The sequence below is a fragment of the Pseudomonas sp. GW821-FHT03C07 genome, from assembly GCF_059420925.1.
Genome location: NZ_JBWKUQ010000001.1, coordinates 417,974 through 533,316, shown reverse-complemented (window position 1 = coordinate 533,316; position 115,343 = coordinate 417,974). Strand labels below are relative to the sequence as shown.

The following is a 115,343-nucleotide window of genomic DNA, read 5'->3' as shown; positions in this document are numbered from 1 at the left end:
AGATCGCCTCAAACACCTGGCTGTGGCGATCAACCACCCCCAGGTCGCTATAGCCCTGGCGCACCACCATGACCCCCGGGCCGTCGCGAAACAGCCGGTGCAACTCGTTCAGCAGCGCGTGGCGGTCAGCGTCGCGCAAGGCCTGCGCTTGATAGATCGGCACATTGCCCTGCACCTCGCTGCAGTGGGGGTAGTCCTCGGGGCGGGCCTGTTGTTCGCACAGCCGGGCGAAGTCGTGCAGTTGCACGGAGTCGGCCCGGACAAAGGCTGACAGGGGCTGATTCATCGGGCGTTCTCCGGCAAGCTCAAGGGCTGCCCCGGGCGCGGCGCGCTGTCGTCGCCGCAGCCGATCACGCCTTGCTCCAGATCGATCACCGTGCCGGTCATCATCCCCGACTCGCGGGACAGCAGGAACGCGACGCTTTGGGCGACCTCCTCGGGCTTGAGCAGGCGGCCGAAGGGCTGGGCGTGCTCGGCCTTCGCCAACCAGCCGTCTTGGGCACCATGGTAGCGGCGCTGGATCTCATCCTCGTGGGGGGTGTCCATCCAGCCGATATTCAGGCCATTGACCCGGATGCGGTTGCGCAGGGCGCTGAAGGCGACGTTTTTGGTCAGGATCGCCAGCGCGCCCTTGGAGGCCGAGTAGGCTGTCAGGTAGGACTGGCCGCCGTGGCCGACGATGCTCTGGATATTGACGATGGCGCCTTCCACGCCCTGGCTGATCATCAGCTTCAGCGCTTCCTGCATGAGGAAGAACGGCGCTCGTACGTTGACCGCGAAGAGGCGATCGAACAGTTCCGGAGCCGTGTCCAGGATGCTCCCGCGATCCGACATGCCTGCGCAGTTGACCAGCCCGTGCAGGGTACCGAAGTGGGTGCGGGCGGCATCGATGACCGCGCGGCAGTCGTCGATCTGCTCCAGGTCGGCCTGGACAAAGAACGCCTGGCAATCCAGTTCCGCCAATTGGCGCACCTGTGCCTGACCCTGTTCGGGGCGTCGACCGCAAATGATCAGGCCGGCCGCACCGCGGCGGGCCAGGGTGTGGGCCACCGCGGCACCGAGGCCCTGGGTGCTGCCGGTGACGACAAAGTACTGGCCATTGAACGAGGTGGCGAGGTTGCTTTCAGACATGCGCTTCTCCTGGTTTTTGTTGTTATCAAGGTACCGGCTCGACGCTCGGCGAAATTGAGACTAGCATCGTGCTGACCTCGATAACGCCCAAAAAGACCTCAAAAAAACCTCAGGCCGAAACCATGATCGAACGCGCCAAACACTTCTCCATCAAGCAACTGGCCACCCAGGCGGGGGTCAGCAAGGCTACGGTCGATCGCGTACTGCACCAGCGTGGCAGCGTGCATTACCAGACCCAGCGCCGTATCGAGCAGGCCTTGAGTGAGCTCGAAGCCCAGGAAAAGAACGGCCTGGCGGTGGGGCGCACCTTTCATATCGATGTGATCATGCACACGCCGCGCCGCTTCAGTGCGGCGGTGCGGGCGGCGATCATCACCCAACTGGCGAGCCTGGCGCCGTTTCGCATTGCCCCACGTTTTCACCTGTTCGAAGAAATCGAACCCCAGGCGATGCACGACCAGTTGTTGCGCTGCCTCGATATGGGCAGTCAGGGCGTGGTGCTCAAGGCCGCCGACGAGCCGGCGGTGAACCTGGCGGTCAAGCAGTTGGCCGCGGCCGGGATTCCGGTGGTGACCCTGGTGACCGACCTGCCCCACAGCGAGCGCATCGGCTATGTCGGCATGGACAACCGCACCGCCGGACAGACCGCCGCGTACCTGTTGTCACGCTGGCTGGGGCCGCAGTCGCAGGAGGTGGCGGTGGTGATCGGCAGCGAGCTGTTTCGCGGGGAGGAAGAGCGCGAAATGGGCTTTCGCATGTGGCTGCGTGGCCGCGCCGCGCATTTGCGCGTGCTGGACATCAGCGGTGGCTACGGGGTGTACGAACGCACCCTTGAACGAGTGACCGAGGCGCTGAAGCAGCATCCCGACCTCAAGGCGGTCTACAGCGTGGGGGGCGGTAACCGGGCGATCGTCGATGCGTTCGCGGCATTGGCGCGGCCGCTGGAGGTGTTTATCGGCCACGACCTGGATGAGGAAAATCGCCAGTTGCTGGCCGAGGAAAAAATCGCCGCGATCATCGACCACAATCTGCAGATCGATGCTCGCCATGTGTTCCTGCACATCCTGCAATTTCATCGGCTGTGGAAGGACGGGCCGATCGCACCCTCCCAGGTGCAGATCGTCACGCCGTTCAACCTGCCTTACTGAGCGGCATCCGTGCAGTCCATGTTGTCTTACTGTGGACGAACGCCATCGAACGCATCCTGCAGCAGTTGGCGAATCGCTGCGGCCTCGATGGGCCGTGGGTTCCAGTAAGGATTGGCGAGGGCAATGTCCGTGGCGCGATCCAGGTCGGCCTCGGTCAGGCCCAGATCCTTGAGGCGTGTCGGCGCCCCCAGGGAGCTGGAGAGGTCGAACAGGGCGGCCGCGGGGCTGCAATCGTCGACGTTCAGCGCCCGGCAGATACGCGACAAGCCTGGCGCCGCGGACTGGTTGTAGGCGATGGCGTGGGGAAGCACGATCGTATGGGTCTGCGCATGCGGCAGGTTGAAGCTGCCGCCCAGGGTGTGACAAAGCTTGTGATGCAGGGCCATGCCGACGTTGCCGAGCACGGTGCCGCATAGCCACGCGCCATAGAGGCAATCGCCGCGGGCATCGAGGTCGGTCGGGTTGCGATGGATGCGTTTCATGCCTTCGGCCAGGGCCCTGATGCCTTCTTCGGCCATCAACGACATGACCGGATTGCCATCCTGGGCGTACAAGCCTTCGGCCGCGTGGGCGATAGCGTTCATGCCGCTGGTGATCGACATCTCGAGGGGCAGGCTGACGCTGAGCTCCGGGTCGTAGATCACCGTCTTGGGCAGCACCCGCGGATCCTTGCCGGTACGCTTGAGGCCGTTCTCGGTCAGGCCGAAGACCGGGGTCATCTCGGAGCCGGCGTAAGTGGTCGGGATGGCCAGGATCGGCAGCCCGGAGTCCATGGCGATGGCTTTGCCCAGCCCGGTGGTTGAACCGCCACCGATGGCCACGGCGCAGTCGGCTCCCAGTTTGCGTGCGACTTCACGGGCTTCCCGTGCCGTCTCGATAGGAACGTGCATGACCGCCTTGTCGAAAATATCGGCGGCCCGGCTGCCGAGCAATCGAACGATGTTTTCCGCCTGGGCGCGTTGTTCCGGCGTGCAGAGGACCAGCGCCCGCTTGGCGCCTAATCGATCGATTTCCGCCTCCAGTTGCTGCAGCGAGCCTTTGCCAAAAATGACGCGCGACGGCTGACCGTTATAGATGAAGGGGGGCGTTGACATTGGGCAGGTCTCCTGGGGTGGATGCAGGTGCTGGACGCTGGACGATAGGCGTGGGTTGATAGGCAAGTAGCTGCCAATGCGCTGCCGTCTTGAGCCAGACGCTGAGGGTTCGGTTATTGAGGGTTTTGGCCACGCCGTGGGAAACGATATCGGCGGACATTTCGCCAAAGACCAGGGCGGTATCGCCGACAGTGCGCACTTCCTGCACGACATGTTCTATTCGGTGATAGAGATAAAGACCGTTGCGACATTTATTCAAGTAACTGGCCAGCGTGTCCCGGACACCATTGGAGTGCACATAAACCAACTCGTTATGGGCCAAACGCTGGAAAGCTTCGAGGTCGCCTTGTTGCATCGCCTGGTAGCGTTGTTGTTCTAATGAGCTGATTAAAGCGATAAGGGACACGTTGTCGTTCATGCTGACCTCGAAACGGGAAATAACCATGCGCTTAGCTGACCGCATCCTTCGCCAGGACGAAATCGAAGGCCAAGCTATAAAACGGATCGCGACTCAGTGTGCCGGCCGGGGTCATGCCGGCGTCCTGTCGTTGCCATTCGGTAATGAGTGAAGAGCGCACACCAAACACCGCATCTGAATCCAGATAGGGGTCACCCTCGCGAAATACCTGGGTGGTCAAGCGTTGATAGCCGGCGGCGCTGACGGTGAATTCCAGGTGGGCCGGCCGCCAGGCATGGCGGTTGAGAGCGCTGAGCAGCTGGCCGACAGGGCCGTCATGGGGGATACGTTGGCTGTTCGGTATCGCCGTGCAGAAGTGGTATTGGCCACGTTCATCGGCCTGTAGCAGGGCGCGTTCGGCCAGGCTGGCGCCAGCGGCCAGACTGATTTCCAGGGCCGCGTAGGGGATGGGGTTGCCCTTGGCATCACGGATGGCACCCTGCACGTAGCCTTTCGGGCCATCCAGTTCCCCGCTGAGGTCGGCGCCCAGGTCGTGGACGCTGGGCTCGTGCTCGGGCAACACGTGGAACGCCGCGGCCTCGGTGCAGCCGGCGGGTTTCTTGTCGTTCTGTGCGAGCACCAGGGTCGACAGCCCGAGGACGTGGGATAACAGCACAAACTCCTGGTGGTCGGCCGAGCGGGCTTTGCCGACCTGGCTGAGAAAGTCGATGCCGCTCTGCCACTCTTTTTCCGTCAGTTTGATATCCCGGGCAAAGGCGTGCAGGTGTTGCACCAGGCTGGTCATGACGGCGCACAGGCGCGCATCGGCCGTACCACTGTTATTGGCCAACACCGCCTGGGTGATGGTCATTTCGTCCAAATTGCGCATCTCGACTCCCTGAACTTTTCCGGCCCATCGGTACCGCGGCATTTTTTGCGATGTCGGTAACTTCACTTCTCAGGCCACTGCGCCGCACGTTATAGTTCCGCTGGATGTAAGAAAAGTCCGTTTCTGGAATTCTTTATTTCATATGTGAAAAAATAAGAAGGGAGCACACCTTGGATCGACTGACCGAACTGGAGCTTTTTGTCTTGACCGCGGAAGTCGGCACCTTGAGCAAAGCCGCGGAAATACTGGGCTTGTCCAATGCCGCCGCGAGCCGGCACCTGGTGGCGCTGGAGCAGCGTCTCAATGTCCGTCTGATCGACCGCAATACCCGGCGCCTGGCCTTGACCCACTCGGGCCATCAGTTCTACACCAGCTGCAAAAGCCTGCTGGGGGAATTGAAGGAGGCCGAAGCGTCACTCAGCGAGTCGTTGGTCCAGCCGGTCGGCACGCTGACCATTACCGGTTCGATCTCGTTCTGCATGTTGCACATTGCCCCGCTGATCCCGGCCTTTCGGAAAATGTACCCACACATCACCGTGAAGGTGCTGGGTGAGAACCGCTATTTCGACATCATCGACAGCGAAATCGACCTGGCGATCAGAACCCGCGAGTACGAGCCCGACTCCAATATCACCATTCGCCGCCTGGCCGAAACGCGCCGGGTGTTGGCGGCGTCGCCCGGTTATCTGCAACGCAAGGGCACGCCGAAAACCATCGCGGATCTTTCTCAGCATGACCTGTTGATCTACAGCCATGCCAACCAGCCACGGGTGATGCGTTTTACCAAAGGTGCGGAGGAGGTGGCCCTGAAGGTCGAGCCGATACTGGAAACCAACGATGGGCAGATTGTCCGCGCCGCCGCCCTGGCTGGCGGCGGTATCCTGGTGCAGCCCAAATACATCATCAACGCCGATCTGGTGGCCGGGCGCTTGATTCCAGTGTTGGATGATTGGGATCTACCGAGGTTGACCATCAATATGGCCTTTCAAAGCCGTCGCTATATGCCCGCCAAGTTGCGCGTCTTCATCGACTTTCTACTGGCCGACTTTAACCAACATGAGTACGAACGCTACTGGACACGCTAAGGCGGTTTTCCGCTGGGCGGAATTCACATTTATAGTTTTGCTGGGTATTCACTGCAACTTTCAGGTCCTATGATCCGTGGCGCTGGTGCTGGAGGACTTTTATGTTCGACACGGCCCCGGCTTCCTTTGAACGATTATTAAGTTGGCATTATTGAGCCCGGCTTCAATTCGCCTGCGCGTTAACAACAAGACTAACAATAAGGAAACGTCACGCCATGAAAAACTTTGCCAAGTGCACGGTTGCGGTCAGCTTTTGCCTGCTGATTCCCGGTTTTGCCTGTGCCGCCGATGAAGCCTTTGCCCAGGACTCCCGCTGGATGACCGGTGACTGGGGTGGGCAGCGCAGCAAGTGGCTGGACCAGGGTGTCGATATCGAGTTGGGCTACACCGGAGAAATGGCCGCCAATGTTCACGGTGGCTATGACAAAAACGTCACCGCCCGCTGGACCGAGCAATACGCCGTCGGCTTCAAGGCCGACCTGCAAAAAATCCTCGATTGGGAAAACACTCAGTTTCAATTCACGGTCACAGAGCGCGATGGGCGCAACCTGACCAACGATCGGGTGGCCGATCCGCGAGTCGGCGGTTATTCGTCGTCGCAGGAAGTGTATGGCCGGGGGCAGACCTGGCGGTTGACCCAGATGTGGATGAGCAAGGCCTGGCTTGATGGCGCCCTGGACATCAAGGCCGGTCGCTTCGACGAAGGCTCGGATTTCAACAGCTTCCCCTGCGACTTTCAGAGCACGCCATTTTGCGGTGCTCAGGCGGCCAACTGGATCGGCGACATCTGGTACAACTGGCCCGTCAGCCAATGGGCCCTGCGCACCCGGTATCAGTTCACCCCTGAGGTGTACGCACAGATCGGCGTCTTTGAGCAAAACCCTTCCTATCTGGAGAGTGATAACGGCTTCAAGCTCAGCGGCAGCGGCACCAAGGGCGCGGTGATCCCCATCGAGGTGGTCTGGAGTCCGAAGGTCAACGGGCTGGCGGGTGAATATCGGCTCGGCTATTACAAGAGCACGGCGAAGGCCGACGATGTACTGGATGACGTCAACGGTAACCCGCAGCCCCTCAGTGGCGATGCCTTCCAGCAGCATTCCAGCCGGCATGGCTACTGGCTGGTCGCCCAGCAACAACTGACCGCCCGGGATGGCGACAGCCGCCGCGGCCTGTCGGTATTTGCCAACCTCACCGCCCACGACAAGGCCACCAGTCGCGTCGACCATTTCATCCAGGCGGGGATCGTCTACAAGGGCGTTTTCGACAGTCGTCCCCTGGACGACCTGGGTGTCGGAATCGCCGAGGTCCATACCAACCCCGCCTATCGTGAGCGAGCCCAGTTGCAGAACCAGCAAAACGGTATCAGCGACTACGACAATCCGGGCTATCTGCCGGTGCAGTACAACGAAATCAGCAGCGAGATTTACTACGGCGTGCATGTCAGCAATTGGCTGACCGTACGCCCGAACCTGCAATACGTGAAAAACCCTGGCGGCGTACGTGAGATCGATGCGGCGCTGATTGCCGGCCTGAAGGTGCAGGCCAAGTTCTAGAGCCTCGGACGGCTATCACCGCGGACAAAGCGAGCGCCGCCAGCCGGTGGCGCAGTTTTCCACCTAGCGGAAAACACATTTGCCATCCAGGCATTTGTTTTCCGATTCAATCGCAGTAGTCTCACTTCCACTGAGCGTACACATAATTTCAATAAAGGTTGACCTCATGTCGAATCACCACACTGCCGGTAGTGCATCGTCGAAAATTCTCTGGCGTATCGCTGCCATCACCACCATGGGCTCGCTGGGGTTCGGTTACGACACCGGGGTCATCTCTGGCGCGCTGCCGTTCATGGCGCTCGATGCCGGTCACGGTGGCCTGGGCTTGAGCCCGGTTTCCGAGGGCCTGGTGGCCTCGGCGCTGATTTTCGGCGGTGCCTTTGGCGCGCTGTTCGCCGGGCAACTGTCCGACCGCTATGGTCGCCTGGTGGTGCTCAAGGCCCTGGCCATGCTCTTTGCCGTGGGCGCCTTGGGCACCGCGGTCGCGCCGACGCTGTGGGCCATGGTTGCCACCCGCTTCGTGTTGGGCATTGCGGTTGGCGGCGCATCCTCTACCGTGCCGGTACTGATCGCCGAGCTGGCGGCACCACGGCACCGTGGACGGTTGGTCTGCCAGAGCGAATTGATGATCGTCTCCGGGCAGTGCCTGGCCTATATCGCCAGCGCCGGCCTGGCGCATCTGTTCGACAGCCCGTCGATCTGGCGCTACATGCTGGCGATCGCGCTGATACCCGCCGTGCTGCTGTATATCGGCATGCACTTCGTGCCCACCTCGCCACGCTGGCTGGTCAGCAAAGGGCGCATCGCCGAGGCGAAAACCACGCTGACCGGCATTCGCGATACCTCCCTGGAAGTGGACCGTGAGTTGCAGGCCATCATCGCCCAATGTGCGGTGGAGCAGCGCCACGCCAGTGTCCTCAGCACACTCAAGGAGCCTTGGTTGCTGAAGTTGCTGGCCATTGGCATCGGCCTGGGCTTTGTCATCCAGTTCACCGGCGTCAATGCCTTCATGTATTACACGCCGATGATTCTCAAGGAAACCGGCATGGGCACCAACGCGGCCCTGATCGCGACCATTGGCAATGGCCTGGTGTCGGTCATCGCCACGTTGATCGGGATGTGGCTGATCAATCGCATGGGCCGCCGTTCCATGCTGCTGATGGGGCTGACCGTGGTGGTCATGGCGCAGATCTTCCTTGGCCTGGTGATCAACTTCATGCCGCACTCGCTGCTGCAAAGCTACCTGGCCTTGTCCGGTGTCCTGGCGTTCCTGTTCTTCATGCAAATGTGCATCGGCCCGGTGTACTGGCTATTGATGTCGGAGCTGTTTCCGACCCATGTCCGGGGTTTGATGAATGGTATTTCCGTCAGTGTGTTCTGGGTGTTCAACGCCATTGTCGCCTTCCTTTTCCCGGTCCTGCTGAGCACGTTGGGGGGCATGACCTTCTTCCTCTTCGCGGTGATCAATATCGGTTCGATCATCTTCTGCACCCTCTGGCTGCCAGAGACCAAGGGACTGACCCTGGAAGAGATCGAACAGCACATGAAACAGCGTTTGAGCGGCCGCCCATGGCGGGCCGGCGAAGCCACCGCGTACTGACCGCCGACCCGGCGTTCGGCTTTGAAACCTGCACGCCGGCTTTCAAGAATAACGATCAAGGACATCAGCTCATGACTGCGCACCTGGATACCGCCACGCCTATTGGTGGACTCTTCGAGGAACAACGCTCCGCCGAAATCGTCAACGCCCGGATCAGCGCCGATGCCGATCCGCGCCTGCACGAGGTCATGGCGGTGCTGACCCGGCATCTGCATGCGGCGATCAAGGAAATCGAGCCGACCCACGACGAATGGTTCAAGGCCATCGAATTTCTCACCCGGACCGGGCAGATGTGCACCGACTGGCGCCAGGAATACATCCTGCTGTCGGACGTGCTCGGGGCCACCATGTTGGTGGATGCGATCAACCACCGTCGGCCCCAGGGCGCCACGCCCAATACCATCCTTGGCCCGTTCTATGTCGCCGATGCGCCTCGTTACGCGAACGGCGCCAACATCTGCCTGGACGGCAAAGGCCAGCCGACCCTGGTCAGCGGTCGGGTGCTGGACACCGCCGGAAAGCCGATTGCCGGGGCGACGCTGGACATCTGGCAGACCAACGACGATGGCTTCTACGACGTGCAGCAAAAAGGCCTGCAACCGGACTACAACCTGCGCGGGTTGTTCACCACGGATGCCGACGGCTGCTATGCCTTTCGCACGGTCAAGCCGCGGCATTACCCGATTCCCGCCGACGGTCCGGTGGGCAAGTTGCTGGGGCAGCTGGGGCGGCATCCGAACCGCGCCGCGCACCTGCACTTTATCGTCACGGCCCGCGGTTATGACCAGGTCATCACGCACATCTTCACCCCCGACTGCCCGTACCTGCACGAGGACACGGTGTTCGGCGTGAAGAAAGAACTGATTGCCGAGTTCACCACGCAAACCGATGCGGCCACGGCCGAACGCTACGACTTGCCGGTACCGTTTTTGGCCGTCAATTGGGACTTTGTCCTGGCCCCGGCCTGATTGATCGACCCTTCGTTCCCTTATTGGATGAGTGACTGTCATGCCCGATAAATCTATTGAACTGCTTGCCGCTTACTGGACCCTCGCGGGTGACACTTACCCTGGTGCGCCCAGCGAGATCAGCCCGTTCTCGCTGCAGGCCCGGGCCGAAGCGGCGGCCAAGGCCGGCTGGCGCGGTATGGGCTTCGTGCATGCCGACCTTGTGCACAATGTCGCCAAGCTGGGTATTGCCACGGTCCGCAATATTCTCCAGGACAACGGCATCAAGCATGTGGAAGTCGAATTTCTCGTCGACTGGCACCTGGACGGTGCCCCGCGTGCGGCCTCCGACAAGATCCGCGATGAATTGCTGGAAATTGGTGGGGAACTGGGCGCCCGCAGCCTGAAGGTGGCCGGCGGTTTGTTCGAGGAAGGGCCGCCGGATGTGCCGCGCATGCGCGAAACCTTTGCCATCCTCTGCGATCGTGCCCAACCCTTTGGCGTCAATGTGGTCATCGAATTCCTGCCATTTTCCAGCGTGAACACCATCGACCGGGCGATTGCCGTGGCCCAGGACGTACGCCCCAACGGTGGCTTGCTGGTGGACACCTGGCACGTGGCGCGCGGCGGCATGAGCTTCGATGAAATCGCCAAGCTGCCGCTGGAGCTGATCAAGTCCATCGAGCTGGATGATGCCAACCACGCCATCGTCGAGTCGCTGTTCAACGACTCGACCCACCACCGCAAGTGCTGCGGCGAGGGTGAACTGGATGTTCCGGCGTTTATCCAACAGGTGGTCAATGTCGGTTACCGGGGACCGTGGGGTGTCGAGCTGATCAGCGCCGAGTTGCGCAAGCTGCCCCTTGAGGTGGCCGCCAAGAAAGCCTTTGACACAACGATTGCACAGTTCGAGCACATCAGGTTCCAGGCTTGATAGCTGGCTGCACAGTGACGTTTTTTACCGCTAAAACAACGAATAATTGAGTTCAGGAGATATGAATATGGTGGGTATCGCAGTGCTGGGCGCAGGTCGTATCGGCAAGATCCACGCCGCCAACGTGGCGGCCAGCAAGTTCGCCAAACTGGTCGTCGTCGCCGACCCGTTCGCCGACGCCGCGGGCAAATTGGCCGATGAACTCGGTGCCGAGGCCATGACCGACTGTGAGGCGGCGATTGATCGGGCCGATGTTCACGCGATCGTGATTGGCACCCCGACGCACACCCATATCAACCTGATGCTGCGCGCGGTGCGCCAGGGCAAGGCGGTGCTGTGCGAGAAGCCCATCGACCTGGACATGGCCAAGAGCCTGGCGGCCGTGGAGGAGGTCGAGCGGCTGAACGGACGGGTGATGCTGGCCTTCAATCGCCGCTTCGAAACCACCTTTGCCGAAATGCGTGCGGCCATCGACGCCGGCGATATCGGTGAGGTTCGCCAGGTGATCATCACCAGCCGCGACCCGGGCCTGGCGCCGGAGGATTACATCCAGCATTCCGGCGGTATTTTCCGCGACATGACCATCCACGACCTGGACATCGGCCGCTGGCTGCTGGGTGAGGAACCGGTCGAACTGAGCGCCATCGGCAGCCGCCTGATCGACCCGGCCATGATGGAAAAGTACGACGACTACGACACCGCGATGGTGCAAATGCAAACTGCCTCCGGCAAACAGTGCCACATCAACAACTGCCGTAACGCGGTCTACGGTTACGACCAGCGCATCGAAGTATTTGGCTCCAAGGGCATGCTGCAGATGGACAACCTGCGTCCGACCACCATTCGCCGCTGGAGCCAGGACGTCACCGACGCCCGCGAACCGCTGCTGAACTTCTTCCTCGAGCGCTATCAGCAAGCCTACAAGTCCGAACTGGATGCCTATATCGACGCACTGGCGCATAACAAACCTATGCCGACCACCGTGCAGGACGGGCTCAAGGCGCTGCAGCTGGCCGATGCCGCCGTGGAGTCGGTCAAGACCGGACGCGCCGTCAGACTCTGACGCAGGCTGAGTGGTTTGGATTTTTGGACAAGTACACCAGGAGAATCGTTATGTCCTACAAGCTTGAGCAGGGTATCCGCATCGGCGTGGCCTGCCTGGGGATTACTCACCCGCACACCTCGGGCCGGGTCAAGGCCTTCCAGCGCATGGCCGACGTGGAGTTTCTCGGCGCCTATGACGACAGCCCGTTGCTCGATCCGTTCTGTGATGCACTGGGCCTGCAGGCCCGCAGCAAGGCAGAGATTCTGGCCGACCCGAATGTGCACGTGGTACTGGTGCATCCCAAGAGCTACCTGATGGCCGACTGGGCGATCGAAGCGCTGCAGGCCGGCAAGGCCGTGCTCTGCGAGAAGCCGGCGGGCCGTGGCACCCAGGACACCCGGCGCATCGTCGAGGCCGTCGAACGCACCGGCGGCTTGTTCCAGGTCGGCTACTGCTGGCGTTACGCGCCGTCGGTGGAAAAGATGCAGCAGGTGCTCAAGAGCGGCGAAATCGGCAAGGTCTTGCAGGTTCGCGCGCACGCCGGTTGCTCCCACGATGAGGCCGATACCAACCATATGAAGCAGCCCGGTGACCGTGGCGGGGCGTTTTATGTGATCGGTTGCCATACCATCGACCGGATCCTGCTGCACTTCGGCAAACCCAAATCGGTCAACGCACGGATCACCAAATTTGCCGGGCAGATGAGTGACTCGGCCCGCGAGGACGCGGTGGGCGCGGTGCTCAACTACGACGACAAGCTGGTCACCATCGACTTCATGTCCTGGGACCCGATGCCCTGGACCGAGAGCTGGGACATCACCGCCTATGGCACCCATGGGGTGATGCATTCCACGCCGATGCCAGCTTCGTACAAGCTCTACCACGACGGCAAGAACGGCCACCAGCAAGGTTGGACGCACTGGAACGAGAACAGCTTCCCGGAGATCTGGGCGGTGCGCAAGACCGTCTACTCCCCGGAAATCGCCGAGATCGGCAACCCGGTGTATTTCGATCGCGAGGCCGCCGCGTTCGTCACCTCGTTGCGCACCGGTAGCGCCTCGACGGTGCCGGCCACCCAGGCCCATGACATCAACGTCATCCTCGAAGCGCTGTTCGAGTCCGCCGATGCGAACGGCCAGGAAGTCCAGCTGGCGTTGTAGATAACCCGCAGTCCCGATAGGCGAGGAGACCCGTTCGGCTCAGTCGTTTTGAGCCGAAAGGGACTCTGCGTCCCTGAGAAATGACAACAACAATAAAGAAGAGGGCGTTATGCACACGATTATCAAGGTTGCCGCAGCGGTATTGTTGGGGTTGGCGATCAGCGCCTGCTCCAAGCAGGAGACCAGCAGCAAAGGCACTATCGGCATTGCCATGCCGTCGAAAACCGAAGCCCGCTGGGTGTCCGATGGCAGCAATATCGTCGACTCGTTGAAGAAGCTTGGCTACGACACCGACCTGCAATACGCCCAGTACGAGGCGCCGACCCAGCTGTCGCAGATCGAGAACATGATGGTCAAGGGCATCAAGGGCCTGATCGTCGCGCCCATCGACGGGACGACCATGACCGCCGTGCTCAAGCAGGCCAAGGAAAAAGGCATCAAGGTCATCTCCTATGACCGGCTGATCCGCAACTCCAAGGACTTCGATTACTACGTCACCTTCGACAACTACCGCACCGGCGTGCTGCAGGGCCAGTCGATTGTCGACTCGCTGGCGCTCAAGCAGGGCAAGGGCCCGTTCAACCTGGAGATCTTCGCCGGCTCCACCGATGACAACAACGCCCATGTGGTCTATGCCGGCGTGATGTCCCAGCTCAAGCCCTACATCGACAGCGGCAAGCTGGTGATCCGCAGTGGCCAGCAAGCCATCGACAAGGTCGCCACCCCGAACTGGGACGGTGCCCAGGCCCAGGCGCGCATGGATAACCTGCTCAGCGCCTTCTATGGTACGGCCCACCTCGACGCGGTACTGGCGATGAACGATCAGATCGCCACCGGTGTCGTGTCATCCCTGCGCGGTGTGGGTTATGGCAGTGGCAAGCTGGCCATGCCGATCGTCACCGGCCAGGATGCGGAAATCTCCAGCATCAAGTCGATCATTCGCGGCGACCAGTCCTCGACCATCTTCAAGGACACCCGGGCTCTGGCCGGCGCGGCGGCACAGATGATGGACGCGACGTTGAGCGGCAAGGCGGTGAGCGTCAATGACACCACGTCCTACGACAACGGCTCGATGATCGTGCCCACTCAGTTGCTGACCCCACAACTGGTCGATGGCAAGAACTGGCAGAAAGTCCTGGTCGACGACACCAAGTTCTACACCCCTGAGCAGTTGCGCTAGTCGCTTGTGATTGTGCCGGCGGCTGCGCGGTTCGGCAGCCCGCCTGGCAGGAGAGAGAAAATGAGCAAAACGATTCTCGACATGCGTGACATCCGCAAGTGCTTTGGCCCGGTCAAGGCGCTCAGCGGGGTCAACCTCCAGGTTGGCGATGGGGAAATCCATGCGATTTGCGGTGAAAACGGTGCCGGCAAATCGACCTTGATGAAAATCCTCAGTGGCGTGTATCCCCACGGCAGCTACGACGGCGACATCGTCTTCGACGGCGTGCCGCGGACCTTCCACGGCCTGCGCGACAGCGAGGCGTTGGGGATCTGCATCATTCACCAGGAACTGGCGCTGGTGCCGATGTTGTCGATTACCGAAAACCTGTTTCTGGGCAACGAGATCTCCCGGCACGGGGTGATCGACTGGGACGAGGCGCACCTGCGGGCCCGCGAGCTGCTGGCTCGGGTTGGCCTCGACGCCCGGCCGCAGACGCTGGTGGGCAACCTCGGCATCGGCCAGCAACAGATGGTGGAAATCGCCAAGGCGCTGGCCAAGGATGTGCGCTTGCTGATCCTCGACGAGCCGACCGCGAGTCTCAACGAAAGGGACAGCGACACCTTGCTCAATCTGATGCTCGAACTCAAGGGCCGTGGCATCACCTCGATCATCATTTCCCACAAACTCAACGAGATCGGCCGGGTCGCCGATGAGATCACCGTGATCCGTGACGGCAGCACCGTCGACGTCATCGATTGCCGTGTCGAGAAGATCGACGAGGGTCGCGTGGTTCGTTCCATGGTCGGCCGCGAGTTGTCGGACCGCTACCCGTCGCGGGTGGCCGAGATCGGTGAGACCTTGTTCGAGGTCGAGGACTGGTCGGTCGGCGACCCGGAGCGTCCAGGCCGCGATCGTATCCGCAATATCAATTTTCATGTACGCCGGGGCGAAGTGGTGGGGATCGCCGGGTTGATGGGCGCTGGCCGCACCGAGTTTGCCATGAGTGTATTCGGGCGTTCCTATGGCGTGAACATCCGCGGCAAGGCGCGTATCGAAGGGCGCGAAGTCGACCTTGGTACGGTGCGCAAGGCCATCGATCAAGGCCTGGCCTACGCTACCGAAGACCGCAAGGGCGCCGGCCTGGTGCTGGGGGAGAGCATCACCCGCAATACCTCCATGGCCAACCTGGCCGCCGTTTCCAAGCGCTGGATCATGAACGAACTGGGCGAGACGGCGGTGGCCGTCGATTACCGCGCGCGCCTGCGGATTCGCTGCCCGGACGTGAGCCAATCGGTGGAGAAACTTTCCGGTGGCAACCAGCAGAAAGTCGTGTTGGGCAAGTGGCTGTTCTCCGATCCCAAGGTACTGATCCTCGACGAGCCCACCCGCGGTATCGATGTGGGGGCCAAGTACGAGATCTATGGGGTGGTCAATCAAGTGGTCAGCGAAGGTCGTGGCGTGGTCATGATTTCCTCGGAAATGCCGGAGTTGCTCGGCACCTGTGACCGTATCTATGTGATGAACGAAGGACGCTTTGTCGGCGAGTTTCCGATCGCCGAGGCATCGCAGGAAAAAATCATGCACGCAATCATGAAAAACGAGGTGATCCAGTGAGCGAAGTCAGCATGCCTCTCGCATCCAACAAACCCAATGCCCTGACATCCTTCAAGCGTGGCGCCCGTGAATACGGTCTGTTGGCCTCGCTGATCGTCATCATGGTGTTCTTCCAGATGGCCACCGGCGGGGCATTGATGCAGCCGCTGAACCTGACCAACCTGCTGCTGCAGAACAGCTACATCGTGGTGATGGCGCTGGGTATGTTGATGGTGATCGTCTGCGGGCATATCGACCTGTCGGTCGGTTCGGTGGTCGGCGTGATCGGTTCGATCGCGGCGGTGTTGATGGTCCAATATCGCCTGGATTTCTTCAGTGTGACCCTGATCTGCCTGCTCTGTGGTGGGCTGATCGGCGCGGCGCAAGGCTACTGGGTCGCTGTCTGGGGCATGCCCTCGTTCATCGTCACCCTGGCCGGTATGTTGATCTTTCGCGGCGCTACTATTGCCATCTCTCAAGGGCAGTCGATAGGGCCGTTTCCGCCGGCGTTCTCGGCGATCAGTTCGGGCTTCATCCCCGACGTCTTCGCCAATGAAAACCTGCGCATTACCTCCTTGCTGCTGGGTATCGCGGTGGCCGTGGCCTTCTGGGTGGTTGAATATCGCAGTCGCGCGCGCACCCTGAAAAGCGGCGGCAGCGCTGCGCCCCTGGCCCTGTTTGCATTGAAGAACGGCGTGGTGGCGGCCCTTATTGTGTACTTCTGCTACCTGCTCTCGACCTACCGCGGCATCCCCACAGTGCTGGTGATCATGAGCGTGCTGATCGGGGTGTACACCTTCGTCATGAACCGCACCGTGATCGGTCGCTGGATCTACGCGGTAGGCGGCAATCTCAAGGCGGCCAGGCTGTCGGGTATCAATACGGCGCGGGTGACCTTCTTCGCCTTCGTCAACATGGGCGTACTGGCCGCCGTGGCCGGACTGATCTTCGTCGCCCGCCTCAACAGCGCGACACCGCGTGGCGGCACCGGCTTTGAACTGGACGTCATTGCGGCCGTGTTCATCGGCGGCGCGTCGGCCTCCGGCGGCGTCGGCAAGGTGGTCGGCGTGGTCATTGGCGCGTTCATCATGGGTGTATTGAACAACGGCATGTCGATCATGGGCATCGGCATTGACTACCAACAAATGATCAAGGGCGCTGTGCTGCTCGCAGCGGTATTCGTAGATGTCTATCAGAAAAGCAAGGGTTGATATGTCAGGCCGGGATGACACCGCACGGAGACCGCGATGATCAAACATATTGTGATGTGGAACCTTGCGGGGGAGACGCCGGAGAGCAACCGCCAGGCGTGCCAGTTTCTCAAGGAACGCTTCGAAGGGTTGGCCGGATTGATTCCGGGGCTGCTGAAGATCGAGGTCGGCGTCGATATCAGCCGGATCGATTATGCCTGCGACGTCGTGCTCTATACCGAGTTCGCGTCCGCTGAAGCGCTGGCGGCCTATGCCACGCACCCTGAGCACTTGAGGGTGCGCAATGAGCTGGGCAACTCACGGATCGCCAGACATCAGGTGGATTACCTCGTCCAATAGCGGCAAGCGTCCGATTCAGTTGATTCGGACGCGTTCCCCGCAGATCAGCGGCGTCCGGTCCGGGTGCTCACATCCACCCACACGGCCAGTACCAGGATGCTGCCTTTGACAATCATCTGCCAGTAGCTGTCGACGTCGAGCATGGACATGCCGTTGTCCAGGCTGGTGATGACCAGCGCGCCGAGGAGGGCACCGTAAACGGTGCCAGAACCACCGCGCATGGAGGTGCCGCCAATGAAACAGGCAGCGATAGCGTCGAGTTCGCCCATGTTTCCGGCCGAGGGTGAGCCCGCGGCCAGGCGCGCGGTGTTGACCACGCCGGCGAGGGCGCACATCACGCCCATGACGCCGAAGATCCACAGTTTCACAGCCTGTACGTTGATACCAGAGAGGCGCGTGGCTTCCATGTTGCTGCCCACCGAATAGATGCGTCGTCCGAACACGGTCTGACTGGTCACGTAGCTGAACACGCCAAGCAGAATCAGCAGAAGCAGCACCGGAACCGGAATGCCGTCGTAGCTGTTCAGGGTCTGGACGAAGCCGGCCAGCACCGCGCCGATCAACACCACGCGCAACACGTCACGCACCCGTGAGTGGGCAGCCAGGCCATGGAGGGCACGATTGCGGCGCTGTTTCCAGGTCAGGAAAAGTGTCAAGGCGAACAGCAGTACGCCGAGCCCTGCTCCTATCGTGTGCGGCAAATAGCCCTGGCCGATGTAGACCAGTGGCGGAGACACAGGGGCAATGGTGGTGCCGCCGGTAATCCCCAGCAGAATGCCGCGGAACGCCAACATCCCGCCCAGGCCGACAATGAAAGACGGGATGCGCAGGTAGGCGGTCATAAAACCGTTTGCCAAGCCAATCAGTAATCCGCACAGGGCCACCATGCCCAGATTTGCCAACAGCGGTAGGTGATAGATCACATCGAGAATCGCCGCCAGGCCACCCAGCAGGCCAAGCAATGAACCTACTGACAAATCGATCTCGCCGCTGATGATCACCAGTACCATGCCGCAGGCGAGAATCCCGGTGATGGACATCTGCCGCAGCAGGTTGGAGAGGTTGCGCGGGGTCAGAAACCCGCCATCGGTTTGCCAACTGAAGAACAGCCAGATAATCGCCACCGCGATCACCAGGGCGAGCATTTTGTAGCGGGTGAAGAATGCTTTGAGCTGAATCATCTACGCGGTCTTCCGAGCATTATTGTGATGGTCGTCGGGATGCCTGAGCGCGGCGGTGAGCACCTGTTCCTGGGTGAGTTCGTGGTTGATGAAGTCGCCGCGCAGCTGGCCTTCGCCTATCACCAATACGCGGTTGGAAACGCCCAGCACTTCGGCCAGCTCCGAGGACACCATGATGATCGACACGCCTTCAGCCGCCAGCGCGCCCATCAGCTTGTAGATCTCATATTTGGCGCCTACATCGACCCCGCGGGTGGGCTCATCGAGAATCAGCACGCGGGGTTTGGTCAGGAGCATCTTCGCCAGCACGGCTTTTTGCTGATTGCCGCCGGAGAGACTGGTGATCGGCAGGAACGGGCTCGCGGTCTTGAGGTGCATGCGCGAGATTTCCTTGCCGATGCTGGCCAATTCGGCTTCGGCGTCGATGCGGGTCATTTTTGAATAGTTGTCCAGGACGGCCAGGGTGATGTTGTGGCCGACTCCCAGATCCGGAATGATGCCTTGGCGCTTGCGGTCTTCAGGGACCATGCACAGACCGGCGCGGATCGACTTGAGGGGCGTGCGTGTATCGATCGGTCGACCGTCCAGCCATACTTCCCCCTCATGGCGGCCGGGATAGGCGCCAAACAGCGCCGACACCAGCTCCGTGCGCCCGGCGCCGACCAACCCGGCGATACCGAGGATTTCCCCGCGTTTGAGGACGAACGAAATATCGTCGACCCGTTTGCGCTTGGGGTTGTCGACGTCGTAGCAGGTGATATGGCGCGCCTCGAAAATCACCTCGCCGATGTCATGGGGTTCGGTGGGGTAGAGGTTGCTCATTTCCCGTCCGACCATCTGGGTGATGATTTTCGGGATGTCCATGTCCGCCATGGCGGAAGTGGCGATGTGTTTGCCATCGCGGATCACCGAAATGGTGTCGCACACGGCGGCCACTTCATCCAGCTTGTGAGAGATATAGACGCACGCAACGCCCTTGGCCTTGAGGTCGCGAATGATGTCCAGCAGCACCTCGATTTCCGAACGGGTCAGCGCCGATGAGGGCTCATCGAGGATCAGCAGGCGCGCTTGCTTGTTCAGCGCCTTGGCGATCTCCACCAGTTGCTGGTAGCCACCGCCGTACTGTGAAACCGCTAGCGATACGTTCATGTCCGGGACTTTGAGCTCACGCATCAGGCCTTCGGCACGACGGATCATCGCCGGGTAGTTCATGCGCCCGCCGGGCAGCGTCAGTTCGTGCCCCATGAAGATGTTTTCAGCCACTGACAGATCGGGGACCAGGGTCAGTTCCTGGTGAATGATGACGATCCCGGCGGCTTCGGTTTCGCGGATGGATTGCGCCTTGAGCGGCTGACCGTCCCAGAGAATCTCCCCGTCCCAGGTGCCATGGGGGTAGACCGCCGACAGGACTTTCATCAGCGTCGACTTGCCGGCACCGTTCTCGCCGCACAGGCCGACGCATTCACCAGGCTTGACCTTGAGGTCGATGCCATTGAGTGCTTTGACACCGCCAAAGGTTTTGACGATGCCGTTCATTTGCAGCAGATAGTCGGACATGGCGCGGTACTCACTGTACAGCTCGATGGGTCACTGTCCGGCAATCTGCGCCTTGGTATAAAACCCGTCCTTTTCCAGCAGGTCGATGTTGTCCTTGGTCAACGGGGTCGGGGTGAGGAGGATGGTGTCGACTTTTTTGCTGCCGTTGTCGTATTGCGAGCTGTAGGTGGGTTTCTCGTTACGCGCCAGTTGCACCGAGAGCTTGGCGGCTTGCGAAGCGATCAGTTTCAGCGGCTTGTAGACGGTCATGGTCTGGGTGCCCTCGATCACCCGCTTGACCGCTGCCAGGTCTGCGTCCTGACCCGAGATCGGTACCTTTCCGGCCATTTGCTGCGCGGCCAGTGCCTGGATCGCGCCCCCGGCGGTGGCGTCGTTGGAGGCGACGATGCCATCGATTTTGTTGTTGTTCCGGGTCAGGGCATTTTCAACAATGCTCAGGGCTTCGGTGGCGTTCCATTCCTTCACCCACTGCTGGCCGACAATCTTGACGTCACCCTTGTCGATGGCCGGTTGCAGCACTTTCATTTGACCTTCGCGCAGGACCTTGGCGTTGTTGTCCGTGGGGGCGCCACCGAGCAGGAAATAGTTGCCCTTGGGGGCCGCTTTCAACACGCCGCTGGCCTGCATCTCGCCGACCTTTTCGTTATCGAAGGAAATGTAGGCGTCTATATCGGCGTTGAGGATCAGTCGGTCATAGGACACCACCTTGATCCCGGCCTTCTTGGCTTCGGCGACGGCGTTGGTCAGCACGGTGGCGTTGAATGGCACGATGACGATCACATCGACGCCACGGGAAATGAGGTTTTCAATCTGCGAAATCTGCTTCTGCTCGTTGGCATCGGCCGATTGTACGAAGACTTTGGCGTCCATTTTTTCCGCCGCCGCGACGAAGTAATCACGGTCTCGTGACCAGCGTTCCAGACGCAGATCATCGATGGAGAAGCCGATCTTCGGGTGGGCGGCATCGGCCATGACCGGTAGCGAGAGCAGGGCAAGAGCGCTGGCGAGCAGCGTGCGTTTTAGTGTGTTCATGATGGTGCGTCCTTTTATTGTTGTTTGAAAGACACTGCCTGACGATGAATAAGCTGCCGGTGGAACTGTAGAGCGTCGCCGGACGCCGCGAGCATGGATTTGTCGCGAGAATGTCACAACGCCGCCAAGGTTTACCTGCTGTCAGGGGTAGATAAACCGATTCACCAGGCCTTCGAGCATCTCCTGCCGACCGCTGACCGCCCGCGGATTCAGTTCGTTGGCGAAGGCATGTTCGGCCAGCGATCCGAGGCTGAAGTCACCCGCCAGCAGCGCCTGCCCGAACGGCTGCCGCCAGCCGGCGTAGCGTTGATCCTTGAATGGCTGGAGTGGGTCGTTCTGCAGCATGGCCGCCGCGCGCTCCAGAGCCAGGGCGAGAACATCCATGGCGGCGACATGGCCGTGGAACAGATCAACCTCGTCCAGACTCTGGCGACGGACTTTGGAGTCGAAGTTGAACCCGCCATGGGTGAACCCACCGGCCTTGAGGATTTCGTAGGTGGCCAGGGTCATCTCCTCGACGCTGTTGGGGAACTGGTCGGTGTCCCAGCCGTTCTGCGGATCGCCGCGATTGGCGTCGATGCTGCCGAAGATCCCCAACGAGACCGCCGTGGCGATCTCGTGATGGAAGCTGTGCCCGGCCAGGGTCGCGTGGTTGGCCTCGATATTGACCTTGATCTCGTTTTCCAGGCCGAACTGATGCAGGAAACCGAAGACCGTGGCGCTGTCGTAATCATATTGGTGCTTGGTCGGTTCCTGGGGCTTGGGTTCGATCAGCAGGTCACCTTTGAAACCGATCTTGTGCTTGTGCTCGACCACCATGCGCATGAAGCGGCCCAATTGTTCGCGCTCGCGTTTCAGATCGGTATTGAGCAGAGTTTCGTAACCTTCACGGCCGCCCCAGAGGACGTAGTTGGCCCCTTTGAGGCGTTGGGTCGCGTTCATGGCGCTGAAGACCTGGGCGGCGGCGCAGGCGAACACTTCCGGGTCCGGGTTGCTGGCGGCGCCCGCGGCAAAGCGTGGGTGGCTGAAACAGTTGGCGGTCCCCCACAGCAGCTTGATCCCGGTTTGCTCCTGATGGCGCTCCAGGTGGTCGATCATCTGCGCGAAGTGGTTGCGGTACTCTTTCAACGAGTTGCCTTCCGGGGCGACATCCGTGTCGTGGAAGCTGTAGTAGTCGATGCCCAGTTTGGAGAAGAACTCGAAGGCCGCTTCGGCCTTGCCGATGGCCAGCTCCATCGGATCCCCGGCGTGCTGCCAGGGGCGCTTGAAGGTGCCGACACCGAACATATCGGCCCCCGGCCAGACAAAGGTGTGCCAGTAGCAGGCCGCCATGCGCAGGTGCTCACGCATGGGTTTGCCGAGGATGAGCTTGTTGGCGTCGTAATGTCGGAAAGCAAGGGGCGAGTCGCTGGTGGGACCTTCGTAGCGAATCTTGTCGACAGCGGGGAAGAAAGGCATGGGCAATTTCCTTGTTGTTCTTGGCTGTGTCCCGATACTAGCAACGGCCTTGTGGCTGCTGATTATGAAAATGACCAACACGCAGTTCGATTTTGCGTATTGAGATTCGTCGTTCCGGCGCCTAGTCTGTGTTGATCGCCTCTGTGTTTACCGGCTCAGTGTAAAAATAATGAAGAGCGTCCCGCCCGTTCACCGCATTGCGCTGTTGTTCAACGGCGGCAAGATCTACGATCGCGGCATCATCAGTGGCATCGGTAACTACCTGAGCAGCACGCGCGCGTCCTGGGACTTGTTTCTTGAAGAGGATTTTCTCTGTCGGTTGAAGGGGATCGAGCGCTGGCAGGGTGATGGGATCATTGCCGACTTCGACGACCCGCTGATCGGCGAGGCGCTGGCCGCGATCAAGTTGCCGGTAGTGGCGGTGGGCGGGTCCTATCAGGACGAGCGCGCCTATCCGAAAGGCATTCCCTATGTTGCTACTGACAATCATGCGTTGATGAAGTTGGCGTACGAGCACCTGATCGAGGCCGGGTTGACGCGGTTTGCCTGCTTCAGCCTGCCTGAAGCTCAGGCCAATCGCTGGGCGCAGGAGCGGGAAAAAGCCTTTCGCCGGCTGCTGCGGCGCGATGGCTTGCACGCCGAGGTCTATCGCGGCATGGGCACCAGCGCGCCGCTCTGGGACAGCGCCGTCGAACAGCAGATTGCCTGGTTGCAAAGCCTGCCCAAACCCATCGGCATCATCGCTGTCAGTGACGCCCGCGCCCGGCAGTTGCTGCAAGCCTGCCTGACCGCCGGGATCGCCGTGCCGGAGCAGGTGGCGTTGATCGGCATCGACAACGACCCGCTGACTCGCAGCCTGACCAGGGTGCCGCTGAGTTCAGTGGTTCAAGGCACTGAAACCATGGGCTGGACCGCCGCGCGCCTGCTCCACCAGATGCTCCACGGTATGCCGTCCACGGGCACGCAGATACTGATAGCCCCTGATGCGATCAATGTGCAGGCCTCGAGTCTGCATCAACCGTTGGGCGATCCCTACGTCATGCAAGCATTGCTGTTCATCCGCCAATACGCCTGCCAGGGCATCAAGACCGCGCAGGTGGCGGGGTATGTGGGGGTGTCGCGCTCATCGCTGGAATCACACTTTCGCAAGGTGCGCGGCTGCAGCGTGCACGACGAGATCCTGCGCTTCAAACTGGCAGCGGCGGCCAACGGACTGGAAAACACCGATTCGGCGATTGCCGACATCGCCCAGAATTGCGGTTTCAAATCGGCTCAATACCTGCACACCGTGTTTCGTCGTGAGTTCGGTTGTACGCCTCGCGAGTATCAGCAGGGCGCCAACGCCGCAATTTATTGAGCGAATACTCAAGACAGGCAGGACCCCGTATTCGGCATGGGCACCCTTGCTCAAACATGATCTAATCAGCTGACACATTTGAGGGCGCGGAAACTTTTTCGTACGGCACCTGCTGGCCATCCCTCGCAATCCTCAGGTTCTAAATAGGGCTGTCATGGATACGGGTTCACGACTCAAGCTTGTGCGAGAAAGTTACAAAATATCCCAGCGGGAGCTGGCCAGGCGCAGCGGTCTGGCCAATGGAACGATTTCGTTGATCGAATTGAACCGCGTCAGCCCCTCTGTCAGTTCGTTGAAAAAACTCCTCGAAGGGTTTCCCATGACCCTGGCGGACTTCTTCTCTTTCGATCAGCCGGTGAAGGAGCAACGCTATATCTTTCGCGCCAATGAACAACCTGATTTGGGCCGTGATGGACTGAGGCTGCTGCTGGTCGGCGCCCCGGTATCTGGCCGGCAAATGCGAATGTTGCGCGAGCAGTACGCTCCCGGGGCTGGTTCAGGTGCAGAACCGATCGTGCATGCCGAAGGCGAGGAGTGCGGGTTGGTCACCCGCGGCACTATCGAGTTGACTGTGGACGGCCAGATCAGCGTGCTGACGGCGGGGGACGGGTATTACTTCCCGACGACGCTGCCCCATAGCTTTCGCAACATCGGCCAGGATGAAGCCGAGATCGTCAGCGCGAACACGCCGGCGAACTTTTGATCGCCTCGATGGCTTCATACGGCAGCCCGACATAGTTTTCCGCAATCGTCTTGCGTCCGGCGGCCGAGCCTGTGAAGTAATCGAGTTCGCTCTTCTGGAGACGCTGGCTGAAAGTGTCGGTCCCGGGAAAACGGTGGAGGATCGAGGTCATCCACCAGGAGAAACGCTCGGCTTTCCAGACCCGGCGCAGGCAGATTGACGAGTACCGTTCCAGCAGGTCGGTACGCCCTTCGCGATAAACCTTGAGCAGGATGCGGTACAGCGTGCTGACATCGCTCGCCGCCAGGTTCAGGCCTTTGGCGCCGGTGGGTGGCACGATATGGGCCGCATCGCCGAGCAGGAACAGGCGACCATATTGCATGGGCTCGACGACAAAACTGCGCAAGGGGGCGATGCTCTTTTCAATCGAGGGCCCGGTGACCAGTTGCGCGGCGATAGTGGCCGGCAAGCGGCACTTGAGCTCTTCCCAGAAACGTTCGTCCGACCAGTCCTCGACCTTTTCCTCTGCACCCACTTGCAGGTAATAACGGGTCCGTGTCGGCGAGCGCATGCTGCACAGGGCGAAGCCACGCTCATGGTTGGAGTAGATCAGCTCATGGTTGACCGGCGGGGTGTCGGCCAGAATCCCCAACCAGCCAAAGGGATAAACCCGTTCAAAAGTCTTCAGCGTCTCTGGCGGTATCGATTGTCGGGAGACACCGTGAAAGCCGTCACAGCCGGCAATGTAGTCGCAGTCCAGGCGGACGGTCTCGCCGTGATGCTCGAAGGTCACGTAAGGACTGTCGCTTTGCATGCCGTGGGGCTGCACATTTTCGGCGTCATAAAAGGTCATGGCACCCACGGTGGCGCGGGCCTCCATCAAGTCACGGGTGACTTCGGTCTGGCCGTAGACCATGACCGTTCTACCGTCGGTCAGTGCCTTGAGGTCGATGCGTTCACAGCGTCCGTCGAAGGCCAGTTCGAAGCCTTCGTGCACCAGGCCTTCGGCGTCCATGCGCTCGCTGACACCGGCTTCGCGCAACAACTCGACCAGGCCTTGTTCCAGTACACCGGCGCGAATGCGCGAGAGGATGTATTCGGGGTTCTTGCGTTCGACGATGATGTTGTCGATGCCCGCGCGATGCAGCAGTTGACCGAGCAAAAGGCCGGACGGGCCGCAGCCGATGATAGCGACTTGGGTTTTCATGGGGAGTGTCCTGTTGGGTGCCGTTGAAGCCGTGAGGCCTTACCGGGCACTGTTGTTTTTGTCTCCTGTATTTTTAGTGGCTAAAGCGTGGATATGAAGGCAATATCCGACGCATTCCATGGACTTTCCGTGGATCGTCGCAAGGGGCGGGAGATGTCGAAATCATTGGCTATGCCTGTTCCGGTGTTCAAACTCTATGGCGAGACCCGCGCCTGGCCGACGCCCGACCTGATTCATTGCGAGTCGATCCCCGAGCGTAGCCAACTGCACGGCTGGGAAATAAAACCCCATCGACACAGCGACCTGGTGCAGCTTCTGTATGTGCAGGCGGGACGGGCGACGCTGCAAGTCGAAGACGAGATCCAGCACATTGATTCGCCCTCGTTGCAAGTCGTGCCGGCGTTGAGCGTGCACACCTTCAAGTTCTCCCTGGATATTCAAGGCCACGTGCTCAGTCTGGCGCAGCCCTTGGCCGAACAGCTCGGCGCTTCGCTCAACAGTCCGGTGTTGACCACGGCGGCCTGTTACCTGATCGGCTCCGCGCATCCGTATCTGGACACGCTGTTTTCAGCCATCACTCGGGAATACAGCCAACATCAGCCCGGCCGTGATCCGATGCTGCAATCGTTGATCACGGTGCTGTCCATCTGGCTCAGTCGCCGTAGTCTGGAACGCTCGCCGCCGGACGCGCTGCCGCTTGAGCGTGGTCGCGAGCATTTACAGCTGTTCACCCGGACATTGGAACTGCGCTTTCGCGAGCATCTGCCCATCGAGCACTATGCGGCGACGCTGGGGATCAGCACGGCGCACCTCAATGCCCTGTGCCGACGCCTCTGTGGGCAATCGGCCTTGCAGATGATCAACCAGCGACTGCTGCTGGAAGCCAAGCGCGATCTGGTCTACACCGCCATGACCATCAACCAGGTGTCGGACCGCCTGGGTTTTTCCGAACCGGCCTACTTCTCGCGCTTTTTCAAGCGCGGCACGGGGCAGTCACCGAAACAATTCCGGATCCAGCGTTAGCGGATGCCAGACTAGACCCCGAAGGCAGCGAACTGCGGTGAATATCGATACCCGAATCAAATTTCGTCATCTGGTGTGCTTTCTCGAGGTGGCGCGTCAGGGCAGCCTGGCGCGTGCCGCAGACAAACTGGCGATCAGCCAGCCGGCACTCTCCAAGACCCTCAAGGAGCTGGAAACCTTGCTGGCCGCCAGCTTGTTCGTGCGCAGCAAAAGCGGCGCGGCGCTGACCGAGGCCGGGGTAGCCTTTCTGCGTTACGCCGGCCCCAGCGTCCAGGCGCTGCGTGAAGGGGTCAATAGCCTGCGTTCCGGCGAGCACGAGCCGATCAGCGCGAGACTCGGTGTGCTGTCGACCGTGGAAAGCGTACTGGTGCCCGAGGTTGTCTGCCGTTTGCACGCCCGGCATCCCGCATTGGTGGTCAGTGTGGTCACCGGGCCGAGTGCGTACCTGTTGTCGCAACTGCGGGTGGGAGAGCTGGATCTGGTGGTCGGACGCATGACGGACAGCCCGCAGATCCTCGGGCTGGCGTTCGAGCATCTGTATAGCGAATCCATGACCCTGGTGGTGCGCAGCGGCCATCCGCTGTTGGCCGATCCACTGGCGCATAAAAACCTCGAAGACTATCCGTTGGTATTGCCGCTGGCAGGGACGACGATTCGCCAGTTCGCCGACAGCCTGTTTGTGCAGCACGGCATCAGTCCCCCGCGCCAGCGCCTGGAAACTCTGTCATTGACCCTGAGCCGGCGTTACGTGCAATGCAGCCAGGCAATCTGGGTCGCGCCTTTCGATGCGGTCAGGCAGGACCTGGGGCGAGGGGAGTTGGTGGAGCTGGAGTTGGGCATTCGCGAACCGGGTGGCTCGGTGGGACTGTGCAGCAATCCGGCGCTGCCGATGCCGCTGGCGGCGCAATGGTGTGTGGAGGTGCTGCGCGAGGTGGGACAGGCATACCGCGAGGGTCGTTATCCATAACCATTTGGATATGGATAGGGTCGGTTTTTTCAGTTTTGCAGGGCGCTCTATCCGGGGAGACTGAGGTACAGACTGCTAGCCATGCAGCTTTACCTCTAACAATAAGGAGACCGGTATGTCTGATGCGGACAACAGCCGCTTCGTCATTCGTGACCGCAATTGGCACCCCAAAGCCCTGACGCCTGACTACAAGACCTCGATCCTGCGCTCCCCGCGCCAGGCCCTGGTGAGCATTCCCCAATCTCTGTCTGAAACCAGCGGCCCGGATTTTTCCCACCTGAAGAGGGGGCGGCACGATAACGATCTGCTGCTGAACTTCAACCAGGGCGGCCTGCCCATCGGCGAGCGCATCATCGTTGCCGGGCGGGTCTGTGACCAGTACGGCAAGCCGATCCCGCATACCCTGGTGGAAATGTGGCAAGCCAATGCCGGTGGTCGCTACCGGCACAAGAAAGACAGCTATCTGGCACCCATCGACCCGAATTTCGGCGGCGTCGGCCGGGCCTTGACCGACCGTGACGGCAACTACAGTTTCCGCACGGTCAAACCCGGCCCGTACCCGTGGCGCAATGGTCCCAACGACTGGCGTCCGGCGCATATCCACTTCTCCATCAGTGGCCCGTCGATTGCCACGCGCTTGATCACCCAGCTGTATTTCGAAGGCGACCCGCTTATCCCGATGTGCCCGATCGTCAAGTCGATCGCCAATCCGGACGCGGTGCAGAGCCTGATTGCCCGGCTCGATATGAGCCTGGCCAATCCCATGGATTGCCTGGCTTATCGCTTTGACATCGTTCTGCGCGGCCAGCGCAAGACCCACTTCGAAAACTGCTGAGGAGGCACGCCCATGCCCGTTCAACTTTTGCCTGAAACCCCTTCGCAAACCGCCGGTCCTTACGTGCATATCGGCCTGGCGCTGGAGGCGGCGGGCAATCCGCCCCGCGAGCAGGAAATCTGGAACGAAATGGCCAAACCCGGGGCGCCGGGCGAGCATATCGTGCTGATGGGGCACGTCTACGACGGCAATGGCCATTTGATTCGCGACTCGTTCCTGGAGTTCTGGCAGGCCAACCACGAAGGCGTCTACGACAGCGACTACGATCTGGAAAAGCCCTTCAACAGCTTTGGCCGGACCGCGACCACGGATGTCGGCGAGTGGACGCTGAAAACCATCAAGCCCGGCACGCTGAACAACGCCGCGGGTGTGCCCATGGCGGCCCATATCAATGTTTCGCTGTTTGCCCGGGGCATCAATATCCACTTGCAGACCCGCCTGTACTTCGACGACGAGGCCCAGGCCAATGCACTCGATCCGGTATTGAATCTGATCGAACAGCCGCAACGCCGTGAAACCCTGATTGCCCGGCGCTGCACGGTCGACGGCAAGCTGGCCTATCGTTTTGACATTCATGTCCAGGGTGATGCGGAAACGGTGTTCTTCGACTTCTGAGGTCGCGGTGTGCGTGCTGTGGTATGGCGTTTGCCGAGGCAAGCGACCCGATAATAATAAGAAGGAAATGTCTGTATGTCGTTATTAGCCCCTGTGCCTGTGATGGGCACGCTTGATGTTCAGGTGTTGATCAATACCAAGCCACTGTCCCGCTATCAATGGCGGGTGGTGCTGCTGTGTTTTCTGATCGTATTTCTCGACGGCCTGGACACGGCGGCGATGGGTTTTATCGCTCCTGCCTTGAGCCAGGACTGGGGCATCGATCGCGCCAGTCTGGGCCCGGTCATGAGCGCGGCACTGATCGGCATGGTCTTCGGCGCCCTGGGTTCCGGCCCCTTGGCCGACCGTTTCGGGCGCAAGGTGGTGCTGGTGGTGGCGGTGTTTCTGTTTGGCGTGTTCAGTCTGCTCTCAGCCTACAGCAGCAATATCGATCAATTGCTGGCCTTGCGCTTGCTGACCGGCCTGGGCCTTGGGGCAGCGATGCCCAATGCCACCACGCTGCTGTCCGAATACACCCCGGAACGCCTGAAGTCGTTGCTGGTAACCAGCATGTTCTGCGGCTTCAATCTGGGCATGGCCTGCGGCGGGTTCGTGTCGGCGAAGTTGATCCCGCTACTGGGTTGGCACAGCCTGCTGATGCTCGGCGGGATTTTGCCCCTGGTACTGGCCGTGGTGCTGTTGTTCCGGTTGCCGGAGTCGGCTCGCTTTCTGGTGGTGCGCAATCGCGGCGTGGAGCGGATTCGCCAGGTGCTGGCACCGATCGCGCCGCTGGACGTCGCGGCGGCCACCGGCTTCAGCGTGCCGGAACAGGCGGTGGTGCGGAGCCGCAACGTGTTGAAGGTGATTTTCTCCGCTAGCTATAGCGCTGGGACCTTGTTGCTGTGGCTGACCTATTTCATGGGTCTGGTAATCGTCTACCTGCTGACCAGCTGGTTGCCGACCCTGATGCGTGACAGCGGCGCAAGCATGGAGCAATCGGCCTTTATCGGTGCGCTGTTTCAGTTTGGCGGTGTGCTCAGCGCGGTGGGCGTGGGTTGGGCGATGGACAAATTCAATCCGCACAAGGTCATCGGCATTGCCTACCTGTTGGCTGGCGTATTCGCCTGGCTGGTGGGACAGAGCCTGGGCCATGTCGGTGTATTGGCCGCCTTGGTGCTGTTGGCCGGCATGTGCATCAACGGCGCGCAATCGGCGATGCCCTCGCTGGCCGCGCGCTTCTACCCCACCCAGGGCCGTGCCACTGGCGTGTCGTGGATGCTCGGCATTGGTCGTTTCGGCGCGATTCTTGGGGCCTGGGCCGGGGCGACATTATTGGGCCTGGGCTGGAACTTCGAGCAGGTGTTGACCGCCCTGGTGGTACCGGCGGCGTTGGCGACCCTCGCGGTGCTGATCAAAGGACTGGTCAGCCATGCGGATGCTACCTGAAAGCCCCTCACTGATTTTCATGAATCCTGGAGCTGTGGTTTGAACAGACCGACGAATCAACTTTTCGATGCCTATTTCACCCAGCCGGCGATGCGGGCCATTTTTTCCGATCAAGGCCGGCTGCAAGGCATGCTCGATTTCGAAGCCGCCCTGGCGCGCGCCGAAGCCAGTGTAGGGCTGATTCCCCAGGAGGTGGTTGGCGATATCGAAGCCGCCTGTCGCGCGCCATTGTTCGACGTTGATGAGTTGGCCGTCGCCGTCGGCAATGCCGGTAATTCGGCAATTCCGTTGGTCAAGGCGCTGGGTAAAAAGCTTGCCGTGGCTAACCCAACCGCTGAACGCTACGTGCATATGGGCGCCACCAGTCAGGACGTGATGGACAGTGGCCTGATACTGCAACTGCGTTCAGCCATCGAGCTGTTGGAGCGCGATCTGGCGCGTTTGGCCGATGCGCTCGCCGAGCAGGCCACGCGCTACGCGAACACGCCGCTGGCCGGGCGCACCTGGCTGCAACAAGCGACTCCCGTGACCTTGGGCATGAAAGTCGCCAGTTGGCTGGGCGCTGTCACGCGTCATCGCCAGCGCCTCGTTGAAATCAAACCACGTTTGCTGTGCCTGCAATTCGGTGGCGCCTCCGGCAGCCTGGCTGCCCTGGGCGAGCAGGCTTTCGCGGTGGCCGAAGCCCTGGCGGGTGAATTGAATCTGCACTTACCCGAGCAGCCTTGGCACACCCAGCGTGATCGGCTGGTGGAGTTCGCCAGCCTGCTGGGCATGATCGCTGGCAGCTTGGGTAAAGTCGGGCGCGATCTCAGTTTGCTGATGCAGACGGAAGCGGGCGAGGTCTTCGAGCCGGCCGCGCCCGGCAAGGGCGGTTCCTCGACCATGCCGCACAAGCGCAACCCGGTCGGCGCGGCGGTCATGATCGGCGCGGCAACCCGGGCGCCCGGCCTGGTGGCGACGATGTTCAGCGCAATGCCGCAAGAACATGAGCGCAGCCTCGGCCTCTGGCATGCCGAATGGGAAACCTTGCCGGAGCTCTGTTGCCTGGTGTCCGGCGCGCTGCAGCAGGCCTTGCAGGTGGTACCCGGGTTGGAAGTCGACGCCGGACGCATGTTGCAAAACCTGGAGCTGAGCAAGGGGCTGGTGCTGGCGGAGGCCGTTAGCATCGCCTTGTCCCAGCGTATCGGCCGTGATGCGGCGCACCATCTGATTGAACAATGCTGCCGCCGTGCGGTAGAGCAGGGCGAACACCTGCGACAGGTGCTCGGTGCCGAACCGCACGTGACCGCGCAACTGTCCGCCGAGACGCTGGATCGTCTGCTGGATCCGGCCCATTACCTGGGGCAGTCACAGCGCTGGGTCCAGCGTGCGGTGGCCGAACATCATGCCTTCAAACCTTAGACAAGGACCCTGCAATGGACGAACAACAACGTTATGACGCCGGCATGAAAGTACGCCGCGAAGTGCTCGGCGATGCCCATGTGGATCGCAGTCTTGAAAAACTGACCCCGTTCAATGGCGAGTTCCAGGAGATGATTACCCGGCATGCCTGGGGCGATATCTGGACCCGTCCCGGGCTGCCACGGCACACCCGCAGCCTGATCACCATCGCCATGCTGATCGGCATGAACCGCGAGGGGGAATTGCGCCTGCACTTGCGCGCCGCGAAAAACAATGGTGTGAGCCGCGACGAGATCAAGGAAGTGTTGATGCAGAGCGCGATCTATTGCGGCATTCCCGCGGCCAATGCCACCTTCCATCTGGCTGAGGCGGTTTGGGAGGAGATGGATGCGCAGTCATAAACCGGGTTTGCACCTTGAGTCAGTAAACTCGGCCTGACCTTCAGTGGACCGCTGCTGGAAGCCCCGCGCGGGTGCGGCGGCGTCCGCGGCTACTGCTGATAGACCTTCTTCAGCAGCCTGAGCAGTTCTTCGCGTTCCTGACTGTCGAGGGCGGAGGTGGAATCCAGATCGCTCTCGGCGGCGATCTGTTTCAGCTCCTTGAGCAGGGTCTCGCCGGTCTTGCTGAGAAAAATCCCATAGGAACGCTTGTCCGGCTTGCAGCGCACCCGCACCGCCAGCGCTCGGCTTTCCAGTTTGTTCAGCAGTGGTACCACCTGGGGCGGCTCGATGGCCAATGCCTTGGCCAGGTCGGCCTGCATCAGCCCGGGACTCTGGTCGATGATCGCCAGGGCCGAGAACTGCGCCGGCCGTAAGTCGTGGGTCGAGAGCCGTTCAATCAGATTCTGGAACAACTTCAACTGCGCCCGGCGCATGGCGTAACCGATCAGGTCGTCCAGGGCGGCATCCAGTGGCGCCTGGGTTTCGGCGTTGTCGGCAGGGGGCTCGGGGGCGACGGCAATCTTGGAAGACTTGGCCATTGCAGGATGGATCCTCAGGCTGGCGGTTAAGAAGACTATCTAGTTTGCCGTGATTGATCGGGGATAGCCATGTTCTCTTGCGAAATCCCATACGTAACAAGGAATCCAGGGGCTACTTGAGCTAAGTTAATTTTGTTAATGGTTAATTGACATAACTAATTTTCGGGTTTAGTTTCTACTCATCTTCAGGCCCAGAACAAGAGAGCCCCGCCATGAGCAATTACGAAGGTCGCTGGACAACCGTCAAGGTCGAAATCGAGGAAGGCATTGCCTGGGTGATTCTCAATCGCCCTGAAAAACGCAATGCCATGAGTCCGACCCTGAACCGGGAAATGATCGATGTGCTGGAAACCCTGGAGCAGGATCCTGCCGCCGGCGTGCTGGTGCTGACCGGTGCCGGTGAGGCCTGGACCGCCGGCATGGATCTCAAGGAGTACTTTCGCGAAGTGGACGCCGGCCCGGAGATCCTTCAGGAAAAAATCCGCCGCGAAGCCTCGCAATGGCAATGGAAGCTGCTGCGCATGTACACCAAACCGACCATTGCGATGGTCAATGGCTGGTGCTTCGGTGGTGGCTTCAGCCCGTTGGTGGCTTGCGACCTGGCGATCTGCGCCGACGAAGCGACCTTCGGTCTTTCGGAAATCAACTGGGGTATCCCACCGGGCAACCTGGTGAGCAAAGCCATGGCCGATACGGTGGGGCATCGCCAGTCGCTGTACTACATCATGACCGGCAAGACCTTTGGCGGACAGAAAGCCGCCGAGATGGGGCTGGTCAACGAAAGTGTACCGCTGGCGCAACTGCGTGAAGTCACCGTGGCGCTGGCGCGCAACCTGCTGGAGAAAAACCCGGTGGTCCTGCGCGCCGCCAAGCATGGCTTTAAACGCTGCCGCGAACTGACCTGGGAGCAGAACGAGGATTACCTGTACGCCAAGCTCGATCAGTCGCGCTTGCTGGACACCGAAGGCGGTCGCGAGCAGGGCATGAAGCAGTTTCTCGACGACAAGAGCATCAAGCCCGGCCTGCAGGCGTATAAACGCTGAAACACGTGACGTACAGCCGGCGCATCCGGCTGTACACCGTGCTCATACCGCTTGAACGTATTCCCGATAAAGACAATAAAGAGGAATCACCATGCTGGACGTGCCCCTGCTGATCGGCGGCCAGTCGTGCCCCGCTCGAGACGGACGAACCTTTGAACGACGTCATCCGGTGACCGGCGCAGTCGTGTCGCGAGTTGCCGCCGCCACCCTGGAAGATGCCGATGCCGCCGTGGCCGTGACACCCGCCGTGCCCTGGCCTTGGCCCAGCGGGTCGAATCGGGCATCTGTCATATCAACGGCCCGACCGTTCACGACGAGGCGCAGATGCCCTTCGGCGGGGTCAAGTCCAGCGGCTATGGCAGTTTTGGCGGCAAGGCGGCCATCGAGCAGTTCACCCAATTGCGCTGGGTGACCTTGCAGAGTGGGCCGCGGTACTACCCGATCTGAGCACCTGTCGCCGCCTGCGTGCAGGGCGGACATAACAATAACAAGACTGCAGTCACCGGCTGCCATACCACGGTGGAGTGCTTCCCCGAGCACCGCTGGCATGCCTTGATGGAGGACAAGCACGTGAGTTCCGAATTCAGATCACCACCCCAGGCCGAGGCCAATGCGCCGCTGTATCGCCAAGTGTCCATCGGTCATCCCGCGGTCGAGGTCCGCGAAGAGCAGGGCATCCTGTCCATGCGCTCCCTCGAACCCCTGGCCGAGTTGCCTGCTCGCTTGCTCGATCGCCTGGTGCATTGGGCCGAGGTTCGCCCGCAACAGACCTTTGTCGCGGCGCGCCAGGACGGCGGTGACTGGCGGCGGGTGAGTTACGCCGAGATGCTGGCCAGTGTCCGTGCCATTGCCCAGGGCTTGTTGCCTTATGGTCTTTCGGCCGAGCGCCCGCTGGCGATCCTCTCGGGCAACGATATCGAACATTTGCAGATTGCCCTGGGCGCCATGTACGCCGGCATTCCCTACTGCCCGATCTCTGCGGCCTATTCGTTGTTGTCCCAGGATTTCGCCAAGCTGCGGCATGTCTGCCATCTGTTGCAGCCGGGGCTTGTGTTCGTCAGTGACGTCACGGCTTTCCAGCGGGCGATCGAGGCGGTGTTGCCGCTCGATACGCCGTTGATCAGCGTGCGAGGCGATATCAAGGGACGTCCGCAGACACGCTTTGCCAGCCTGTTGCAACAATCTGGCGCGGCCGAAGCCGACGCCGCGTTTGCCGCCACCGGGCCCGACAGCATCGCCAAGTTTCTGTTTACCTCAGGGTCCACCAAGCTGCCCAAGGCGGTGGTGACCACCCAGCGCATGCTCTGCGCCAATCAGCAGATGCTGTTGCAGACCTTCCCGGTGTTCGGCGAAGAACCGCCGGTGCTGGTGGACTGGCTGCCGTGGAATCACACCTTCGGCGGTAGCCACAACGTAGGCATCGTGTTGTACAACGGCGGGACCTTTTACCTGGACGACGGCAAGCCCACCGTCCAGGGGTTTGCCGAAACATTGCGCAACCTCAAGGACGTGTCGCCCACCGCCTACCTGACCGTGCCCAAGGGCTGGGAGGAACTGGTCAGCGCCCTGGAGCAGGACGCTGAGTTGCGTGAACGTTTCTTCTCCCGCATGAAGCTGTTCTTTTTCGCCGCCGCCGGATTGTCCCAGCGGGTCTGGGACCGTCTGGACCGGGTTGCCGAAGCGCACTGTGGCGAACGTATTCGCATGATGGCCGGGCTCGGCATGACCGAGGCGGCGCCGTCCTGCACCTTCACCACCGGGCCGTTGTCCATGGCCGGTTACATCGGTTTGCCGGCCCCGGGTTGTGAAGTGCGTTTGGTGCCGGTGGATGGCAAGCTGGAGGGGCGTTTTCGCGGGCCGCACATCATGCCGGGTTACTGGCGCGCGCCGCAGCAGACCGCCGAAGTCTTCGACGCGCAGGGTTTCTACTGTTCCGGCGATGCCCTCAAGCTCGCGGATCCGCGGAACCCACAACTGGGGCTGATGTTCGACGGGCGGATTGCCGAGGACTTCAAGTTGTCCTCTGGGGTCTTTGTCAGCGTCGGCCCCTTGCGCAATCGCGCGGTGCTCGAAGGTTCGCCCTATGTCCAGGACCTGGTGGTGGCCGCGCCGGATCGCGAGTGCCTGGGGGCGCTGGTCTTTCCCCGCTTGTATGAATGTCGACGTCTGGCCGGTTTGAGTCCGGACGCCAGCGACATCGAGGTCCTGGCCAGCGTGCCTGTGCGCCTGTGGTTCAACGACTGGTTGCAACGGCTCAACCGCGACGCCAGCGGTAATGCCAGCCGCCTGGAGTGGATCGCGCTGCTCGATCAGCCTGCCTCCATAGACCGTGGTGAAATCACCGACAAGGGCTCGATCAATCAGCGTGCGGTGTTGCAGTGGCGCGCCGACAAGGTCGAAGCGCTGTATCGCGGCGAAGAGCCTTCCATCCTGCGTGCCGGGCCTCAACCGTGAACAGCGTGGGACAGTATTCGAGCTTTCGCGATGTGGCGGTTTTCGACGCTCTGCGCACGCCTTGGGTCGATCTCGGCGGGGCATTGGCCGAGGTCTCGCCGATCGACCTGGGGATCAAGGTCGGGCGCGAGGTGCTGGCTCGCGCCGCCATCGATCCGGCAGCAGTCGACAGCGTGCTCGCCGGCTCCATGGCCCAGGCCAGTTTCGATGCCTATCTGCTGCCCCGCCATATCGGCCTTTACAGTGGCGTGCCGCAAGGGATCCCGGCGCTGGCGATCCAGTTGCTGCTGCAGCGCAGCGGGCTGGCCCTGGCCGACATCGGCTTGCTGGAAATCAACGAAGCGCAGGCGGCCCAGGTGCTGGGACTGGACGGCGACCGGCTCAATCGGCGCGGTGGTTCGATTGCCTTGGGTCATCCCTTGGCTGCCAGTGGTTTGCGCCTGGTGCTGAGCCTGGCCAGGCAGTTGCGTGAGGGCAATCTGCGTTATGGCATCGCGGCTGCGTGTGTCGGCGGCGGGCAGGGCATGGCCTTGTTGATCGAAAATCCCGTGTATCCAGGCTGAAGCAGGGCGTCGTTGGCCGATCGGCAAAGAGCGCCCTGCAGTCAGCGCAAACCTTGCGTTACTATGGCGACCCACCTTTCTGGAAGTCGCCTGGATGAGTAAGCCCGGTCAAACGGTGCTGGTCGCGCTGCGCAAGATGATCGCCTCTGGCGAATTGGCGGCTGGCGAACGGCTGATGGAGAACCCCACGGCGGAGCTTTTCGGCGTCTCGCGGATGCCGGTGCGCATGGCGTTCCGTACGCTGGAGCAGGAAGGCTTGCTGGTGCGTTTTGGCGGGCGCGGGTTTCAGGTGCGTTGCGTCAACCCCGATGATATTGCCGGTGCGGTCGAAGTGCGCGGTGTCCTCGAAGGCCTGGCGGCGCGCCAGACCGCCGAGCGCGGACTGTCGGACGAAGCCCGGACGACCCTTGAGCAGTGCCTGGCGCAAGGTGATCAGTTGTTCGACAAGGGCTATGTGACCATTGAGGACCTTGAGCTCTATCACGACCTCAATATGCGTTTTCACCAGGTGATCGTCGAAGGCAGCCACAACCCGGCCATCGCCGACGCCCTGGCGCGCAACGATCACTTGCCGTTCGCCTCGGTAACCGCCTTGGCGGTGGATCGGCATGACATGCTTCGCGAATATCGGCGCTTCAACTACGCCCATATGCAGCACCATGCGGTGTTCGATGCGTTGGTCAACCGCCAGGGCGCGCGTGCCGAAGCCATCATGCGCGAGCACGCCAACGCCACGTTGCGCTACGCCGAGATCTTCGGCTCGGCGGCAGCCGACGAGCGGATGAAGGTCATTCTGCGCTCGTAATTCCAGTTTTGCCGGCTCCACTGATAGCAACCTGAGCTTTGGCCTCGGACTGAGTCGAGGTAGGCGAGGGAAGTCTGACATCGAATTGTCATCTCTTGATCGCGGGAACGCCATGTTCCTTGAGTAATGTCATCGCCAATGAGATCGATCTCAAACGAGCGAACATGACTGATTTGAAAGAGGTAGCACGGCTGGCTGGTGTTTCGCGGGCAACCGCGGCGCGAGCCTTTTCCTCCCCTGAAGTGGTACGCCCGAGCACTCGCGAACAAGTATTCGCCGCCGCGCGGCAATTGGGTTTTCGGCCCAATCGTCTCGGCCGCCAACTACGTCTGCAAACCACCAGACTGATTGGGGTCGTGGTTCCCAATCTGCTCAACCCGGTGTTCGCCGAGCAATTCCAGGCGATGGAACGCGCTGCGCGCTTACGCGGTTACAACCTGTTGCTGGCAACGACTGGCTACAGCAGCGAACGTGAAAGCGCGGTGGTCGAGGAACTGTTGCGTCAGCGCGTCGATGGTCTGGTCCTGACGGTCACGGATGCTGATCGGAGCCGGGTGCTGAAAAGCCTTGTCAGCGAAGACACACCTTTTGTCCTGGCCTATCACCAGCCCGATCATCCTGACTACAGCAGCGTGTCGGTGGACAACCGCGCAGGCATGGCGCTTGCCACCCGTTATCTGCTGGACGCGGGGCATGGGCGGATCGGCATGGTCGCAGGCCCCGCCATGCAGTCCGACCGCGCTCGCCTGCGTTACTCCGGTTATTGCGATGCGATGCGTGAGGCCGGCCTCGACCGCCTGCCGGTGATCGAAATGCCCGCCCATACCCAGGCTGACTTCGCCGCTATCGAGCCGTTTCTACACGGTCCGCAAGCGCTCAGTGCGCTGGTCTGTTCCAACGATTTGCTGGCAATCAGCCTGATTGCCGAACTGCGGCGCAACGGCTGGCACGTACCCCGGCAGCTGTCGGTCATTGGTTTTGACGGCATCGCCCTGGGTACCCAGATGCACCCGACACTGTGCAGCGTCGTTCAACCCATCGCGACGCTGGCGTATACCGTGATCGATCAGTTGCTGGCGCAGATCGCAGGCGCCGCCGCGGTTTCCCATTGCCTGAGTTGCCATATCCGGCCGGGCGAAAGCACTCGACCCTACGAGGAGACACTTGATGATCCGCTTCAATAAAACCCTGGCGGCATTGCTGCTCTGTGGCGCGGTCAGCCTGGCCCAGGCCGCTGAAACGGCCATTTGCTACAACTGCCCACCGGAGTGGGCGGACTGGGCCACGCAGCTCAAGGCGATTGCCGATACCACTGGCGTGCAGGTCCCTCTGGACAACAAGAACTCAGGCCAGGCATTGGCGCAGCTGGTCGCCGAACAAGCCGCACCGGTGGCTGACGTGGTGTATTACGGCGTCACCTTCGGTTTGCAGGCGCAAAGGGCCGGTGTGGTCGACACCTATAAACCCAAGGGTTGGGAGCAGATTCCCGCTGGTTTGAAAGACCCGGAAGGTCACTGGTTTGCGATTCACTCCGGCACGTTGGGCATCATGGTCAACGTCGATGCATTGGGTGGCTTGCCGGTGCCGCAAGGCTGGAACGATCTGCTCAAACCGGAATACAAAGGCATGGTCGGCTACCTCGACCCGTCCAGTGCTTTTGTCGGTTATGTCTCCGCGGTGGCCATCAACCAGGCCATGGGCGGTAGCCTGGAAAACTTTGCTCCGGCGATCGATTACTTCCAGAAACTGGCGAAAAACGCCCCCATCGTGCCCAAGCAGACGGCTTATGCCCGGGTACTGTCCGGCGAGTTGCCGATTCTGGTCGATTACGACTTCAATGCCTATCGGGCGCGCTACAAGGACCACGCCAACGTCGCGTTCGTGATTCCCAAGGAAGGCAGCATCAGCGTGCCTTATGTGATGAGCATGGCAGGCAATGCCCCGCATCGGGCCAATGCCGAGAAGGTCCTGGATTTCGTCCTGTCCGATCAAGGCCAGGCACTGTGGGCCAAGGCGTACCTGCGGCCGGTGCGGGCGACCCAGATAGAGGCGGATGTCGCCGCGCAGTTCCTGCCGGACAGCGATTACGCCCGGGCCGGCGTGGTCAACTATGAACAGATGGCAGCGGTGCAGGAAGCCTTCTCCGCGCGTTATCTGAAAGAGGTCAAGTAAGTGAAGGCCTCGATAGGAATCACGCCGGACGTTCAGTCGAGGCCGGCCATTGTGCCGCGCTTGCGGCCGACCGCTGCCTGGGCGTTGGCGCCAGCCGCAGCGCTGCTGGCAGCGTTCTGGTTATTGCCGCTGGCCCACCTCATTGTGCTGGGTGGGCAAAGTCGCGACGGCCGCGACAGCGGCTATTGGCAGGTGCTGGGTAGCGCGCAATACCTGGGCAGCCTGGCGCAAACCTGCATGCTGGCCCTCTTGGTGACTCTTGCGGCGCTGTTGGTGGGCGGCATCAGTGGCGTGTTTCTCACTCGCCAGCGCTTCTTCGGCCGTTCGGCACTGGTCGCCTTGTTGACCTTTCCGCTGGCGTTTCCCGGCGTGGTGGTCGGCTTCCTGGTGATCATGCTGGGCGGTCGCCAGGGGTTGTTCGCCACCCTTGGCCTTGAGCTGGCGGGTGAGCGCTGGATTTTTGCCTACTCGCTGACGGGATTGTTTGTCGGCTACCTGTACTTCTCGATTCCGCGGGTAATTCTCACAGTGATGGCGGCTTGTGAAAGCCTGGATCGCAGCCTGGAAGAAGCCGCCCATTCACTGGGGGCGGGTCATTGGCGAGTGGTCTGCGACGTCATCGTGCCCGGTCTGGCGCCGGCATTGGTCTCGTGTGGCGCGATCTGCTTTGCCACCTCCATGGGCGCGTTCGGCACGGCCTTCACCCTGGGTACTCGGCTGAACGTGACTCCGGTGGCGATCTATAACCTGTTCACCAATTACGCCAATTTCGCCGTGGCCGCGGCGCTGTCGGTGGTGCTGGGCGTGGTGACCTGGACTGTGCTGTTGCTGACCCGGCGGTTGGTCAAAGAATCGAGGGCGGTCCTGTGAAGCGCTCAACGCTGTTTGTCGGGCAATTGGTTTTCACAATGCTGGTTTGCGCCTTCATGCTGGTGCCCGTGCTGATGTCGCTGCTGGCCGGGTTGACCCGTAATTATTTCCAGGGAATATCCAGCGGTCTGACATTCGATTGGCTGGTGCAAGTCTGGCAGGCCTACTCGCCGACCGTCTGGCTCTCCCTGCAACTGGCGCTAGCCTGTGCGCTATGTGTCTGTGTGGTTGGCGTGCCGGCGGCTTATGCGTTGGTCCGGATGAACAATCGCTTCAGCCGCGCGTTCGAGGAACTGATGGTGCTGCCGGTCGCCATGCCCGGTCTGGCCAGCGCGCTGGCATTGTTGCTGACCTATGGCCAATTTGGCGGGTTTCGCAGCAGTTGGCTGTTCATTCTGGTCGGCCATGTGCTGTTTACCCTGCCGTTTCTGGTGCGTCCGGTGATGGCGGTGATGCAGCGCCAGCATCTGCCGGTCCTCGAGGAGGCGGCGGCCAGCCTGGGCGCCGGGCCGATCCGGCGGTTCTTCAGTGTGGTGCTGCCCAACTGCCGGGCGGGGGTTCTCGCCGGCGTGTTGATGGTGATCACCCTGTCGTTGGGTGAGTTCAACCTGACCTGGATGCTCCACACGCCGATGACCAAGACATTGCCGGTGGGTCTGGCCGACAGCTATGCCTCGGCCAGGCTGGAAGTCGCCAGTGCCTACACCCTCATATTTTTGCTGATGATCGTACCGCTGCTTATTGCGTTGCAGGCCATCGGCGCGCGTCTCTCCCGTGGAGAAAATCGATGAGCGGAACCACCATTCGCCTACAGGGGTGCCGCAAGGCATTCGCTGACGGCACAGTCGCCGTGCATGACCTGGACCTGAGCATCGAGGCTGGAGAAACCCTGGCGGTTCTCGGCCCGTCCGGCTGCGGTAAAACCACCACCCTGCGGCTGATTGCCGGTCTGGAACGTCCGGATGTGGGGCAGATATTTTTTGGCGACAACGATGTCACGCAGCTGCCGATCGAGCGCCGCAATGTGGGCATGGTCTTCCAGAACTACGCCTTGTTTCCGAATCTGGATGTGGCCGGCAACATCATCTACGGCCTGAAGATTCGCGGCATGTCGCCCTGCGAACGCAACAAGCGTTGCGCGGAGCTGCTGGAGTTGGTCGGCCTGCATGACCATGGCAAACGTAGCATTCACGAGTTGTCCGGCGGTCAGCGCCAGCGGGTCGCCCTGGCCCGCGCCCTGGCCCCGCGGCCGCGGCTGTTGCTACTCGACGAACCCTTGGCGGCGCTGGATGCGCAGTTGCGTGAGCGCTTGCGCAGCGAGTTGGATCAGCTGTTGCGCAGCCTGGGAATCACCGCCGTGTTCGTCACCCACGACCAGGGAGAAGCCATGGCGCTGGGGAATCGCATTCTGGTGATGGAGCAGGGCCGCGTCGCGCAATTGGCCAGTCCGCGGGAAATCTATCAGCAGCCGGCCAACGCTTTCGTCGCCAGTTTCGTGGGCAACCTCAATGCCTTTTCGGTGATCGAAGGCTCCCCCCATGGCTTGAAAGTCAGCGGCGGCGAATTGCCCTGGGATGGCCGCGATCTACCCACGACGGTGTATTGCCGCCCCGAACATTTGCGGGTGATGGACTGCCAGGGGCAACTACGCGGACGTCTTGTCGGCCAGTTTTTCCAAGGGGCCCAAAGCCGTCTGTTGGTGGATGTCGGCGCTCCCCAGCCGTTGTTGGTGGACAGCACCGATGGCGTGATTTACGGGGCCGGCGCGATGATCGCCTTGACCATCGAACCACAGGTGTTGTTCACCCTGCATTCGTGATGCCGCTGTTTTCCGAGATCCGTATTTTGAACCATCCGTTTGTTGTTGCGCAGATCAGCGATCTGCATCTTAAAGCCGGTCAGAAGCTGACCTATGGTGTGGTCGATACCCTCGGTGCATTGCGTCGCGCTGTCGATCACCTCAACGCCAGCCGGCCGCGCCCGGATATTGTGGTGATCAGCGGCGACCTGGTGGACTTCGGTCGCCCTGACGAATATGCCGTGCTGCACCCTGAGCTTGCACGCCTGCATATGCCTTGCTACCTGGTGCCCGGCAACCACGACAACCGGGAGCATTTGTTGGCCGCATTTGCCGATCACCGCTACTTGCCGACGGTGGCCGGCGCACCACTGGATTGGGTGGTCGAGGAGCATCCGCTGCGCCTTATTGGTCTGGACACGAGCATACCCGGTGCCCATGGCGGTCAGTTGCTGGACAGTCAGTTACGCTGGCTCGATGAACAACTGACCCGTCGTCCCGATGCGCCGACACTATTGATCCTGCATCATCCGCCGTTTATCAGTGGCATTGGCCATATGGACCGCGAACCGTTCATCAACGCGGCGGCACTGGAGCTGCTCATCGCCCGTCACCGGCAGGTCGAGCGCTTGTTGTGCGGGCACCTGCATCGGCCGATGCAGCGGCGTTTCGGCGGTAGCCTGATTTGCGTGTGCCCCGGTACCTCACATCAAATCGTGCTGGATCTGCAGGAGAACGCCCCGGCGCATTTCAATCTGGAACCGCCCGGGTATCTGCTGCATCGCTGGCATGTGCAGGCGTTGGTGAGCCATAACGCGGTGTTGGGTGAGTATCCCGGGCCGTATCCATTTTATGACGCTCATGGCTTGATTGACTGATCACTAGAGGTCGAGCACCAGCAGCGGCGTCTTCGCGCGCGAGCAGCAAGGGGTGAACTGGTCGTTGGCGGCTTGTTCATCCTCGGTGAGGAACAGGTCGCGATGCTCCGGCACGCCCTCCAGAACCCGCGTCAGGCAGGTGCCACAAATGCCCTGTTCGCAGGAGATCGCGATCTCGATGCCCTGGTCTTGCAGCACCTGTACCACGCTCTTGTCGGCTGGCACCTCGAAGCGTTGGCCGCTGCTGGCGAGCTGAATCGAGAAACTGCCGTCGGTGCCGGTGTCGATGGGCGCGGCGGCGAAGTACTCGCGATGCAGGCAGGGCTCCTGCCAGCCCTTGGTCTTGGCCGTGTCCAGCACGTGCTGCATAAAACCACCGGGGCCACACACATAGACATGCACGTCGTGTTCAGGCGTGGCCAGGACCTTGGCGGCGTCCAGCGCCGTCTCGGGTTCCTGATCGAAATGCAGGAACACCCGGTGGGCAAACGGCGAGTGTTGCAGGCGTTTGACAAAGGCCGCGCGATCCCGTGAACGGGCGCAGTAGTGCAGTTCGAAATCCGCGCCGCTGTGCGCCAGGCGTTCGGCCATGCAGAGGATCGGGGTAATGCCGATGCCGCCGGCGAAGAGCAGACTGCGCCTGGCCTCATGGACCAATGGAAACAGATTGCGCGGTTCGCTGATCGGCAGGTGCATGCCAGCGTGGATCTGCTCGTGCATGGCCAGCGAGCCACCCCGGGAAGTTGGGTCCTTGAGCACGCCGATCAGGTAGCGATGGCGCTCTTCGGGGTGGTTGCACAGGGAGTATTGGCGGATCAGGCCGCCAGGCAGATGCACATCGATATGGGCGCCGGCGCTGAAGGCCGGCAGTGGTCGCTCATCGACACTGGCCAACTCGTAGCTGCAGATGTCCTGGGCTTCGTTGTGGCGCGAAACCACCCGTACGTTGATCATGCCAGTGACTCCTGCGGGGCTTGTTCCTGGGCGATCAGGCGCTCCAGGACACGACGCGACTGCACGCCGCCGGCGTCGATATTAAGTTTGAGCAGGTTGCGCAGGGGGTGGTCGAGCAGGTTCTGTTGCTGGCGTTCGAGCATCTCCAGGTCCTCGCTGAAAATCTTCCCCTGACCCTCTCGGATGCTCGCGGTAAGGACTTCGTCCTGCGGGTTGAAGTTGCGCGCCATGCCCCAGAAGTACCAGATCGAGGTCTCGGTTTCCGGGGTGATGAAGTCGACGACGATGCTCGACGCCTTGAACTGCGGATCGGCGTGATAGCCGCCTTTGCCGGCATGGGCCACACCGACTTCGATCAGCACATGGCTGGGTGGGCTGAAGCGGCAGATTTGCCAGCGGTCCACCGGCACATCGTCGGCCAGGTTGTTGCCGCGCAGGGCCATGCGCCAGAAGGGCGGCGCCATGATGTTTTCCATGTGACGGGCGGTGATCACTTCGTCGCCTTCGACCGTGGTGATCGGGGCGACCTCATCGATTTCCTTTTGGCCGATGCTGGACGCATGCACATAGGTCTCGTGGGTCAGGTCCATCAGGTTGTCGATCATCAGGCGGTAGTCGCAGTTGATGTGGAACAGACCGCCACCGTAAGCCCATTCATTGTTCACGGCCCACTCCAGGTGGTGGATCAGTGCCGGGTCTGCCTTGTCCTGTTCGCCCGGCCAGACCCAGATAAAACCGTAGCGCTCGACCACGGCGAAGGTCTTGTTGCAGGGGAATCCCCGGACTCGCTGCCCCGGCATTTCCACGGTCTTGCCATCGCAGCCCATGACCAGGCCGTGATAGCCGCACACCAGGTTGCCGTTTTCGACGTATCCCAGTGACAGCGGTGCGCCGCGATGAGGGCAGAAGTCCTCGACGGCCGACACCTGGCCTTTATGCCCGCGGTAAAAAACCATCTTTTCACCACAGATCTGACGGCCTAGTGGCTTGTCGGAGATTTCATCGAGCGTACAGGCGACGTACCAGGTGTTCTTGGGGTACATGGAGATTCTCCAAGGCGGTTTGTTGTTATTTATGGGATCCATTAGTTGTTATTTAATCGCTTCTTGTCAAATATTTTCAGGTTTAAAATATTTAATGGATCCATTGAGGTGTCATGGACCCTTTTCTGGCAGCACGGGCCAGCAGCGGATCATCACTGATTGCAGCTTCGTGTAGTTGTCGATGAAGGCGCTGCCGAACTCGCGACCAATGCCCGAAGACTTGAGGTCACCGAACGGCACGGCCGGGTCAAGCAGCAGGTGCGGGTTCACTCAGACGGTGTCCGCTTCGATGCAGGGATCATGTTCAGCAGGCGGGTGGGGAGCGAGTCGGGGAAAGGCAGAGAAACCATGGTCACGCAAGGCTCAGCAGGATGTCCGCCGCAACCAGGGCATCGATTATGCTGGCGTCGCTCAAGAGCGGTATCGTGAGGTGCTGGGCGTTTTGCCGAAGTATTGCCTGAACCTTCTCGCGAAGTAGTTGGAATCATTAAACCCCACCTCGAACGCGACATCACCGACCGACAGGGTGCAGGCGGGATCGGTCAGCAGAGCCTTTGCCCTGTCTAGTCGGCGCTGGACGATATACTCCCTTGGCGTGGTCCCGTTGCGCGCAAACAGACTTTGTAGTGTGCGCATCGGGTAACCTGTTGCGGCCGCTATCAGAGCTGGGCTCAGTGCCGGATCGGTCAGCCTCGCGTTGATCCACTCGATTATCCGTCTGTACTCACTGTCGACAGTCCTGCGCTCCGCATCATGATTTCCACGAAGGGCCAAGTTGGCCAGGTCGACCAGTATCCGTGCGAGCGTCTCATCTTCCTCCGCGTCGACGTCTCCATGCTGATACTCAAGCAATAGCGAGAGGGTGAATTGACGCAACCGTTTCACCGCAGGTAGCTGGCTCGGCACGCTCATACCAGGATGAAGAGACATCCGTGCCGTTTTGTCCAGCATCGTTGACGGCAGCTCCAGCATCAGCAGATCACTGCGGTTCGATACGTTCACCGAGAAAGGGCTCCGAGTGTCGCACAAAGCCAGATCGCCGGTTGCCAGGGACGTACATGTGCCCTGTTGCCAGGTCTCGGAAAATCCCCTGTGCTGAAGGTGCAGCTTTATCAGGTCATCGCGTCCGCTTCCCGTTCTGCACGAGACGGTGGATTGGTTTGCTTGTGCGCGTATGAGGTTTAGCGATCCTAGAGGACGGTGCCATAGGGTGGCATCGAAATGATCGCCTTCGTGCTCAACAGTGCAGCCCGGAAATTTATCCATGACTACCTGATTCCAGCACTTCAAGCGGTCATGCGAAGAAAACGAAGCGGATGAAACACTCGACAAATGACCCATGGCTGTCTCCTCGTTCTTGTTTTTATTTTTTTGGCGAAGCCCACGACACGTATTCATGTGGTCGACATTCCACAAGCATATCGCATTGCTATTGCTACGCGTTGCGCGTTCGTGCTGGTCAACCTTGCGCCTGTGTGCGCGCATTGAGATCGTTGGCCGGCTAGGATGAAGACCGAATTTGTGTGTAGCACGAGTATCGGATCATACCGCCAAGGGGCGCGTGTCCCGATAACCACGAGGAGAATCAGATAATGAATGTCATGCGTCGGGGATGCTGCCTGTGCGGGCAGGTCCAGGTGGTTCTGCGGAACCTGCCATTGGCGATTGCCTCATGTCATTGCAACCATTGTCGCAAGACCAGTGGGGCCGCGTTCTCACTGGTCGCAATACTGCCCGCACAGGCAGTCGACTTATCTGGAGAGGTGATGGCCTATGACGACATTGCTGATAGCGGCGCGCGGATTTCACGCCGTTTCTGCGGCCGTTGCGGCTCACCCGTCGAAACGGCATCGTCGATAACCGAGCAGCAGGGCATTCGGATAATCAAGCTGGGCCTCTTCGACGAGATCAACGACCTCAGGCCCAGTGTTGAATTGTTTTGCCGATCGCGCGCGGGGTGGCTGCCACCTTTTGAGGAGGCACGCCGTTATACCGCTATGCAAACGCCTGATGTCTGAGAATTTGAACAGGAGACGCCCCATGATCCCGATCACTGCAGCACTGACGCCTTGTTGTGGCGCGCACTGGACGCTGACCCCGGCACTGTTGGACGAACCGCGGCCTGATGAAGTATTGGTACGCGTCGTGGCCACCGGCGTATGCCACACCGACGTGAGCGTGCGCGAGCAGCATCTCCCTATGCCGCTGCCTGCCGTGCTCGGCCACGAAGGCGCGGGCATTGTGGAGCGAATCGGCGAAAACGTACGGGATCTGTCCGTGGGTGACCATGTCGTGATGTGTTTCGACTACTGCGGGACCTGCCCGAACTGCCTGCGCGGTCTGCCGAACTATTGCGAGCAAGCATTTCCACTGAACTTCGCAGGCTGCCGCGGTGATGGCAGCGTTACGATTCGGACAGAGGAGAGGGATGTGCATGGCAGTTTCTTTGGCCAATCGTCCTTCGCCACCCATGCGCTCACTCATCAGCGTAATGCCATCCGCGTCCCCAAAGACGTACCCCTGGAGTTGCTTGGGCCACTCGGCTGCGGCATCCAGACAGGCGCGGGCACGGTGATAAACGCACTGCGGCCCAGCTTCGGCAGCCATCTTGCGGTATTCGGCGCGGGCGCTGTCGGCTTGGCTGCGATCATGGCCGCCAAGTTGACCGGCTGTGCAACCATCGTTGCGATCGACATCCATGATAACCGACTGGACCTTGCCAGGGAGCTGGGAGCCACACACGTCGTCAATGCCCGGAGCGAGGGCGACATCGTCGCCCAAGTGCGTGCGGCTTCAGGTGGCCGTGGCGCCGACTATGTGGTCGATGCAACGGGCGTTGCAGCCGTAGCGGCGCAGGCGGTCGCCAGTCTCGCACCGTTGGGCCGGTGCGCAATTGTCGGTGTGTATCCGCCGGAGACCCATTTGGTACTGCCCGCCGGGGCGCTGTTCTTCGGCCAGACAATTGGTGGCGTCGTGGGGGGCAACGGTATCCCGAAGATATTCATCCCGCAGCTGATCGAGATGTGGCGTCAGGGCCGATTTCCATTCGATCGGTTGATCACGTTCTACGACTTTGCGCAGATCAACGAAGCCGTCGATGACGCCGTCTCCGGACGGGTTCTCAAGCCTGTTTTACGTATCGGCAACACGAAGGCCACAGACCGCTAGCTTGCCGGTAGCGGCCCGAGCTGACGCAACAATCTCCGGCATGTGCAAGTCGAGAATGACCAGGTCGGGTTCGAAGCTGTTGAACAGGTCCAGGGTTCGCAGTGGTTGGGTGCTGCTCAGGACGTTGGTCAGCCCTTCGCGCACCAGCAGTTGCTCCATCAGGTATTAAACCGTGTTAGCGCGGCTGGGCGCCATCTGCCAAATTTCGGCGATGCCCGAAGCGCAGCCGACGCAAGCGAGGAAATGACCGCGTCACTGGTCTTACGTGGTTGCCCGTAGGCGCGCGCGCCCGAATCAGGCCGATGCCTGTTGGTACTTCTTCAGGCGATAGGCAAACTGCGCACGACTCAATCCCAGCAGGCGTGCCGCCGCCGCCAGATTGCCTGCGCTGTGTTGCAGCGCTTCCTCGATCAGGCGCGATTCCAGCCCTTCGATGGAGAAACCTTGCTCCAGCCGGGTCAAGGTTTCCAGCAAGGCCGCACGCGGTTGTGGGCTGGAGGGGCTCTGGTCGATGGCCGCGAGGCTGCCGTTATCGTCGAGGGAATACAGCTCCTGGGGTATGGGTTCATTGCGAAACAGGTGGACCAGGTCGATGGCCTGGCCATCTTCGCTGGCGATCAGGCCGCGCTCCACCAGGTTCTGCAGTTCCCGCACGTTGCCGGGGAAGTCGTAGCGCAGCAGCGCCTTGAGCGCGCGCATGGTCAGCCCGGCGGGCTTGCGCGCGTAGTCCTGGCAGAAGCGCCGCAGGAACGCATTGATCAGTAACGGGATGTCGTCGCGTCGCTCGCGCAGGGGCGGCAGGGTGATGGGGAAGACGTTCAGGCGGTAGAACAGGTCTTCGCGAAAGTCGCCCGCCGCAACCGCTTTGCGCAGGTCGACGTTGGTGGCCGCCACTACCCGCACATCGACCTTGATCGACTGACCGCCACCGACGCGTTCGATCTCACGTTCCTGCAAGGCACGCAGTAGCTTGCCTTGTCCGGGCAGGCTGAGGCTGGCGATTTCATCGAGAAACAGGGTGCCGCCGTGGGCCCGTTCGAAGCGTCCTGGACGCGAATGGGTCGCGCCGGTATAGGCGCCGCGTTCGACGCCGAACAGCTCCGCCTCGATCAGATTGTCCGGGATTGCGGCGCAGTTGAGGGCGACGAAAGGCGCCTGGTGGCGTGGGCTGTACTGATGCAACTGACGGGCAAACAGCTCCTTGCCAACCCCCGATTCGCCGCTGAACAACACCGTCGCCGGGGTCGGCGCCACGCGTTGCAAGGCGAGGGTGGCGGCATTGAAGGCGGCGCTGGCGCCAATGGGCTTGGGTCCGCCGGGCAGTTCGCCGTCGTCCTGGGGGGCGGGTGCCGGGGCTTGGCGCTGCCTGAAGGGGGCGTTGTTCGGTGAGGCGGTGAGATAACTCAAGTCTTGTTCGACATCGCCCCATTGTTCGGCGGTTTTGCCAACGACTCGGCAGGTCTCGTGGCCCATGCCCCGGCATTCGGTTTCCCGGAAGATCACCAGGCGCCCGAACAGCCCGCTGACATAGCCGATGGCATAGCCCAGTTCGGTCCAGCACACCGGGTCCTGGCCGATCCCGTAGGCGGCGATATGTTCGTCGGCCTCGCAGGAGTGATGCCAGAGGAACTCGCCTTCATAGAAGCCGGAGTCGGCATCGAACTTGAAGTGCAGGGGTTCGACCTTGGTCATGCCTTCGAGGGTATGCAGGCGCGTGCCAGCGGAGAAAATCGCCGCCGCATCGGCATCCGGCCAGCGCTCGCGGATCAGTCGGGCATCCCGTGCGCCGGACAGGTAGCCGGTGCGGGTAAACAGGCCACGGGTTTGTTCCAACCCCTGGCGATCGATGATCTCCCGACGTAGCGCGCCGAAGGATGAACTGTGCAAGAGCAGCATGCGCTGATCATTGAGCCAGATGCGGCCATCGACCGGAGAGAAAAACAGGCATTCGGTCAGCTCGGCCAGGGTTGGTGAGTTGCCCTCGACCAGTTGGGTACTGTCCCCCCGGGGTGAAAAATGCTCCTCCAGCACCGTGAGATCCGGGAACAGCGAATGGGGATTGTTCATTGTTATGCCCCTGAGCGCGTTGACTGATCGAAATGATCAACTTCGAAATAGTTATTAAACATAACTTTATCATTTGAACAAGTGCCGCCGTGTCGGGCGCGTGCCGGGGCGGCAGCTCAATCCGCGGACCCTTCTCTCGAACCCTCAAGCCAGAGCCTTCGCCGCCCAAAGCACGGCGGAATGAGGGAAATCGGCATGGCCCTTGCTCTAGTGCTTTCACCACGCAGACGACTTCAGCGCTTCAGCAAGGCTGCGTCGGGCGATGACAAACACAAGAGCCGGGAGGCCGAAATGGCGGTAAATGAACCCTCTGATTTCCTGCAGGACGAGTTGTGGTGTGAACGTATTTTCAGCGGTGACTGGATACGCCCGTTGGGTGGCAGCAATAGCGTACGTGAGCCGGCCACCGGTGAGGTGCTGACGGTGACCGGACTGGCCGATGCGGCGGATATCGCCTTTGCCGGCCTCACCGCAGCCCGCGTGCAGCCGGCCTGGGCGGCATTGGGGCCACGGGACCGTGCAGAGATCTTCCGCAAGGCCGCCGCACTGGCCCAGCAACACTTTGCCGAGCTGGCGCTGTATGTCGCCCGGGAAAGCGGCGGCAGTTTGTTCAAGGGAGAACACGAGGTCCGGGAGGCGATTGTCTTGCTGCATCAGGCGGCCGGTCTGCTGTCGCAACCCCATGGCCTGGTGCTTCCCAGCGAGGCGGGGCGCTTGTCCTACGCCCGCCGCTTGCCCCACGGCGTGGTCGGGGTGATCTCGCCGTTCAACTTCCCCCTGGTGCTCTCGCTGCGCTCGGTGGCGCCGGCGTTGGCGGCCGGCAACGCCGTGGTGCTCAAGCCCGATCCGCAGACCCCGGTCAGTGGCGGCTTCATCATTGCCCGGCTGTTCGAGGCCGCCGGTCTGCCCAAGGGGCTGTTACAGGTCTTGCCTGGCGCAGCTGCGGCAGGTGAGGCGCTGTGCCGCGACCCGCATGTGCGGATGATCGCGTTCACCGGTTCTACTGCCGCAGGCCGCAAGGTCGCGGAGGTGGCGGGTCGTCATCTGAAGAAAGTGGCCCTGGAGTTGGGTGGGAAAAACTCGCTGATCGTGCTCGAAGACGCCGACCTCGACCTGGCGGCCAGCAATGCCGCCTGGGGCGCCTGGTTGCATCAGGGGCAAATCTGCATGGCCACCGGACGCATCCTGGCCCATGAGTCGATCGCTGCAGAACTGGTTCGCCGATTGGCCGAGAAAGCCCGGACGATCACGGTTGGCAATGCCGCTCGCGGCGAGGCGGTGCTGGGGCCTTTGATCAACAAGCGCCAGTTGCAACGCGTGCATGAAATCGTCACGGACAGTTTGAGGGCGGGGGCAAGACTGGAGGCGGGCGGTGAGTTTGACCAGCTCTTCTACCAACCCACGGTGCTTTCCGGCGTGCGTCCGGGCATGCGCGCGTTCGACGAGGAGATCTTCGGCCCGGTGGCCACGGTGGTGAGTTTCGCCAACGACGAGGAGGCCATCGAATTGGCCAATCGCACCGAGTACGGCTTGTCCGCAGGGATCATCTCGCCTTCGCTCGGGCGTGCGATGGCGATGGGCGAGCGACTCAATTGCGGTCTGCTGCATATCAATGACCAGACGGTGGCCGATGAGTGCATCAATCCATTCGGCGGGCGTGGCAGTTCGGGAAATGCCGGCAGCGTGGGTGGTCCGGCCGACTGGGACGAATACACCCAATGGCAATGGGTGACGGTCAAGGACACCGCGCCGCGCTACCCGTTCTGAGAAAGACCGGCCGACGCGAGCGGTCGGCCAGCCAGTTGAACCCACAAAAACAATAAGAGGACACAACATGAAGCTCGACAACAAGATTGTGCTGGTGACCGGGGTCTCCTCGGGTATCGGCGCCGCCACGGCAAGCCTGCTGCGCAGCCACGGCGCCCAGGTGATCGGCGTGGATCTGAAGGCTCCGCACATGACCCTGGACGGTTTTGTCCAGGGCGACCTGAGCAGCGCCGAGAGCATCGACCGGCTGTTGCCGCAGCTACCCGCACGGATCGATAGCCTGTGCAATATCGCCGGCGTCCCGGGTACCGCCGACCCGCAACTGTTGGCGCGGGTCAACTACCTCGGCTTGCGACACCTGAGCAGTGCACTGCTGCCGCGTATCACGGCGGGCGGCAGCATCGTCAATATCGCCTCGATCCTCGGCGCCGAGTGGCCGCTGCGCCTGGAACTGCACAAGGAACTGGCGCGTATCGAGGGTTTTGCCGCCGCGCAAGCCTGGCTGGCCGCACACCCGGTACCGGACCAGACCTGCTACCAGTATTTCAAGGAAGCCTTGATCGTCTGGAACTATCTGCAGGCCCAGCCCTGGTTTCTCGAACATTCGGTGCGCATGAACAGCGTGGCGCCGGGCCCGGTGTTCACCCCCATCCTCGGCGACTTCGTGAGCATGCTCGGCGAGGCCAGGACCCAGGCCGATGCCCATCGCATGAAGCGCCCCGGTTATGCCGATGAGGTGGCGGCGGTGATCGCTTTCCTGTGTGCCGACGAGTCGCGTTGGATCAACGGCGTCAACCTGGCGGTCGATGGCGGATTGGCCTGCACCTACATCTGAAACGCAAACCCGTAAACAGCGGCGCAAGCCGCTGACCGAGCGTGTTGGCTGGCGCCATGCGTGCAAAGCCATGCCAAAAATAAAAATAATGAGGAGCGTCCATGGACAACGTTATAGGTGGCTTTCGTTTCAAGCGTTGCGCCCTTTTCCTGGCGTTATGCGGTGTAGGCGCGATGGTCGAGAGGGCCGAGGCCATGCAACTGGACCTCGGTGATTCCGATTGGAAACTGCGCTGGGACAACACCATCAAGTACAGCCAGGCCTGGCGTTTGCAGGGGCAGGACAGCCGCTTGACCCATGCGCCGACCGCCAACGGCCTGTACCCCTCGATCCAGAGCCAGGGCGATAAGAATTTCAGCACCGGTCTGGTTTCCAACCGCCTGGACCTGTTTTCCGAAATGGACCTCAGCCGGCAGAACTACGGGCTGCGGGTGAGCGGCGCGGCCTGGTACGACGATATCTACAACAAGAGCACCGACAGCAGCGAGCAACCGCACTTCCTCAGTGACACCCGCAAGCTCAATGGCCGCGACGCCGAAATCCTCGATGCCTTCGTGTTCCTGCGCGGTGACCTCGGTGAAGACTCCCAGGGTGTGGTGCGTCTGGGGCGGCACAGCCTGGTCTACGGTGAAAGCCTGTTCTACGGCGGCAACGGCATCGCTAATGCCCAGGGCCCGACCGATGTGGTCAAGTTGCTCAGCGTGCCGGGAACCCAGTTCAAGGAGATTCTACGCCCGGTCAACCAGATCTCCGGGCAGTTGCAGATCAACCCGCAGTTGTCGGTGGGTGCCTACTACCAGTTCGAGTGGGAGCGCTCCAACCTGCCCGGTGCCGGCAGCTACCTGAGCGATACCGACGCCATCGGCTACGGCAGTGGTTCGCTGCATGAGGTGTTCGGCAACGACACGGTGAATGCGGGCGACCTGAAACCGAGAAACTCGGGGCAGGGCGGTATGCAGATTCGCTTCAAACCGGCCGGTACCGAGCTGGAACTGGGTTTTTACGCCGCGCAATATCACGACAAGACCCCGATCGGCCTGTACGCCTATCTCGACGGCCCGGCTGCGGCGGCCAGCGGATTGCCGATCCTGAGCGCTTATCGCCAGGTCTACGCCGAAGATATCCGAACGGCCGGCATCAGCTTCTCCACCGCCCAGGGCCCCTTCAACTTCGCCGGTGAAACATCGGTGCGCTGGAATGCGCCGCTGGTGAGCAATCTGCAAGTGGTGACCCCGGGCATGTTGGCGGACGGTGGTGACCACTCGCTGTTTGCCCGAGGCAAAACTGCCCACGCCAACCTGTCGGCGATTTATCTGTTGTCGCCGACGGCCTTCTGGGACGGCGGTTCGGCCCTGGCCGAACTGGCCTGGAACCGCACCCTGAGCATCACCGAGAACGCCACGGCCCTGGACTCCAACACGACCCGCGATGCCACGGCGCTACGGGTGCTGGTGGAGCCGGCGTATTTCCAGATTGTCGACGGGATCGACCTGACCGTGCCGATCGGCATGGGCGTGGTGCTCGACGGGCGCTCATCGGCGGTCAACAAGTCGGGTTTCGGTAATACCCACTCCGGAGACTGGAGTGTCGGGCTCAAGGCTACGTATCTGCAGCGCTGGGATGTCGGCCTGAACTACGTGAACTTCTTCGGCGCGCCGAAAGCCGGGCTGCGCGAGGACGGCAATTTCAGTTTCGGGCAATCGCTGGCCGACCGTGACTTCGTCTCGCTCTACGTGAAAACCTCATTCTAATAAGGTGGATTTGTCATGCAGAACCAAACTTTTCTCAACACTTGCATCCTCACCCTGGCCCTTGCCGGCATGAGCCTGGCGCAGGCGGCGGTGTCGCCTGAACAGGCCGCACGCTTGAAGTCCGAGTTGACACCCCTGGGCGGCGAGCGTGCCGGCAACGCTGATGGCAGCATCCCGGCCTGGAATGGCGGCTACACCCAGGTCGCGCCGGGCTACAAACCGGGAGACAAACGTCCCGATCCATTCGCCGGCGAGAAACCGCTGTACTCGATCAAAGCCTCGAATATGACGCAGTACGCCAGCGAACTGGCCGAGGGCACCAAGATCCTGTTGAAGAAATACCCGGACTATCGTCTGGACGTGTATCCGACCCACCGCTCGGCCGCCGCCCCGCAATGGGTGTACGACAACACCGCAAAGAATGCCAGCCGTGCCACACTGGACATCGAGAGCGAGAAAGTGACCGGGGCCTATGGCGGTATTCCGTTCCCGATTCCGGACAACGGTGCGCAGGTCCTGTGGAACTACCGGTTGTCCTGGCAGGGGGGGGACACCATCAGTTCACCTTTCGACACCTGGCTGATGACCGCGGGCGGCAAGAAGGTCCAGGCTACCCGGGCGCTGTACACCTACCAGTTTCCTTATTACATCGAAAGCGGCAGCCCGGAAAACTTCTCCGGCAAATACCTGATGGGCAAAATGTTCACCGAGCTGCCGTCATCCAAGGCCGGCGAAGGCCTGATGACCCATTGGGACCTGGACCCGGCCAACCGTGCGGCCTGGCAGTACCTGGTCGGTCAGCGCCGGGTGCGCCGGGCACCGAATATTGCCTATGACACCCCGGACTTCGTCACCTCCGGTGTCGGTCTGTTCGACGAAGCCTTTATGCTGTTCGGGCCGACCGACCGCTTCGACCTCAAGCTGATGGGCAAGAAAGAACTGGTCGTCGCTTACAACAATAATCGCGCGGGTCTGGCCAAGAGCGATGATCTGGTCAAACAGAACTTCCTCAATCCCGACCTGGTGCGCTGGGAGAAGCATCGGGTCTGGGTGGTCGAGGCCATGCTCAAATCCGGCAAGCGCCATGTGGTACCGCGCCGGACTTACTACATCGACGAGGATTCCTGGCAGATCCTGATGGTCGACGGGTATGACGCCCAGGGCAAACTGGGGCGCCAGATGTATTCGCTGACGCTGCTGGCGCCGGACCTGCCGGCGCTTACCGCGCAGGTCATGTGGGGCAGCTACAACCTCGACACCGGCGCCTACTTCCTCAACTCCTCGAGCAATGACCTGGCGGTTCAGTACCAGAAAGTCGCGAAACCTTCGGCCTCCTTTTTCACGCCGGATGCCATGGCCAACGAAAACATGCGTTGAACCATGGGCGGCCGTGGCGGGCGAGCAGCTCGTCACGGTCGCCAGTGACTTTCCAAGCAGGATAAAGACATGAACCTTGAAAGAATCTTTTCGCGTTTTGGCCGGCGATGGGGCCCCTGCGCCCTGGCGTTGTGCCTGTTGGCGAGCCTCTCCACTGCTGCGCAGGCCGCGACGTTCGCGGTACTGCTGCAGCCGCCACTGCCCACCGCCAAGGCCCCGCGTGCGGTATTGCTCGGCTTGGCCCGGGCCGGGGAGCGTTTGGTGGCGGTCGGTGAGCGCGGCATCGTGCTGCTCTCGGATGATTCGGGCACGACCTGGCGCCAGGCCAGCGTGCCGGTCAGCGTCAGCCTGACGGCGGTGCAGTTCGTCGATGCCGAGCAGGGCTGGGCCGTTGGCCATCTGGGGGTGGTGTTGCACAGCGCGGACGGCGGTGAAACCTGGCACAAGCAGCTCGACGGCGAAGCTGCCGCCGCGCTGGCATTGCAGGCGGCGCAGCGTGAGGCCGGGCAGCCGGGGGCCGCCGGCAAACTGGCGCAGGCGCGGCATTGGCTGGCTGACGGACCGGACAAGCCGTTTCTCGACCTGTACTTCAGGGATCGGCTGCACGGTTACATCGTCGGTGCCTACAACCAGATCTATCGGACCGACGACGGTGGGCAAAGCTGGCGGCCCTGGATGGGGCATCTGGACAACCCACAAGGCCTGAACCTGTATGGCATTCGTGGGGTGGGCAACGATTTGCTGCTGGTGGGGGAGCGCGGTTTGCTGTTGCGTTCGAGCGATGCCGGGGACTCGTTCCAGGCCTTGAGATCACCCTATGAAGGCAGCTTTTTCGGTCTGCTCGGTACCCGTGAGGGCGCCTGGATTGCCTATGGTTTGCGCGGCAATGCCTGGTGGTCGGATGACCGTGGCAGCAGTTGGCGGCGCCTTGACACCGGCATCGAGTCAACGCTGGCGAGCGCCACCGAACTGCATGACGGCAGCCTGCTGCTGGCCAGCCAGGGCGGTGAACTGCTGCTCAGTCATGACCAGGGGCACAGCTTCGATAAACGTCAGAGCCGCAACGGCGCGACGGTCGCGGCGGTGCAACAGGCGGCCGACGGCAGCCTGGCCAGTGTCGGTTTGAGTGGCGTGGCCGCTGACCAGGATTCGCGAGCATCCGGCAAACCTTGAAACTTCACGGTGTAGCGCTAGCGGGCCATGGCCCGTGCAACAGGAGTCAGACTTGAAAGACGACAAAACCCAAACCGTGATTGGCCGCCTGGAGGACTTCGACCAGGCTTCGGGGAATTTCGCCGAACGGGCGATCTTCAACCATCGACCGCTGGTGATCCTGCTGTGCCTGCTGGTGACCCTGGTGCTTGGCTGGCAGGCGACACGCATCGGCATCAACGCCAGCTATGAGAAAACCATTCCCAGCGGCCATCCCTATGTCGCCAACTTCCTGAACAATCGCAGCGAGCTGAGCGGCCTGGGCAACTCGTTGCGGATTGCCGTGGAGGTCAGGCAGGGCAGCATCTTCACCAAGGACTACCTCGACACGCTGGCCAAGCTCAACGACGAACTCTATTTGCTGCCGGGCGTGGACCGCCCGTACATGAAATCGCTATGGACCCCGACCACGCGCTGGACCGCCGTGACGGAGGAGGGCCTCGATGGCGGTACCGTGATCCCCGATGACTATGACGGTTCGGCGGCCAGTATCGAACAGGTGCGCACCAATGTCGGCCGCTCCGGTGAGGTCGGGCAGTTGGTGGCTGGCAACTTCAAGTCCAGTGTGATCTTCGTGCCCTTGCTCGAAATCAGCCCACAGACCGGCAAGGCCCTGGACTACGGCGAGTTTTCCCGGCAACTGGAAGCCCTGCGTCACAAGTACCAGACCGATGACCTGCGAATCCACATCACCGGCTTCACCAAAATCGCCGGCGACCTGATCGAGGGGTTGACCCAGGTCCTGCTGTTCTTCGTGGTGGCGGTGCTGGTAACCGTGGTGGTGCTCTATGGCTACACCCGTTGCGCGCGCAGCACCCTGCTGGTGGTGACCTGTTCGTTGGTGGCGGTGCTCTGGCAACTGGGCTTGCTGGCCATCCTCGGTTACGAGCTGGACCCCTACTCGGCGCTGGTGCCGTTTCTGGTGTTCGCCATCGGTATGAGCCATGGCGCACAGAAGATGAACGGCATCATGCAGGATGTCGGTCGCGGCACCCACCGGGTGGTCGCCGCGCGTTACACCTTCCGCCGCCTGTTCGCCGCCGGCATGACCGCGCTGCTCTGCGATGCGGTGGGGTTCGCGGTGTTGCTGCTGATCAATATCCGGGTGATCCAGGACCTGGCGATCACCGCCTGCCTCGGCGTGGCGGTGCTGATCTTCACCAACCTGATCCTGCTGCCGATTCTGCTCAGCTATGTTGGTGTCAGCCCGGCGGCAGCGCAACGTAGCCTGAGCTCGGAAGCCGCCGAGCTGCAGGCGCGCATCAAACATCCGCTGTGGCGTTTTCTCGACTTGTTCACGAAGCGGCGCTGGGCCATTGGCGCCATGCTCGGTGGCCTGTTGCTGGCGGCGGGCGGTTTTGCCGTGAGCCTGCAGCTGAAAATCGGCGATCTCGATCCCGGCGCCCCGGAGTTGCGGGTCGATTCGCGCTACAACCGTGACGCGCAGTTCATGACCGGCAACTATGCCGCCAGTTCGGATATCTTCGTGGTCATGATCAAGACTCCGGAAGATCAGTGCACGCGCTACGCCAGTCTGGCTGCGGTGGACGAACTGGCCTGGCGGCTGGAGCAACTGCCCGGCGTGGAGTCGACCACCTCGATGGCGGCGTTGAGCAAGATCGCCACGGTCGGTTACAACGAAGGTAACTTCAAATGGTATGAGCTGATCCCCAATGACGGCGCGCTGGGGGCGGTGCAGACCCGGGCTCCGCGGGAACTGTTCAACCAGGGCTGTTCGATGCTCTCGCTGTACGTGTACCTGGCCGATCACAAGGCCGATACCTTGAGTCGGGTAGTGGCGGCCAGCGAGCAGTTTATCGGCGAACACCCGGTACCGGAGGTCAAGTTCATGTTGGCCGCCGGCAGCGCCGGTATCGAAGCCGCGACCAATATCGTGGTGAAAAAATCCATGCACGAGATGTTGTTCTGGGTGTATGGCGCGGTAGGCCTGTTGTGCCTGCTGACCTTCCGCAGCTGGCGGGCTACCCTCTGTGCGATGCTGCCGCTGATGCTCACCTCGATTCTATGCGAGGCGCTGATGGTCGCGCTGGGAATGGGGGTGAAAGTGGCGACACTGCCGGTGATCGCCCTCGGCGTGGGTATCGGCATCGACTATGCGCTCTATGTCTTGAGCGTGATCCTGGCGCGGATGCGCGCCGGTGACAGCCTGGCCCAGGCTTATTACCAGGCGCTGCTGTTCACCGGCAAGGTGGTGCTGCTGACCGGTATGACCCTGGCGGTGGCGGTGTCGACCTGGGCCTTCTCGCCGATCAAGTTCCAGGCTGACATGGGCATCCTGCTGGCCTTCATGTTCCTGGTGAACATGCTCGGTGCCTTGATCCTGCTGCCGGCATTGGCCTGGCTGTTGCTGCCGAGCAAAGTCTTCGCAATCAAGCCTGAGGCGAGTCTGCTGGTGCACTGACGCACGCGCCGTTGCGGCCCGGGGCACGGGCCGCACTCCAAGCGCCATCAGTAGCGGATCATCACCGACTTGAGCTCGGTGCAAGTTTCTGCAACGACGAAGCGACGGGTTGCGTGTGCTCAGGTCGTAAAAAGGTTCAAGTTGGTACTATATTGTATGAGTTTCTGAATAGGGCCCCTCTGGGACAACCTGTTGCTGTCGAGACTCAGCCATGATTTCTGTTCTAGAGATTCGCCGCCTCATAGAAAACAGCTGCCTGCCCCTCGTGTGCTGTTGTACTGAGGAAGGCGAGGGGTTGTTGACGCTCAGAATTTACGATCCTTACAACAGTAGATTGGAACTCATTTTGCAGGGCCTGCCTCGCGACGAGCTCAAGGGTGGCCATGGGATTTCCCGCTTCGTCGAGGCACTCAGGTCTGAGTTGAAAGTCGGCCAGGACCGCGTGGTACAGCTTCACAGGCGCCTCTGATATGTCTGCCAACCTGCACCATTCAGCGTGCCTGGTTTGCGGAGACCAGCAGGCCTATTCCTGTTCGATAGGTGTGTGGGAAGAGTATCACTGTCCCGAGTGCGGACTTTATCGGGTGGCGAAGTGCTTGCTTGAAGCGATGCAGGTTGAAAATCAGCATTTCAACGTGGTCGCCACCAGAATCTGGCTTGAGTCCTGTCGATTTTCTGATCCGCTCCCTATGATCACGCTAGAGCACGCGATCATTCAGGTGAACTGAGGGCAGTACGCTGACACCTGATCGTCAAACAACGTGATGATGGCCTACGCTTCCTTGTCTGGAGGCTTTCCCTGTTCTTTTGCAAAAAAGCTCGGGCGTTTTTACAGCGTAAGCACACGAAGCCGTTAAACTGACATAGCGAGAACGGCTTGTGTCCGTTTAGTTTGTTTTCATCGCATTACCTGACACGAGGTGCTTGGGGTGAGAGAACCACACACTCGGTTGTAAGGACAGGGTCACGTTTCTGGTACCTCACGTGCTCTCAAGGGCCGTAGGACGGTGATTGCAGGCATACAGTGGTAAAAAAAATGGACTCTAGCGTCGGGTTGATCAGTGGCGAAGAAGCGGAGCCTTTTTTCGTGCAGACACTGGAGCAGGCTATTGATGCCGTGGTGGTCATTGATGATCACAACTGTGTGGTGTTCTTCAATGGGGCGGCCGAGCAACTTTGGGGATGCCGGCGAAGCGAGGTGCTTGGCCACAACGTCAATACGCTGGTTCCCCAGGCTATTTACGCCCAGCATGACGGTTTTATTGGCGCCAACCGGGAAACGGGGGTCAACAAAATTGTTGGGAGCAGTCGGGATTTACGTATTGTGCGCAAGGATGGTGAAGAGCGTTGGGGCTCGATGTCCATCTCGAAAATCACCTTGCAGGGTCGTATTCTTTACGCCGCCTTTCTCAAGGACATCACCCAGGCGCGCTTGAAGGACATCGAGCACCGCTTGCTTTCGATGTCGGTCAATGCCACCCGTTCGGCCACCTGTATCGTCGACACTGATGGGCACCTCATTTATGTCAACGACGGCTTTGTTCGATTGCTGGGCTATTCCCGTGAAGAGGTGATCGGACAGTCACCGCTTATGTTCTTTGCCCCGGATACTCGAGCCAAAGCGTATGCGCAGCAGCGGCTGGAAAGACTCCTCGCGGGTCAATCGAATGAGAGCAGCGCGCTGATCAGCAAGCGTAATGGCCAACGGCTGTGGCTGCATGTTTCCTCGACGCCGGTGTTTGCGGCTCAGGGCAAGGTCGAAAACAGCGTGATTGTGTTGACCGACATTACCCGGACCAAGCTGCATGAGGTGTTGCAGGACAAAATCATTGGCGCGCTGCTGAAAGAGGCGTCGCTGGAGAGCGTGTTGACCTTGCTGTGCCAGGAAATTGAACACATCGCCCCCGAGGTCGCGGTGTCGATCCTCAGTGTGGACAAGGAAGGCATATTGCACCCCTTGGCCAGCCCGGGCTTGCCGACGGATTACTCCAGGGCTCTCGAGGGGCTGTCAGCCGGCCCCTCCAATGGCTCCTGCGGCACGGCAGCCTACCGGGGTGAGCCGGTCATGGTGACGGACATTTTTCACGATCCGCTCTGGGCTGAATACAAGGACCTGGCACAACAGTCGGGTTTTCAGGCCTGCTGGTCGGTTCCGGTACACAACGGCGCGGGACGGGTCGCGGCGACATTTGCGCTCTACTTCAGGGAGTGTCGTGGACCTGACCCGCTCCATATGCATCTGGTGTCGGCGGGGATCCACCTGTGCCTGTTGGCGCTGGAGCGGGAAGAGGCCCGGCAGTCCATTCTCCGAATGGCCTTTTATGATGCCTTGACCGGTCTGCCCAATCGCAATTTCCTCATGGCCCAGGCCGAGCGGATCCTGCTTGAAGTCGCTGAAGAACAGAGCGAACTGGCGGTATTGTTTGTCGACCTGGATCGTTTCAAGCAGATCAACGATGCCCTGGGGCACGCCTCCGGGGATGAGCTGCTGCAAGCCATGGGGCAACGGTTGCGCAGCGTGCTAAAGGAGTCGGACATTGTCGGGCGTTTGTCTGGGGATGAGTTCGTGCTGGTGCTGCCGCGAATGAGTGCCACCCAGGTCACGTTCTTTCTTGAACGGCTGATGATGACCCTGAGTGTTCCGGCAACCGTTGCCGGGACTTCCGTGGTGTTGTCGGCCAGCATTGGCATCAGTATGTTCCCGAGGGACGGGCAGGATATGGAAAGCCTGCTGCATTGTGCCGATATCGCCATGTACCAGGCCAAGCGCGTCGAACGCGGCAGCTTCAGTTTTTTTCTCGAGGAGATGAACAAGACCGCCCAGGAGCGCTTGATGCTGGAGACGGACTTGCGTAAGGCCCTGGCCGGTGATGGACTGCATCTGGTGTATCAGCCGCAGATCGATCTACGCACCGACCGTCTGGTGGGGGCCGAAGTGCTGGCGCGCTGGGTGCATCCGACGCTCGGCCATATTGCGCCTTGTCGATTCATTCCTCTGGCCGAGGAGTGCGGGCTGATCAATGCGCTCAGCCAATGGGTGCTGCAGCAGGCTTGCGAGCAATTGGCGCGCTGGCGTCGACAAGGTTTGGGGGTTCCCTCCTTATCGATCAACCTATCGCCGATCAACTTCCACAATCGTAATCTGGCGGAGATGATTGCCCGGCAATTGCAATATTGTGGCTTACAGCCCAGCGACCTGTGCGTGGAGGTGACCGAGGGTGTCTTGTTGTCCAATAGCGCAGGCACCGAGCAAACCATCCGCGATTTGCACGCCTTGGGGGTACGCCTGGCTATTGATGACTTTGGCACCGGTTACTCCAGCTTGGGGTATTTGCGGCGCCTGCCGATCAGTGAGTTGAAACTGGACAAGAGCTTCGTCGATGACCTGGAACGCGACGCCTCCTGTCGCGCCCTGAGCGAGTCGGTTATTGGGATCGGCAAGGGGCTTGGCTTGCACGTGGTGGCCGAAGGCATTGAACACGCCGCCCAGCGCGACATCCTCATGGCCCAGGGTTATGAGGTTGGGCAAGGCTATTTGTTCTCGATCCCGCTGCCGTGCGAGGCGTTCGCGCAATGGGTCATGGCGGGTGAGACGGAGCACTATGCGGACGTGGGCGGGATGGTGATGAGTGCGATAGCGGACAACCTCAGCCGGCCATGAGTGGATCCGCCTCGTTCTGAGCTTAATGCGTCGGCGACAGCCTTGTTGTAGAAACAGTCAGTCGTTGGCTATTTCAATGCTGATCAGTTTGTTGACCCGGAACGACGCCAGCAGCGATTCATCCGCCAGCGAGTCGGTAATCAGCGTCCACGGCCCTTTCAGGGGCGACCAATGTTGCTGGAGTGCGCGCCCCAGTTTTGTCGCGTCGGCCAGCACGAAGGTCTGGGCCGCGCGCCCGATCATATTGGTTTTGAGGTAAGCCTGATCGGCACTGGCTTCGCAGAGCCCCAACTCGGCCACAACGCCATCGGCGCTGAGAAAGATCTTGTCGGCACTCAAGTGTTCCAGGGTTGCCTGCGCGGCGGCACCGAAGGTCGACATGCTGGAGGCCCGCAGTTCGCCACCGAGCAAAGTAATCTTGGCCTCCGGGAGCCGAGCCAAGGCCGGCAGTGCGAGGATATTGTTGGTGATCACATGCAGACCGCGCCGCGCCACCAATAGCTCCGCCAAGGCGCAGGTCGTGGTGCCGCCATCGAGCAACAGGGTGTCGTTGTCCCGCACATGGGCCAGCGCCGCACGGGCGATGGCGAGCTTTTCCTGGCTGTGTTGAGAGCGCCGTTCTTCGACGGAGGTCTCCGGCTCACGCAGGCCGACATGGGCGGCTCCGCCATAGGTGCGCAAGATCAGGCCTTCTTCCGCCAAGGCGGTGAGGTCCCGGCGCATCGTGGCTTCGGAGACGCCGAAATGCAGGCACAACTCCTCGACGTTCGCAGTGCCTGACAGCACGAGATTGAGAATGGCTTGGCGGCGTGTGGCAACTTTCATGGATGTCCTGGAGATCTGGCCCGAGCGCCTTTATACGGTTTTTCAACGAGGTAGTAAAAGGTCGCCCGGGGAAGTCAGCGGGTAAAACGCCCTGAGTGTTCGAGCGTTTTATCGGTCAACGGTTCAGGCGGGTTGTGTGCTCGGGGTTTGCGACTGCTCCTGGATCGGTTCGACATCACCCAGCAGAAACAGATAATTGACAATGGCCACGACAATCAATCCGGCGGAAAACAACAGGGCAGGAATGAATGAGCCCGTGGCGGCGACGATAAACCCGGTGATGATCGGACCGACCACGCCGCCCATATTCGACACGGTGTTCTGCAGGCCGGCCAGCATCGAGGTCATGCCCCGTGGCGCCACATCGCCGGGCAGGGCCCAGACTTGAGTGGCCGCGACCGTGGTGCCGGATTTGGCAATGCACAGCAGGACAATGGCCAGCCAGGACGACTCGGCGAATGCCGCGAAACCGATGCAGGAGGCCATCAACAGGCCGACCACCAGGAACGTCTTGCGAATCCGTGTCAATGACCAGCGCCCTTGGCGGTAGATACGGTCGGACAGCCAGCCGGCAAAGATTTCCACCAGCATGGCGATCAGCAACGGCAGCGCCGCAACGAAGCCCATGGAGATCAGGTCCATGCCACGTTCTTTCACCAGATAGGTAGGCAGCCAGGTGATAAAGAAGTACGAGTTGTAATTGATGAAGAAAAACCCCAGGCACATGGCCCAGACGTTGCGGTAGCGCAGCAGGTCGTACCAGCGCATGGTTGGCTTGTCGCCGGTGCCTTCCTTGCGTCGCTGGCCTTCGCGGATGTACTTCAGCTCTGCCGCGTTGACCCCGCTGTGCTGTTCGGGATCGTTTTTGTAAAAAGCAAACCAGACCAGTGCCCAGACGATGCCGATGGAGCCGCTCAGGACAAACGTCATCTTCCAGCCGACCAGGGCGATCAGCCAGACGATCAAAGGCATGGCGATCGCGCCGCCGAATTTCGAGCCGCTGTCGAAGATGCCTGCGACAGTGGCGCGCTCTTTGTCCGGAAACCAGCGCGAGGCGATCCCGGCGTTACTCGGATAGGCCGCCGCTTCGCCCACGCCCAGGCCGACCCGCAGCGCGAACAAGGAATTGAAGCCGCTTGCCAGGCCGGTCATGGCGGTGGCCACCGACCACCACAACACCGCGCCGCCGAGGGTGAGTTTCTGGCCGAAACGGTCGGCCAACCAACCGGCCGGCAACTGCAGCAGGGCGTAGGACCAGAAAAACGCCGACATGATCAGGCCCATTTCCGCGGTATTCAGGGCGAACTCTTTGCTGATGATAGGGGCGGCGGCGGACAGCACGACACGGTCGATGTAATTGACCGCAATGGCGGTCCACATCAATCCGGCGATCAGCCAACGTACCGAGGAAGCCTTATTATTGTTATGCATGGTTGCAACTCCGGGTTCGGTGTTCGGGGGTGTTCGGCAAAAGCGTGATCGCGCCCACGGCAGGCCGGTTGGCCTACCTATTGAGTGGCTTGAAGTCTGGGGCGCGGGCGAGCTAGAGGCCGTTCACCACGTGTTCGGGGCGTGCATTGGCCTTCAGCACCGCGACAATGTTGCGCACGCAAGTCAGGCTCAGGATGTCCAGTGCCCCCGGCGTGTAGCCGGCGATATGCGGTGAGGCAATCACGTTTGGCAGAGCATAGAGCGGGTGACGGGTGGCCGGTTCCTCTTCGAAAACGTCCAGCGCGGCACCGCCGAGTCGACCGTTTTGCAGCGCGGTAAACAAGGCGTGTTCATCGATAATGCCGCCCCGTGCGGCATTGATCAGGTGAGCGTGCGGCTGCATCAAGGCCAGGCGTTCGGCACCGATAAGATGGTGGGTCGCGTCGTTCAGGCCGATATGCAGCGTGACGTAATCGGCCTCGGCCAACAGCGCATCCAAGGCCAGCAGACGAATACCGTTGGCCTCGGCAAAGGCCAGGTCCGGGTAGGGGTCATGGGCGATCACCTGCATCGAGAAGCCCGCTGCGCGCCGCGCGACTTCCTTGCCGATATTGCCCAGGCCGATGATGCCCAGGGTCTTGCCGTGGACATCGGCGCCGAACAAGCGCGGCCATTCGCCGGCTTTGGTCTGCTGATCGGCCAGCGCGATCTTTCGGGCCGAGGCCAGCAGCAGGGCAAAGGTGTAATCGGCCACCGCATGCTTATTGGAGTCCGGCACATTGCAGACCCACACCTTGCGTTCACGGGCGGCGGGCAGGTCGATGTTATCCACGCCGACGCCGTGTTTGCAGACGATACGCAGCTCGGGCAGCGCATCGAGCACGCGGGCGTTGATGTTGTTGAAGGCGACGATTGCCGCCTGTGCGCCTTTGGCCTGGGCAATGAACTCGTCTTCGCCGATATCGGCCGGCAGGTTGATGCATTCGATGGCCTGCTCGCCTAGTAGTGTCAGGGGGGCTGTCGAATACTTGGCAAAAGACGGCGAGGTGCAGACGATTTTCATGGTGATGTCCTCATATTGTTTTTATAGGTTTTGCTGACTCAGGCGTTCGCGGGTAATCAGGCCGCCGTACTGCTGCGCTTGTGGGCGGCCAGCTCCACGGCCTGGCGCATCGCCTCGGTCAGGCTGCGTTCGTCGGCGATCCCCTTGCCGGCAATGTCGAAGGCGGTGCCATGGTCGACGGAGGTGCGGATCACCGGCAGGCCAACGGTGACATTCACCCCGGCTTCGAGGCCCATGACTTTTACCGGGCCATGGCCCTGGTCGTGATACATCGCGACCACCGCATCGAAATCACCGCGTCCGGCGCGGAAGAACAGGGTGTCCGCCGGCAGCGGTCCTTCCACACGCCAGCCCCGTGCATGCAGTTCGTCGATGGCGGGCTGAATCTTGGTGGCTTCCTCGCCGTAACCGAACAAGCCGTTCTCCCCGGCATGGGGGTTGATGCCACAGATCGCGATCAGTGGGTCTTCGATGCCGGCGCGCACGAGGGTCTCGCGGGCGCGCTCAATCGTGCGTTTCACCAAGCCGGGCTCGATCTTGGCGATGGCATCGATAATGCCCATATGGGTGGTGACATGAATCACCCGCAGCGTCGGCGTCATCAGCATCATCGAAACCTCTTCGATGCCGGTCAGGTGCGCCAGCATCTCGGTGTGGCCGGGGAAAATATGGCCGCCCGCATGCAACGCTTCCTTGTTCAGCGGCGCGGTGCAAATGGCGTCCAGTTCACCGGCTTCGGTCAGTTGCACCGTGCGCTCAATGTAGCGGAAGGCGGCATCGCCGGCGATAGCCGACAGCTTGCCGTAGGGCAGATCGGCGGGGATCAGCCCCAGGTCGATGCAATCGACGATGCCGTGTTGAAAGCGTGCCTGAGCCGGGCATTCAATGCTGTTCACTTGCAGGTTGCCACCGACAATGCGGTTGGCGTCGGCCAGTCGGGCGGCATCGCCGATCACCAGCGGCCGGCAGGTTTCGTATAGCGCGGCGTGGGCCAGGCATTTCATGATGATTTCCGGACCGACGCCGGTGGCATCGCCCATGGTGATGCCGATAACGGGACGCTCAGACATAGTGCTCTTCCTTTGTTAGGGGTGCGGCGTGGCGGTCAGTTGCCGCCAGGCATCGAAAAGGCTGCTCGGCTGGCCGAAGCCGCCAGCTTTGGTGACGACGGCCAGCTCACGCCCACGCCAGCGGGCGCGGGAGAAGACCACACCGGGGGCCAGGTCACCCTGAAGGTCCAGGCGCTGGATGCCGGCGGCCCCGAGCATGGCGCGGGCGGTTTCGCCGCCGGTGGCGATCAGCGCGCCCGAGCGGAGCAGGGCGGGCTGGAGCAATTGGGCCAGGGCCGTACTCAACTGCGCGGCCTGGCCGGGATCGCGTTGCTCCTGTTGCAGGCTGACCAGTACATGCCGACCCTGTTGCTGGGCCGTCTCGATTGTGGCGGCGATGGACTGCCATTCGGCCGTCGCCGGTCCCGCGCACAAGGTGGTGGGGGCAAGGCGCACGCGCAGTTGATCGCTGTGTTCAGCCAGGTAGTTGGCTTGCGCCTGGGAGTGTCGGGACATACTGCCCACCACGGTCAACACCGGTCCGTTGATCGGCGCATCCAACCGAGGTGATACAGGCGGAAATCCCAACGCCTGCGGCAGGTGTCGGGCCAGCCCGGCGGAGCCGACCCAGAACAACCGCGTATGCAGCGTCGCCGATGCCTGGGCGATATTCGCCAGGTCCGTCTCGGTTTGCGCATCACACACCAGTGCCTGTACACCGTCGGCCAGATGCCTGAGCAGGTCTGCCGGCAATCGCTCCGTGTCACGTACGGCATCGAGAGACAGCGCCGCACAGCGCAGACCTTGCGCCTTCAACCGCTCCAGCAGATTGGCCGTGCCCGCGAGGCGCTCATTGCGCCAGACATCGGTTTGATCGACGGGGACGCCATCGAGGTGTTGAACCCCGCCCACGGTGGTCCTGCCCATCAGCGGAAAGGCCGGCGCCACCAAGGCCATGCCGCGAAGGGCTTGCAACGCGGCCACTTCGCTCGCCACATTGCCGCGCAGTGTGGAGTCGATCTTTTTGTACAGCGGCAACTTGCCCACCTGCGCCATCGCCAACACATCGCGATGGGCCGCGGCGGCGGCTTGCGCACCGAGGCGTCGAGAGTCGAGGTCGAGGGCGATCACCTCCGTGTTCAGCGACGCACCGACCTCCAGCCCGACGTGGCTGAGAATCACCTGAGTGACCATGCGCCTGGCGAAATCGGCGGCGCAGTCAGCTGCCCCGGAGAGGTCATCGGCAATGATCAGCAGGCGCGGCACGAGGGGGAGGCTCATGGCAGCAGGCAGCGATAAAGCTGCTGGATATCGTCGAGGCTGAGGACTTTGGGATTGTTGGCCATCAAGCGCGTCACTTTCGACGCGGCCACCGCCATGTCGGCCAGATGCTCTTCGGCCACGCCGAATTCGCGCAGGTTCTGCGGGATGTTCAGGATCGCTGTCCACTCGCTGATCTGTTCGATCAGTTTGCCGGCGGCCGCTTCGTCGCTATCGCTTTCCAGGGCCACGCCACAGACACAGGCGGCACGCTTGAGGCGGCCGGCGCAGCTATCCAGGTTGAAGGCCATGACATGGGGCAGCAGCATCGCATTGGCGACGCCATGGGTGACATGGAACTTGCCGCCCAGCGGATAGGCCAGGGCATGCACGGCGGCGGTGCCGGCTCCGGTCAGTGCCAGGCCGCCATACATCGAACCCAGCAGCATATCGCCACGGGCCCGCACCGAGTCGGGCTGTTGATAGGCCTCGACGATGCTGCCGGCGATCAGACGCATGGACTCCAGGGCAAAGGTGTCGCTGATGGGATTGGCCTTGGTGGAAATGAACGATTCCAGCGAATGGGTAAATGCATCCATGCCGGTAGCGGCCGTGATTGCCTTGGGCAGGCTCAGGGTCAGCAAGGGGTCGAGGATCACCAGGGTCGGCAGCAGGTGACGGCTGACGACACCGATCTTCAACTCTTCGTCGGGCAGGGTGACGATGGCGTTGGGCGTGACTTCGGAGCCGGTGCCCGAGGTGGTCGGGATCAGCACCATCGGCTTGCCGGGGTTACCGACTTTATCGATCCCGAGCAGCTCCTTGAGCGGAGTGTCGTTGGTCAGCATCACGGCGAACAGCTTGGCGGCATCGAGCACGCTGCCGCCGCCCACGGCGATCAACGCGTCCGGTGCAAAGGGGGCGACCTGCTCGTGAAAGACCCGTTCGATATTTTCCAGGGTCGGCTCGATTTCGACGTTATCGATTATATGCACGGTGATGTCGCGCCTGGCGAACTGCTCTTTGATCTTCGCGGTGACACCGAGGCGGTGCATGGCTTGCTGGGTGACCAGCACCACCTGCTTGAGCGGGGTATCCAGCAGATACAGCTTGTCGCCCAACTGCTCCAGGCTACCGGGGCCGTGGATGATGTTCTTGACGGTCTGGAAGTGATAGATCGCGGACATGTCAGCCCCTCAGGCGTTTTGGCGGTAAACAGCCAGGATCTCTTCGAGTTTTTGCGAGGTCGCCGCATCGAGGGGCGCAACCGGGGCGCGGCAAGGGCCGACCGGCACGTTCAGCAGCTCGGTGGCTTTTTTCAGCACCGAGGGCATGGTGCCCAGGGCGAAGGCATCGCGCAGCGGACGCAGCAGTTCCTGGGCGGCTTTGGCGGCTTCATGGTTGCCGGCCTGGAAGTGGTTCCAGATGGACATGACCACATGGGGCACGGCGTTGGCGGTGGCGGCCACGGCCCCGTCGCCGCCGGCGAGCAGGTTCCAGTAGATCAAGGAGTCGGTGCCGGCGAATACCGCGAAGTCGTCACTGCGATATTTGATCATCTGCACCAGGTTGTCGAAGTTGCCGGCGCTGTCCTTGATGCCTTTGATCTGTGGGTGGCGGGACAGAGTGGCCACGGCACCGATGCCGATGGACATGCCGGTCTTGGCCGGAATGTTATACATCATCACCGGCAACGAGGTGGCGTCGCCGATGGCCTCGTAGTGCTTGATCAGTTCCGCTTGGCTGACGGCATTGAAGTACGGGGTGATGACGGACAACGCGTCGGCGCCCATGCCTTCGACGCGTTTGTTCATTTCAATCACTTCGCGGGTGCTGAACGCCCCGGTACCGACCATGACCGGCAGACGGCCCGCCGAGGCGTCGAGGGTGATGCGGACAATTTCGAGTTTTTCTTCATCGGACAGGGCAAAAAATTCGCCGTTGGTGCCCAGCACGAACAGGCCATGAACTCCGGCTTCGATCAGGCTTTCGACCAGGCCGCGCAGGGCCTTTTCGTCCAAACGCTGGTCTGCGGTAAACGGGGTGACTAAGGCGGGAACGATGCCGTGGAATTTCATGAAGAGGGTCTCTCGTTTTGTTATAATTGGCACGAGAGTGATTGAAGTGATCGTAATTGGCAAGGGGTAGTGACTGAAAAAATCATTAATTGGATTTTTAGCGGATGGTGATTTTTGTGTTTTTGCGTGAATCGATCATTCTTTGCCAGGCGCCAGGAGAGGGGGTGCTCAGGTCCCTGAAGAGCGCATGAGCAGCACGCTGCATGGCTTGACGGGTTTCGTAGGTCGTGGAGGAGGGCTTCTATTTGTGCCTGCATCGCAGTGGCGCTTGCAGGCAAGGGTAAGGCTAGCGCAATACGTTTTTGTTCTCACACGCTGGTGCGATCAACAAACGCTATTTGCCTACGATGTAGTCGAAGGCTGTTTTGGTCAGTGGAAGCGCCACAGTGACGAGGATAATACCGAGCTGCCAGTACACGAGCTTGAATTTCGATTCGACCTCTTTGTTGGAAGCTTCTAGTTTGACGGCGAGCAGTTGGAGAGCATTGTCATGTTTCTCCCCCATTTTATTCATCGCAGTTTCCTGCTCTTTGATTGCAACCCGTAGCTCGACGCCCTGGGTCTTGGTTTCGCTACGAAGCGCATTGCTTTGCTTTTCCATCGCCATCCAGAACTCATGGCTCTGTTTTTCCATTGCAAGGCGAAATTCGCTGCCTTGCTCTCTTATTTCGGCACGAAGCTCATTGCTTTGTTTTTCCATCGCCGAGCGAAATTCGCTGCCTTGCTCTCTTATTTCGGCACGAAGCTCATTGCTTTGTTTTTCCATCGCCGAGCGAAATTCGTTGCCTTGCTCTCTTATTTCGGCACGTAGCTCGTTGCTTTGTTTTTCTATTGCCGAGCGAAATTCGTTGCCTTGCTCTCCTATTTTGCTACGAAGCTCATTGCTTTGTTTTTCCATCGCCGAGCGAAATTCATTGCCTTGCTCTCTGATTTCAGTACGCAGCTCGTTTCCCTGATTAGCAGAGGCTAGGCCTAGAGCGCTTATCTGTGCACTTTGGGCTTTGACCGAGTCGCTGAGATCTTTGATTTCAGTGCGCAGGTCCCTGATCGAGCCCCGCAGCTCTCGACCCAGATCTTCGGTCTTTTGGACCCGTTGTTTCTCTGTTCGTGTCAGAGCGGATTTTGATGTCAGGTTTTGCACTTCGGCCTCCCAAGCCTCTAAGCGGCTCTGGTTTTTTCCGGCGACGCGTCGATGGCTGACAGAGCGTCAAACACAGCTATTGATCTACTTATGGTGTCTCCTTCTCAATGGGGTGAGATAGCCAGTTGCTTCCGGGCTAATTGTAGGAAATGGCGATGCTTTTTGCGCGTAGATAAACGTAGGCAGCGCACGACGCGATTTGCCGATCTTCGTGCGCGGCTGCCGCACCGCGTCACGAATTTTCCTTGCCGCCAATCGGTGTCGAACGCAGGCATAGCCGCCTGGTGATCCCGGTTTATGTACGTACCAAAGCCTTGTTATGCGAATAGATCCGCCAACATTGCGCGGAAAATCCCACGATGAAGAGGCCTAACCAAACCGCTAGTGTGGTCAGCACCACAGGCGCCATCGGATGATCGGCCAGCGGCTGCGAGATGGGCAATCGGGTCAGGGTTTCATTGGTGCCAGGCACGAATGACAACAAGAAACTGAACGACAGCCCGAATGTACTCAAATACGGGCGGGCTCGCCCCAGGAAACTCAAGGCTGGCGCGTATGCACCTGCGAAGGCGGCAAAAAGTACAAAAAGGCCAAACCCATGCCCGGCATTTAAGCCACCGGTGCTGGAGACCCCGAAGGACGTGGCGACCGAGAGCATCAAACTGATCAGGTAGACACTGCCGGAGCGCGTCTTCGGGTCGATCTTGTAGTAGCGGATAAAACTGTAGGCGCCAGCAATCAAGGGGACCAGGCTGATAACGGTATGGATCGCGCCTAAAGGCGATATAGGGTGAGTCATGGAATGTCTCTCTACTAGTTGGTTGGTTGTGAAGGTGAAAAAAAGACCGGTCTGCACCGGTCTTCTCAATACGGCTCAGCGAGCCGAAGTCAGCCTGCTGATGGACAATTGAACAAGCGTCTTGAAGGTATCGGGATCACCGAACCCTCGCGCGGCCAGCATTGCTCCATGTACGCTAGCCATGAAAGCCTTTGCCTCGATAGTGGGGCTGCCCTGCAATTGAAACTGCCCCGTGGCGGCGCCCTTTTCGAGGACCGATGTGAGCCAATTAGTCAGGTCCTGAAAATGCCCGCGAACTTCGGCCGCGACTTCTTCAGGAAGCGTCGGCAGTTCGACGGCCAGCATCGCGCAAATACAGAACGGCGAGCTGCCACTACGGATACACGTGGACCAGTAATCGACATAGGTATTGAGCTGTGCCAATGGATCGGCGATCTGTCGGTTGAGCGCCGCCAAGCTTTCCCGCGCTTGCTCGCGATACCGCGCGACCACCACTCGAACCAGCTCAGCCTTGTTGGGAAAATGGTGATGAATGGTCGCCTTGGTGATACGCACCCGATCAGCGATATCAGCATAACTGAAGCTGTTGTAGCCCCCGACTGCCAGCAATGACTGGGCATACTCGGCAATCTCGGTTGCCTTCGGAGACAGTTCTGTGTTCATAAACAATTCCATTAAAGTTGCCGAGCAACGCTGGATATACTCGGCCCCGTGAGAGGGGTTTGAGTCAGCCAACAGGCCGTGAGATGGGGTAAACCTACTAGTAGGTTGGTTTTCTGTCAAGCGACAGCTCCCTACCAATCGCCTCAGTGGGGGCCGCATATCGACCGCGCAGAAATATCGGTTTGAGGGGCAGGGGTGGTGAGTTTTGAGTTTTTGGAAATCAAAGAGGCTGGCAACGCGAACGTTGCCGCCTCGATGCTTAGCGGTGTGGAGAACGATGTGCAGTTCGGTATTGCGCCGTAATCAATCGTTGCTGCAGATGCCGTGGAAACCCGGCTTCGAAGGCATCGCGCCGACGTCCTGTGCGGCATGATTCAGGACGAGACAGGGCGTTTGAATGAGCATCAGCGTACGCATTCTGCAATGCAAACCATGGGGACAGTATCCTAGGCTTGATCAGACACTGCGGCCAAGCGAGGCTTAGTGTTTTCTGCTGGGCTGAGGAGTTTGATAATGACGATGGACAGGAGGATGCAGATGCCGATGAGCACCAGCATAACGTTGTGGAAGGAGGCGTTGTAACTCGAGTCCATGAAGCTGCGGAACAGCTCGGCGTGGCTGGCATCGACCATCTGCAGCGGCGTTGTCAGATTGCCTGTGGCAACCGTGTTGGCCAGTCGCTTGATATCCAGTGCTGTCGCAAAATCCGGCAAATCAGCGCTCATGACCTTATGCAGATTGGTCGCCAGCAAGGAGCCGTAAAAGGCAATGGCGATGGTTTCACTGCCAAGGCGAAGCGTGTTCAAGAAACCAGCCGCCAGGCCGGACTTCTCCGCTGCGACATTGCCTAATGCCTGGCCGTCGGCCAAGCCTGCGCACAGACCGGTTCCCGCGCCGACGAGCAACATGGGGCCGGCAAATGCAAGGAGTGATGCGCCGGTGCTGATGAATAGAAGGCAAATATCACCCAGGATCAAAACGCCAAGGCTCACGAATAATACGCTCTTGGCCTTGGTGCCGGCCTCTACCAGCTTTGCCGAAATCACCGGGCAGATAAACAACGGCAAGGCCAGTAACAACATGGCCAAGCCCGTTGTCCCCGCGCTGTATCCAGCGACCGAGCTCAAGTAGCTGGGCAGGTAGGTGAGCAAGGTGAAAAATCCGAAGGATGGGGTGACGGTGGCCAGGCACCAGCCAACGAACTGCCGGTTACGCAGAATCGACAGATCCAGCATGGGCTGGCGCTGGTAGCGCTCGACGAGGATAAAGACCGCGAACGAAACCACGGACAAGACAAACAACCCAAGGGTCTCGCGACTGCTCCAGCCCCACTGGGAGCCTTGCACAATGCCGGTGACGAGTAGCAATGCACTCAGGACAAACAGCGCGATGCCGATGTAGTCGATGCGTGCGTTACTGAAATGAGGGGCCTGCAGGCGCATCGCAGGAATAATGGCGATCACTACGCCAATGATGCCCGCATGCACGTAGAAAATGGCGCGCCACCCAATGTTCTCCACCAGCAACCCGGAGAGCGTCGGGCCGATACCCACTCCGATCCCTACCGCGGCGCCGGCCATGGCAAACGCTTTCAGTCGAGCGGCGGCGTCGAATTCCGTTGCCAATATGGCACTACCCGCGGCAAAAATCGCCGCGGCACCGATACCGGCAACAGCGCGGGCGCAATCCAGGACCAGGATGTCTGTCGCCGTGGCGCTGATCAGCGCGCCCGCGGCATAAATAAGGGCCCCCAGCGTAAAGGCTAATTTACGCCCGATAATGTCGGCCACGGCGCCCCAGGCGAGCGTGAAGCAGGCAAATGTCAGGTTGAATGCCGTCACCACCCATTGCAAGGTGGTTAATTCGGGCTTGAGTTGCATGGCGATATTCGGCAATGCGACGGCCGTGCCGGAAATCGACGTCGGGATGACAAAGATTGCCAGCAGAATGGCCAGCAGCATCAAGGCCGGGCGTGACTGTCTAGTGTGTAACGGTGTCTGTGTGGAGAGACTCATGGTCATTATCTCTTGGGTGAACCAGAAGTGATCGAAGAGGGCCAGGGGCACTCAGAGGGCGTTGCACTCAAGCACCCTGGCCTCGATGGCTTGGGCCAGGGCCGAGAGCATGTCTTGCAGTGCCGTGGTGACGTCGGGCATGGCCAGGGCCTGTTCCTCACTCACCTGATTGCTGGCGAGTGATAACGTCGGGGAGCCTGAGTCCAGCACCTGCGCACCCATGATGGTCAGGGTTTCCCGCAACGCCGCGGGCGCATGAATAGGGCGTTTCGAGGCGTTGAGCAGGGCGAGGGGTTTTGCCTCGAGTTCGCCGCTGCCCACGATCCAGTCCAGCGCGTTCTTGATGACACCTGTTACGCCATGGGCATATTCAGGACTGGCAATAATGACCGCATCGGCATTTTTCAGCGCTTCACGCAGTGACAACACGGCCGCGCCTTCATGTCCCTCATTGTCCGGATTGAACAAGGGTATTTGCTCCATGGCCTCGAACAAGGTGACGCTCATGTCCGTCGGGGTAAGCCGAGCGCATGCGCGCAGCAGTGCGGTGTTCACCGAGGCGGCACGTAAACTCCCGGACAATGCCAGAACATGGATCATAGTGGGCTCCCGGTGTAGGGGCAGCCTCGCCGGGTTGCTTCGTTCGGCGGCACCTGGGCAGATGAGCCATGGACGGGCTCGGTGGGCGGTTGCCGGGTAGCGCCATCGGTCCAGGTGATCGGCAGTTGCTTCAGGCCATACAGCACCATTTCGTGGCGAAACGGCAGGGCGTCGATGGGGCAGGTCAATGCGAGGGTCGGCAACTGCTTGAACAGGCTGCGAAAGACGATTTTCAGCTCGGCACGGGCGAAATGGGCGCCGATACACTTATGCAGACCATGACCAAAGCCCAGGTGATTCCTGGCTTTGCGGTGGATATCGATCTGGTCGGGCTGGGTGTAGATCAGTTCGTCCCGATTACCTGAGTTGAGCATGACCACGACGCCTTCGCCCGCCCGGATAAGCTGGCCGCCGATTTCGACGTCAGCGGTCGCTACCCGGGGCAGACCGGTATGGTTGACCGAGAGATAGCGGACCATTTCGTCAATGAAGTTATCCGCCAAGGCCGGTTCTTCCAGGAACGTGTTCAACTGCTCCGGTTGTTGAAGCAGGACCACGGTCCCCAGCCCGATCACTTGCGCCATCGTGTCGTAGGCGCTGAGCAGGAGCAACGCCGCCAGGCCGACCAGTTCATCGTGACTGACTTGGCTGTAGCGTGCCGGGTCCTGAATCAGTCGGCCGATCAGGTCGTTTCCGGGAGCATTTTCCTTAAGGGTCACCTGCTGGTCGAAATACCCCATCAATTCGACCACGGCGGCTTCTTGTTCTTCCGGGGAGCGGCTTCTGTCGAGGATGGTATCGGTGCGCTCCTGAACAAAACCGTGGTCGGCGTACGGAACGCCCAGCAGTTCACAGATCACCTGAGCGGCTATCGGCAGGGCGAAGGTTGTAATCAAGTCCTGTGGTGGCGCCAGTGACTTCAGTGCTGCCATGTTTCGTGCGACCACACTCTGCATCAGCGGGTTCAGCGCTTCCAGTTGAGGTCCGATGAACTCACCGACGATCAGGGCGCGCAGCCGCTTGTGGTCAGCGTCATCCATCAACAGGAAAAACCCGGGAGGCGGGGCGATATCTCCTGTCAGATAGGAAGGAAATCCTGGTCGACGGGGATCTGAACTGAAGCGTTTGTCGCTCAGGACTGCGCGAATGTCCTTGTAGCGGGTGACCAGCCAGGTACTGTCGCCACGGGGTGTTTTCACGCGAAGTATCGGTTGCTCGACGCGCAGGTGCCGGTACTCGGGTGGCGGATCGAAGGGGCAGATTCGTTGTGTCGGAATGTCGTGCAGCGTTGCTTCCATGGTGTTCTCCATTGCGTCCTTGAGGGGTTGCATCAGCAACTGCTCGCGTTGCTGGCCAACGCTTGAGCCAGCGTGCGCAGGGTCGGAAAGTCCCAGATCACGGTGGGGTCGACTGCCATGCCAAGGTGGGTGCCGACTTCCCCTATCAGGGTCAGTGCGTAGACCGAGTCGAGCCCGTATTCGCTCAACGGCACGTCTGGCTCAATGGCCTCCAGGGGAAGGTTGACGTAATCGGCAATCCGAGTAGCCAGCCAACGACTCAATTCACCTGCGGAAAACGTGGGGCATGTTTGCGTCAACATCGAAAAAATCCTTTTTTGGTGGAGGAATGAACAGTGCTCATGGCATGTCGGGTGTCAGTGCCAACCTGGCGTCGCGGCCAGCGGCAGTCGGGCCAGATCAAAGCTTTGCCGGGACAGGTAGCGCTGCATCAGTTCGTCGAGCAATGTTTCAGTCAGTGCCGCGGACATGCGTTGACGGGTCAGCCCTGAAAGCGCAGCCAAGCGCAGCAGCACGGCCAAGATCCAGGCCGGCTGAGCAAGGAAGGGATCGGTGGTGTTCTTTTGCTGCGTTTGCCATAGGCCCAGACAGGCCGAGGCGCACAGCAGAACGCTGTAGCGGCTGGCCAGGCGGAAGCTTTCCGGACTCGCACGCGCGGTTGTTTCCCGGGCGGGAAGGGCTGCACATTGTTTACGAAGGGCCTGAAGTTCGTCGGCAAACAGGCGTACCAGGTGAAAGATCTCGCTTTCGCAACGATCTTTGCACACCTCGTTGGTCTCGAGCGTCTGCAAGAACCCGAGCAGGCTATCCTGCCCGCCGCTGGAGAGTGCCAGGTGATCAAAACGTAATGGAGCCGGCTGCCAATCGAGCTCAAAGAGCCCTTCTGGAGCAGGTGCCGTATTGTTCCAGCCGGTCTTGGCCAGCATGGGGAGTTGCGGTAGCAATGTCATCAGGCAACTGATCCGCGCCGCATGCCCAAAACCTACCGGTTGCAAATCACGGAGCAGTTTTTGAAAGATGGCCATTTCCCCTTCACGCACATACGAGTGCGCACCCAGGACACTGGCCAATGAGTCCATGGCCGTGACCAGGACGGCAGGGACCAGGGCCTTGACGGCGCTGCCATACAGATTCAGCTCTGCGGGGACCACATGGGCGGCATTGGCGGCAACGCTGACAAATGCGTCGCACAGAAGCAGATCAACAAAACTGTCTGCCAATCGGGCGCGAACCTGTGGCAGCTCGCTGGCCGGCTTGTTGTACAGCTTGCGCGCACGACAGTGTTTCAGCGTCAGGCGTAAGCCGGTGTCGAGGATGGCGCTGAACATTCCCGGCAATGCGACACGGGTCAGTTGGAAGGCCTTGAGCGTGGTTTCCAAGCCTTGGCCCGGGTTTCCGACCAGGTTTTCGATGGCGAGGTCGCAGTGCTTGAATTCGACCCCACCCAGCGCTATCCCGCGCATACCTGACGTGCTGTAGCGCGGCTGGTCGAGCAGGCTCCCCGCTGAAGCCTCCGTTCGCTCAAACAGTATTTGTGAATGGCTTCTGCCGCCTGTTCCGCTGGCGGTCCTTGCATAGACCAGCAGCGCCTGGGCCCTCGCGGCGTTGGCGATCACCTGCTTGCCGCCCTGAAGCGTGAGTCGTTCCTGACCGAGCTGGGCGCTGCACTCGACACGGGAGATGTCGTTACCGTGTTCGAGCTCATGATAAGCACACGCCAGCTTGCCGTTGCTGAGCAGCACCTCGGCCACGCGGGCTTGTTGTGTGGGGTGTCCAGCGGTCCACACGTTGACGGCGGCGAGGAATGAACTGGCACCGTATCCCAACCCCAGGCTCGGATCTCGCCGGAAGATGCAGCGCATCACCGCGATCAGCCGGTTGAGGCTGGCCAGGCGTCCACCCAACGCCACCGGTACGAATTGAGCGTTGAGTTGGTATTGATCCAGCAGTGTTTCTCCGCTTGCCAACATTTCGTGGCGCTCATCGGCAGCGATGATGGCACTGAAACCGCTGCTGTTGAGGGCTTGCCATGGATCGCCCAGGAGGGCTTCGAGTTGCGATACATCGTTTGGCTCTAGCGTCGGGTTCATGGGCGAGCCTCTTCTGGCGTGTCACGCAGCAAGGAGATGCCGTTAACGGGCCACTCCGTCGAGTGGTCCAGCAGCAGCGCTGCCAGTGCTTCAAAGGCGTTGTGTTCTTCCGCTGTCCTGTCGCCCAGCGTGCCCAGTACCCAGGTGAGGCACGCTTGCAGCCACTGCGGCTTGCGCCTTAGTGCGGGGCCGTCGTCGCGGGGGTGATTGAACAACCAGAATTGAAGGCAAGCCGCGCCGGCGAAGCAACGTTCATACTGGCGCGCCAATTCGAAGGCGGCGTCTGGAATCCCCTCGGTTGTAGGGGCGTACTGGTCGAGCTCGCGGTACAGCGCCTCAACGCGAGCGAGCAGGCGCTGGCATTGGCTGGCCACGGTCTGAGGCACTTTTTTCGCCGCCGCCAGCGCGGTGATCCGGGCTGCAGCCTTGGGCAGTCCCTGCAGGACACTGCAGCCTTGCAATGCAATCAACTGTAGCTGTGTGGGGTTGAACGCCGGGAGATCCAGGCCAGGGGTCAAGACGATTTCCAGACCGGCGGGGCTGTTCCGAGCCCGTTTCCAGGCGCTGGCCAGGAGCGGGAACTGAGTGATCAGGCTGCTGCGATTAACCACCGTGCTGCCATCGAAAATCGGCACGATACGGTGATCGCGCTCAAGCTTCTGATACATCCCGTCATGATGCACATGATCGAGAAAAGCCCTGGCCCCAAGCATTTCACCCAACTGCTTGATCACGCTCTCCACGGTGCCGGGAACAAAAGCCTTGGCGATCACCGAGGTCACGCTCATCTCGTCGGGCAATGCGTGGACGCTACGGGTGGCGGTTAGCCCGACCAGTTCTGCGCACAGATGCATGGCGAGCGCTTCGCCGAGGGTGGCGCGGGCAAGAGGCAGATCGATCAGATGGCTGTCGTAGAGCGCACGCGTCCGCATGAACGCCACGGTCATCTCAAATGCCTGATCCGCCGCGCCCAATGACAGCCCGACGCACGCGGTACGGGTCAGTTGCAAGGCCTTGAGGACGATTTCAAGACCAGCGCCCGGGGCGCCAATCATGGCGTCTCGGGGCACCCAGGCGTTGTGAAGGGCTATGCCGCTGATGTCCGCACCACGGATGCCATGGGTTTTTACCTTGGGCAACAGGCTGAAAGCCGTGCCCAGCTGCAGCCGCTTGTCCAACGCAAACAGGCTGTACCCGCGCGAACCTGCGGTGGGCGAGGTGCGTGCCAGCAGGCACATCAGCTGACCTCGGCTGGCATTGTTGATCAGCCATTTCTCACCTTCCAGTGTCCAGCCATTATCTTGCTGCGTAGCCGTCAGCTCACCGGCCAATAAATCGCTGCCATGGGACCGCTCGGTCAGCCCCCAGGCATAGACGCTGCCATTGATAACATCGTTGGCCGCCCGAGACTGTTGATCCGGGCTTCCGGCCAGCCAATAGCAGACACAGCCCAGGAAGGTTTTTCCATGGCCAATGGCGACCGTCAGGTCGTGACGGGAGATCGCACGCCAAAGCTGCATCAACTCGCTCATGTCGTTCAGCTTTCCGCCGTGTTGCAGGGGAACGTAATACGCGGGCAGGCCAAAATCATCGAGCAATTGGCACGCGGCTGATGGAAAGGTTTCTTGCCTGTCCAGTTCGGCTAATGCGTCGCTGGCAAATGCACCTCGGTCCCGTTGGGAGGCCTTGAGCAACCGGGTCAGTTGCTGATCGGCTGGTTCCGGCGACGGCACGCCCACCGCTGCCGGGCTTAGCGATTCAGCACAAGAGGTTGGCGCGGTCATGCCGACTCACCGGCCATTGCCAGGTCCTGGGCAATGAGACCGTTCTTCGCTTGCATCAGGCGCAGCTCTTGTACGGTGGCATCCAGGGATTCGTACAATGCCGGCAGTTCATTGGCCAGAAACAGCTCACGCATTGCCCCACGCTGGATTTTGCCGCTGGTGGTACGCCTTACGCTGCCTGAGCGCAGCAACGTTACGCCCACGGCGTAAATACCAAATTCGCGCATGACGGTGCCGCGAATGGCCTGACTGAGGCTGATCAGTTTCTCGGTGTCGGGCAGGCCGCGCACTTCGTGGGTGACCACCAGCGCTTCACCACCCTCCAGCATCACACCAAAGGCGGAGCCCAGGCGACTGGCCAATTCTGGATGATGGCGGCGCAATTCGAACTCAATGTCCTGGGGGTACAGGTTACGCCCCCGGACGATGAGCATTTCCTTGATGCGGCCGCAGACGTAAAGCTCACCCTGGTGGACCACACCCAGATCACCCGTACGCATGAAGCCACGCTCACCGTCGGCCGTGGTGAGGTTGAAGGTGGCTTGCGTCGCCGCGTCCTTGTGCCAGTACCCGGGTGAAACACTGTCGCTGCGTAGCCAGATCTCACCGAACTGGTCGGCGGCCAATGCAACGTGTGAAGACGGACATACGATACGAACGTCAAACCCCACCGGGACACCACAACTGACCAGTTGGCGTGAAGGCTGGCCATCACGGGCGAGTTCGAAGCGTTTGTTGGCGAGCGCCTGGAGATCCACATTCTGGATCAACGGGCCGCGTTTTCCATAACCGGACACATAGACTGTCGCTTCGGCCATGCCGTAGCAGGGGCACAAGGTTTCGGCATTGAAACCGGCAAGCGCAAAGCGCGTGCTGAAGCCTTTGAGGGTCGCCGCCTGGATCGGTTCGGAGCCATTGGTGGCAAAGGCCCAACGGGAGAGATCGAGCCGGCTCAATTGCTCGTCGGTCACGCGCCGGCAGCAAAGATCGAAAGCGAAGTTTGGCGCGGCCGAATAGTGAATATCGTGTTTGTCGATCATGCGCAGCCAGCTGTAGGGGCGCAGCACAAATGCCTGGGGAGTCATCAGTACGCAGCTGCTGCCGAGGAACAGCGCGGGCAACAACTGCGCCATCAGCCCCATATCGTGGAACAGGGGGATCCAGCCACCGAAGCGGGTGTGCTCGTCGAATCCGAGCGCCTGGCGGTAGCTGTCTACGTTATGCAAGAGGTTCTGATGGGTGATCATGACGCCCTTGGGGTCGCCGGTTGACCCCGAGGTGTATTGCAACAGCAGCACCGTCTGGCGATCGATTCGTGGCGCCTGCCAGCTGGCATCGGCCTCGACAGGTTGATCGGTGGCCAGGTAAGTACAGTGGCTCAGGCCTTCCTCGTTGCCCCAGGTCTGCACCTTTTCCAGGTTGTCCTGGTCGGTGAATATCGCGCTCACTCCAGCATCGACCGCAATCGATTTCACTCGGTGGCGCTCGTGCCGGTATTGCCCGGGCAGTGGGGCCGGGACCGCGATCATCCCGGCGTAGACGCAGGCCATGAACGCGACGGTGAAATCCAGGCCCACGGGGTACAGCAGCAGGATGCGTTCGCCGCTATTGAAGCGTGCCTGTAACCAGCCCGCCAATTCGCGGGCGGCGCTATCCAGCTGGCGATAGCTGAGTGTTACCGCGTCATCGTTCTCGACGTCCTGTACCAGTGTGACCGCCTCATGATCCGCCCGGGTCAAGGCGTGGTGGCGCATCAGCTCCAGTACGTTTGGCGTGTTTTGCAAATTGACCATGTTCAGATCCTCCAGTCGCGCGCCAGGGGGCGGCTCATATGCGGTGAGAGACAGTTGGGTTTCACAAGGCGGATAGCGTTTTCAGAAAGCCGCTGCGTTGGAAGTAGTCCAGGTAGCTAGCCATCATTGCGCTGTCCAGCGGCTTGCACTGAATCCCGGATCCTGAAAGGGCCGCGTCCAACTGCGAGGTGTCGAAGCTCAAGGCCGCCCCGGTCTGGCCGACATCCGCCGACGGTTCATGTTCGGCAAACAGCATCAGGTACTTGGCCAATTCATTGTCTTCGCCGCGCTCCACCGCGCCGACCACTGCCCGGTACCAGTCCTTGTAGGAGAGTTCCCGCAGGGGGTAGCCACAATCACGGATCATGTCGATCACGTCCTGCCAGTGCAGGCGGCGAGCGCCTGTCAGGTGGAACGTGCGTCCGTGGTGTTGGCCATTGAGCGCGATGTGGGCCACGGCGGCGGCACAGAAGTCGACGGGGACCATCTCCAGGGTGATGTCGAAGGGCAGGGCGGCGTCGGCCTGGATACAGCCTTTGATGACGGCATTGAGAAAGGTATCGCTGGAGGCTGCGCCGCTGCTCTGCGAGCCACAAATCTGGCCGGGTCGATAGATGCAGACCGGCAGGCCACGCTCGCCGGCCTGGGTGACCAGGCGGTCGGCCACCCATTTGGTTTGCTGGTAGCCGCCGAGCACGTGTTCGGGGCTATGCAAGGGGCCTTCGCTGTAGTGATGCTCGCCGCTGAGCACCGGAAATACCGCGAGAGATGAAATGTGGTGAACCGGCTTGGTCCGCGAATGGCAGGCGAAGCGCAGCACTTCCAGTGTGCCCAGTACGTTGACGGGCTTGAGCTGCCAATAGGACTGCGCATAGTTGGAGAGGGCCCCATTATGAATCACCAGATCGACCGACTCTGCCAATGCGTTGTAGCTCACGCGGTCCAGGCCGAACCATGGTCGGCCGATATCGGCGGCAATACCGTGCAGGCGAGGCGCATCGGCGTCACGCCATAAGCCGTATTCGGCCATGTTCTGTCGAATGCGCAGATTGGCTTGCTCGGTATCGGCGGCACGAACCAGCACATCAATGCAGGCTTGCGAACGATCCAGCAACTCGCGTAGCAGAAAGGCCCCGGTGTATCCGGTTCCGCCGGTCAACAGCAGCCTGTTGTAGGGGGTTGCGGGTTGGCCGGGGGTGAACGCTACGGGTACGATATCGACAGGTAGCAGGGCTTCTTCGATCAAGGCCGAAGGGGCCATGCTGCGCTCACCGGAGGCCGATGCGGCAATTCCCGATCGCGAGACATCAAGCATTTGGGCGAGCGCGGACACCGTCGGTTTCTCGAACAGTTGGCGCAAGCTGAGCGAGGTGCCGAAGGCCTCACGCACCCGGGCCATCATTTGCACCGCGCTGAGCGAGTTGCCACCTAAATCGAAAAAACTGTCGGTGATGCCGATTTTGTCGACCCCCAGCAAGTCGCGCCAGATCTGCACCAGTTGGAATTCATCCGCAGTACCTGGCGGCTGATAGACCTGTGCGCCAGCGGCGCGGCCATCATCGGTCAGCTCGAACGCCGGCAGGCGTTTGCGATCCACTTTGCCGTTGGGCAGCTTGGGTAATGCGTCCAGCAGTACGAAACGCGAGGGCAGCATCGCGGCCGGCAGGTGTTGTCGTGCAAACTGACGCAACTGGGTGCGCACGGCCGACTGAGTAATGGACGCGAGGGGGTTGTTTGTACGTGTCGAGGTATTCAAGAGGTTTGCTCCATGGACACGGCCGTGGGCTGAACATCCGTTCGCTCCGTGGGCTGGGTGCGAGGCGTGGGTAGCGAGAAGTGGGCATCGAACAGATCCATCCGCTCTTGCTCGTGCATCAGCAGTCGGACCTCCAGGCCCATGCGTTCAGCCAGACTGGCGATGTCCTCTGGATTGAGCGCGTGCGGATCCTCGACCAGCCACAATTGGCGCTGCAGTTCCCAGGCAATGGTGCTGGACGGCAGGTCGGCCAATAAGCGAAGCAGGGCCAGGGGCTTGACCAGTCGCAGATTGGTGATGCCTGTGATGGTCAATGGCGCCTGGCCGATCCGGGACAGCGACTGTTCCAGCGCGGCCAAGGTCGCTGGCTGCGCGGAGCTGCCCCAGGCACGGCTCATGCCCGGTTCGCGCGGCTGCGGTTTGGCGTGACCGATCAGTGACACGTCATATCTGAACGTGGTCAGTTCGTTGATGGCATGACCGCGCTTAAGCTCGATGCGTGTCTCGCCGAAGGTACCCAACCGATTGGCCAGTTCGATGAAGTGACTTGGCGCCAGGCAGAGCTCGCCTTCCTCCTTGACCTGGCGTGCGATGTTGCTGAGCAGCTCGGCAGCGGTTGTCAGCGGCGCGGCCTTTTCCAACTGGACTGCGGCGTGGAAGGCTTCCAACAGGCCGAGATGGCGTACATCGCCGATAAACACCTGGCCGTGAGGGCGGACAACTCGAGCGGCCTCGGTCATTACTCGTTCCAGGTATTCGCTGTCCGGGAAGTACTGAATGACCGAGTTGATGACCACAGTGTCAGCCGCCCCGGTGATGACGGAAGACAACTCACCCGCGTCGCCATGGATGAGTTCAACCCGACAGTGGGCATGGTCAACCGTCGACAGGCTTTGCCTGGCGGCCGTCAAGGCGGTTTGTGACACATCGATACCCAGGTAGGCCTCTACCGACGGCGCAAGGTTGCGCAGCAGCAAGCCGACTCCGACCCCTACATCAATCAGTGAGCGAGGGTGCAGGTTGCGCACGTGTGCGACGGTGTGATCCAACCACTCTTGCATCTCGTCGATCGGGATGGGGAGCCCGGTGTAACTGCTTGCCCAGCCTGCAAACTCACTCCCTGGAACATGGCTGACGCCGCTCTGTGGATCGGCGTAGGCGCCTTCCCAGATATCGCCCCAGCGAAGCACGTGGTTGTCTTGCGCCAGCGCGTCGGCCGGATTGGCCCGCACGGAGAGATAGGCGATCAGTTCGTAACCGTTAGCGGTTTCAACGGGCACGACCGCCACGGCAGTCACATCCGGATGCCGGGACAGCACACTTTCCACTTCATCCGGTTCAATGCGGTGCCCGAGGATCTTGACCTGACGGTCGATCCGACCGAGCAGCTCCAGGGTGCCGTCCGGCCGCCAACGGGCCCGGTCACCTGTGCGATAAATCTGCCCGCGACCCTGCGGATGGGCAGGGAAACGTTCGGCGGTCAGGTCCGGACGCCCAAGGTAAACTCCGGACACACCTTCGCCTGCGATCCAGAGCTCACCCGCCACGCCGATGGGTAGGCGCTGCATCTGGGCATCCAATATCAACACCTCGGTGTTGGCGATGGGTTTGCCGATCGGGATCAGACTGCCATGCTGGTTGCGCGGCAACTCGTGTACGGTCGACCAGATGGTGGTTTCGGTAGGGCCGTACATATTGAACAGGCGTGTATGGGGCAGGGCGGTCAACAAACGATCAGCCAGTCCAGCGGGAAATGCTTCCCCTCCCACCAGCACTGCCCGGGTGCTTTCCAGGGCCGCCAGTGCTTGCGGTTCGGCGCAGACCGCGGCAATCAGTGAAGGCGTGCCTTGCACCAGTGTCACCGCATGCCGACGGCACAACTGCGCGAAGCAATGCCTGGCATCGGCCACTTGGGCATCGTGTAATTGCTTGAGCCGACCCAGCGCCGCAATGCCTTGCAGCGCGTCATCGGTGGCAATGCCGAAGTCCACCAGGCACGCCACTTCATCCGCACCGGCACTGGCCAGGGCGCGCAAGGTGGGACTGACCGATTCTGGCGAGCCGAACAGGCCTGATCGGTCGAAATAGCGATCAACCGCCATATCCAGAACCGAGTCGATGTCTTCCTCGGTCATGACTTCGGGGTACTCGACCCCCATGCTGGAAAACAACAGTCGCCACAGCTCGGTGGACGTACGCAGGTATTCTCTGAAGGGCCCGCGGGCTCTGCTGCGGGCCAGTTCGGCGTCTTCGTCGAGGTAAGTGTGCACCATGACCGTCACGTGTCCGGGGCTGGCATGCCCTGCCGCTTTTCGGGCGTTGCGATAGGTGCTGATCTTGCGCGTCAGTTCGTCGATGTCCTGACCCAGAAGGTGGGTCAGCAGGTTCGCGCCGCTGGCCCCCGCGCGCTCGAAGGTTTCCAGAGCACCGGCCGAGGTCAGCCACAGAGGGGGCTCCGACTGCACGGGCCGTGGGAAAATGCGCAAGGCTACACGGTCACCGTTGCCATTGATCCGCTCGACCGACTCGCCGCGCCAGAGACGCTTGAACTCATCGATTTGCTCAAGCATCTGCTGTTTTCGATTGCCATACGCCTGGGGCGCCAAGGCAAAGTCATTGGCATTCCAGCCTGAAGCGAAGGCCAATCCAACCCGCCCCTGTGAGATGTTGTCGACCAGCGACCACTCTTCGGCCATTCGCAGCGTATCGTGCAAGGGCGCCACGATGCTGCCGCAGCGTATGGCGATCCTCTGGGTCACTGCCGCCAGCGCGGCGGACATGACCGAAGGGTTGGGGTAGAGCCCGCCAAACTGGTGAAAGTGCCGTTCCGGTGTCCAAATGGCCTCCAGCCCCATGGCGTCTGCTGCTTTTGCGCCCTCCATCAGCAGGCGATAACCTTCCTGGCGTTGATCATCGGCGGCACCTGCCGAAAAGAAGAACAGGCTCAGCCCAAGCGGGCGGACCGCGGCCTGGGGATCCGGTACCAGGTTCTGGATGATCCGCTCCCCGGCAATAACCACCTTGGCTCCTCGCGCCAGAGGCCACAGCAGCTCCAGTACGGAGATGTCAAAGGACATGCTGGTGAGCGCCAGTACGGTGTCTTGCGCCTTGCAGCCGACACGTTGATCCATGCCTGCAAAAAAGTTGCTGACGTTGCGATGACGAATGACCGTGCCCTTGGGCAAGCCGGTTGAGCCGGACGTGTAGATCACATAGGCCGTGGCTTCGGCTTCCAGCTCCAGGTCGGGACGCTGGCTTGGGCGCTGTAAGATGGCCGTTTTGTCGCGGTCGATCAGTACGCTGTGCTGGACCCGGTCGATAATCTGGCAGCTTCGTTCCGTGATCAGGGCTGCCAGGCCGGAGTCTTCGGCAATGAACGCGAGACGCTGGTAGGGATACTCAGGATCAAGTGGCACATAGGCGCAGCCCGCCTTGAGCACGGCGAGGATGGCCATCACCATGTCGATACCCCGGTAAAGGCTGACGCCTACCAGGCTGCCTGGCTTGAGCCCACCTGCAATGAGATGGTGAGCCAGGCGATTGGCTTGCGCATCGAGTGCCAGGTAGCTGATTTCGCTATCGCGGTGGGCCAGTGCGATGGCATCAGGTGTGAGGTCCACCTGGCGCTCGAACAGGCTGTGCACGGTAGCGCTTGCGTCGAAGTCGACAACCGTCTGATTCCAGCCGTCGAGGGTGGCGTATTCCGCCGGCTCCATCAGTACCAGCTCAGTGATGCGGCGGTCACCCTGTTGCACCAAAGCGCTCAGTGCTTTGGCGTAATAACCGGCAAGCCGGTTGCAGAACGCCTCATCCAGGCTACTCAGGTCGCAGTCCAGCCAGGCCCGCAGATGACCTTCGACCGGATCAATCAGGAAGTTCACTGCCAACGGGTAGTTGGTCTCTGCCACGCCGATGCCGTGACGAATCAGTACCCCGTTTGCGTCCCGGCGTTTCCATAGGCTGTGAAAATCAATGAAGTTGACATAGCTATCCAGCTGCAGGCCGTCGGCCAGTTGTTGTATTTCGGTAAAGGGAAAGCGCCTGTAGGGGGCGGCATCGCGTTCGAAAGCGAAGGCGCGTTGCGCCAACGAGAGCAGGCTTTGCTCTCGGGTATCGACGCTCAGTGGCAGCGTATTGAGGAACACCCCCAGTACGGCATCCCCACCATCCTCTTCCAACCGGGCATTGACCACCATCCCGGTAACCACCTGCTCGGTGTTGCCCACCAGGCGTTGTACCGCCAAGTGCGCCGCCGCCAGCAAGCTTTTCAAGGGCAGAGCTTGTGCACGCGCCAATTGCTGCAACTGGCCCAGCAGTGCAGGCGCCACGCTGACTTCGAACGCCTGGTGTCGAGTGGCGTTCTTGCCCAAGGGCTTGTCACTGGCACGTGGCAAGCGGGTGGGATCGCTGCCTGCCACGCTCCTGCGCCAGAAGTCACGTGCCGACTCGTCAAGCAAGGCTTCGCGCTCGGCCGCCACGAAGTCGCGGTAGGACGAGGGTAGTTGAGGCAGCCACAGGTCCTGACCTGCCAGTGCCGCGGCATATCGTTCGACAATTTCCTCAAGCATCGCCGCATCGCTCCATCCGTCGAGGATGACGTGGTGCTCGATCACCGACAGTTGGAAGGCATTGGGCTCGCGCAGGTGAACGGTGAAGGCCATCAACGAGGCGTTGGAAAGTTCGAAGTGATGGTGTTTGGCTTTATCGACCCAGGCTGCCAGGTGCCTGTCGATGGCCGCCGCAGACTGCCCCAGCAGGGTATCGATCACTTCAAGTGGCGCTGTGGCGTGCTCCTGCACCAACTGCAACGGTTCGCTGAACGTTGAAAGGTCGAAGCGCGTTCGGAGTACCGGGTGCCTTTGCACGGTGGCGTCGATGGCGTTGCGCAGCAGCACTTGATCAAGGCGGGTCGCGATATGCAGGCTGGTCACCACGCGGTAGACCGAGCTGTCGCTGGCCAGTTCCGCGTGGTAAATCATCCCGCCTTGCATCGCCGACAAGGGATAAGCGTCCACCAGGCCGGAAGGCAGCCGCGAGCGATCCTGCGGGCGCAACAGATCGAAAGGTTGGGCACGGGTGAGCGGTGTTTCCTTGTTGAACGGCCGCAAGCGTGTGGCCAGTTGGCGCAGGGTCGGGAAGTTGAAAACGTCTTGGACGTTGAAGCTGTAACCTTGCTGCTCGGCCAGTGAACGGGCGCGAATGGCGAGCATTGAGTCGCCCCCCAGCGCAAAGAATGACAGCTCGGGATCGGGCGAGTCGATGCCCAGCAGGCTTTGCCAGATAGCGCCAAGCAGGTGCTCCTCGGGCGTCTCGAGGGGCAACGCGGCGCGGGCTTGCTCGATCAGCGGTGCCGGCAACGCGCTACGGTCAAGCTTGCCATTGCGCGAAAGGGGCAATGCGTCGAGGAACACAAAATGCTGCGTAACCATGTACTCAGGCAGGCTGAGTGACAGGTGCTCGACCAGTTCTTTCGTCGACGGGGGCTCACCGGCGGTGTTTACGATATAGGCCACCAGGCGGGGCTCTCCCCGCGGCGGCTGCCAGGCTGTGACGGCGGCCACTGCGACGCGGGGATGACTCATCAAGACGCTTTCAATTTCCCCGGGCTCGATACGAAATCCGCGGATCTTGACCTGGTCATCCAGGCGGCCAAGGAATTCGATGGCGCCATCTCGACGATAGCGCGCCAAGTCACCGGTGCGGTAGATCTGGCCCTGACCGCTGGCATCGGGCAAGAAACGCATGGCGTTCATTTCCGGCCTGTTGATGTAGCCCAAGGCAACCTGTACGCCAGCGATATACAGCTCGCCCACCGTTCCGATCGGCACTGGACACCTGGCTTCATCAAGGATATGCAACTGGGTATTGGCAACGGGGTAGCCAATCGGTACCGAGCCCTGCGTATCGGCGGCGGAGCAGGTCCAATGGGTAACGTCGATGGACGCCTCAGTGGGACCGTACAGGTTGTGCAAGGCGATTTCGGTCGATGGCGTGAAGGTGTCGAAGAAGGCTTTCACGGTGCCGGCGCGCAACGCCTCGCCGCTGCAAAACACACGACGTAACGGACTTGCATCTGACAAGTCGGGCTCTTCGAGAAAGAGATCAAGCATGGAGGGCACGAAGTGAAGGGTGGTCACCCTGTGGTCACGGATCAGTTGGGCAATGTGACGCGGGTCCCGGTGGGCCCCCGGCTCGGCCAGGACCAGTTGGCAGCCGAACAGCAGCGGCCAGAAAAATTCCCATACCGAGACATCAAAGGTGAAGGGGGTTTTTTGCAGTACGCAATCGTCGGCTTGAAGCGAGTACTGTTCTTGCATCCAAAGAATGCGATTCACCACCCCTTGATGGGGGACCGCGACACCTTTGGGTTGCCCGGTCGACCCCGATGTGTAGATCACATAGGCGGCTTGTTCCGGTCGAGTGACGTGCTTCAAGGGGGCGTTCGGATGGGGCAAGTCAGGCAACGTTCGATCCACGCACAGGATCGTGCAGTCACTGCCCTGCAGTCCCGCGAGGGTGCTGCTCAGGGTGCTGCGGGTCAGGACCATGACCAATTGCGCGTCCGCGATCTGAAAGGCCAGACGCTCGGTTGGCAGTTCCGGATCGAGTGGGACGTAAGCAGCACCGGTTTTAAGCACGGCGAACAGGGAAATCACCATCTCCAGCGAACGAACGTCGCAGACCCCCACGCGCTGTCCGGGCTGCACGCCCAAGGCGACCAGATGAGCGGCCAAACGGTTGATGGCGCTTTGCAACTCGCTATAGGTGAGCGTCCCGGCAGGCGCTGTGACCGCGATGCGATCAGGCGTTCGCCGCGCTTGTTCGTCCCAGAGTTCATCAAGGCTACGAGTCAGGTCGTAGGGACGTTCAGTCGCATTCCACTTCGCCAACAGGCTGTGTTCAGCGGGTAACAGGCCATCGATCGCATGGACGGGCAGGTCGGGTTCCGCCTCCAGGAGCGCGTTCAATACTTGCAGAAAACGATCCTGGTGCGCTTTCAGGTCGATTTGGCTATGGCGCTCTGGATTGGCGTCGAAAAACAGTTGTAGCCCGCTGCCATCGGCTCGCCCATAACAGCCGATCAGCAGATCCTCCACCGGGCCGGTCGACAGGTAATGCGGCACCGTCACGCAGTCACCAAAGCGAACGTCCTGGTCAAACGAAATGACGTTGATCACCGGTCCGCTCAGTCGAGTGCGCGCACCGCCACGCTGTTGATCCCGGTGAAGGGCTTCGCCACGATAACGCTGGTGGGCCAGAACGAAGCCGAGGTTACGTGTGACGTCGTGAACCAGGTCCTTGAAGGACGAATGGGCGGTCACGTTCAGGCGCAGTGGCAGTTCATTGGCCAGCATGCTGGGTGTTGAGCGCGCCGCGGCGTTCAACCGGGCTGAAACCGGCAGCGTGAGCAGCAGGTCATTGCTGCTGCTCAGCTTGCGGATATAGATCGCTATGGCCGCAATGATCAGCACCGACCAGCGTGTCCCGATGGACTTGGCCCGGGCTTGCAAGCCTGCTTCCAGCAGCGCTGGCAGTGGCGTACTCAGACGGCGCATGCCGCGGTTGGAAAGTGTGACGCTCTCGGACAGTTGCAGGGGGGCCGGCGGTTGCTGCAGTTTGTCCAGCCACGCCTGTCGATCTTCTTCATGCTTGGCGCTCGCCTCATATTGGGCTTCGTCTGCAAGGATCACGGACAAGGGGCAGGCGTTGGAAACGGGGCATTCCTTTTGTGCCGACAATGCACTGTATATTTCGCCGATCCGCCGCCAATAGAGCGTCTGGCCGTAGCCATCCATCAGGATATGGTGATAGCGCAGGTAAAAGAATGAGCGCTCGGGCCCCAGCTTGAACAGCGCATGCAAGTGCAGTTGCGAGTGAGTGAGGTCCTGGGCAGTGCCCAGGTCTCGCTTCATCCAGGACTGGGCCGCTTGCTGAGCGTCGGCCTGTTCGCTCAGGTCAATCACCGTCAGTGGCTGAGTGCCGTGTGGTTCGATGACCTGCCAGGGCTCACCCTGTTCCTCAACGAATCGTACCCGTAGCGCTTCTGTCTCCTGTAAGGCAAGGGCGATTGCCTGCTGAAAAAGCTCAACATCAACAGGACCCACAATCTCAAGGTACCCTGCACAGTTATAGCGAGGGTTACTCGGGTCTATGCGCTGTGCTACCCACACCCCGCGCTGGGCAGTGGATAAAGGGAGGGGGGTCACAAGCGGGTGATGATGACTATTCATTCTTCAAAGGCTTCCTGCGCGGTTTAAGTCGATATCGTCAACACTGAAAAAAGGCGAATTTGTGATCTCTAGTTGTTGACTTGAACAGCTTGATAGACGGCCAGCTGGGACGTTGCGATATGACCAGGAACGAGTCTGTGGCGTGCGACAAACGAAATACGTACTTTCAGTGAACGCTATGAGTTTGTTTTAATCGGGGGCGTGGTGGGGTGGCAGGTTATATTGAGCGCGCTTTTCGTTTGCTCATCAATTTCAATCCAGAATGCCAGTACTGGTTTGCCATCGATCAATTGCGGTGTCGACACCCGGTGAACGCTGACACCCATGCGTCGCAAGAGGCGTTCGTTGCCCACTGCGGAGAAGGCGATTAAACGTGTGGCCCCGAGTTGGATGGCTGCTGAGACAGTTTCCGCCACCAGGGTGCAAGTGTTTCTCCAGGATTGGAGTGTATTGCTGTTGGGTTCGTTAAGCGCTGTTGCGGAAAAACGAGAGAGCTCCCAGGTATCCGCGGCGTGTGGCAGGGGAATGTCTCCCATTAGTTCGGGGAACACTTCGCTGAGCAGGTAAGGGCGCGTCGTCGGCAGTAGGCGGGCGCACCCGCAAATATCACCCTGTTGATTCTTTGCAACAACGTAAACAGTGTCGGTTCGATCAAACTGGTCCACTTCCTCTCCATTTTTCGAGGGGAGCGGCCAACCTAGTTTTTCGAGGAAGATTTTATGGCGATATGATGCCAGTGCCATCTCTACGCGAGAGCCTAGCTCCGTGGCTGTACCGGTTATGGTCTGTAGCATGCGACTCTCGGACGGTTGAAAGTGAACCCTTAGTTAGTCACAAGAGGTTGATCAGGATAAGCTGCCCTTTTGGGCAGGGTGCGTTCAGCAGGGCTGAGGGACGCCACCTTGCCAGGGTTGGCTGTGGAGCCAGGAAGCGAGCAGTTCTTCAGTCAATTTGGCGCCCAGATCATAGCCGTTGGGGGTGCGCAACATGACGTTGGAGCTGATGCCGCCGGGGGCTAATACGGGAGCGGCGGTATTGGCGTGCCGCAGCCACCCCCAGCCTAGACTGACCCGTGGTATCGTGCGATCCCCGGCCCACTCGCAGTACCCGGCCGATTCGGCGCTGACACCCAGGCCTCGAAGTTCTTCCAGCAATGAGGGGTCAGGCCAGGCAATATCCTGCTTCAGCGACAGGGTGCAGAAATCGCTGAATGTCATGCGAATGTATCCGTCTGGAGTCAGCATAGTCGTTCTCGATTGATATCTATAGGTTGCGAAATGATCGCACTACTCACAAGGATGGGAGCTAAGTGATGAACCATCAAGTTTTTTGGTGCAGTGGAAGGGGGACAATGGAGAATCCTACGCACTGTGTCACGAGTCTGGAATGGCACTTTCGTACCAATATGTAACAGGATGAGAATTTTGGACGAGTTTCGCGAAAGGATTTTTAGCTTGTGTACGGAATCAAAATCGGAACTTATACTGTTTGAAGGATTGAAACAGATAGCCTCTGATTTGGGGTTTGAACATTGCTCCTATGGGATGCGCATACCTATTCCCATAACCGATCCTGGTTTTTATCTCTTGTCGAACTTTCCGAAAGCTTGGGAAGAGAAGTACGTCGGCAATAATTACTTTGCAATCGATCCAACGGTGCGGCACGGTTTGCGAAGTAGCACGCCGCTGATCTGGTCCGCGACCAACCCCATTGGCCAGCCTGAGTTTTGGGAGGAGGCGCAACAGGCGGGGTTATGTAACGGTTGGTGCATGCCGGTACATGGCGGTTTTGGTTCGGTCGGCTTGCTGTCCTTGATGCGCTCTGCCGATCGGTTGAGCGAAAAGGAAATGCTGTCGAATGAAGAAAAAATGATGTGGGTGGCGATGAATGTGCATTCCGCGATGGCCCACTTGATCACCCCCAAGTGGGTGCCCGAAGCCACTCAAGAACTGACCTCGCGTGAGCAGGAAGTGCTGAAGTGGACGGCTATCGGGAAAACCTACAGCGAGATTGGTTGTGTCCTGTCGATTGATGCGCGCACCGTAAAGTTTCATCTGGTCAATACGATGCGTAAGTTGAATGCGGCCAACAAGACCGAGGCAGCGGTTAAGGCTTATATCCTTGGGTTGCTTCATTGAGGGCTTGCTGAAAGGTCCCGGCAACGGGGAGGGTGCCCGTTGCTCAACCTCCTCGTAACGAGGCCCCGTATGGGGCTCTGTGCAGCTTAGAGCTCCATGACCATCTCATGCCAAACCATGCCGCCGTGGTCGGAAGGCGAGGGCTGAACGTAGCGATAGCCCATGCGCTGATACAGCGCCACGTGCTGTTCCTTGCACATCAAGTGGATGGTCTTCTTGTCCAGCGCCTTCATGCGTTGGATGAACTCGCGCATCATCAGCGTGGAATGGCCTTGACCCTGCCGTGCGGGATCGACCACCACCGACATGATCACGACATTCGGTGCCTCGGCGGAGTGCCCCAGCAGTTCCTTGAAGGCCTCATCGGACATCACCACCTGATGAGCACAGCCACTGTTGATGAAGCCGATGACCTCACCGGCATCCTCCAGAATCAGAAACCCCCGGGGGTATTGGGCGATGCGCGTTGAAATCTTTTCCAGGGTTGCGGCCTCGTCGCCTTCATATGCGCAAGACTCGATTTGATAGCAGCGCGAAGCGTCTGACGGCGCGGCATTCCGAAAACTGAGGGTGGACATTGCAGTTCCTGATCGTTGGGTGGGGCTTGATGGAGGCGCCAGGCATTATAAAGCAGCTCCAGCGGCCAGTCCCGGTCGGCGCCATCGTCGAAGGCGAATGGCATACCAGCCGGGACTGTACGCAACATCCCAACGGTTCAGCTAGCGATCAATTGACGGTGATGTAGGGGTCCCAAGTGTAGTTTGGGCCGATCTGGTTCAGGTTACGGTCCAGCAGGACTAATGTGACGGTGTACCAGAGTTTCCCGCCGTTTTCGGCAGTGGCCTGCCAGAAGGTGTAGGTCACATCGGTCTTGGCGATGCCGTGGGGGGCGTTTTTGTCCAGATAGGGCACCGGGATACCCGGGATATTGTAGTGGATAGGGGTCGACATGGAGCCCGGATAGTCACCGCCCTGGTGGGGGTTGCCTTGTTGGACGTTGACGATCAGGGCGACGCGGTCGAAGTTGCGCGACAGGGTGGTGGCACGCCAGCGGATGTTGTCGCCGGGATGGACGTCGATCCACAGCTCGTCGCCGCCGTCGGCGGTGTTGCCGCTGGCATGGCTGTCGACTTTATCGCGGCTGACCAGCATGGCGATTGCGCCGCCTACATTGCCAGGGTTGTTGATCAGGTAATCGGCATCAACGGTGACAAGCACGTCAATGGTTTGGGTCGCTCCAGACATTTTGTTGCTCCTTGAGGTTGGCAGTGATGACCGCGCCCTAAAAGGGCGTCCGGGCCACCCGGTCCCTGGGTGCGGTCATTGGGGAGCGTAGATGACGGCTTTGGGGTGTCAAGCGCATCCTCGAAAGCGGCAGGACGGGCGAGTCCCCTGGTGTATCGGAACCTGTTCTCTGACGCGCTATCGCGGTCAACAAAGCGCCATTTACCAACGATGTAGTCGAAGGCTGTTTGGGTCAGCGAAACTCACTGCCTGGCTCTCTGGTGCTAGCGAAGCCAGAAAAAAACCGCATAGCGAGTCCGTGCGTTTGAAGCTAGAATTTGTCAAGCGGGGTTAATTTTATGAGAGCTTCATAAGTTTTTTATAAATGAAAGTTCATTATGGCCGGCACTTTGAAAGGGGAACCTGATGCGCGAAGGTAACAAGACAAAGAAATGGAATCCGTCTATGACGGAGGTGCATAATCAAGGCCATATTGCTCACAATCCCCATATGCCGAAAAATCTATACGTGCAGTGGCGTAATGCTGAAAACCAGAAACGGATGTTAAAAGAAACAAGAGATGAGCTGCAAGATTTCTGGGTGGGGAATAAGCTATTTAATTCATCTAATTTTGATAAAATGCTTAAGGTCTCCGGCGTCTGCGTGCCTAATACGTATTATCGGAAAATATCCCAGGCTGAATGGAATGCTATTAATGGCGCTCCTAACCCATTTAAGCCAGTATTTGACTACCATAATACAGTTAACTATCGCTACTGGATCTCATCCTCTCTGGGTAAAGTGCGGGAGTTTGGCAATGAAAACTCCACGGATGACGGCGGCATCATCATAAAGCTGGTGTTTTCAGCTGATATAAGACAGCCGGTGGACTTTGTGTTAAAAGCTCACCAAGAGGCGGGTGTTCAAGGTAATCCGCAAGTCATTGCTCTGCATCGCGAGGGCTTTGCACAAATTGGCAATATTGATAAAGACAGTCAGATCACCGAAATCCGTAATCGAGGGTTAGATCATAATCTTGGTTTCACCAGTGCCCAACTTAATTATTTGAAAGCAACGCTTGTTGGATTCAGTAAAATGTAGTGAAAACGGGATAGATTTATATTGTTTCGTGCTCGCTTTCGGCCATGAAGGGGCATTCGCCGGTATTGTCAACCGGACGTTCAGACGTCGGCTCCGCCCAGCAAACGGCTATTCGATCGGTTGTCAGCCGTCATTGTGCCCTTGGCGCCGGAGTACAACATGGGTGGCTTTCTCCGACGCAACGAACTGAACGCATTCGTATCCTAGAGCGCGCACGTCAATCCCCTCGAACAGTCGCTCTCCCTCGCCCAGCAGGACCGGCGAAATAGCGATGTGCAGCTCATCGATGAGGCCCATACGCAGATATTGCTGGATGGTGTCGGGTCCGCCGCCAATTCGCACATCCATTCCGTTGGCTGCATCGCGGGCCCGATCAAGCGCTTCGTGAATACCACCCGTGACGAAGTAGAACGTGGTTCCGCCTTCCATCTGGAGGGGCGGGCGGGGGTGATGAGTCAGGATGAAAGTTGGTACGTGATAGGGTGGGTTGTCCCCCCACCAGCCTTTCCAGTTCATGTCGGGCCAGGAACCGCGAATCGGTCCGAACATGTTTCTTCCGAGAATCCAGGCACCCACATTCTCGAAGCCCCGCGCAGCGAAATCGTCATCGATCCCCGTTGTGCCGCCGTCGGCACCAAATAGGATTCGTTGGAACGTGCGTGTCGGGATTAACCACTGGTGCAAATCTGTCCCGCCCACACCGAGCGGATGATTTATGTCCTGATTCGGACCCGCTCCGTATCCGTCTAGCGAGATAGTAAAACCCTCAACTCGGATGCGTGTCATTTTCATGCCTTCCTTTCGATTGACGCCTGACTATCTATTTCGACAACCATTCAGCTGTATAACTCCGGCTGCTTTTGTATAACAGTCCGCAGGAAAATTCACGGAGAACGGCCCTCGGCCTGGTTTTGCATGAATCTCCCGCCATTTTGCACCCTACTGAATTGGGATGAAAAGCAGCAGGCCGCCGCAATATGTGTCAACACCGGTATCGTGATCAACAAAGCTTGTGGCGCGTAGATAAACGTAGGTAGCGCACGGCGCGATTTGCGGATTTTCGTGCGCGGCTGCCGCACCGCGTCACGAATTTTCCTTGCCGCCGATCGCTGGCGAACGCAGGCATAGCCGGCTGGTGATCCCGTTTTATGTACGTACCAAAGCCTTGTTATGCGAATAGATCCGCCAGCATTGCGCGGCAAATCCCATGATGAAGAGGCCTAACCAAACCGCTAGCGTGGTCAGCACTTCAGGCGCCATCGGATGATCGGCCAGCGGATGCGAGATCGGCAATCGGGTCAGGGTTTCATTGGTGCCGGGCACGAGTGACAGCAGGAAACTGAACGACAGACCGAATGTGCTCAAATACGGGCGGGCTCGCCCCAGATGTCGTAGAGGGCGATGGCGTCCTTGATAAGTTTGTCGGCCAGATCGGCTTGCAGCCGGTGACCACGCCGGTACGCACTCCGCAAAGCAACGGTATGGCGGAGAGTTTCGTGAAGACGATCAAACAAGATTACGTGGCACACATGCAGAAGCCAGATCGAGAAACAGAACTGCGCAATCTGACGATTGCCTTCGAGCATTACAACGAGCCGTATCCGCACAGCGCGCTGGAATATAGGTCGCCGAGAGAATTTAGGCGCTTGGCAGCGGTATCAATTTAACGGGGAGTTGGTGCCCGGTCTGGTAAGGGCAAGTCCAGCAAATAGAAATTGACCCGTCGAAATAGCTTTGTACTGTCCGGTGCGTCAGCGCCCAGCGGTTCAAAAGGCGCTCCAGGAAGAAGGATTGGATTGATGTCGAGCTGCGAGGAGGCGTTGCTGAACACTTAATCGTTCACTTGTTCATCATATCGCCATGATGTGCGTCTCCTTCCATCGCGTCCTTGCCATGGTCGGAAAGCTGGGCGTCAAACCACTTGTGAAGCGCCGCGATCAAGGCGGGATCTGAGGCCTTGAAGACCAATTCGGCGCCACCTTCGATGTCATTGTAGTTAATCGCAATCTGCCCAGGCTTGGCGGCTTTCAGGTCCGCCAGGCCAGGCATGTCTTGGCCATGGACATGCGCTGGACCTGAAAAATCTCCCTTGAGAAATCGCTGCTGAATGTCTTGAAGGTGCTGGCGAATCAACTGCACTTGGGTCGCATCTTCAGGTTTTTTGGCGACGACCTGTTGAATTCCGCCTCCAGCAGTCTTGGTGAAGATATGGGTTGTCGCTGCGAGGCTGAACGGCATTACATCCTTACCGTGACCCGACACCTCTGCTTGTCGTTGCGCGTCGGCGTTCGAAGGATCCAGGGGCTGAGCCTGAAGGCTTGTAGCAAGCGCCGAGAGAGCGATTGAGACGATGACAGTTTTTAGCACGGTCTTTCTCCAGTACAGACAGGGCGTGGAGCCAACGCTGGCGTATCAATCCAGCAGGTGCTTTAGCGCAGCGACGCCAACAGGCGGCTTCGCCGTCCAGGGCACCACAATGACAACATGGCTGGTTTGGTCGGCTACTCGTGTCATCTGTTTTTGCTCGCTATCCAGGCGCGCTCGCAGCAGCGGGTCGGTGGTGTCTGTGGCCAATAGCGACTTATTGACCACCCATGCAAACGGTTCGATGCTGGCCCTGCGCAAGTCATCTTGCAGCGCTGCCGCCTGAGATACTGGCGTGGCTTCGGGCAGCGTCACGAGGAGGATTTTGGTGTAGTCCGCATCTTGCAGGCGCATTAATGGCGTGACGATGTGGTCGGAGGCATGGCTTTTGAATTCCCTAACCATCTGACGGTGATAGGCGCCTGTGGCATCCATCAATAGCAGCGAATGACCCGTGGGAGCGGTGTCCAGCACCACGAACGAGGTTCTGGCCTGAGAAACCACGCGGGAGAAAGCGTGGAAGACGGCGACCTCTTCGGTGCAGGGCGAGCGCAGATCCTCAATAAGCAAGGCTATTTCATCTTCCGTCAGGGTCGAAGCGCGGGAAGCTACGATCTTGTCGACGTATTTTTGGGTTTCGACCTTAGGGTCGATGCGGCCGACGCTGATCCCTTGAACATCGGCGTTGAGGGTCATCGTCAGATGCGCCGCAGGATCCGTCGTACTCAGATGCACGGACTTGCCGTGCTGCGCCAAGCCAAGCGCGATAGCGGCGGCAATGGTTGTTTTGCCAACCCCCCCTTTGCCCATGACCATGATCAACCCGCGTTCGTCATTCGCAAGCTCGGCAACCAGTTCCGAGAGTTTGTGATGTTCGAGGCGTGAGGGCTCGTGGGTTAAAGTGCTTATTGGCCGAGTAAACTCCGGGGCAAGCAGTCCGCGTAGTGCCGGCAAGCCAACGGAATCCACAGCCTTGAGCGGAATGTAGTCGACTGCAAGCTGGCGCAGCGAAGCTGGCATCTCGTCGAGCGCCTGCTGGCCGATGGCTTCGATGGCTGCTGCGATCGGGTCATTCAAGTCGCTGCGTTTGAATACAGCGTTCACCACTAGACGTTGGTTTTCCAGACCCAATTCGCGAAGCTCGTCAGATGATCGCGCGGCCTCAGCGAGCGCGCCCTTGTCCGGTCGAGCCACTAGCACGACGGTGGTCAGGGCTGGATTGTTGAGCGCCGTCAACGCCTGATTGAAAAGCTGCTCCTGCATTTTTAACCCCGAGTGCGGCCCCAGGCATGACGCACCACGATCATTGCCTTCCAGAAATCCGCTCCACGCTTTTGGCAGGCTCAACAGTCTGAGCGTGTGCCCCGTGGGCGCGGTATCGAACACGACATGATCATAGGCCGCACCGCCCTCTGACAGGAGGTGGGAGAACTCATCGAAGGTTGCGATTTCGGTCGTGCATGCCCCCGAGAGTTGCTCGCGCACCAGAGCAATATCTTGATCGCTGGCCTGGGAGCCCATTTGCTCGACTACCCGGGCTCGGTAGTCGATGGCTGCGGTCCCGGGATCGATGTTGAGCACGAACATTCCAGGCACATCCGGCACAGCTACAGGCTGATTGCTCAGCTCGACACCAAGCATCTCATCAAGGTTCGAGGCGGCGTCTGTGCTAACCAGCAGCACTTTCTTGTCTGCATCAGCCAAGGCGATGGATACCGCGGTGGAGACCGACGTTTTGCCAACCCCGCCCTTGCCAGTGAAGAACATATATTGGGTGGGCTGATCGAGCAGTTTGATGGTGGATTGCATGGCACGCTAGCCTCCCTGCGGAGCACAACTGAGGCCCAGAGTTTAGACCGATGTTCAGCACCCTCAACTTTCGAATGTATGTAGTGGTCAACTAATCCCGGACACACCGTTAAGTTTTTCTCAGCCTGAGCGGGTGCCAGCCCATCGTTGAATTGGTGCTGCCGGGATTAGTTGACCACTACAAGAGGATTCTTTGAGTTTCGTCAACAAAGGATGTAATGCCCCAGGAGACAGTGTCTGCATTACACGCCCGCAGGCCGCTGAATATGACCAGACGCAATGGACGTGATGCGCGTTGCAGCGCTTGAACGACGAAACGCTCGACTGAACGTGTAAATGGCCAGCGTCTGGCTAGGCTCCACGGACGGTCATGTCACTTGGCAGCCTCATTCCAGAGGGAATTGAAATGTATCCGAAGGACGGCGAAGCAGGCGGGAAGAAAGCGGTGGCGCGGTCGTTTTTTTTCAGGTCGTTCAGGCTACCGGGAGCCCTGTTGGGGGCGCTAGTGCTCCTGGTGCTCTGTCAGTCGGCCCAGGCCCTGCCTTCCTTTGCACGTCAGACAGGGCAAAGCTGCGTTGCCTGTCATGCGGGTGGGCAATTTCCCGAGCTGACACCTTATGGGCGGCTGTTCAAACTGACGGGTTACACCAATGGCGTACGAACCAACCCTCTGGCAGCGATGATCGTCGGCGACTTCACCTCAACGCGCAACAACAGCGACGGTGCGGGCAGCTCGATTTCACCCAAAGACAAGCAATTCGTACTCGATTTTGGCAGTGTGTTCCTCGCTGGAAAAATCACTGACGTTATCGGCGGCTTTGCCCAATTCACCTACAGCTCGTATGACCACCAGGATGCTTCGGGTAATTGGGTCAGTCACCTGGGCTCGGACAACTTTGACCTGCGTTATGCGGACCGCCGGGTGGATACCTCGAGTGATGTCATCTGGGGGGTCACATTGAATAACAACCCCACGGTTCAGGATGTCTGGAACAGCACGCCTGCCTGGGGCTATCCCTATGTCAGTTCAACCTTGGGCGCCTTCGGCGGGGTCCCGACCGCTACCCTGATTGAGGGGGGATTGGCTCAACAGGTCGCGGGTATCGGTGCGTATGTTTATTTGAACAAGTCGTTGTATCTGGAGTTGACCTCCTACCAGACAGCCAAAGACACGTGGCAGTTTCTGAGTCTGGGCAACAAGAAGGGTGACACCTACCATCCGCTGACGTACATGGATGGCTCAAGCCCTTATGCCAGGCTGGCCTATACCTACGAGTGGGGGGCCCAAAACGTGATGGTGGGAGCCTTTGCGATGAACGCCAAAATTCTGCCCATGGATGGTTCCAACAATCCGATCCACGGCCAGGGCAGCACCGAGTACCGGGACGTCGGCTTCGATGGCCAGTATCAGTACCTCCTGGAACCTCATGCTTTCACGGCACAGATACGCTATATCAAGGAAGAAATCAGGGATGGCACCCAGACCCTCTTTGACGGACCTGCAACCCTGCGATCATTCAAATTGAAGGGCAGTTATGTGTACCGTTCCAAATATGGTGCAAGTCTGGCGTATACCAATGTCAATGGCAGCTCGGATGCCACGGCGTACCCGGACAGCGCCAACTTTTCACCCGATACACGAATGTGGACGCCAGAGGTGTTCTGGTTACCGATGCAGAACCTGAGGGTCGGGCTCCAATACAACTATTTCACCCGCTATTTGGGCGCAACGAACAACTATGACGGCAATGGCCGTGATGCCAGTGAAAACGACACCACGTATCTTTATATGTGGTACGCGTTTTGATCAGTTGAACGCAGGGGTGTAGACCATGGACGCAGTGGGCATGAAGGGTACTTTCAAACGATCGCGTTTTTTTCTTGCCCTCTGCGTGGTTGCGCTCACGGGCTGCACTGGTACGAACGAGCAGGCATCGGAAAAAAACTCGCCCATGCCCGGTATCGCCATGGTCGACAAGGTTTGTTCCATGTGCCACGGGCTGACGGGGGAGTCCATCTCGCCGATGTTTCCCAAGTTGGCCGGCCAGCAAAAAGAGTACCTGAAGTTACAGCTGGCGGACTTCAAGGGCCATGCACGCAGCGATGTAACCGGGACTCAATACATGTGGGGGTTTACCCATTTGACAGAGACCCAGATCAGCGAACTGGCCGACTACTTTTCCAGTCAGAGCCCCATGAAGGCTGACGACGATAAGCCTGATGCGCGCGGTGAATTGATCTTTCGCAAGGGCTTGCCTGAGTTGGGCATCGCTCAGTGTAGTTCCTGCCACGGTGCCGACGGCCAGGGCAATGGTCAGTTTCCGCGTCTGGCGGGTCAACATGCCTACTACATGATTCGCCAGATCAAGGTTTTTCAACAGACTGACCAGCGCCCGCGTGGTGCCCTGATGAAGCAGGTCACTCATTCACTGTCTGATGCCGATGCCGAAGCTGTCGCTCATTACATTGCGACGCTCGGGGCAAAAAAATGAGGGCCGATACGAGTCAATCAAAAAAGCGTCGGGATGAAGACGGTAAGCGTCAAGCATTAGCACTCGATACTACTTGAGTCAACCGGTTTGGGGCTGTCGTTTTATCGCCCGGTAGAAATTGACTAAACGTAGATGAAGCATCGGTCTCAAACTACCGAATGCCTCATCAGCGAAGCACACGCTAGTCCTAGCGCTGGGCGACGCCTGTAGCGAGAGCTGAGCCCGCTGCCAAGCAAGTGTGCCTGCGCACGAAATGCTCCGATGATTGCAACGGACTGAGTTTAACGGTTGGTGTGCCATCTTATAGTCTTAAACAGAGCGGGTTCATGGTGTGGCTGTCTGTTGGAGAGCTACCAAACTTTCCACCACGGTTTTTTTACTTTCATTTCTGGTGCACTAGTACACTGGACTGATTCTTCATTCAGCTGCAAATACCAGATATTCGGCTTTAGGTCTGACTCCCATGGGCAAACGCCGAAATTTTCAGTGAGCGCTTCGTACACCAAACGACTGGTCAAGTAGTACTCCGGCACAGTCACCTTGCGATCATCAAGGTAATAGACCTTCTGCCACTCTTCTTCCGGGCAATCGTCTTCATCCAAATAGAATTCAGCCGTTTCCCACTTTTGCTCGAATGGCTTTGTTACGCCGAACAGCCGCACGTCAGATCCGCTGTCCTGAAGTCGTGATCGAGTCAGAACACCGTCTTCGATGAGTGCATAACCATAACTGTCGCCGGAGTCGTACTGACAGAAGGCAATCATCAACGCCGGCTTATCGAGTATTTCGTGCAAGCCGCAAAGGTCATGTTCAGGGTTTTCGAGAATGGGCCAAACCAGCGCGTGATTGCTGATGATCCAGACGTCGCCAAACTGCTGTACGAGAACATGGTGGTCATGACGGCTGTCAAAGGAGCGGTCAATGGGGGCTGATAATCTGTTTACAGACTTCCCAAAAAGGCTCGCAACGGCCAGTTCCGGGGTGAAGCTCTCTTCGCCTGAGCGAAAAACGATTCCTGCTTGCACTACGCCCACGTTAATTTCCTTCTGCACAGGATCAACTTGCGGGAACGGTCAGCTAGAGATAAACGAAACCTGAATCCCAGAATGTTATCGGCATAATCGAGAAAAACTACATCATAGCGCGCATCAAATAAAGCGCCGATTTCAGAATGGGCGCCGAGTCTGGATACACTGCACCGGACCGCAGACATTCAACATTACAACCACTCGTGCATCTTTAGGCCTGAGGCTCTTCATTATTGCGTCGGAGTCCGTTAACTGGGCGGATCCGACGTCTGAACGTCCACGCAACGGTATGGGCAACTGACCGCTCCTGGCCGATTGCAGTCATTGGGACGAAATCAGTTGTTCCTGGGAAGCGGTCTGCGCGGGCAGCTGAGAAGCTAGCGAGCGACAATGCGTGCATTGCTTACAGGATTAGCACTGATATTCAACGTTTCCGAGCAACCGAAGATGTGAATCGCGATCAACAAAACGGGAAGCCAGGCTTCCCGTTTATCCGCAGAACGCTGTCAGCCGCTGACGCCGACTGTCTGCCCATCCAACACCGAGTCCATCCTGAGTTGTGCCAGCTCAATCAGGTGCACCACACCCATTGCCACCTTGCGGTTCGAACCGGTTTGGTTGTCGGCGTGTTCATAGGCTGTGGCCGCAGCGGATTGCAGAATCGAGTAGACGCTGACCAAGGTGTCTTCCTGATTTCTAGGATCAGGTAGATCACCATGCAACACAGTGTTTTGGACTGGTTTCGAACCTGCATCCGGACCAAGGTTGTAATGAGACAAGACCCGGTCGGCGAGACGAGGATCGATGGTTTCAATGTTGGATGTTGCCGGTGGATTGGGGGTGATCTTGAACATAGAGTGGTTACTCCCGATCTGTTGAGGGAGCCGCCAACATCGCTGCTAAACGAGAGGGTGGCAGCCGTACGCAGGTTAGCAGACCGGTGATCAGGAAACCCGGGGCACCGAAGTGCCCTGCGCACGACCACCATAACAGTGCCTCATACAGCCAGGAAACCAGCATATCAGCCGCTACTGTCTGAGCGCTGTTCGAAGCCGTTACCGATTGGAAGGATTGGTAAGCCATGCGTGGCTTGGCGTTTTGCACCATTGCCTGCGCAATGGACATTGATCTCGCAGTACCGAGGTGTCACCCATGAAGTCGAAGCCGCTGCCCACCCGCCATGGCGGACCGTCGGATAGTCCGGGATTTTTGCTCTGGCGCATCTCCAATACCTGGCAGCGTGAGCAGCGCGCTGCTTTGCAACCGCTGGGTCTGACGCACACTCAGTTTGTCATGCTGGCAGTCGCAACCTGGTTCGGTTCGCAAGAGCCACTGACCCAGATGCGCCTGTCCCAGCTGACGGGCAGCGACCCGATGACAACCTCCCAAGTCGTCAGAATGCTTCTTGCCAATGGGCTATTTGTGAGGGATGCCCATCCTACCGACACACGGGCCAAGATTATTTCAGTCTCCGAAGCCGGTCGTGAGATGGCCCATAAGGCGATCGTGATTGTGGAGGCTGTAGATCGAAAATTTTTTGCACCTTTGGGCGAACAGCAATCCAGCCTCGTGCTTCTTTTCCAGAACATGCTCGATAAGGAATCAGTGCCAGGATAGAGACGGCTTCGGAAAGCGGCAGTCCAGAAGCGGGCGCTGCTGGTCCCGGCAGCTCAACAACCTAGCCACTGCCCCCGATTCACGCTTACCATACCCTCTCTTACTACCTGGGCTTTATGCGCAAACCATTGTCATCGTTCAAGAATTTACAAACCGAGTAGAAAATATGAACCGTCGTAAGAAAATAAAGCAGCTGTTACAGGCGCACGCAAAAAAGGCCAGTGCCAAACTGGCACCGGCAAGCAAGTCTAAATACATTAGTAAAGCTGACCGATTGAAGCTGGCGGCTGAAGCCAGTCCAGACTCAATCGTTTCCCCTGAGAGCTGATCCATTCCCGCGCTCCTTGGCGATACCTCGCAGGTACGCCGCCATCGCCGCAAACCGCTGCCGAGTCTCGCGCTCGAACACCCGATTAACCAGCGGATCCAGAACCCACCCCAACCACCTCGGTCGTAGCCGAACGCTAAACGTATATCCTTGGCATAAGCTCTCAGCGGCTAGGGTATAGGGCTGCACCGCACCGTTCAATGAAGGCAGAGGTCCCGGCAAACCCTCAATACCCTGGGGCTTGAACGTTGAACGCTATCCAAAACAATAACGATACCGAGGAACGTCAGATGTCCGAACTCAAGCTTCACCCGCAAGCCGCTGCTTCGCTGCAACACTGGCATGAGATGGTCGCGCACGGCGACCTGGCCGCTTTGCCCGAACTGTTGGCGGCGGATGTGGTGTTCCGTTCTCCCATGGCCCATCAACCCTACCCCGGGGTGTTGGTGGTCTCGACCATCCTCGGTACGGTCATCAAGGTCTTCGAGCACTTCACCTATCATCGTGAACTGGTCACGGCTGACGGCCTCAGTGTGGTGTTGGAGTTCAGCGCCGAGGTGGCGGGTCGACAACTCAAGGGCATCGATATGATACGTTTCGACGAGGCCGGCAAGATTGTCGAGTTCGAAGTCATGGTCCGTCCCATAAGTGGGTTGCAGGCACTCGGTGAGGAAATGGGTCGGCGTTTGGCGCCTTATCTGGCGGCCGCCAAGGCCCAGGGCTGAAGTTCACCGCAAGACTGAGAACACGGCAGATTTATTTACGCAAGGAGAGGCGACCCTCATGACAATCGTCAGTGTTCGCAAGCTGGAAAATACCGATATTGAAGCGTTGCTGGCTTTCGAAATCCGTAACCGTGAGTGGTTCGAATCCCAGATTGACGCGCGCGACCCTTCCTTCTACTCGTTGCCGGGGGTAACCGATCATATCGAGCGCTATTTGTCCGATTTTGCTATCGGGGTCTGGCACCCCTTGGTTATCGAGGATTCCAGTGGCGCGATAGTGGGGCGAGCCAATCTGAAAAGCATCAACTCGCCGAAGGGTTCCGCGGAAGTTGGCTATCGGATCGATCAACGCTTCTGCGGGCAGGGACTGGCCACGCTGGCACTCAAGCATCTTATCCAGGAAGCACGGATGCGCTGGCGCCTCACGCAATTGTTGGCCCATGTGTACAAGGACAATATTGGCTCAAGAAGAGTACTTGAGCGGTGTGGATTCCTGGTTGAGCCGAACTCCTGGATGGATCAAACCAGGGACGAAGGTCGATTTATACTTTCGATCTGAACAGTGTTTTTGACCTGCCCCACCATCTTCTTCCAACGCGTAAAGTCCCGGTCGTTCCGGCCGGGTCTTTTACGCGCGATCAGGTGAGGCGATCAGCCAGGCAGGGCCCTACTGGATGGCTGAACCGGCGCCAGCCAATGGTTCTGGACTGACACCTTCGTGGGTGGGGGGTTACCAATCGACCGCGTAGCTCAGGCTCAAGGTCCGACCTTCAGCATTCGGATAGGGCGCGCGGGCGTTGGCCTGGGCGAACATGTTCTGGTAGTTGCGGTTGGCCAGGTTGTAGACACCGCCTTCCAGGCGACCCACCGGCAACGCCACCGAACCCAGCAGGTCGAATAGCGTGTAGCCCTTGATATCGCGGCCGTTGTTGTCCTTGAAGGCCGCGTCGTAGTCCGACAGGCGCATGGCTTGCAGGCGCAGGTTGTAGTCGCCACGGTCATAACCGACGAAGGCCGTGGTCTTGGCCGGGGAAATACGTGTGGCGGGCAAGTCGATCCATTTGCCGTTCTGGTCGGTCTCACCCTTGGCGTAAGCGTAAGTACCACCCACCGACCATTGGTCTGTCACGTTGTAGCTCAGGCTGGTTTCCACACCGCGCACGCGCTCCTTCTGGTTGATCAAGCGCAGTACGCGGTCGTTGGCATCAAAGAACTGGGTGACATCCGAGGTGTTTTCGTAGGCCGTGACGCTGGCCTGCCACTGGTCCCAGTTACCACGCCAACCCAGCTCATAGCTGTTGACCTTGATGGCCTGGGCGTTGAGTTTGTGGATGTCGTAAGTGCTGCTGACGTCACGCAGGAAGCGCTGGATATCCGGAAGGGAAAAGCCCTGGCTGAAGTTGACGAACACATCCTGGTTTTCGTTCAGGTGGTACACCGCCCCGAGGTTGTACAGCGTGTCGTTGTAGTTCAGGGTGCCGCCGGGCAGCGTCGCGCGATTGCCGGTCTGGACAATTTCGCCATAGGCAATGCTGTCGGAAATCTCGCTGTCGATCCATTCGCGACGCACGCCGCCACGCAGGGTCCAGTCGCCGACGTCGTAGGACAGCTGACCAAAAATGGCTTTGGTGGCGGTCGCGACGTCGGGCCCCATTTCAAAGGTGGTGCCGGTCTTGGTGTAGGTCAGCCCATTGACCTTGTACTGATCGCCGCGTTGGCGCGAGGTCTCGTGGTCATAGTCGGCGCCCCAGACCAGTGTGCCGGTGGCCGGGCCGATGTCCGGCATTTTGCTTTCGATCGCCGCCCGCAGACCGTAGACGTCCTGCACGCTATTGTTGTCGGAGATCCCCGCACGGCCCCGTGACAAGTCCGGGAAAAACAGCGCATCGGCACGCCGCCAGTAACTTTCGACCTGCAACCCCTGACCGTGGAAATCCTTGTCGGTGTAGTTGAGGTTGACGGCCTGGTTGTGGGTGAATGGCTGGTCATCCAGCTTCAGACCTTTTACCGCGACGGCGTTGTTGGTGTTGCGCGGGTCCTTGGTGTAGTCGGTGTCCTGTTGGTCCTTGTAGTCCTGCAGCGACAGGCTGATCTTCTTGTCGGTATCCAGCGCGTAGCCGAAACGACCTTGCAGGTCGTAGGTGCGAGTGTCCATGTTGCTGCCCTGGGACGTGTCCTGGGGAATGCGCTTGCCGTTGCCGTCGAACTGGTCGTTGCGTTGCACGGTGTTGGCCGAGACGTACCAGTCCAGCGCGTCCTTGCGCCCCGTTGCGCTCTGGAACGCATCGTAGGCAAAGCCCTTGCGATTGAGGTTGTTGCCGGTGGTCATGCCGATCTTGCTGCTGAATGCCAGTTCCTCGCCCTTGTTGCGCTTGGTGATGATGTTGATGATGCCGCCCGACGCGCCCGCCCCATAGACGCTGCTGGCGCCGGAGACCACTTCGATGCGTTCGATGCTTTCCGGGGCGATGCTGTTGAGCTGGCGAAAGTTGTCTCGCGTCGCGTTCTGGGAAACCCCGTCGATCAGGATCAGCGTGTTGCGCCCGCGCAGGGTCTGGCCAAAGTTGCTCATGCCGCCGGTGGAAGGGGAGATGCCCGGCACCAGTTGGCCGAGGATATCCGCGACCCGTCGTCCGGCACCGGTCTGCTGGCGGATCTGCTCTTCGTTGATCACCTGCACGGAGCCTGGAATCGAGGCAATGCTGGTTTCGCTGCGGGTGGCGGACACCACCATTTCCTGCAGTTGCAGGGTGCCGGGCGCCGCTTGGGCAGGTTCGCTCTGATCGGCCCAGGCCGGTGTACTCAACGAGCCGATAAAGGGCAGCAGGATGGACAGTTGTGTTTTTTTCATTGCTCTTTCTTTATTTAGCCGCGAGGCGTGTTGGTCGATAAAACGGTTGTTTCCGGCGTTTGTGAAAATGCCCGGATGGCGCGGATACCCAGGGCGGCAATGGCGTACGTGACTGCCACCAGCCAGAAGCTCTGCGCCAGGCCGACGATTCCCATGCCGATGCCCCCCATCAAGGCCCCGCACAACGCGCCGGCCTTGGCCGCGCTGTTACCCAGGCCCAGTGCAAAACCTTGCTGGCTGGGGGTAATGGTGTTGGCGATCAGGGTGTAAGCGACGGGTAGCAGTGCGCCTTGCCACACGCCCCAAAGCAGCCGACTGGCAAGAAAGCCCATCCATTCGCTGGCCACGGCGGTAAAGGCCAGGGTCAAGGCACAGGACCAGGCGACCCATTCGATGACGCGCAAGGTGTGCGCGGGCTGATGGCGGTCGAACAGCCGACCCCACAGCGGCGCGGACAAGGCGAGGGTGGCCGCACTGGCGGCATAGCTGGCGCCGATCAACCAACCAGGCGCGTGCAGAACGTCCGCCACGTACAAGGCATAGAAAGGCTGCGGCATCATCCTGGCGGCCTGGATCAGCACGATGACCCCGAGCATGGCTCCCAGCCAACCCTTGGGCAGGGCGGCGTGCGCCGGTTTTTGCTTGTGCGCGATGCGTTGTGTGTCGCTGGGCAAAAACAGGCTGATCACGGCACACAGCAGGCAAATCGCGGTGGCGCTGTAGCACAGCACGGCGAACCCCGAGACATCCATCAGCCAGCCACCCAGCACCGGCCCGGCCAACGAACCAACCGCCGTGGCCGATTGCAGTCGGGCGAGAATCTGCCCGCGGCCGCTGTCGCCGCAGCAGGCCAGTGCATAGGCCTGGGCCGCGGCGATGAACCCGGCCAGCGCCCCTTGCACTACTCGGATGCCCACCAGTAACCAGGGATCGAAGGTGATAGCGGCCAGCGCCTGGCATAGCGCCAACGCCAGCAGCGCCCGAATGATCATCGGTTTGTGGCCGGTCCGGTCGCCCAGTCGCCCCCACAAGGGCGTCAGGATCATCGCCGCCATCATCGGCCCGGCGTACACCAGCGCGGACAGCAGGCCGGTGTACTGGGCATTGTCGGTGCCGAGCAGTTTCTGGATCTGCAAGGGCCAGAACGGGCCGCTCATTTCCATGGCCCCCATGGACACCCACTGGATCCCGACCAGCAACCGCAACGCGGTGCCGTTAGCGGCCATCGGCATTGACGCTCAGCGGGTTGCGCAGGCGCCCGACGATATCGGCGTGACTGTCGAGCAGGCGCATCCGCATGAACGACTTGGCGGGCCAGTCCTGTTCCAGCAAGGCCTGGCGCTCGGTCGCCCAGCGCTGCGGTTCGACCTGATCGCGCAAATTGTCGAAGCACTGACTGACCTGCGTTGCCAGTTCACCCCAGAGCAGGGCCTGGGGGATGTCGAAGTGGCGGGCGCTGAGCAGCACCAGTTCGCCCAGATGACACATGAAGACCGTATGCAGCAGCTTGTCGCGCACGAAGCCGGCGTCGTCATACAGGGTCATCTTCGGATCATGCAGCTCGATGTCCAGGCCCTGTGCGTGCAAGGTCTTGCGGTCGATCCGGATATCACCGAAGTCTCGCAGCAACAGGCGGTTCAGTTGTCCGTCCGCGGCCATGATCATGAAGCTGTTCTGTTGATGGGCCTCGAACGCCACGCCGTAACGCAGGTACATGCCCAGCAGGGCAGGGACCGCAATCGAAGCGTAGTCGTGGAAGAACGAGCGCATGGCGGCGCTGTCGTCCGCGCCCTTTGCCAGGCGCACCCACTGCCGCAACAGCGGTTGCTGGTGCTGGTCGATAGCAAACAGACTGCCGACCGGAATGGCCATTTCACCTGGCTGCAACTGGCTCAGCGGGTTGTCCCGGTACAGCACGGCCAAGTGGCGGGAGCGTTCGTCGTTTGCCGGTTGCGGCTTGAAATGCACACCGAGGCGTTCGGTAACGATGCCGAGAATGTTCTGAATCGCGGGTTCGCGCTGCAGGATGGTTTGCATCAATTGGCTGATGCGCGGGCCCATGCGCGCCGAGCGTGGCGAAACGGTACGCTGCACGCTGGTCAGGCGCAGGGACACCGGCAGCTTGACCATCGGTGCGTCACCACGGCCTTCAGGCAATACGGTGCGGAACGACATGGTCGGATGCGCCGTGAACGCGACGATGTCGGTCAGGATCAGCAAGCGGTCACCGATCTCATTGGCGAAGGTCTGCGGCAGCTCCTGGCGCGCCTGCCAGGGATGGGCCGGCAGCGGCAGATAGTCGCTGGCTTCAAGACCCTGACGCGCCAGTTCAGTGCTCAACTGTTGTGCAGCCTGGGGGAAGTGGCCTTGCCACCACTGCCAGTAATCCACGCTGCCCGCCAGTGATTCGACATGGGCAAACTGGCGGTGCAAGGCGCAGAGGATCACCGGGAAACGAGCCTCGAACTCCGGCGAGAAAGCGATGACCTGTTCCGTGCTCAAGCCCAGTTTGGTTTTGTAGTTGGGGTGCCATGGGTGGCCCAGCGTGCCCCACTGTTCCAGCAGCGAGGTCGGGTTGGCAATGCTCGGCTCATCCTTGAGCCAGCCCAGCAGATTGTCGCCATGTACCGGGTCCATGGACTCATGCAGTTGGCGTGTCCAGCGTTCGTGGAAGGCCAGGCAGAGCGTGTCGTTGGCGAAACTGTCGTCAAGCTCTTCGTTGAGGCGGTTCAGCACCTCGGCGTCGGCGGAAGACTCGAGGCCATTGTTGAGCAGGGTCAGCAGTTCCGAGGGAAACTGGATCTTGTGCGGGGGATGATCGTCGCCGTAAGCCGTGATGTCGCCACGCAGGTCCCAACTGCTCATGCGCCCGGGGAGCAAATGCTCGAAGCACAGGCGGGTTCGGTCAGGAAGGGTCAGCCAGCATCGAGGTGGCTCATCGTATTCGAGAGCGCTGGCCTCCAGCAGGCCTTCGCGAAACAGCGCCTGGATCAAGCGCTGGAAACTGCGTTCGGCGGCAGGCGCGAGGGTGTTGACCAGCGCGTCGAGGGTGATGTGGTGGGTCTGGAAAAGAGGGTTGCCCAGTGCTTCGCTCCAGCGACTTAGCAGGGCTTGCGGTTTCTTGCTGTATTCATTCTTCAAGTCAGACTCCTTGTGCACGGCCTTGAGTGAAAGCACGCGGAGAATAACGAGTAAAAATACGAAAACCAATGATAATCATTGCTATTGGTATCTTAAAATTTACATTCGCTCAAAAAATACGATCATTTTATGGGTTCGGATAAGCGGTTCAAACCCGCGTGTTTCATGGCTTTGAGGGTTTCCAAGTGGTCGGTTGGATCCACCCACGGGGAAGAAGTGTAAAAATTTACTACGTAGAAACGGGACTTCTCTTAGGGTGGGGTTGTGTGGACTGGTCGCTTTGCAAAAGCGTCGCGAGCACCCTCTGACGGCGCTGTCAGAGGCGGTGCTCTGTCGAGGTCGAGTCCGTGCTGGAGGCCTATCTCGAGCAGGTCGGACGCGGGTCAGGGTTAGTGATCAGGTCGCCGAGTTGCTGTCGATAAACTTCTCGTAATACAGATGGAAGCCGTCGATACGTTGCTCGACAAACCAGGTCTTGACCGCCTCGACCATGGGCGGCGGGCCACACAAGTAGATGTCGAACGGGTTGGCGTTCATGGTCTGGCGGTCGAAGTGTTGGGGAATCCGTCCGGTCTTGCCTGGCCATTCTGGCGAGGGCTGGCTAACCACCAAGTGATACTCGAAACCCGCGATGCGCGTTCGATACTCCGCCAGGCGATTCAGTTCGCACAGGTCGGTGTGTTGGTTGACGCCATAGAACAGCTTGATTGGTTGTTGGCATCCGCCTTTGTCGGCGATCTCGTCGAGCATGCCGAGAAACGCCGAAAGCCCCGTGCCACCGGCCACCATCACCAGCGGTTTG

Annotated in this window: 98 protein-coding genes and 4 pseudogenes (2 of these 102 running past the window's edge); 52 read left to right on the top strand and 50 right to left on the bottom strand. The window is 60.1% G+C overall.

The window, feature by feature from the left end; all coding sequences use genetic code 11:
- Positions 1 to 286: the beginning of a phytanoyl-CoA dioxygenase family protein gene (locus AC07VG_RS02280; RefSeq protein ID WP_495020373.1), read on the bottom strand. The gene continues 869 nt to the left of window position 1, outside the view; the window shows 286 of its 1,155 coding nt (coding positions 1-286); the start codon lies at positions 284 to 286; its stop codon lies off the left edge, out of view.
- Positions 283 to 1,131: an SDR family oxidoreductase gene (locus AC07VG_RS02275; RefSeq protein WP_495000394.1), complete on the bottom strand. Its 849-nt coding sequence runs from the start codon at positions 1,129 to 1,131 to the stop codon at positions 283 to 285. The genes AC07VG_RS02280 and AC07VG_RS02275 overlap by 4 nt, the downstream gene beginning before the upstream one ends.
- A gap of 122 nt (positions 1,132 to 1,253) precedes the next feature.
- Here AC07VG_RS02275 and AC07VG_RS02270 point away from each other — a divergent pair, with 122 nt between their 5' ends.
- Positions 1,254 to 2,279: a LacI family DNA-binding transcriptional regulator gene (locus AC07VG_RS02270; protein ID WP_495000395.1), complete on the top strand. Its 1,026-nt coding sequence runs from the start codon at positions 1,254 to 1,256 to the stop codon at positions 2,277 to 2,279.
- Positions 2,280 to 2,305: 26 nt separating this feature from the next.
- On the opposite strand, the gene AC07VG_RS02265 is transcribed toward AC07VG_RS02270, so the two are convergent.
- The 3 genes from AC07VG_RS02265 to AC07VG_RS02255 are packed head-to-tail and all read right to left on the bottom strand — an operon-like array spanning position 2,306 to position 4,659.
- The gene (locus AC07VG_RS02265; protein ID WP_177103694.1) at positions 2,306 to 3,373 is read right to left on the bottom strand and encodes a maleylacetate reductase; all 1,068 of its coding nucleotides are present in this window, start codon (positions 3,371 to 3,373) and stop codon (positions 2,306 to 2,308) included.
- Positions 3,348 to 3,791 (bottom strand): nuclear transport factor 2 family protein, encoded by a 444-nt coding sequence (locus tag AC07VG_RS02260; protein WP_152739867.1) that lies wholly within the window; start codon positions 3,789 to 3,791, stop codon positions 3,348 to 3,350. The genes AC07VG_RS02265 and AC07VG_RS02260 overlap by 26 nt, the downstream gene beginning before the upstream one ends.
- A gap of 31 nt (positions 3,792 to 3,822) precedes the next feature.
- The gene (locus AC07VG_RS02255) at positions 3,823 to 4,659 is read right to left on the bottom strand and encodes a dioxygenase (protein ID WP_495000396.1); all 837 of its coding nucleotides are present in this window, start codon (positions 4,657 to 4,659) and stop codon (positions 3,823 to 3,825) included.
- 170 nt (positions 4,660 to 4,829) lie between these two features.
- Between AC07VG_RS02255 and AC07VG_RS02250 the strand changes: the two genes are divergently transcribed.
- From AC07VG_RS02250 to AC07VG_RS02200, 11 genes are all read left to right on the top strand, one after another.
- The gene (locus tag AC07VG_RS02250) at positions 4,830 to 5,744 is read left to right on the top strand and encodes a LysR family transcriptional regulator (RefSeq protein ID WP_152739869.1); all 915 of its coding nucleotides are present in this window, start codon (positions 4,830 to 4,832) and stop codon (positions 5,742 to 5,744) included.
- Positions 5,745 to 5,959: 215 nt separating this feature from the next.
- A complete protein-coding gene (locus AC07VG_RS02245) occupies positions 5,960 to 7,297 on the top strand; it encodes a carbohydrate porin (RefSeq protein WP_495000397.1) in 1,338 nt (445 codons plus the stop codon).
- A 166-nt stretch (positions 7,298 to 7,463) separates the two neighbouring features.
- Positions 7,464 to 8,897 carry a sugar porter family MFS transporter gene (locus AC07VG_RS02240; RefSeq protein ID WP_152739871.1) on the top strand — a complete coding sequence of 478 codons (1,434 nt, stop codon included), beginning with the start codon at positions 7,464 to 7,466 and terminating at the stop codon, positions 8,895 to 8,897.
- Positions 8,898 to 8,968: 71 nt separating this feature from the next.
- Complete coding sequence (locus AC07VG_RS02235) at positions 8,969 to 9,865, top strand: intradiol ring-cleavage dioxygenase (protein ID WP_152739872.1); 897 nt, start codon at positions 8,969 to 8,971, stop codon at positions 9,863 to 9,865.
- Positions 9,866 to 9,905: 40 nt separating this feature from the next.
- On the top strand, positions 9,906 to 10,778 hold the full coding sequence (locus AC07VG_RS02230; protein WP_152739873.1) for a sugar phosphate isomerase/epimerase family protein: 873 nt from the start codon (positions 9,906 to 9,908) through the stop codon (positions 10,776 to 10,778).
- A 67-nt stretch (positions 10,779 to 10,845) separates the two neighbouring features.
- Entirely contained in the window at positions 10,846 to 11,841 is a 996-nt protein-coding gene (iolG, locus tag AC07VG_RS02225; protein ID WP_152739874.1) for an inositol 2-dehydrogenase, read from the top strand.
- A 50-nt stretch (positions 11,842 to 11,891) separates the two neighbouring features.
- Positions 11,892 to 12,983, top strand: coding sequence for a Gfo/Idh/MocA family protein (locus tag AC07VG_RS02220; RefSeq protein ID WP_152739875.1), 1,092 nt, complete (start codon positions 11,892 to 11,894; stop codon positions 12,981 to 12,983).
- A gap of 109 nt (positions 12,984 to 13,092) precedes the next feature.
- Positions 13,093 to 14,163, top strand: a complete 1,071-nt coding sequence (gene chvE, locus AC07VG_RS02215) for a multiple monosaccharide ABC transporter substrate-binding protein (protein WP_152739876.1) — start codon at positions 13,093 to 13,095, stop codon at positions 14,161 to 14,163.
- A gap of 60 nt (positions 14,164 to 14,223) precedes the next feature.
- Entirely contained in the window at positions 14,224 to 15,759 is a 1,536-nt protein-coding gene (gene mmsA, locus AC07VG_RS02210) for a multiple monosaccharide ABC transporter ATP-binding protein (RefSeq protein WP_495000398.1), read from the top strand.
- On the top strand, positions 15,756 to 16,949 hold the full coding sequence (gene mmsB, locus AC07VG_RS02205; RefSeq protein ID WP_177103687.1) for a multiple monosaccharide ABC transporter permease: 1,194 nt from the start codon (positions 15,756 to 15,758) through the stop codon (positions 16,947 to 16,949). The genes mmsA and mmsB overlap by 4 nt, the downstream gene beginning before the upstream one ends.
- A gap of 36 nt (positions 16,950 to 16,985) precedes the next feature.
- Entirely contained in the window at positions 16,986 to 17,288 is a 303-nt protein-coding gene (locus tag AC07VG_RS02200) for a Dabb family protein (RefSeq protein WP_495000399.1), read from the top strand.
- 44 nt (positions 17,289 to 17,332) lie between these two features.
- On the opposite strand, the gene AC07VG_RS02195 is transcribed toward AC07VG_RS02200, so the two are convergent.
- The 4 genes from AC07VG_RS02195 to xylA form a co-directional block, all read right to left on the bottom strand.
- Positions 17,333 to 18,469 (bottom strand): sugar ABC transporter permease, encoded by a 1,137-nt coding sequence (locus AC07VG_RS02195; protein WP_495000400.1) that lies wholly within the window; start codon positions 18,467 to 18,469, stop codon positions 17,333 to 17,335.
- Positions 18,470 to 20,026, bottom strand: coding sequence for a D-xylose ABC transporter ATP-binding protein (gene xylG, locus AC07VG_RS02190; protein ID WP_495000401.1), 1,557 nt, complete (start codon positions 20,024 to 20,026; stop codon positions 18,470 to 18,472). It abuts the gene before it with no gap.
- A gap of 30 nt (positions 20,027 to 20,056) precedes the next feature.
- Positions 20,057 to 21,058: a D-xylose ABC transporter substrate-binding protein gene (xylF, locus tag AC07VG_RS02185; RefSeq protein WP_495000402.1), complete on the bottom strand. Its 1,002-nt coding sequence runs from the start codon at positions 21,056 to 21,058 to the stop codon at positions 20,057 to 20,059.
- Between the two features lie 141 nt (positions 21,059 to 21,199).
- Complete coding sequence (gene xylA / locus AC07VG_RS02180; protein WP_495000403.1) at positions 21,200 to 22,516, bottom strand: xylose isomerase; 1,317 nt, start codon at positions 22,514 to 22,516, stop codon at positions 21,200 to 21,202.
- Between the two features lie 169 nt (positions 22,517 to 22,685).
- On the opposite strand from xylA, the gene AC07VG_RS02175 reads away from it, so the two are divergent.
- Both AC07VG_RS02175 and AC07VG_RS02170 read left to right on the top strand, forming a co-directional pair.
- Positions 22,686 to 23,873 (top strand): XylR family transcriptional regulator, encoded by a 1,188-nt coding sequence (locus AC07VG_RS02175; protein ID WP_495000404.1) that lies wholly within the window; start codon positions 22,686 to 22,688, stop codon positions 23,871 to 23,873.
- A 154-nt stretch (positions 23,874 to 24,027) separates the two neighbouring features.
- Positions 24,028 to 24,576: a cupin domain-containing protein gene (locus AC07VG_RS02170; protein ID WP_495000405.1), complete on the top strand. Its 549-nt coding sequence runs from the start codon at positions 24,028 to 24,030 to the stop codon at positions 24,574 to 24,576.
- On the opposite strand, the gene pobA is transcribed toward AC07VG_RS02170, so the two are convergent.
- On the bottom strand, positions 24,548 to 25,762 hold the full coding sequence (gene pobA, locus AC07VG_RS02165; RefSeq protein ID WP_495000406.1) for a 4-hydroxybenzoate 3-monooxygenase: 1,215 nt from the start codon (positions 25,760 to 25,762) through the stop codon (positions 24,548 to 24,550). The genes AC07VG_RS02170 and pobA overlap by 29 nt on opposite strands.
- 153 nt (positions 25,763 to 25,915) lie before the next feature.
- Between pobA and AC07VG_RS02160 the strand changes: the two genes are divergently transcribed.
- From AC07VG_RS02160 to pcaC, 7 genes are all read left to right on the top strand, one after another.
- A complete protein-coding gene (locus tag AC07VG_RS02160) occupies positions 25,916 to 26,785 on the top strand; it encodes a helix-turn-helix domain-containing protein (RefSeq protein ID WP_495000407.1) in 870 nt (289 codons plus the stop codon).
- Positions 26,786 to 26,822: 37 nt separating this feature from the next.
- The gene (pcaQ, locus tag AC07VG_RS02155) at positions 26,823 to 27,752 is read left to right on the top strand and encodes a pca operon transcription factor PcaQ (protein WP_495000408.1); all 930 of its coding nucleotides are present in this window, start codon (positions 26,823 to 26,825) and stop codon (positions 27,750 to 27,752) included.
- 115 nt (positions 27,753 to 27,867) lie between these two features.
- Positions 27,868 to 28,587 carry a protocatechuate 3,4-dioxygenase subunit beta gene (pcaH, locus tag AC07VG_RS02150; protein ID WP_495000409.1) on the top strand — a complete coding sequence of 240 codons (720 nt, stop codon included), beginning with the start codon at positions 27,868 to 27,870 and terminating at the stop codon, positions 28,585 to 28,587.
- A gap of 12 nt (positions 28,588 to 28,599) precedes the next feature.
- The gene (gene pcaG / locus AC07VG_RS02145; protein WP_495000410.1) at positions 28,600 to 29,202 is read left to right on the top strand and encodes a protocatechuate 3,4-dioxygenase subunit alpha; all 603 of its coding nucleotides are present in this window, start codon (positions 28,600 to 28,602) and stop codon (positions 29,200 to 29,202) included.
- Between the two features lie 75 nt (positions 29,203 to 29,277).
- Positions 29,278 to 30,627: a 4-hydroxybenzoate transporter PcaK gene (pcaK, locus tag AC07VG_RS02140; protein ID WP_495000411.1), complete on the top strand. Its 1,350-nt coding sequence runs from the start codon at positions 29,278 to 29,280 to the stop codon at positions 30,625 to 30,627.
- Positions 30,628 to 30,666: 39 nt separating this feature from the next.
- Positions 30,667 to 32,028, top strand: coding sequence for a 3-carboxy-cis,cis-muconate cycloisomerase (locus tag AC07VG_RS02135; protein ID WP_495020372.1), 1,362 nt, complete (start codon positions 30,667 to 30,669; stop codon positions 32,026 to 32,028).
- Between the two features lie 14 nt (positions 32,029 to 32,042).
- Complete coding sequence (gene pcaC / locus AC07VG_RS02130; protein WP_495000413.1) at positions 32,043 to 32,429, top strand: 4-carboxymuconolactone decarboxylase; 387 nt, start codon at positions 32,043 to 32,045, stop codon at positions 32,427 to 32,429.
- Between the two features lie 89 nt (positions 32,430 to 32,518).
- On the opposite strand, the gene AC07VG_RS02125 is transcribed toward pcaC, so the two are convergent.
- The gene (locus AC07VG_RS02125) at positions 32,519 to 33,007 is read right to left on the bottom strand and encodes a MarR family winged helix-turn-helix transcriptional regulator (RefSeq protein WP_495000414.1); all 489 of its coding nucleotides are present in this window, start codon (positions 33,005 to 33,007) and stop codon (positions 32,519 to 32,521) included.
- Between the two features lie 212 nt (positions 33,008 to 33,219).
- Here AC07VG_RS02125 and AC07VG_RS02120 point away from each other — a divergent pair, with 212 nt between their 5' ends.
- From AC07VG_RS02120 to AC07VG_RS02070, 11 genes and pseudogenes are all read left to right on the top strand, one after another.
- Positions 33,220 to 34,050 (top strand): p-hydroxycinnamoyl CoA hydratase/lyase, encoded by an 831-nt coding sequence (locus AC07VG_RS02120; protein ID WP_248796427.1) that lies wholly within the window; start codon positions 33,220 to 33,222, stop codon positions 34,048 to 34,050.
- A gap of 234 nt (positions 34,051 to 34,284) precedes the next feature.
- Positions 34,285 to 34,497: pseudogene (locus AC07VG_RS02115) on the top strand (aldehyde dehydrogenase family protein); the annotation flags it as partial.
- Positions 34,498 to 34,620: 123 nt separating this feature from the next.
- Positions 34,621 to 36,504 carry a feruloyl-CoA synthase gene (locus tag AC07VG_RS02110; protein ID WP_495000415.1) on the top strand — a complete coding sequence of 628 codons (1,884 nt, stop codon included), beginning with the start codon at positions 34,621 to 34,623 and terminating at the stop codon, positions 36,502 to 36,504.
- A complete protein-coding gene (locus AC07VG_RS02105; RefSeq protein WP_495000416.1) occupies positions 36,501 to 37,067 on the top strand; it encodes a thiolase family protein in 567 nt (188 codons plus the stop codon). The genes AC07VG_RS02110 and AC07VG_RS02105 overlap by 4 nt, the downstream gene beginning before the upstream one ends.
- A gap of 94 nt (positions 37,068 to 37,161) precedes the next feature.
- Positions 37,162 to 37,872, top strand: coding sequence for a GntR family transcriptional regulator (locus AC07VG_RS02100; protein WP_495000417.1), 711 nt, complete (start codon positions 37,162 to 37,164; stop codon positions 37,870 to 37,872).
- Positions 37,873 to 38,036: 164 nt separating this feature from the next.
- The gene (locus tag AC07VG_RS02095) at positions 38,037 to 39,056 is read left to right on the top strand and encodes a LacI family DNA-binding transcriptional regulator (RefSeq protein WP_495000418.1); all 1,020 of its coding nucleotides are present in this window, start codon (positions 38,037 to 38,039) and stop codon (positions 39,054 to 39,056) included.
- Positions 39,040 to 40,044: an ABC transporter substrate-binding protein gene (locus AC07VG_RS02090; RefSeq protein ID WP_495000419.1), complete on the top strand. Its 1,005-nt coding sequence runs from the start codon at positions 39,040 to 39,042 to the stop codon at positions 40,042 to 40,044. Before AC07VG_RS02095 ends, AC07VG_RS02090 begins: the two co-directional genes overlap by 17 nt.
- A gap of 12 nt (positions 40,045 to 40,056) precedes the next feature.
- The gene (locus AC07VG_RS02085; protein ID WP_495020463.1) at positions 40,057 to 40,914 is read left to right on the top strand and encodes an ABC transporter permease; all 858 of its coding nucleotides are present in this window, start codon (positions 40,057 to 40,059) and stop codon (positions 40,912 to 40,914) included.
- The gene (locus AC07VG_RS02080; protein WP_495000420.1) at positions 40,911 to 41,705 is read left to right on the top strand and encodes an ABC transporter permease; all 795 of its coding nucleotides are present in this window, start codon (positions 40,911 to 40,913) and stop codon (positions 41,703 to 41,705) included. Before AC07VG_RS02085 ends, AC07VG_RS02080 begins: the two co-directional genes overlap by 4 nt.
- Positions 41,702 to 42,733: an ABC transporter ATP-binding protein gene (locus AC07VG_RS02075; RefSeq protein ID WP_495000421.1), complete on the top strand. Its 1,032-nt coding sequence runs from the start codon at positions 41,702 to 41,704 to the stop codon at positions 42,731 to 42,733. The genes AC07VG_RS02080 and AC07VG_RS02075 overlap by 4 nt, the downstream gene beginning before the upstream one ends.
- 26 nt (positions 42,734 to 42,759) lie before the next feature.
- Positions 42,760 to 43,590, top strand: a complete 831-nt coding sequence (locus AC07VG_RS02070) for a phosphodiesterase (RefSeq protein WP_495020371.1) — start codon at positions 42,760 to 42,762, stop codon at positions 43,588 to 43,590.
- Between the two features lie 3 nt (positions 43,591 to 43,593).
- Here AC07VG_RS02070 and AC07VG_RS02065 read toward each other — a convergent pair whose 3' ends face one another.
- The 4 genes and pseudogenes from AC07VG_RS02065 to AC07VG_RS02050 all read right to left on the bottom strand — a co-directional run bounded on the left by AC07VG_RS02065 (position 43,594) and on the right by AC07VG_RS02050 (position 46,928).
- A complete protein-coding gene (locus AC07VG_RS02065; RefSeq protein WP_495000423.1) occupies positions 43,594 to 44,544 on the bottom strand; it encodes a PDR/VanB family oxidoreductase in 951 nt (316 codons plus the stop codon).
- Positions 44,541 to 45,587 carry a Rieske 2Fe-2S domain-containing protein gene (locus tag AC07VG_RS02060; protein WP_495020370.1) on the bottom strand — a complete coding sequence of 349 codons (1,047 nt, stop codon included), beginning with the start codon at positions 45,585 to 45,587 and terminating at the stop codon, positions 44,541 to 44,543. The genes AC07VG_RS02065 and AC07VG_RS02060 overlap by 4 nt, the downstream gene beginning before the upstream one ends.
- Positions 45,588 to 45,698: 111 nt before the next feature.
- A pseudogene (locus AC07VG_RS02055) lies at positions 45,699 to 45,884 on the bottom strand (hypothetical protein); the annotation flags it as partial.
- Between the two features lie 114 nt (positions 45,885 to 45,998).
- On the bottom strand, positions 45,999 to 46,928 hold the full coding sequence (locus AC07VG_RS02050; protein WP_495000425.1) for a helix-turn-helix domain-containing protein: 930 nt from the start codon (positions 46,926 to 46,928) through the stop codon (positions 45,999 to 46,001).
- Positions 46,929 to 47,179: 251 nt separating this feature from the next.
- Between AC07VG_RS02050 and AC07VG_RS02045 the strand changes: the two genes are divergently transcribed.
- On the top strand, positions 47,180 to 47,605 hold the full coding sequence (locus AC07VG_RS02045) for a GFA family protein (protein WP_495020369.1): 426 nt from the start codon (positions 47,180 to 47,182) through the stop codon (positions 47,603 to 47,605).
- Between the two features lie 22 nt (positions 47,606 to 47,627).
- Positions 47,628 to 48,755 (top strand): NAD(P)-dependent alcohol dehydrogenase, encoded by a 1,128-nt coding sequence (locus tag AC07VG_RS02040; RefSeq protein WP_495020368.1) that lies wholly within the window; start codon positions 47,628 to 47,630, stop codon positions 48,753 to 48,755.
- A 33-nt stretch (positions 48,756 to 48,788) separates the two neighbouring features.
- Here the strand turns inward: AC07VG_RS02040 and AC07VG_RS02035 are convergent.
- Together AC07VG_RS02035 and AC07VG_RS02030 are read right to left on the bottom strand one after the other, a co-directional pair.
- Positions 48,789 to 48,914: pseudogene (locus AC07VG_RS02035) on the bottom strand (response regulator); the annotation flags it as partial.
- Positions 48,915 to 49,049: 135 nt separating this feature from the next.
- On the bottom strand, positions 49,050 to 50,822 hold the full coding sequence (locus AC07VG_RS02030) for a sigma 54-interacting transcriptional regulator (RefSeq protein ID WP_495000427.1): 1,773 nt from the start codon (positions 50,820 to 50,822) through the stop codon (positions 49,050 to 49,052).
- 291 nt (positions 50,823 to 51,113) lie between these two features.
- Here AC07VG_RS02030 and AC07VG_RS02025 point away from each other — a divergent pair, with 291 nt between their 5' ends.
- The 9 genes from AC07VG_RS02025 to AC07VG_RS01985 all read left to right on the top strand — a co-directional run bounded on the left by AC07VG_RS02025 (position 51,114) and on the right by AC07VG_RS01985 (position 63,847).
- On the top strand, positions 51,114 to 52,589 hold the full coding sequence (locus AC07VG_RS02025) for a benzaldehyde dehydrogenase (protein WP_495000428.1): 1,476 nt from the start codon (positions 51,114 to 51,116) through the stop codon (positions 52,587 to 52,589).
- Between the two features lie 67 nt (positions 52,590 to 52,656).
- Positions 52,657 to 53,424 (top strand): coniferyl-alcohol dehydrogenase, encoded by a 768-nt coding sequence (locus tag AC07VG_RS02020; RefSeq protein WP_495020367.1) that lies wholly within the window; start codon positions 52,657 to 52,659, stop codon positions 53,422 to 53,424.
- 101 nt (positions 53,425 to 53,525) lie between these two features.
- Positions 53,526 to 55,175, top strand: a complete 1,650-nt coding sequence (locus tag AC07VG_RS02015; RefSeq protein ID WP_495020366.1) for a DUF1302 domain-containing protein — start codon at positions 53,526 to 53,528, stop codon at positions 55,173 to 55,175.
- 15 nt (positions 55,176 to 55,190) lie between these two features.
- Positions 55,191 to 56,552: a DUF1329 domain-containing protein gene (locus tag AC07VG_RS02010; protein ID WP_495020365.1), complete on the top strand. Its 1,362-nt coding sequence runs from the start codon at positions 55,191 to 55,193 to the stop codon at positions 56,550 to 56,552.
- A gap of 69 nt (positions 56,553 to 56,621) precedes the next feature.
- Positions 56,622 to 57,725 carry a WD40/YVTN/BNR-like repeat-containing protein gene (locus AC07VG_RS02005; RefSeq protein WP_495020364.1) on the top strand — a complete coding sequence of 368 codons (1,104 nt, stop codon included), beginning with the start codon at positions 56,622 to 56,624 and terminating at the stop codon, positions 57,723 to 57,725.
- 52 nt (positions 57,726 to 57,777) lie between these two features.
- Entirely contained in the window at positions 57,778 to 60,186 is a 2,409-nt protein-coding gene (locus AC07VG_RS02000) for an efflux RND transporter permease subunit (RefSeq protein WP_495000433.1), read from the top strand.
- 211 nt (positions 60,187 to 60,397) lie between these two features.
- Positions 60,398 to 60,655 (top strand): DUF1652 domain-containing protein, encoded by a 258-nt coding sequence (locus AC07VG_RS01995; protein WP_495000434.1) that lies wholly within the window; start codon positions 60,398 to 60,400, stop codon positions 60,653 to 60,655.
- A 1-nt stretch (position 60,656) separates the two neighbouring features.
- Entirely contained in the window at positions 60,657 to 60,914 is a 258-nt protein-coding gene (locus tag AC07VG_RS01990) for a hypothetical protein (protein WP_495000435.1), read from the top strand.
- A 308-nt stretch (positions 60,915 to 61,222) separates the two neighbouring features.
- Positions 61,223 to 63,847, top strand: a complete 2,625-nt coding sequence (locus tag AC07VG_RS01985; RefSeq protein ID WP_495000436.1) for an EAL domain-containing protein — start codon at positions 61,223 to 61,225, stop codon at positions 63,845 to 63,847.
- A gap of 57 nt (positions 63,848 to 63,904) precedes the next feature.
- On the opposite strand, the gene AC07VG_RS01980 is transcribed toward AC07VG_RS01985, so the two are convergent.
- From AC07VG_RS01980 to AC07VG_RS01880, 21 genes are all read right to left on the bottom strand, one after another.
- Positions 63,905 to 64,672: a DeoR/GlpR family DNA-binding transcription regulator gene (locus tag AC07VG_RS01980; protein ID WP_495000437.1), complete on the bottom strand. Its 768-nt coding sequence runs from the start codon at positions 64,670 to 64,672 to the stop codon at positions 63,905 to 63,907.
- A gap of 123 nt (positions 64,673 to 64,795) precedes the next feature.
- Complete coding sequence (locus tag AC07VG_RS01975) at positions 64,796 to 66,103, bottom strand: MFS transporter (protein WP_495000438.1); 1,308 nt, start codon at positions 66,101 to 66,103, stop codon at positions 64,796 to 64,798.
- Between the two features lie 112 nt (positions 66,104 to 66,215).
- Positions 66,216 to 67,166, bottom strand: a complete 951-nt coding sequence (locus AC07VG_RS01970; RefSeq protein ID WP_495000439.1) for a phosphoglycerate dehydrogenase — start codon at positions 67,164 to 67,166, stop codon at positions 66,216 to 66,218.
- Between the two features lie 56 nt (positions 67,167 to 67,222).
- Positions 67,223 to 68,236, bottom strand: coding sequence for a 4-hydroxythreonine-4-phosphate dehydrogenase PdxA (pdxA, locus tag AC07VG_RS01965; protein WP_495020363.1), 1,014 nt, complete (start codon positions 68,234 to 68,236; stop codon positions 67,223 to 67,225).
- Positions 68,237 to 68,251: 15 nt separating this feature from the next.
- Positions 68,252 to 69,496: a four-carbon acid sugar kinase family protein gene (locus AC07VG_RS01960; protein WP_495000441.1), complete on the bottom strand. Its 1,245-nt coding sequence runs from the start codon at positions 69,494 to 69,496 to the stop codon at positions 68,252 to 68,254.
- Positions 69,493 to 70,662 carry an iron-containing alcohol dehydrogenase gene (locus tag AC07VG_RS01955; protein WP_495000442.1) on the bottom strand — a complete coding sequence of 390 codons (1,170 nt, stop codon included), beginning with the start codon at positions 70,660 to 70,662 and terminating at the stop codon, positions 69,493 to 69,495. The genes AC07VG_RS01960 and AC07VG_RS01955 overlap by 4 nt, the downstream gene beginning before the upstream one ends.
- Positions 70,663 to 70,671: 9 nt before the next feature.
- Positions 70,672 to 71,553 (bottom strand): 4-hydroxy-tetrahydrodipicolinate synthase, encoded by an 882-nt coding sequence (gene dapA / locus AC07VG_RS01950; protein WP_495020362.1) that lies wholly within the window; start codon positions 71,551 to 71,553, stop codon positions 70,672 to 70,674.
- 334 nt (positions 71,554 to 71,887) lie between these two features.
- Positions 71,888 to 72,694, bottom strand: a complete 807-nt coding sequence (locus AC07VG_RS01945) for a hypothetical protein (protein WP_495020361.1) — start codon at positions 72,692 to 72,694, stop codon at positions 71,888 to 71,890.
- Positions 72,695 to 72,989: 295 nt separating this feature from the next.
- Positions 72,990 to 73,493 (bottom strand): hypothetical protein, encoded by a 504-nt coding sequence (locus AC07VG_RS01940; RefSeq protein WP_495020360.1) that lies wholly within the window; start codon positions 73,491 to 73,493, stop codon positions 72,990 to 72,992.
- Between the two features lie 75 nt (positions 73,494 to 73,568).
- Positions 73,569 to 74,156 (bottom strand): TetR/AcrR family transcriptional regulator, encoded by a 588-nt coding sequence (locus AC07VG_RS01935; RefSeq protein ID WP_495000446.1) that lies wholly within the window; start codon positions 74,154 to 74,156, stop codon positions 73,569 to 73,571.
- Between the two features lie 446 nt (positions 74,157 to 74,602).
- Positions 74,603 to 76,117: an MFS transporter gene (locus AC07VG_RS01930; RefSeq protein WP_495020359.1), complete on the bottom strand. Its 1,515-nt coding sequence runs from the start codon at positions 76,115 to 76,117 to the stop codon at positions 74,603 to 74,605.
- 105 nt (positions 76,118 to 76,222) lie between these two features.
- Positions 76,223 to 76,771 (bottom strand): NADPH-dependent FMN reductase, encoded by a 549-nt coding sequence (locus tag AC07VG_RS01925; RefSeq protein ID WP_495000448.1) that lies wholly within the window; start codon positions 76,769 to 76,771, stop codon positions 76,223 to 76,225.
- Positions 76,768 to 78,069: a cytochrome P450 gene (locus AC07VG_RS01920; protein WP_495000449.1), complete on the bottom strand. Its 1,302-nt coding sequence runs from the start codon at positions 78,067 to 78,069 to the stop codon at positions 76,768 to 76,770. The genes AC07VG_RS01925 and AC07VG_RS01920 overlap by 4 nt, the downstream gene beginning before the upstream one ends.
- Positions 78,070 to 78,101: 32 nt before the next feature.
- Positions 78,102 to 78,371, bottom strand: a complete 270-nt coding sequence (locus AC07VG_RS01915) for an acyl carrier protein (RefSeq protein ID WP_495000450.1) — start codon at positions 78,369 to 78,371, stop codon at positions 78,102 to 78,104.
- Positions 78,372 to 78,425: 54 nt separating this feature from the next.
- Positions 78,426 to 79,973, bottom strand: a complete 1,548-nt coding sequence (locus AC07VG_RS01910) for an acyl-CoA dehydrogenase family protein (RefSeq protein ID WP_495020358.1) — start codon at positions 79,971 to 79,973, stop codon at positions 78,426 to 78,428.
- 182 nt (positions 79,974 to 80,155) lie between these two features.
- Positions 80,156 to 81,853 carry an acyl-CoA dehydrogenase family protein gene (locus AC07VG_RS01905; protein ID WP_495000452.1) on the bottom strand — a complete coding sequence of 566 codons (1,698 nt, stop codon included), beginning with the start codon at positions 81,851 to 81,853 and terminating at the stop codon, positions 80,156 to 80,158.
- Between the two features lie 86 nt (positions 81,854 to 81,939).
- Positions 81,940 to 83,736 (bottom strand): fatty acyl-AMP ligase, encoded by a 1,797-nt coding sequence (locus tag AC07VG_RS01900; RefSeq protein ID WP_495000453.1) that lies wholly within the window; start codon positions 83,734 to 83,736, stop codon positions 81,940 to 81,942.
- A 61-nt stretch (positions 83,737 to 83,797) separates the two neighbouring features.
- A complete protein-coding gene (locus AC07VG_RS01895) occupies positions 83,798 to 85,492 on the bottom strand; it encodes a thioester reductase domain-containing protein (protein ID WP_495000454.1) in 1,695 nt (564 codons plus the stop codon).
- Positions 85,489 to 93,723 carry an amino acid adenylation domain-containing protein gene (locus AC07VG_RS01890; RefSeq protein WP_495020357.1) on the bottom strand — a complete coding sequence of 2,745 codons (8,235 nt, stop codon included), beginning with the start codon at positions 93,721 to 93,723 and terminating at the stop codon, positions 85,489 to 85,491. The genes AC07VG_RS01895 and AC07VG_RS01890 overlap by 4 nt, the downstream gene beginning before the upstream one ends.
- 176 nt (positions 93,724 to 93,899) lie before the next feature.
- Positions 93,900 to 94,466 (bottom strand): acyl-homoserine-lactone synthase, encoded by a 567-nt coding sequence (locus AC07VG_RS01885; RefSeq protein ID WP_495020356.1) that lies wholly within the window; start codon positions 94,464 to 94,466, stop codon positions 93,900 to 93,902.
- Between the two features lie 135 nt (positions 94,467 to 94,601).
- A complete protein-coding gene (locus tag AC07VG_RS01880) occupies positions 94,602 to 94,967 on the bottom strand; it encodes a DUF4902 domain-containing protein (protein ID WP_495020355.1) in 366 nt (121 codons plus the stop codon).
- Between the two features lie 180 nt (positions 94,968 to 95,147).
- On the opposite strand from AC07VG_RS01880, the gene AC07VG_RS01875 reads away from it, so the two are divergent.
- A complete protein-coding gene (locus tag AC07VG_RS01875; RefSeq protein ID WP_495000458.1) occupies positions 95,148 to 95,861 on the top strand; it encodes a LuxR family transcriptional regulator in 714 nt (237 codons plus the stop codon).
- An 86-nt stretch (positions 95,862 to 95,947) separates the two neighbouring features.
- On the opposite strand, the gene AC07VG_RS01870 is transcribed toward AC07VG_RS01875, so the two are convergent.
- Both AC07VG_RS01870 and AC07VG_RS01865 read right to left on the bottom strand, forming a co-directional pair.
- Positions 95,948 to 96,439, bottom strand: a complete 492-nt coding sequence (locus tag AC07VG_RS01870; RefSeq protein ID WP_495000459.1) for a GNAT family N-acetyltransferase — start codon at positions 96,437 to 96,439, stop codon at positions 95,948 to 95,950.
- Positions 96,440 to 96,587: 148 nt separating this feature from the next.
- Positions 96,588 to 97,106 carry an AidA/PixA family protein gene (locus AC07VG_RS01865; protein ID WP_495000460.1) on the bottom strand — a complete coding sequence of 173 codons (519 nt, stop codon included), beginning with the start codon at positions 97,104 to 97,106 and terminating at the stop codon, positions 96,588 to 96,590.
- 405 nt (positions 97,107 to 97,511) lie between these two features.
- On the opposite strand from AC07VG_RS01865, the gene AC07VG_RS01860 reads away from it, so the two are divergent.
- Positions 97,512 to 98,186, top strand: a complete 675-nt coding sequence (locus AC07VG_RS01860) for a hypothetical protein (protein WP_495020354.1) — start codon at positions 97,512 to 97,514, stop codon at positions 98,184 to 98,186.
- Positions 98,187 to 98,309: 123 nt separating this feature from the next.
- Here the strand turns inward: AC07VG_RS01860 and AC07VG_RS01855 are convergent, their stop codons facing one another.
- Together AC07VG_RS01855 and AC07VG_RS01850 are read right to left on the bottom strand one after the other, a co-directional pair.
- Positions 98,310 to 98,978, bottom strand: a complete 669-nt coding sequence (locus AC07VG_RS01855) for a dihydrofolate reductase family protein (RefSeq protein ID WP_495020353.1) — start codon at positions 98,976 to 98,978, stop codon at positions 98,310 to 98,312.
- Positions 98,979 to 99,332: 354 nt separating this feature from the next.
- Positions 99,333 to 99,551, bottom strand: a complete 219-nt coding sequence (locus AC07VG_RS01850; protein WP_495020352.1) for a hypothetical protein — start codon at positions 99,549 to 99,551, stop codon at positions 99,333 to 99,335.
- Between the two features lie 53 nt (positions 99,552 to 99,604).
- Here AC07VG_RS01850 and AC07VG_RS01845 point away from each other — a divergent pair.
- Positions 99,605 to 99,853 (top strand): annotated as a pseudogene (locus tag AC07VG_RS01845) (integrase core domain-containing protein); the annotation flags it as partial.
- Between the two features lie 172 nt (positions 99,854 to 100,025).
- Here the strand turns inward: AC07VG_RS01845 and AC07VG_RS01840 are convergent.
- Positions 100,026 to 100,553, bottom strand: coding sequence for an aspartate carbamoyltransferase (locus AC07VG_RS01840; protein WP_495000463.1), 528 nt, complete (start codon positions 100,551 to 100,553; stop codon positions 100,026 to 100,028).
- A 45-nt stretch (positions 100,554 to 100,598) separates the two neighbouring features.
- Complete coding sequence (gene arsA, locus AC07VG_RS01835; protein WP_495000464.1) at positions 100,599 to 102,359, bottom strand: arsenical pump-driving ATPase; 1,761 nt, start codon at positions 102,357 to 102,359, stop codon at positions 100,599 to 100,601.
- 370 nt (positions 102,360 to 102,729) lie between these two features.
- On the opposite strand from arsA, the gene AC07VG_RS01830 reads away from it, so the two are divergent.
- Both AC07VG_RS01830 and AC07VG_RS01825 read left to right on the top strand, forming a co-directional pair.
- On the top strand, positions 102,730 to 104,166 hold the full coding sequence (locus tag AC07VG_RS01830; RefSeq protein WP_495000465.1) for a cytochrome C: 1,437 nt from the start codon (positions 102,730 to 102,732) through the stop codon (positions 104,164 to 104,166).
- 25 nt (positions 104,167 to 104,191) lie between these two features.
- Positions 104,192 to 104,851 (top strand): c-type cytochrome, encoded by a 660-nt coding sequence (locus tag AC07VG_RS01825; RefSeq protein WP_495000466.1) that lies wholly within the window; start codon positions 104,192 to 104,194, stop codon positions 104,849 to 104,851.
- 350 nt (positions 104,852 to 105,201) lie between these two features.
- Here the strand turns inward: AC07VG_RS01825 and AC07VG_RS01820 are convergent, their stop codons facing one another.
- A complete protein-coding gene (locus AC07VG_RS01820; RefSeq protein WP_495020351.1) occupies positions 105,202 to 105,885 on the bottom strand; it encodes a hypothetical protein in 684 nt (227 codons plus the stop codon).
- Positions 105,886 to 106,385: 500 nt separating this feature from the next.
- A complete protein-coding gene (locus AC07VG_RS01815) occupies positions 106,386 to 106,733 on the bottom strand; it encodes a DUF6124 family protein (protein WP_495020350.1) in 348 nt (115 codons plus the stop codon).
- A 298-nt stretch (positions 106,734 to 107,031) separates the two neighbouring features.
- On the opposite strand from AC07VG_RS01815, the gene AC07VG_RS01810 reads away from it, so the two are divergent.
- The 4 genes from AC07VG_RS01810 to AC07VG_RS01795 all read left to right on the top strand — a co-directional run bounded on the left by AC07VG_RS01810 (position 107,032) and on the right by AC07VG_RS01795 (position 109,108).
- Complete coding sequence (locus AC07VG_RS01810) at positions 107,032 to 107,496, top strand: MarR family winged helix-turn-helix transcriptional regulator (RefSeq protein ID WP_495020349.1); 465 nt, start codon at positions 107,032 to 107,034, stop codon at positions 107,494 to 107,496.
- Positions 107,497 to 107,662: 166 nt separating this feature from the next.
- The gene (locus AC07VG_RS01805) at positions 107,663 to 107,824 is read left to right on the top strand and encodes a DUF2986 domain-containing protein (protein WP_495000470.1); all 162 of its coding nucleotides are present in this window, start codon (positions 107,663 to 107,665) and stop codon (positions 107,822 to 107,824) included.
- A 290-nt stretch (positions 107,825 to 108,114) separates the two neighbouring features.
- Positions 108,115 to 108,549, top strand: coding sequence for a nuclear transport factor 2 family protein (locus AC07VG_RS01800; RefSeq protein ID WP_495000471.1), 435 nt, complete (start codon positions 108,115 to 108,117; stop codon positions 108,547 to 108,549).
- A gap of 58 nt (positions 108,550 to 108,607) precedes the next feature.
- Positions 108,608 to 109,108: a GNAT family N-acetyltransferase gene (locus tag AC07VG_RS01795; RefSeq protein WP_495020348.1), complete on the top strand. Its 501-nt coding sequence runs from the start codon at positions 108,608 to 108,610 to the stop codon at positions 109,106 to 109,108.
- A 171-nt stretch (positions 109,109 to 109,279) separates the two neighbouring features.
- On the opposite strand, the gene AC07VG_RS01790 is transcribed toward AC07VG_RS01795, so the two are convergent.
- From AC07VG_RS01790 to antC, 4 genes are all read right to left on the bottom strand, one after another.
- Positions 109,280 to 111,400 carry a TonB-dependent receptor gene (locus AC07VG_RS01790; RefSeq protein ID WP_495020347.1) on the bottom strand — a complete coding sequence of 707 codons (2,121 nt, stop codon included), beginning with the start codon at positions 111,398 to 111,400 and terminating at the stop codon, positions 109,280 to 109,282.
- Positions 111,401 to 111,414: 14 nt separating this feature from the next.
- Complete coding sequence (locus AC07VG_RS01785; RefSeq protein ID WP_495020462.1) at positions 111,415 to 112,626, bottom strand: MFS transporter; 1,212 nt, start codon at positions 112,624 to 112,626, stop codon at positions 111,415 to 111,417.
- Positions 112,616 to 114,541 (bottom strand): IucA/IucC family protein, encoded by a 1,926-nt coding sequence (locus AC07VG_RS01780; protein WP_495000474.1) that lies wholly within the window; start codon positions 114,539 to 114,541, stop codon positions 112,616 to 112,618. Before AC07VG_RS01780 ends, AC07VG_RS01785 begins: the two co-directional genes overlap by 11 nt.
- A gap of 396 nt (positions 114,542 to 114,937) precedes the next feature.
- A protein-coding gene (gene antC / locus AC07VG_RS01775) for an anthranilate 1,2-dioxygenase electron transfer component AntC (RefSeq protein WP_495000475.1) crosses the window boundary here: on the bottom strand, positions 114,938 to 115,343 show its end. The gene runs 626 nt beyond the window's last position; only the last 406 of its 1,032 coding nucleotides appear in the window; its start codon lies beyond the right edge, outside the window; it ends in the stop codon at positions 114,938 to 114,940.

Excerpts from the sequence above, each read along its gene's own strand:
- AC07VG_RS02275 (WP_495000394.1), bottom strand. The coding sequence starts at position 1,131 with ATGTCTGAAAGCAACCTCGCCACCTCGTTCAATGGCCAGTACTTTGTC.
- AC07VG_RS02270 (WP_495000395.1), top strand. The coding sequence starts at position 1,254 with ATGATCGAACGCGCCAAACACTTCTCCATCAAGCAACTGGCCACCCAG.
- AC07VG_RS02265 (WP_177103694.1), bottom strand. The coding sequence starts at position 3,373 with ATGTCAACGCCCCCCTTCATCTATAACGGTCAGCCGTCGCGCGTCATT.
- AC07VG_RS02260 (WP_152739867.1), bottom strand. The coding sequence starts at position 3,791 with ATGAACGACAACGTGTCCCTTATCGCTTTAATCAGCTCATTAGAACAA.
- AC07VG_RS02255 (WP_495000396.1), bottom strand. The coding sequence starts at position 4,659 with ATGCGCAATTTGGACGAAATGACCATCACCCAGGCGGTGTTGGCCAAT.
- AC07VG_RS02245 (WP_495000397.1), top strand. The coding sequence starts at position 5,960 with ATGAAAAACTTTGCCAAGTGCACGGTTGCGGTCAGCTTTTGCCTGCTG.
- AC07VG_RS02240 (WP_152739871.1), top strand. The coding sequence starts at position 7,464 with ATGTCGAATCACCACACTGCCGGTAGTGCATCGTCGAAAATTCTCTGG.
- AC07VG_RS02235 (WP_152739872.1), top strand. The coding sequence starts at position 8,969 with ATGACTGCGCACCTGGATACCGCCACGCCTATTGGTGGACTCTTCGAG.
- AC07VG_RS02230 (WP_152739873.1), top strand. The coding sequence starts at position 9,906 with ATGCCCGATAAATCTATTGAACTGCTTGCCGCTTACTGGACCCTCGCG.
- iolG (WP_152739874.1), top strand. The coding sequence starts at position 10,846 with ATGGTGGGTATCGCAGTGCTGGGCGCAGGTCGTATCGGCAAGATCCAC.
- AC07VG_RS02220 (WP_152739875.1), top strand. The coding sequence starts at position 11,892 with ATGTCCTACAAGCTTGAGCAGGGTATCCGCATCGGCGTGGCCTGCCTG.
- chvE (WP_152739876.1), top strand. The coding sequence starts at position 13,093 with ATGCACACGATTATCAAGGTTGCCGCAGCGGTATTGTTGGGGTTGGCG.
- mmsA (WP_495000398.1), top strand. The coding sequence starts at position 14,224 with ATGAGCAAAACGATTCTCGACATGCGTGACATCCGCAAGTGCTTTGGC.
- AC07VG_RS02200 (WP_495000399.1), top strand. The coding sequence starts at position 16,986 with ATGATCAAACATATTGTGATGTGGAACCTTGCGGGGGAGACGCCGGAG.
- AC07VG_RS02195 (WP_495000400.1), bottom strand. The coding sequence starts at position 18,469 with ATGATTCAGCTCAAAGCATTCTTCACCCGCTACAAAATGCTCGCCCTG.
- xylG (WP_495000401.1), bottom strand. The coding sequence starts at position 20,026 with ATGTCCGACTATCTGCTGCAAATGAACGGCATCGTCAAAACCTTTGGC.
- xylF (WP_495000402.1), bottom strand. The coding sequence starts at position 21,058 with ATGAACACACTAAAACGCACGCTGCTCGCCAGCGCTCTTGCCCTGCTC.
- xylA (WP_495000403.1), bottom strand. The coding sequence starts at position 22,516 with ATGCCTTTCTTCCCCGCTGTCGACAAGATTCGCTACGAAGGTCCCACC.
- AC07VG_RS02175 (WP_495000404.1), top strand. The coding sequence starts at position 22,686 with ATGAAGAGCGTCCCGCCCGTTCACCGCATTGCGCTGTTGTTCAACGGC.
- AC07VG_RS02170 (WP_495000405.1), top strand. The coding sequence starts at position 24,028 with ATGGATACGGGTTCACGACTCAAGCTTGTGCGAGAAAGTTACAAAATA.
- pobA (WP_495000406.1), bottom strand. The coding sequence starts at position 25,762 with ATGAAAACCCAAGTCGCTATCATCGGCTGCGGCCCGTCCGGCCTTTTG.
- AC07VG_RS02160 (WP_495000407.1), top strand. The coding sequence starts at position 25,916 with ATGTCGAAATCATTGGCTATGCCTGTTCCGGTGTTCAAACTCTATGGC.
- pcaH (WP_495000409.1), top strand. The coding sequence starts at position 27,868 with ATGTCTGATGCGGACAACAGCCGCTTCGTCATTCGTGACCGCAATTGG.
- pcaG (WP_495000410.1), top strand. The coding sequence starts at position 28,600 with ATGCCCGTTCAACTTTTGCCTGAAACCCCTTCGCAAACCGCCGGTCCT.
- pcaK (WP_495000411.1), top strand. The coding sequence starts at position 29,278 with ATGTCGTTATTAGCCCCTGTGCCTGTGATGGGCACGCTTGATGTTCAG.
- pcaC (WP_495000413.1), top strand. The coding sequence starts at position 32,043 with ATGGACGAACAACAACGTTATGACGCCGGCATGAAAGTACGCCGCGAA.
- AC07VG_RS02125 (WP_495000414.1), bottom strand. The coding sequence starts at position 33,007 with ATGGCCAAGTCTTCCAAGATTGCCGTCGCCCCCGAGCCCCCTGCCGAC.
- AC07VG_RS02120 (WP_248796427.1), top strand. The coding sequence starts at position 33,220 with ATGAGCAATTACGAAGGTCGCTGGACAACCGTCAAGGTCGAAATCGAG.
- AC07VG_RS02100 (WP_495000417.1), top strand. The coding sequence starts at position 37,162 with ATGAGTAAGCCCGGTCAAACGGTGCTGGTCGCGCTGCGCAAGATGATC.
- AC07VG_RS02095 (WP_495000418.1), top strand. The coding sequence starts at position 38,037 with ATGACTGATTTGAAAGAGGTAGCACGGCTGGCTGGTGTTTCGCGGGCA.
- AC07VG_RS02090 (WP_495000419.1), top strand. The coding sequence starts at position 39,040 with ATGATCCGCTTCAATAAAACCCTGGCGGCATTGCTGCTCTGTGGCGCG.
- AC07VG_RS02075 (WP_495000421.1), top strand. The coding sequence starts at position 41,702 with ATGAGCGGAACCACCATTCGCCTACAGGGGTGCCGCAAGGCATTCGCT.
- AC07VG_RS02065 (WP_495000423.1), bottom strand. The coding sequence starts at position 44,544 with ATGATCAACGTACGGGTGGTTTCGCGCCACAACGAAGCCCAGGACATC.
- AC07VG_RS02060 (WP_495020370.1), bottom strand. The coding sequence starts at position 45,587 with ATGTACCCCAAGAACACCTGGTACGTCGCCTGTACGCTCGATGAAATC.
- AC07VG_RS02050 (WP_495000425.1), bottom strand. The coding sequence starts at position 46,928 with ATGGGTCATTTGTCGAGTGTTTCATCCGCTTCGTTTTCTTCGCATGAC.
- AC07VG_RS02045 (WP_495020369.1), top strand. The coding sequence starts at position 47,180 with ATGAATGTCATGCGTCGGGGATGCTGCCTGTGCGGGCAGGTCCAGGTG.
- AC07VG_RS02040 (WP_495020368.1), top strand. The coding sequence starts at position 47,628 with ATGATCCCGATCACTGCAGCACTGACGCCTTGTTGTGGCGCGCACTGG.
- AC07VG_RS02030 (WP_495000427.1), bottom strand. The coding sequence starts at position 50,822 with ATGAACAATCCCCATTCGCTGTTCCCGGATCTCACGGTGCTGGAGGAG.
- AC07VG_RS02025 (WP_495000428.1), top strand. The coding sequence starts at position 51,114 with ATGGCGGTAAATGAACCCTCTGATTTCCTGCAGGACGAGTTGTGGTGT.
- AC07VG_RS02020 (WP_495020367.1), top strand. The coding sequence starts at position 52,657 with ATGAAGCTCGACAACAAGATTGTGCTGGTGACCGGGGTCTCCTCGGGT.
- AC07VG_RS02015 (WP_495020366.1), top strand. The coding sequence starts at position 53,526 with ATGGACAACGTTATAGGTGGCTTTCGTTTCAAGCGTTGCGCCCTTTTC.
- AC07VG_RS02010 (WP_495020365.1), top strand. The coding sequence starts at position 55,191 with ATGCAGAACCAAACTTTTCTCAACACTTGCATCCTCACCCTGGCCCTT.
- AC07VG_RS02005 (WP_495020364.1), top strand. The coding sequence starts at position 56,622 with ATGAACCTTGAAAGAATCTTTTCGCGTTTTGGCCGGCGATGGGGCCCC.
- AC07VG_RS01995 (WP_495000434.1), top strand. The coding sequence starts at position 60,398 with ATGATTTCTGTTCTAGAGATTCGCCGCCTCATAGAAAACAGCTGCCTG.
- AC07VG_RS01990 (WP_495000435.1), top strand. The coding sequence starts at position 60,657 with ATGTCTGCCAACCTGCACCATTCAGCGTGCCTGGTTTGCGGAGACCAG.
- AC07VG_RS01985 (WP_495000436.1), top strand. The coding sequence starts at position 61,223 with ATGGACTCTAGCGTCGGGTTGATCAGTGGCGAAGAAGCGGAGCCTTTT.
- AC07VG_RS01980 (WP_495000437.1), bottom strand. The coding sequence starts at position 64,672 with ATGAAAGTTGCCACACGCCGCCAAGCCATTCTCAATCTCGTGCTGTCA.
- AC07VG_RS01975 (WP_495000438.1), bottom strand. The coding sequence starts at position 66,103 with ATGCATAACAATAATAAGGCTTCCTCGGTACGTTGGCTGATCGCCGGA.
- AC07VG_RS01970 (WP_495000439.1), bottom strand. The coding sequence starts at position 67,166 with ATGAAAATCGTCTGCACCTCGCCGTCTTTTGCCAAGTATTCGACAGCC.
- pdxA (WP_495020363.1), bottom strand. The coding sequence starts at position 68,236 with ATGTCTGAGCGTCCCGTTATCGGCATCACCATGGGCGATGCCACCGGC.
- AC07VG_RS01960 (WP_495000441.1), bottom strand. The coding sequence starts at position 69,496 with ATGAGCCTCCCCCTCGTGCCGCGCCTGCTGATCATTGCCGATGACCTC.
- AC07VG_RS01955 (WP_495000442.1), bottom strand. The coding sequence starts at position 70,662 with ATGTCCGCGATCTATCACTTCCAGACCGTCAAGAACATCATCCACGGC.
- dapA (WP_495020362.1), bottom strand. The coding sequence starts at position 71,553 with ATGAAATTCCACGGCATCGTTCCCGCCTTAGTCACCCCGTTTACCGCA.
- AC07VG_RS01940 (WP_495020360.1), bottom strand. The coding sequence starts at position 73,493 with ATGACTCACCCTATATCGCCTTTAGGCGCGATCCATACCGTTATCAGC.
- AC07VG_RS01935 (WP_495000446.1), bottom strand. The coding sequence starts at position 74,156 with ATGAACACAGAACTGTCTCCGAAGGCAACCGAGATTGCCGAGTATGCC.
- AC07VG_RS01930 (WP_495020359.1), bottom strand. The coding sequence starts at position 76,117 with ATGCTGCTGGCCATTCTGCTGGCAATCTTTGTCATCCCGACGTCGATT.
- AC07VG_RS01925 (WP_495000448.1), bottom strand. The coding sequence starts at position 76,771 with ATGATCCATGTTCTGGCATTGTCCGGGAGTTTACGTGCCGCCTCGGTG.
- AC07VG_RS01920 (WP_495000449.1), bottom strand. The coding sequence starts at position 78,069 with ATGGAAGCAACGCTGCACGACATTCCGACACAACGAATCTGCCCCTTC.
- AC07VG_RS01915 (WP_495000450.1), bottom strand. The coding sequence starts at position 78,371 with ATGTTGACGCAAACATGCCCCACGTTTTCCGCAGGTGAATTGAGTCGT.
- AC07VG_RS01900 (WP_495000453.1), bottom strand. The coding sequence starts at position 83,736 with ATGGTCAATTTGCAAAACACGCCAAACGTACTGGAGCTGATGCGCCAC.
- AC07VG_RS01890 (WP_495020357.1), bottom strand. The coding sequence starts at position 93,723 with ATGAATAGTCATCATCACCCGCTTGTGACCCCCCTCCCTTTATCCACT.
- AC07VG_RS01885 (WP_495020356.1), bottom strand. The coding sequence starts at position 94,466 with ATGGCACTGGCATCATATCGCCATAAAATCTTCCTCGAAAAACTAGGT.
- AC07VG_RS01880 (WP_495020355.1), bottom strand. The coding sequence starts at position 94,967 with ATGCTGACTCCAGACGGATACATTCGCATGACATTCAGCGATTTCTGC.
- AC07VG_RS01870 (WP_495000459.1), bottom strand. The coding sequence starts at position 96,439 with ATGTCCACCCTCAGTTTTCGGAATGCCGCGCCGTCAGACGCTTCGCGC.
- AC07VG_RS01865 (WP_495000460.1), bottom strand. The coding sequence starts at position 97,106 with ATGTCTGGAGCGACCCAAACCATTGACGTGCTTGTCACCGTTGATGCC.
- AC07VG_RS01860 (WP_495020354.1), top strand. The coding sequence starts at position 97,512 with ATGCGCGAAGGTAACAAGACAAAGAAATGGAATCCGTCTATGACGGAG.
- AC07VG_RS01855 (WP_495020353.1), bottom strand. The coding sequence starts at position 98,978 with ATGAAAATGACACGCATCCGAGTTGAGGGTTTTACTATCTCGCTAGAC.
- arsA (WP_495000464.1), bottom strand. The coding sequence starts at position 102,359 with ATGCAATCCACCATCAAACTGCTCGATCAGCCCACCCAATATATGTTC.
- AC07VG_RS01830 (WP_495000465.1), top strand. The coding sequence starts at position 102,730 with ATGTCACTTGGCAGCCTCATTCCAGAGGGAATTGAAATGTATCCGAAG.
- AC07VG_RS01825 (WP_495000466.1), top strand. The coding sequence starts at position 104,192 with ATGGACGCAGTGGGCATGAAGGGTACTTTCAAACGATCGCGTTTTTTT.
- AC07VG_RS01815 (WP_495020350.1), bottom strand. The coding sequence starts at position 106,733 with ATGTTCAAGATCACCCCCAATCCACCGGCAACATCCAACATTGAAACC.
- AC07VG_RS01810 (WP_495020349.1), top strand. The coding sequence starts at position 107,032 with ATGAAGTCGAAGCCGCTGCCCACCCGCCATGGCGGACCGTCGGATAGT.
- AC07VG_RS01805 (WP_495000470.1), top strand. The coding sequence starts at position 107,663 with ATGAACCGTCGTAAGAAAATAAAGCAGCTGTTACAGGCGCACGCAAAA.
- AC07VG_RS01800 (WP_495000471.1), top strand. The coding sequence starts at position 108,115 with ATGTCCGAACTCAAGCTTCACCCGCAAGCCGCTGCTTCGCTGCAACAC.
- AC07VG_RS01795 (WP_495020348.1), top strand. The coding sequence starts at position 108,608 with ATGACAATCGTCAGTGTTCGCAAGCTGGAAAATACCGATATTGAAGCG.
- AC07VG_RS01790 (WP_495020347.1), bottom strand. The coding sequence starts at position 111,400 with ATGAAAAAAACACAACTGTCCATCCTGCTGCCCTTTATCGGCTCGTTG.
- AC07VG_RS01785 (WP_495020462.1), bottom strand. The coding sequence starts at position 112,626 with ATGGCCGCTAACGGCACCGCGTTGCGGTTGCTGGTCGGGATCCAGTGG.